General features: G+C 67.3%; 80 protein-coding genes, 3 tRNA genes and 2 pseudogenes (1 of these 85 only partly in view). 41 read left to right on the top strand and 44 right to left on the bottom strand.

From position 1 onward, the window contains the following. Positions 1-71 precede the first annotated feature (71 nt). Together ctrA and M529_RS43970 are read right to left on the bottom strand one after the other, a co-directional pair. Positions 72-779 (bottom strand): response regulator transcription factor CtrA, encoded by a 708-nt coding sequence (gene ctrA / locus M529_RS43975; RefSeq protein ID WP_021319599.1) that lies wholly within the window; start codon positions 777-779, stop codon positions 72-74. Between the two features lie 225 nt (positions 780-1,004). Then, complete coding sequence (locus M529_RS43970; protein WP_021319598.1) at positions 1,005-1,898, bottom strand: LysR family transcriptional regulator; 894 nt, start codon at positions 1,896-1,898, stop codon at positions 1,005-1,007. 108 nt (positions 1,899-2,006) lie between these two features. Here M529_RS43970 and M529_RS43965 point away from each other — a divergent pair, with 108 nt between their 5' ends. Continuing rightward, on the top strand, positions 2,007-2,726 hold the full coding sequence (locus M529_RS43965; protein WP_021319597.1) for a pirin family protein: 720 nt from the start codon (positions 2,007-2,009) through the stop codon (positions 2,724-2,726). A gap of 109 nt (positions 2,727-2,835) precedes the next feature. Next, positions 2,836-3,435: an NAD(P)H:quinone oxidoreductase gene (gene wrbA / locus M529_RS43960; protein WP_021319596.1), complete on the top strand. Its 600-nt coding sequence runs from the start codon at positions 2,836-2,838 to the stop codon at positions 3,433-3,435. Between the two features lie 145 nt (positions 3,436-3,580). Here the strand turns inward: wrbA and M529_RS43955 are convergent, their stop codons facing one another. Beyond that, positions 3,581-3,994 carry a VOC family protein gene (locus M529_RS43955; RefSeq protein ID WP_236617726.1) on the bottom strand — a complete coding sequence of 138 codons (414 nt, stop codon included), beginning with the start codon at positions 3,992-3,994 and terminating at the stop codon, positions 3,581-3,583. A gap of 11 nt (positions 3,995-4,005) precedes the next feature. Next, positions 4,006-4,818: a nucleotidyltransferase family protein gene (locus M529_RS43950; protein WP_031295482.1), complete on the bottom strand. Its 813-nt coding sequence runs from the start codon at positions 4,816-4,818 to the stop codon at positions 4,006-4,008. A 141-nt stretch (positions 4,819-4,959) separates the two neighbouring features. Between M529_RS43950 and M529_RS43945 the strand changes: the two genes are divergently transcribed. Both M529_RS43945 and M529_RS43940 read left to right on the top strand, forming a co-directional pair. Then, positions 4,960-5,415 carry a carboxymuconolactone decarboxylase family protein gene (locus tag M529_RS43945; RefSeq protein WP_021319593.1) on the top strand — a complete coding sequence of 152 codons (456 nt, stop codon included), beginning with the start codon at positions 4,960-4,962 and terminating at the stop codon, positions 5,413-5,415. Further along, positions 5,415-6,278, top strand: a complete 864-nt coding sequence (locus M529_RS43940; protein WP_021319592.1) for a sigma-70 family RNA polymerase sigma factor — start codon at positions 5,415-5,417, stop codon at positions 6,276-6,278. The genes M529_RS43945 and M529_RS43940 overlap by 1 nt, the downstream gene beginning before the upstream one ends. A gap of 3 nt (positions 6,279-6,281) precedes the next feature. On the opposite strand, the gene M529_RS43935 is transcribed toward M529_RS43940, so the two are convergent. After that, positions 6,282-7,271, bottom strand: coding sequence for an acyltransferase family protein (locus M529_RS43935; protein ID WP_021319591.1), 990 nt, complete (start codon positions 7,269-7,271; stop codon positions 6,282-6,284). A 68-nt stretch (positions 7,272-7,339) separates the two neighbouring features. On the opposite strand from M529_RS43935, the gene M529_RS43930 reads away from it, so the two are divergent. From M529_RS43930 to M529_RS43905, 6 genes are all read left to right on the top strand, one after another. After that, positions 7,340-8,017 carry an RluA family pseudouridine synthase gene (locus tag M529_RS43930; protein WP_021319590.1) on the top strand — a complete coding sequence of 226 codons (678 nt, stop codon included), beginning with the start codon at positions 7,340-7,342 and terminating at the stop codon, positions 8,015-8,017. Beyond that, positions 8,004-8,408 carry an alternative ribosome rescue aminoacyl-tRNA hydrolase ArfB gene (arfB, locus tag M529_RS43925; RefSeq protein WP_021319589.1) on the top strand — a complete coding sequence of 135 codons (405 nt, stop codon included), beginning with the start codon at positions 8,004-8,006 and terminating at the stop codon, positions 8,406-8,408. Before M529_RS43930 ends, arfB begins: the two co-directional genes overlap by 14 nt. 119 nt (positions 8,409-8,527) lie before the next feature. Next, a complete protein-coding gene (locus tag M529_RS43920) occupies positions 8,528-10,045 on the top strand; it encodes a hypothetical protein (protein WP_021319588.1) in 1,518 nt (505 codons plus the stop codon). A 40-nt stretch (positions 10,046-10,085) separates the two neighbouring features. Further along, positions 10,086-10,571, top strand: coding sequence for a GAF domain-containing protein (locus tag M529_RS43915; RefSeq protein WP_021319587.1), 486 nt, complete (start codon positions 10,086-10,088; stop codon positions 10,569-10,571). A 136-nt stretch (positions 10,572-10,707) separates the two neighbouring features. Then, positions 10,708-11,727: a glycine zipper 2TM domain-containing protein gene (locus M529_RS43910; protein WP_021319586.1), complete on the top strand. Its 1,020-nt coding sequence runs from the start codon at positions 10,708-10,710 to the stop codon at positions 11,725-11,727. A 98-nt stretch (positions 11,728-11,825) separates the two neighbouring features. Beyond that, entirely contained in the window at positions 11,826-12,203 is a 378-nt protein-coding gene (locus tag M529_RS43905; protein WP_021319585.1) for a VOC family protein, read from the top strand. A 37-nt stretch (positions 12,204-12,240) separates the two neighbouring features. Here M529_RS43905 and M529_RS43900 read toward each other — a convergent pair whose 3' ends face one another. From M529_RS43900 to M529_RS43890, 3 genes are all read right to left on the bottom strand, one after another. After that, positions 12,241-14,784, bottom strand: a complete 2,544-nt coding sequence (locus M529_RS43900; RefSeq protein ID WP_021319584.1) for a sensor domain-containing protein — start codon at positions 14,782-14,784, stop codon at positions 12,241-12,243. A 96-nt stretch (positions 14,785-14,880) separates the two neighbouring features. Next, positions 14,881-15,699, bottom strand: a complete 819-nt coding sequence (locus M529_RS43895; protein ID WP_021319583.1) for an arginyltransferase — start codon at positions 15,697-15,699, stop codon at positions 14,881-14,883. 114 nt (positions 15,700-15,813) lie between these two features. Continuing rightward, positions 15,814-17,061, bottom strand: a complete 1,248-nt coding sequence (locus tag M529_RS43890; RefSeq protein WP_021319582.1) for a threonine ammonia-lyase — start codon at positions 17,059-17,061, stop codon at positions 15,814-15,816. 97 nt (positions 17,062-17,158) lie between these two features. On the opposite strand from M529_RS43890, the gene M529_RS43885 reads away from it, so the two are divergent. Together M529_RS43885 and M529_RS43880 are read left to right on the top strand one after the other, a co-directional pair. Then, positions 17,159-18,028 (top strand): NAD(P)-dependent oxidoreductase, encoded by an 870-nt coding sequence (locus M529_RS43885; protein ID WP_031295480.1) that lies wholly within the window; start codon positions 17,159-17,161, stop codon positions 18,026-18,028. A 122-nt stretch (positions 18,029-18,150) separates the two neighbouring features. Continuing rightward, positions 18,151-19,830 (top strand): amidohydrolase, encoded by a 1,680-nt coding sequence (locus M529_RS43880; protein ID WP_021319580.1) that lies wholly within the window; start codon positions 18,151-18,153, stop codon positions 19,828-19,830. Positions 19,831-19,914: 84 nt separating this feature from the next. On the opposite strand, the gene M529_RS43875 is transcribed toward M529_RS43880, so the two are convergent. The 5 genes from M529_RS43875 to M529_RS43855 are packed head-to-tail and all read right to left on the bottom strand — an operon-like array spanning position 19,915 to position 25,577. Then, on the bottom strand, positions 19,915-21,657 hold the full coding sequence (locus M529_RS43875; protein ID WP_021319579.1) for a hypothetical protein: 1,743 nt from the start codon (positions 21,655-21,657) through the stop codon (positions 19,915-19,917). Beyond that, positions 21,657-22,409, bottom strand: a complete 753-nt coding sequence (locus M529_RS43870; RefSeq protein WP_021319578.1) for an FkbM family methyltransferase — start codon at positions 22,407-22,409, stop codon at positions 21,657-21,659. The genes M529_RS43875 and M529_RS43870 overlap by 1 nt, the downstream gene beginning before the upstream one ends. Continuing rightward, on the bottom strand, positions 22,406-23,551 hold the full coding sequence (locus M529_RS43865) for a glycosyltransferase family 4 protein (protein WP_021319577.1): 1,146 nt from the start codon (positions 23,549-23,551) through the stop codon (positions 22,406-22,408). The genes M529_RS43870 and M529_RS43865 overlap by 4 nt, the downstream gene beginning before the upstream one ends. Then, positions 23,548-24,843, bottom strand: coding sequence for a hypothetical protein (locus tag M529_RS43860; protein WP_021319576.1), 1,296 nt, complete (start codon positions 24,841-24,843; stop codon positions 23,548-23,550). Before M529_RS43860 ends, M529_RS43865 begins: the two co-directional genes overlap by 4 nt. Next, on the bottom strand, positions 24,840-25,577 hold the full coding sequence (locus M529_RS43855) for a class I SAM-dependent methyltransferase (protein ID WP_031295478.1): 738 nt from the start codon (positions 25,575-25,577) through the stop codon (positions 24,840-24,842). Before M529_RS43855 ends, M529_RS43860 begins: the two co-directional genes overlap by 4 nt. 535 nt (positions 25,578-26,112) lie before the next feature. Here M529_RS43855 and leuA point away from each other — a divergent pair. Beyond that, positions 26,113-27,786, top strand: coding sequence for a 2-isopropylmalate synthase (gene leuA / locus M529_RS43850; protein ID WP_021319574.1), 1,674 nt, complete (start codon positions 26,113-26,115; stop codon positions 27,784-27,786). A gap of 81 nt (positions 27,787-27,867) precedes the next feature. On the opposite strand, the gene M529_RS43845 is transcribed toward leuA, so the two are convergent. Further along, the gene (locus M529_RS43845) at positions 27,868-29,232 is read right to left on the bottom strand and encodes a M20/M25/M40 family metallo-hydrolase (RefSeq protein ID WP_408021307.1); all 1,365 of its coding nucleotides are present in this window, start codon (positions 29,230-29,232) and stop codon (positions 27,868-27,870) included. 196 nt (positions 29,233-29,428) lie between these two features. Here M529_RS43845 and M529_RS43840 point away from each other — a divergent pair, with 196 nt between their 5' ends. Next, positions 29,429-30,739: a dicarboxylate/amino acid:cation symporter gene (locus tag M529_RS43840; protein WP_021319572.1), complete on the top strand. Its 1,311-nt coding sequence runs from the start codon at positions 29,429-29,431 to the stop codon at positions 30,737-30,739. A 251-nt stretch (positions 30,740-30,990) separates the two neighbouring features. Here the strand turns inward: M529_RS43840 and M529_RS43830 are convergent. Next, a tRNA-Pro gene (locus tag M529_RS43830) sits at positions 30,991-31,067 on the bottom strand. A 45-nt stretch (positions 31,068-31,112) separates the two neighbouring features. Next, positions 31,113-32,189 carry a helix-turn-helix transcriptional regulator gene (locus M529_RS43825; RefSeq protein ID WP_021319571.1) on the bottom strand — a complete coding sequence of 359 codons (1,077 nt, stop codon included), beginning with the start codon at positions 32,187-32,189 and terminating at the stop codon, positions 31,113-31,115. 86 nt (positions 32,190-32,275) lie between these two features. Between M529_RS43825 and cysD the strand changes: the two genes are divergently transcribed. From cysD to M529_RS48655, 4 genes and pseudogenes are all read left to right on the top strand, one after another. After that, positions 32,276-33,187: a sulfate adenylyltransferase subunit CysD gene (cysD, locus tag M529_RS43820; protein ID WP_031295474.1), complete on the top strand. Its 912-nt coding sequence runs from the start codon at positions 32,276-32,278 to the stop codon at positions 33,185-33,187. Further along, positions 33,187-35,103 (top strand): sulfate adenylyltransferase subunit CysN, encoded by a 1,917-nt coding sequence (cysN, locus tag M529_RS43815; protein WP_021319569.1) that lies wholly within the window; start codon positions 33,187-33,189, stop codon positions 35,101-35,103. Before cysD ends, cysN begins: the two co-directional genes overlap by 1 nt. Beyond that, the gene (locus M529_RS43810; RefSeq protein ID WP_021319568.1) at positions 35,100-35,852 is read left to right on the top strand and encodes a 3'(2'),5'-bisphosphate nucleotidase CysQ; all 753 of its coding nucleotides are present in this window, start codon (positions 35,100-35,102) and stop codon (positions 35,850-35,852) included. Before cysN ends, M529_RS43810 begins: the two co-directional genes overlap by 4 nt. A 61-nt stretch (positions 35,853-35,913) precedes the next feature. After that, a pseudogene (locus M529_RS48655) lies at positions 35,914-36,856 on the top strand (IS481 family transposase). Positions 36,857-36,916: 60 nt separating this feature from the next. Here the strand turns inward: M529_RS48655 and M529_RS43800 are convergent. Further along, positions 36,917-36,991, bottom strand: a tRNA-Gln gene (locus tag M529_RS43800). A 137-nt stretch (positions 36,992-37,128) separates the two neighbouring features. Between M529_RS43800 and M529_RS43795 the strand changes: the two genes are divergently transcribed. The 3 genes from M529_RS43795 (at position 37,129) to M529_RS43785 (ending at position 38,991) form a co-directional block, all read left to right on the top strand. Beyond that, positions 37,129-37,641 carry a MarR family winged helix-turn-helix transcriptional regulator gene (locus M529_RS43795; protein WP_021319565.1) on the top strand — a complete coding sequence of 171 codons (513 nt, stop codon included), beginning with the start codon at positions 37,129-37,131 and terminating at the stop codon, positions 37,639-37,641. A 69-nt stretch (positions 37,642-37,710) separates the two neighbouring features. After that, positions 37,711-38,025 carry a hypothetical protein gene (locus M529_RS43790; protein ID WP_021319564.1) on the top strand — a complete coding sequence of 105 codons (315 nt, stop codon included), beginning with the start codon at positions 37,711-37,713 and terminating at the stop codon, positions 38,023-38,025. 63 nt (positions 38,026-38,088) lie between these two features. Beyond that, on the top strand, positions 38,089-38,991 hold the full coding sequence (locus M529_RS43785) for a DMT family transporter (RefSeq protein WP_021319563.1): 903 nt from the start codon (positions 38,089-38,091) through the stop codon (positions 38,989-38,991). A 3-nt stretch (positions 38,992-38,994) separates the two neighbouring features. Here M529_RS43785 and M529_RS43780 read toward each other — a convergent pair whose 3' ends face one another. Beyond that, on the bottom strand, positions 38,995-39,753 hold the full coding sequence (locus M529_RS43780) for an enoyl-CoA hydratase-related protein (RefSeq protein ID WP_021319562.1): 759 nt from the start codon (positions 39,751-39,753) through the stop codon (positions 38,995-38,997). A 127-nt stretch (positions 39,754-39,880) separates the two neighbouring features. Between M529_RS43780 and M529_RS43775 the strand changes: the two genes are divergently transcribed. From M529_RS43775 to M529_RS43765, 3 genes are all read left to right on the top strand, one after another. Beyond that, positions 39,881-40,849: a bile acid:sodium symporter family protein gene (locus tag M529_RS43775; protein WP_021319561.1), complete on the top strand. Its 969-nt coding sequence runs from the start codon at positions 39,881-39,883 to the stop codon at positions 40,847-40,849. Between the two features lie 215 nt (positions 40,850-41,064). Then, positions 41,065-42,306 (top strand): aromatic ring-hydroxylating oxygenase subunit alpha, encoded by a 1,242-nt coding sequence (locus tag M529_RS43770; protein WP_021319560.1) that lies wholly within the window; start codon positions 41,065-41,067, stop codon positions 42,304-42,306. A gap of 22 nt (positions 42,307-42,328) precedes the next feature. Then, positions 42,329-43,939, top strand: a complete 1,611-nt coding sequence (locus M529_RS43765; RefSeq protein WP_031295472.1) for a phytoene desaturase family protein — start codon at positions 42,329-42,331, stop codon at positions 43,937-43,939. A 52-nt stretch (positions 43,940-43,991) separates the two neighbouring features. Here the strand turns inward: M529_RS43765 and M529_RS43760 are convergent, their stop codons facing one another. From M529_RS43760 to rplU, 3 genes are all read right to left on the bottom strand, one after another. Then, on the bottom strand, positions 43,992-44,558 hold the full coding sequence (locus tag M529_RS43760) for a GNAT family N-acetyltransferase (RefSeq protein WP_021319558.1): 567 nt from the start codon (positions 44,556-44,558) through the stop codon (positions 43,992-43,994). Between the two features lie 291 nt (positions 44,559-44,849). After that, on the bottom strand, positions 44,850-45,119 hold the full coding sequence (gene rpmA / locus M529_RS43755) for a 50S ribosomal protein L27 (RefSeq protein ID WP_021319557.1): 270 nt from the start codon (positions 45,117-45,119) through the stop codon (positions 44,850-44,852). 35 nt (positions 45,120-45,154) lie between these two features. Further along, on the bottom strand, positions 45,155-45,520 hold the full coding sequence (gene rplU / locus M529_RS43750; RefSeq protein ID WP_021319556.1) for a 50S ribosomal protein L21: 366 nt from the start codon (positions 45,518-45,520) through the stop codon (positions 45,155-45,157). Between the two features lie 270 nt (positions 45,521-45,790). Here rplU and M529_RS43745 point away from each other — a divergent pair, with 270 nt between their 5' ends. The 3 genes from M529_RS43745 (at position 45,791) to ybaL (ending at position 48,187) form a co-directional block, all read left to right on the top strand. After that, positions 45,791-46,183, top strand: coding sequence for a hypothetical protein (locus M529_RS43745; RefSeq protein WP_021319555.1), 393 nt, complete (start codon positions 45,791-45,793; stop codon positions 46,181-46,183). Between the two features lie 62 nt (positions 46,184-46,245). Next, positions 46,246-46,368, top strand: coding sequence for a hypothetical protein (locus tag M529_RS50630; protein ID WP_021319554.1), 123 nt, complete (start codon positions 46,246-46,248; stop codon positions 46,366-46,368). A gap of 163 nt (positions 46,369-46,531) precedes the next feature. Then, entirely contained in the window at positions 46,532-48,187 is a 1,656-nt protein-coding gene (gene ybaL, locus M529_RS43740) for a YbaL family putative K(+) efflux transporter (RefSeq protein WP_021319553.1), read from the top strand. A 64-nt stretch (positions 48,188-48,251) separates the two neighbouring features. Here ybaL and M529_RS48650 read toward each other — a convergent pair. From M529_RS48650 to M529_RS47855, 12 genes and pseudogenes are all read right to left on the bottom strand, one after another. Next, positions 48,252-49,992 (bottom strand): annotated as a pseudogene (locus M529_RS48650) (DEAD/DEAH box helicase). Between the two features lie 306 nt (positions 49,993-50,298). Beyond that, positions 50,299-50,997, bottom strand: coding sequence for a 50S ribosomal protein L1 (gene rplA / locus M529_RS43720; RefSeq protein ID WP_021319551.1), 699 nt, complete (start codon positions 50,995-50,997; stop codon positions 50,299-50,301). 4 nt (positions 50,998-51,001) lie between these two features. After that, complete coding sequence (gene rplK, locus M529_RS43715; RefSeq protein WP_021319550.1) at positions 51,002-51,433, bottom strand: 50S ribosomal protein L11; 432 nt, start codon at positions 51,431-51,433, stop codon at positions 51,002-51,004. A gap of 168 nt (positions 51,434-51,601) precedes the next feature. After that, positions 51,602-52,093 (bottom strand): SRPBCC family protein, encoded by a 492-nt coding sequence (locus M529_RS43710; protein ID WP_021319549.1) that lies wholly within the window; start codon positions 52,091-52,093, stop codon positions 51,602-51,604. Beyond that, on the bottom strand, positions 52,090-52,410 hold the full coding sequence (locus M529_RS43705) for an ArsR/SmtB family transcription factor (RefSeq protein ID WP_021319548.1): 321 nt from the start codon (positions 52,408-52,410) through the stop codon (positions 52,090-52,092). The genes M529_RS43710 and M529_RS43705 overlap by 4 nt, the downstream gene beginning before the upstream one ends. 198 nt (positions 52,411-52,608) lie before the next feature. After that, positions 52,609-53,145, bottom strand: a complete 537-nt coding sequence (gene nusG, locus M529_RS43700; RefSeq protein WP_021319547.1) for a transcription termination/antitermination protein NusG — start codon at positions 53,143-53,145, stop codon at positions 52,609-52,611. A 39-nt stretch (positions 53,146-53,184) separates the two neighbouring features. Then, a complete protein-coding gene (secE, locus tag M529_RS43695; protein ID WP_021319546.1) occupies positions 53,185-53,391 on the bottom strand; it encodes a preprotein translocase subunit SecE in 207 nt (68 codons plus the stop codon). 159 nt (positions 53,392-53,550) lie between these two features. Beyond that, positions 53,551-53,626, bottom strand: a tRNA-Trp gene (locus M529_RS43690). A 62-nt stretch (positions 53,627-53,688) separates the two neighbouring features. Next, the gene (locus M529_RS43685) at positions 53,689-54,606 is read right to left on the bottom strand and encodes a YihY/virulence factor BrkB family protein (protein ID WP_021319545.1); all 918 of its coding nucleotides are present in this window, start codon (positions 54,604-54,606) and stop codon (positions 53,689-53,691) included. A 235-nt stretch (positions 54,607-54,841) separates the two neighbouring features. Beyond that, positions 54,842-56,068, bottom strand: a complete 1,227-nt coding sequence (locus tag M529_RS43680; protein ID WP_021319544.1) for a dihydroorotase — start codon at positions 56,066-56,068, stop codon at positions 54,842-54,844. Further along, entirely contained in the window at positions 56,065-57,060 is a 996-nt protein-coding gene (locus M529_RS43675) for an aspartate carbamoyltransferase catalytic subunit (protein WP_021319543.1), read from the bottom strand. Before M529_RS43675 ends, M529_RS43680 begins: the two co-directional genes overlap by 4 nt. A gap of 75 nt (positions 57,061-57,135) precedes the next feature. Next, positions 57,136-58,170 carry an endonuclease/exonuclease/phosphatase family protein gene (locus M529_RS47855; protein ID WP_021319542.1) on the bottom strand — a complete coding sequence of 345 codons (1,035 nt, stop codon included), beginning with the start codon at positions 58,168-58,170 and terminating at the stop codon, positions 57,136-57,138. Positions 58,171-58,588: 418 nt separating this feature from the next. Here M529_RS47855 and radA point away from each other — a divergent pair, with 418 nt between their 5' ends. Continuing rightward, the gene (radA, locus tag M529_RS43665; RefSeq protein ID WP_021319541.1) at positions 58,589-59,956 is read left to right on the top strand and encodes a DNA repair protein RadA; all 1,368 of its coding nucleotides are present in this window, start codon (positions 58,589-58,591) and stop codon (positions 59,954-59,956) included. An 11-nt stretch (positions 59,957-59,967) separates the two neighbouring features. Beyond that, the gene (locus M529_RS43660) at positions 59,968-60,489 is read left to right on the top strand and encodes a CvpA family protein (protein ID WP_021319540.1); all 522 of its coding nucleotides are present in this window, start codon (positions 59,968-59,970) and stop codon (positions 60,487-60,489) included. A 6-nt stretch (positions 60,490-60,495) separates the two neighbouring features. Here M529_RS43660 and M529_RS43655 read toward each other — a convergent pair whose 3' ends face one another. The 5 genes from M529_RS43655 to M529_RS43635 all read right to left on the bottom strand — a co-directional run bounded on the left by M529_RS43655 (position 60,496) and on the right by M529_RS43635 (position 64,589). Beyond that, complete coding sequence (locus tag M529_RS43655; protein ID WP_031295462.1) at positions 60,496-60,684, bottom strand: hypothetical protein; 189 nt, start codon at positions 60,682-60,684, stop codon at positions 60,496-60,498. Positions 60,685-60,746: 62 nt separating this feature from the next. Then, complete coding sequence (locus M529_RS43650) at positions 60,747-61,661, bottom strand: SDR family oxidoreductase (protein ID WP_021319538.1); 915 nt, start codon at positions 61,659-61,661, stop codon at positions 60,747-60,749. Positions 61,662-61,668: 7 nt separating this feature from the next. After that, entirely contained in the window at positions 61,669-62,799 is a 1,131-nt protein-coding gene (proB, locus tag M529_RS43645; protein WP_021319537.1) for a glutamate 5-kinase, read from the bottom strand. Between the two features lie 47 nt (positions 62,800-62,846). Next, on the bottom strand, positions 62,847-63,944 hold the full coding sequence (gene obgE / locus M529_RS43640) for a GTPase ObgE (protein WP_021319536.1): 1,098 nt from the start codon (positions 63,942-63,944) through the stop codon (positions 62,847-62,849). 30 nt (positions 63,945-63,974) lie between these two features. After that, on the bottom strand, positions 63,975-64,589 hold the full coding sequence (locus M529_RS43635; protein WP_031295460.1) for a TetR/AcrR family transcriptional regulator: 615 nt from the start codon (positions 64,587-64,589) through the stop codon (positions 63,975-63,977). A 59-nt stretch (positions 64,590-64,648) separates the two neighbouring features. On the opposite strand from M529_RS43635, the gene M529_RS43630 reads away from it, so the two are divergent. Genes M529_RS43630 through M529_RS43620 form a run of 3 tightly spaced genes read left to right on the top strand, consistent with a single transcriptional unit; the run spans position 64,649 to position 66,817 of the window. After that, complete coding sequence (locus tag M529_RS43630; protein WP_021319534.1) at positions 64,649-65,494, top strand: metal-dependent hydrolase; 846 nt, start codon at positions 64,649-64,651, stop codon at positions 65,492-65,494. A gap of 31 nt (positions 65,495-65,525) precedes the next feature. After that, complete coding sequence (locus tag M529_RS43625) at positions 65,526-66,056, top strand: GNAT family N-acetyltransferase (RefSeq protein ID WP_021319533.1); 531 nt, start codon at positions 65,526-65,528, stop codon at positions 66,054-66,056. Positions 66,057-66,112: 56 nt separating this feature from the next. Further along, complete coding sequence (locus M529_RS43620) at positions 66,113-66,817, top strand: endonuclease/exonuclease/phosphatase family protein (RefSeq protein ID WP_021319532.1); 705 nt, start codon at positions 66,113-66,115, stop codon at positions 66,815-66,817. A gap of 172 nt (positions 66,818-66,989) precedes the next feature. Here the strand turns inward: M529_RS43620 and ndk are convergent, their stop codons facing one another. The 3 genes from ndk to M529_RS43605 all read right to left on the bottom strand — a co-directional run bounded on the left by ndk (position 66,990) and on the right by M529_RS43605 (position 69,388). Further along, positions 66,990-67,412, bottom strand: a complete 423-nt coding sequence (ndk, locus tag M529_RS43615; RefSeq protein ID WP_021319531.1) for a nucleoside-diphosphate kinase — start codon at positions 67,410-67,412, stop codon at positions 66,990-66,992. Positions 67,413-67,505: 93 nt separating this feature from the next. Beyond that, positions 67,506-67,943: a DNA polymerase III subunit chi gene (locus M529_RS43610; protein ID WP_021319530.1), complete on the bottom strand. Its 438-nt coding sequence runs from the start codon at positions 67,941-67,943 to the stop codon at positions 67,506-67,508. Further along, positions 67,943-69,388 (bottom strand): leucyl aminopeptidase, encoded by a 1,446-nt coding sequence (locus M529_RS43605; RefSeq protein ID WP_021319529.1) that lies wholly within the window; start codon positions 69,386-69,388, stop codon positions 67,943-67,945. The genes M529_RS43610 and M529_RS43605 overlap by 1 nt, the downstream gene beginning before the upstream one ends. A 198-nt stretch (positions 69,389-69,586) precedes the next feature. Here M529_RS43605 and M529_RS43600 point away from each other — a divergent pair, with 198 nt between their 5' ends. From M529_RS43600 to rsmA, 4 genes are all read left to right on the top strand, one after another. Next, a complete protein-coding gene (locus tag M529_RS43600) occupies positions 69,587-71,842 on the top strand; it encodes an LPS-assembly protein LptD (RefSeq protein ID WP_021319528.1) in 2,256 nt (751 codons plus the stop codon). Positions 71,843-71,929: 87 nt separating this feature from the next. Further along, complete coding sequence (locus M529_RS43595; protein WP_021319527.1) at positions 71,930-73,315, top strand: peptidylprolyl isomerase; 1,386 nt, start codon at positions 71,930-71,932, stop codon at positions 73,313-73,315. After that, positions 73,293-74,318 carry a 4-hydroxythreonine-4-phosphate dehydrogenase PdxA gene (gene pdxA, locus M529_RS43590; protein WP_031295458.1) on the top strand — a complete coding sequence of 342 codons (1,026 nt, stop codon included), beginning with the start codon at positions 73,293-73,295 and terminating at the stop codon, positions 74,316-74,318. Before M529_RS43595 ends, pdxA begins: the two co-directional genes overlap by 23 nt. 27 nt (positions 74,319-74,345) lie before the next feature. After that, a complete protein-coding gene (gene rsmA / locus M529_RS43585; protein WP_021319525.1) occupies positions 74,346-75,215 on the top strand; it encodes a 16S rRNA (adenine(1518)-N(6)/adenine(1519)-N(6))-dimethyltransferase RsmA in 870 nt (289 codons plus the stop codon). Here the strand turns inward: rsmA and M529_RS43580 are convergent. Together M529_RS43580 and M529_RS43575 are read right to left on the bottom strand one after the other, a co-directional pair. Next, positions 75,212-75,943, bottom strand: coding sequence for a DUF4230 domain-containing protein (locus M529_RS43580; RefSeq protein WP_031295457.1), 732 nt, complete (start codon positions 75,941-75,943; stop codon positions 75,212-75,214). The genes rsmA and M529_RS43580 overlap by 4 nt on opposite strands. Further along, positions 75,928-76,806 (bottom strand): MBL fold metallo-hydrolase, encoded by an 879-nt coding sequence (locus M529_RS43575; RefSeq protein ID WP_021319523.1) that lies wholly within the window; start codon positions 76,804-76,806, stop codon positions 75,928-75,930. Before M529_RS43575 ends, M529_RS43580 begins: the two co-directional genes overlap by 16 nt. Before the next feature lie 92 nt (positions 76,807-76,898). Between M529_RS43575 and M529_RS43570 the strand changes: the two genes are divergently transcribed. The 4 genes from M529_RS43570 to M529_RS43555 all read left to right on the top strand — a co-directional run bounded on the left by M529_RS43570 (position 76,899) and on the right by M529_RS43555 (position 81,487). After that, the gene (locus tag M529_RS43570; protein ID WP_021319522.1) at positions 76,899-77,795 is read left to right on the top strand and encodes a tyrosine recombinase XerC; all 897 of its coding nucleotides are present in this window, start codon (positions 76,899-76,901) and stop codon (positions 77,793-77,795) included. 123 nt (positions 77,796-77,918) lie between these two features. Beyond that, complete coding sequence (locus M529_RS43565) at positions 77,919-79,514, top strand: toll/interleukin-1 receptor domain-containing protein (RefSeq protein WP_021319521.1); 1,596 nt, start codon at positions 77,919-77,921, stop codon at positions 79,512-79,514. Between the two features lie 2 nt (positions 79,515-79,516). After that, positions 79,517-79,996, top strand: a complete 480-nt coding sequence (locus tag M529_RS43560) for a nucleotide synthetase (RefSeq protein ID WP_021319520.1) — start codon at positions 79,517-79,519, stop codon at positions 79,994-79,996. Between the two features lie 15 nt (positions 79,997-80,011). Next, a complete protein-coding gene (locus tag M529_RS43555; protein ID WP_021319519.1) occupies positions 80,012-81,487 on the top strand; it encodes a TRAFs-binding domain-containing protein in 1,476 nt (491 codons plus the stop codon). Between the two features lie 4 nt (positions 81,488-81,491). Here M529_RS43555 and M529_RS43550 read toward each other — a convergent pair whose 3' ends face one another. Further along, complete coding sequence (locus M529_RS43550; protein ID WP_021319518.1) at positions 81,492-82,169, bottom strand: Crp/Fnr family transcriptional regulator; 678 nt, start codon at positions 82,167-82,169, stop codon at positions 81,492-81,494. Between the two features lie 410 nt (positions 82,170-82,579). Here M529_RS43550 and M529_RS43545 point away from each other — a divergent pair, with 410 nt between their 5' ends. Beyond that, positions 82,580-82,642, top strand: partial view of a CocE/NonD family hydrolase gene (locus M529_RS43545; protein WP_031295453.1) — the 5' end (the start) only. 1,848 nt of this gene lie beyond the right edge of the window; 63 of the gene's 1,911 nt are visible here — the first part of the coding sequence; the start codon lies at positions 82,580-82,582; its stop codon lies off the right edge, out of view.

The raw sequence follows: 82,642 nt of genomic DNA, 5'->3' as shown, positions 1-82,642 counted from the left end.
TTCACGGAAAAGGCCGGCGGCTCCATCGAGCCACCGGCCTTTCCACCCCCTATTTGTCTGTCGGCGAAGCGTCAGGCGACCTTGGCCGCAACCTGCTCCGCATCTTCCGGATCGCGCAGCACATAGCCGCGCCCCCAGACGGTCTCGATATAATTGTCCCCGCCGCAAGCCAGCGCCAGCTTCTTGCGCAGCTTGCAGATGAAGACGTCGATGATCTTGAGTTCGGGCTCGTCCATGCCGCCATAGAGATGGTTCAGGAACATCTCCTTGGTCAGCGTCGTGCCCTTGCGGAGCGACAGCAGCTCCAGCATCGCATATTCCTTGCCGGTCAGGTGGACGCGGTTGCCGTCCACTTCCACGGTCTTGGCGTCCAGGTTCACGGCCAGCTTGCCGGTGCGGATGACCGACTGCGAATGGCCCTTGGACCGGCGCACCACCGCATGGATACGGGCGATCAGTTCCTCGCGATGGAAGGGCTTGGTCACATAATCGTCAGCGCCGAAGCCGAAGGAGCGGACCTTGCTGTCCATCTCCGAAATGCCCGACAGGATCAGCACCGGGGTCTGCACCTTCGCCGCGCGCAGCTTCTTCAGCACGTCATAGCCATGCATATCGGGCAGGTTCAGGTCCAGGCAGATGATGTCGTAATCATACAGCTTGCCGAGATCGAGGCCTTCCTCGCCCAGGTCGGTCGTATAGACATTGAACCCCTCGGTCGTGAGCATCAGCTCGATCGCCTTGGCGGTGGTCGGTTCGTCTTCGATAAGCAGCACGCGCATTGGGAAGCCCCTTCACCCGTAAGCAGGTCCGTTCACCCCCACAGAACGGCACCGGCTGTAATTCATTAACCAAAAAACTTCTGAAGGACAAAGGTTAATTTTTCGCTAACCGGCAGGAATCCGCGAGTCGTTGGAAAACGAATCTGTTTACAAAGAGTTGCAGCCGAAACATTCCGCGGTGAGTCAATAAGGATTCACCTGCGAAACGAGCGGCGGCGGCAGGCCTCAGCAGCCGTGATGCCGCGTCAGATAATCCAGCAGCGCGTCGACCCGCGCCGGCCGCAGCCGGGACGGCGGCGTCACCAGGTGGATGCCGAAGGGCGGCGGCCGCCAGTCGGTCAATATTTCCTCCAGCTCCCCGGATGCGATCCCCTCCCCGACGATGAAGTCGGGCAGCCGGGCGATGCCCACGCCGGTCCGCAGGGCGGGCAACATTGCTTCCCCGCTGTTGACGGTGATGCGCGATCGCACCTGCACCACGACATTCTGCTGCCCCGGACCGGAAAAGCGCCAGACGTCGGGCTGCGGGACGTTGGAATAGCACAGGCAATCATGCGCGCCGAGGTCGGAGGGATGGCTGGGCCGCCCGCGCGCGTCCAGATAGCCGGGCGAGGCGACGACATGCAGCATCACGTCCGCCAGCCGCCGCGCGCGGAGCGAGCTGTCGGGCATGTCGGCGATGCGAATGGTCGCATCCAGCCCCATTTCGACGATGTCGATCCGCGCGTCCGACAGATGCAGGTCCACGTCCACCAGCGGATGCATCTTGGTGAATTCCGCCACCAGCGGGGCGACGCGCAGCAGGCCGAAGGTCATCGGCGCGCCCAGCCGCACCGTGCCGGATAGCTCCGCCGTCTCGTCGCGCGCCGCCTCTTCGGCCGCCTGCCCTTCAGCCAGGATGCGCGCGGCATGATCCGCCAGCCTGCGCCCGCTTTCCGTCAGGGCAAGACGCCGGCTGGTGCGATTGAACAGGCTGGTGTCGAGATGCTCCTCCAGCCGGGTCACGGCCTTCGATACGGTTGCCTTCGAAAGGCTGAGCGCCTTGGCCGCATCGGTGAAGCTGCGATGCTCCACCACGGCCGCGAACATCGCCCAGGCCTCGAAATCCGGTAGTCTCATGGGAAACAATCCGTTTCAATGCTGCCTATTTCTGAAACGATCCTGATCGCTAGATTGGCGGAAAGCAAGCCGGAACCGTTCCGGCATCCGAACCGAAAGGCACAGGACATGAGCACGACCACCGCGAGCAGCATCGAGCGCCGCCCCTTTGCGTCGCTCGGCCATGCCGACCATGGCTGGCTGAACGCGCGCCATCATTTCTCCTTCGCGGACTATCACGATCCCGCCCGCATGCACTGGGGCGCCATCCGGGTGTGGAACGACGATGAAATCGGTCCTCGCTCGGGCTTCCCGCCGCACCCGCATGCCGACATGGAGATCGTCACCTATGTCCGCACCGGCGCGATCACCCACCAGGACAGCCTGGGCAACAAGGGCCGCACCGAAGCGGGCGACGTGCAGGTGATGAGCGCCGGCACCGGCATCCGCCACGCCGAATATAATCTGGAGGACGAGAAGACCACGCTCTTCCAGATCTGGATCATGCCCCGGGCGCGGGGCGGGTCCCCAAGCTGGGGCGCCAAGCCGTTCCCGAAGGACGCCCGCTCCGGCAAGCTGGCTGTTCTGGCCAGCGGCTATGAGGAGGACCGCGAAGCGCTGCGCATCCGCGCTGACGCCCGGCTGCTCGGCGGCACTGTCAAGGCAGGCGACAGCGTGACATACGAAACCACGCCCGGCCGTCACCTCTACCTGGTCCCGGCAACGGGCCGGATCGAGATCGACGGCGAAGCCTTCGAGGCGCGGGACGGCGCCGCGATCGTCGCCGGCGGCCCGATCACGATAAAGGCCATCGAGGACGCGGAAATCGTCCTGGTGGACAGCATTTAGGCCCGCCCCCTTAGGGCCTGAAGGCCGCCCGCGCCCCTCCCCCTCCCTTGCGCGGGCGGCCACCCCATCAAACCCAAGACAACCCTTTTGAACTGTGAGGAGACAGGCAATGGCTAAGGTTCTGGTTCTCTATTATTCGTCCTACGGTCATATCGAAACGATGGCGAAGGCCGTCGCGGAGGGCGCCGCATCGGCCGGCGCCCAGGTCGACATCAAGCGCGTGCCCGAAACGGCCCCGCTCGAAGTCGCCAGGAACGCGCATTTCAAGCTCGACCAGGAAGCCCCGGTCGCGGCCGTCGCGGACCTTGCGGACTATGACGCGATCATCGTCGGCACCGGCACGCGCTTCGGCCGCATGTCCAGCCAGATGGCGGCCTTCCTCGACCAGGCCGGCGGCCTGTGGGCGCGCGGCGCGCTGAACGGCAAGGTCGGCGGCGCCTTCACGTCCACCGCGACCCAGCATGGCGGCCAGGAAACCACGCTCTTCTCGATCATTACCAACCTGCTGCACTTCGGCATGGTGATCGTCGGCCTCGACTATGGCCATGCCGGCCAGATGGGGCATGAGGATGTCGTCGGCGGCGCGCCCTATGGCGCCACCACCATCGCCGGCGGCGACGGCAGCCGCCAGCCGAGCGAGGTCGATCTGGACGGCGCCCGCTACCAGGGCCGCCGCATCGCGGAAACCGCGATCAAGCTGCACGGCTGATCGCATCGCGTGGCGTCTTAGCCATGCTGTCGGGCCTTTGGGTCGCACCAGGCACGACACGGAAAGGACCGGCGCAGGACTGCGCGCCGGTCCTTTCTTCTGTGGGAGGAAAAAGCGCGGCCGATCAGGGAACTTGCGGCCTTGCCTAGCCCCCAGCCGGATCGAAGGACAATGGTTCGATCAGATCCCATGGATTGCCATAAATATCCTCGAAGACAGCGACTTTCCCATAGGCCTCCGTCCTCGGCTGCTCCCGGAACCTCACTCCAGCGGCCACATAGCGAGCATGGTCGCGATCAAAGTCGTCCGTTTCCAGGAACAGGAAAACACGGCCGCCGCCCTGGGCGCCCACGGCGGCGACCTGAGGCTCGCCCACCGCCTTGGCAAGGAGCAGGGAGGTTTCGCCCCCCTTTGGGCCAACGACGACCCAACGTTTCTCGGGAGACAAGCGTGTATCCTCCCTGAGCTCGAAACCCAGCTGGCCGACGTAGAAGGCGATCGCCTCGTCATAGTCCCTCACCAGGAGAGCCAGCAGCGATAATCGCTGGCGGATTGCCATGCCTCCGGGCATCATTGGTGCTCAGCCCGGTTCCGGGAACCCGCCTGCTCGATGAAATCGCGCAGCAGTGCGGGCATCGCCTTGGTCGCCACCAGCGACGGATCATCGCTTCGAAGGTCCAGGTAAATGGCGATGGACGCTTCGATCGCCTCCTTCACGGATGACGCGTCGTGCCGGGCAACCGTGGCGGCCAGCCTGTTTTGCGCATCCAGCCCCATGGCTTCGAGACGCCTCACGCCCCGCTGGTTCAGACCGGCGCGGCGATAAAGCAATGGGCCCAGGACCTGCTCACGGAAGAAACCGAGCATGCTGATCGCTTCATAGAGTTCGCCGCGGGCGAATTTGGTGGCCGCGTAGTGCAGCCATATCCAGGCGCGTGCCTCGAACCATTCGGAAGGAAGGTTCGGCCAGTTCACCTCCGCTGCGAGCATCCGCGTCTCCATCGCAGCCGGTTCCCGCGCGAACAGGACTGCGCGCCGTTCGATGGACTGGTCGAGATCGGCGGCCAGAACGAACTTCAGATCGACATGCAGAAGCGGTGGACCATAGAGGCAGATCAGAAGGCGGGGTTCTCCGACATGCTCGCCGGTGAATGCCGTGATGAAATCGGGCAGCGCCCTGGCGAAATCCATGCGCGAAGACATCACCTCGCCATAATTTTCCCCGTTTACGACGATCACGAAATCCAGGTCGGAATGCTCGTCCAATCCGCCGTGGATATAGGAACCGCCGATCAGGAGGGCGCTCAACCGGTCATCGGCTTCGACCGCATCTCGGACGCGCTCCAGGAAGATTGCATGGGTTCGGGGAAGTGTGCTGGGCATGTTCATTCTCCTGGCCAGCACGCCAGAATACAACAAGGGGAGCCGCTATGGCAACTCGCTCCAAAAAATTGCCCGCGCATGTCACATCCGCTCGCCCCGTCTCGTCATGCGTGCAGACCCCTGAAGGAAAGGACCTGCATCATGAACGACACCATCGACCCCTACGCCGCCGCGCCGCAGCTGATGAAGAGCTGGACCGCGCTTGGCACCGCCATCGGCGAAAGCCTGGAACCCAGCCTGATCGAACTGGTCAAGATCCGCGCCTCGCAGATCAACGGCTGCGCCAACTGCATCAACATGCACACATACGAAGCACGCCAGAAGGGCGAGACCGAACAGCGCATCTACCTGCTTTCCGCCTGGCGGGAGGCGCCCTGCTACACCGATCGCGAGCGCGCCGCGCTGGCCTGGACCGAAGCCTTGACGCAGATCGCGCAAGGGCACACCCATGAAGCGGCCAAGGAAGCGCTGAACTGGGAGTTCACCGAGGAGGAGCAGGTGAAGCTGACGCTGATGATCAACATCATCAACGGCTGGAACCGGATCGCGGTGGGCTTCGGCCTCTGGTACGACATGCCGATGAAGGCGGCCGCCTGATGGCGCCGGGGACGCAGCCGGACGCGGCGGCGAGCTTCGACCCGCTGCGTCCCCGCCTGATCCGCGTCGCCTATCGCATGCTGGGATCGGTCACCGATGCCGAGGATGTGGTGCAGGACGCCTTCCTGCGCTGGCTGGGCACCGACCGGACGGCGGTGCGGGAGCCGGAGGCCTTCCTGCGCCGCACGGTCACGCGGCTCTGCCTCGACCAGATCAAGTCGGCCCGGCACCGGCGCGAAACCTATGTCGGCCCCTGGCTGCCCGAGCCGATGATCGGCGGGGAGGACGAGGAAGAGGACGACGTCACCCTGCCACTGATGCTGGCGCTTGAACGCCTCTCGCCGCTGGAACGCGCCGCCTTCCTCCTCCACGACGTCTTCGGCGTCGGGTTCGACGAGGTGGCGACCACGGTCGATCGCGACCCTGCCGCCTGCCGCCAGCTCGCCGCCCGGGCTCGGGCGCATGTGCGCGAGGCGCGGCCCCGCTACCGGCTGGAAAAGGCGCGCGGGCTGGAGATCGCCGGCGCCTTCTTCGCCGCCTCGCGCAGCGGCGACATGACCGCGCTCGGCGCCATGCTGAAGGCCGATGTCAGCCTGCACAGCGACGGCGGCGGCAAGCGTTCCGCGACGATCCGCCCGGCATTGGGCCATGCGCAGGTCATGCAGCTGCACCGGGCGCTGGCTGTGCTGTTCGGCAAATACGGATCGACGCTGGTACGCACCTGCCTCATCAACGGCCTGCCCGGCTTCGTCACGCGCGAGGCGGACGGCGAGCTGCAGACGACCGCGCTCGATATCGAGGACGGCCGCGTCGCCGCCATCTACATCATGCGCAACCCCGACAAGCTGCGTCACCTGCACTGAGCGCTAGAGGAAAATCCGCCGCAGCACCGCCGACCGGCGGATCAGCCGGTCGATCCCGAACGGGACGATCAGCGCCACCGGCAGCAGCAGCCATGCCGCCATATGCGGCCGCAGATAGTGGACGAAGGCGACGTGCAGGTACATGACGACCAGCGACGCCTGCCCCAGCGCGGCAAGGATGCGCGTCGCGGGCGCGATCCGCGCCGAAATCCGGCACAGCAGCAACGACGTGGCGACCGCCGCCCCGATCGACAGCAGCGGCCAGCCATAATCGCCCGCCTTCATGTTGAGCGTCGGCAGCAGCCCGGCCAGCGCCGCGCCAGAGAGCAGCAGGATCGGAACCCACATCCACCCGCGCCATGAGATGCGGCTCCATGCCGTCCCCGCCCATAGCAGGCAGAAAGCCATGGGAACGCTCAGCGACCCCAGCACCGACACATGCCGCGCCCATGGCGGCAGCGCATAGGCGAGCGCCAGCATGGCGATCACCACCCCGCCCCAACGCCGGTCCAGCGGATCGGGCCAGCGCGCCTGAACCGCGTTGAACAGGATGCGCGCCACCATCAGGCAGGGCACGAACCAGAAGATCGTATAGGGCCCGCGCAGCCACGTCCCACCCAGCAGGATGGGCAGCAGGTCGTCGGGCCATTGATGGAAAATCGGCCGGTTGCCCCTTAGCGGCTCGATGATCTGGTCCGCCGCGATCAGCAGCGCCAGGAAGGCGGCATAGGGCCGCATCTGCCCCGCCACCTGCCGTCGCGCGAAGGCCAGCACTGGCCGGGGTTGCGCCAGCATCCCCGACAACAGGAAGAAAAGCGGCATGTGGAAGCTGTAGATGGCGTCGCGCAACGGCCCGCGCGTCCACACATGACCGGCCACCACCGCGACGATGCCGATGCCGCGCGCGACGTCGATCCAGTCCAGCCGCCCAGCCGCCGGGCTCCACTGGAACCCCTGTCCATCGTCCGCCGTCGATCGGCCCCTGTTCTCCATGGCCGTCCCGCCCTATAGGATGCGTCGCCCGCGTCAATCGCTCCCTTCCTGCCTATCGGATACCCGCCTTGTCCTTGCTCAACGATCAGGTTCTCTTCATCGACGCCGAGGCAATCATCCTCGACAAGCCCGCCGGCCTGCCGGTCGACGCCCCACGCGACGGATCGCTGGCGCTGGAAAATTATCTTTCCTCCCTCACCTTCGGCTTCCAGCGCTGGCCGTTGCCGGTGCACCGGCTCGACCGCGACACCAGCGGCTGCCTGCTCCTCGCCCGCCATCCCAAGGCCCACAAGCGCTATGCCGCCGCTTTCGAAGCCGGGACCGTGACCAAGCGCTACGTCGCGGTGGTCGATGGCGTGCCGGAACGGGATGAGGGCGTGATCGAGCTGTCCCTGAAGAAGATCAGCACCGCCGCGAAGGGCTGGCGGATGATCCCGGCGAAAGAAGGCAAGGTGGCGGTGACGGAATGGCGCAAGGTCGCAGAGAAGGACGGCCGCGCCCTCATCGCCTTCACCCCCCGCACCGGGCGCACCCACCAGATCCGCGTCCACGCCCAGCATGGGCTCGGCTTCGGCATCGTCGGCGATCCGGTCTACGGTCAGGGCGGCGGCGCGATGCTGCTGCACAGCCGCTTTCTCAGCATGCCGCGCGGGACCAAGCCCCCCGCAGAAGCCACCGCCCCCCTGCCCGCGACCTTCGCCGCGGCGGGCTTTGCGCCGCAGCTGCTCGACGATGCCGGGCTTTGAGATACCGGAGGACGCGCTGGAGGAGCGCTTCGTCACCGGCGGCGGTCCCGGCGGGCAGAATGTCAACAAGGTCGCAACCGCCGTGCAGCTGCGCGTCGACCTCTTCCGGCTCGGCCTGCCGCCCTATGCCTATCGCAAGCTCAAGGAGCTGGCGGGGTCGCGCCTCACCTCCGCCAACGAGATCCTGATCCAGGCCAACCGCTTCCGCACGCAGGAGGCGAACCGCCAGGACGCGCGCGAGCGGCTGGCGGAGATGATCGAGAAGGCCCACCAGCGCGACCCCCGCCGCATCGCCACCAAGCCCGGCAAGGCCGCCAAGGCCCGCCGCGTCGACGCCAAGAAGGCGCGCAGCTCGGTCAAGGCCGGGCGCGGAAAGGTCAGGATGGATTGAGGCGGCGCGCCCCTCGCGGAAGATGGTAAAGCATTTCTTAGCATTCGTCGGCTAGGCCGTTCCCATCGGCAGGGAGGCGGCTTTCTTGGACCATCGTCATCGCATGCGGACGGAGCGCCATGGCTGACCTGGCGCTGCCCCTGTGGCCTTCTCGCGCGCCCTCGGATCTCCAGCGCGACCTGCTGCCGCTGCTGTGCTGGACCGCGCTGGCGATCGGCTTGGCCTGCCGTCTTTTGGCTGGGATCGATGCACCGCTCTGGCTCGACGAGACCTTTTCCGCGGCCATCGCTAGCCAGCAGAGCCTGCACGGCCTCGTTCGCTGGATGCTCACGGAACTGAGCGGACCGACCTATTATTCCCTGCTGTACCTGTGGGAAAAGATCGTCGGCAACGGCAATGTGGCGCTGCGCCTGCCCAGCCTCGCCATGTCCATCGCCACGCCCCTGCTGATCCTGTGGCGCGGGCATCCGGACCGGCAGGTGCGGATAATCTGGGCCGCAGTGACGGCCCTGTCGGTCATCGGCTTCGATTCGGCAACGCAGGCGCGGCCCTATGCGCTGCTGTTCCTACTCTCCACCGTGCAGGCCATCGCCTTCGTGCGCCTGATGGACAGCCCGCGCACCGCCACCGCCCTGCTCTGGACCGCCATCTCGGCCCTGATGGTACTCACCCACTATCATGCCGCCGTCATCTGCGGGCTGCAGGGCATCGCCTATCTCGCGGTGTGCCGCTCCCGCGCCCTGCGGACATGGCCTGCACTTCTGCCGCTGCTGCCGATGGTGCTGTGGATGGCCTGGCACCTGCCCTTCATTTTCAGCTATTCCGGCACGGACGCGGTCTGGTACGGCACGCTCGGCCTTGATGCCCTGTGGCTCATCCCGTCGCTGCTCACTGGCCTCACCTGGCCGGGCGTGATCCTCCTCGCCGCCATGCTGGGGAGCTTCGTCTTCGACATGATCGCTGCGTTTCGGGGCCGAGATCGCTGGCCCTACAGTGCGGGCGAAACCGCGCTGGTCGCCAGCGGGATGCTCGCCATCGCCATCGTGATGGGCATCGGCTTCCTCATACCCTCCTTCACCGCCCGCTATGTGCTGCCCTATGTTCCGGCGCTGCTGGCCGGCGTCGCGCTTTGGGCCCGGCGCATGGCGAAGCCTGTGCCCATGATCGCGGCGCCGCTGCTCTGCATGATGATCGGTTCCGCGGCGGCGCAACTTGCCGGCTATATCCGCGATCCGCAGGCGGACATCCGCTATGTCTTCAATTTCGAGCAGCCGTCGGCCTGGATCGCGCGGCATGGCGCCGACCGGCTCGTCTTCCTCTGGGACAGTCCGACCGCGGTGCTCGACGATCCCGACGGCCACATCGCATCGGTCGGCGGCTTCTTCCTGCATCGCGCGGGGATCCCCGCGCAGGTCGTCGTGCCGCGCTGGCCGCGAACCGGCGATCCCAACCGGCTGCTGCTGGACGTCGCAGGCAATACCCCGCGCACCGCGATCCTCTGGGCCTATGATGCCAGCGTGCCTCGGACGCGCGGGCGGACCCATCCGTCGCGCATCCAGCAGATCGACGGCGCCTGGGACTGCCGCGACTTCGGCCGCCCGCCCATCGCCGTCATCGCCTGCGTCCGGAGGCACTGAACGACTGGTCAGCGGCGCCCGTGCATCCTACATCTGCGCCATGTTCGATTTCGCCCCCACCACCGACGCCGACAAGGCGACGCTCCACGCCGATCTCCTCTTCGCCGCCGACGCCATTACGCGGGACGAGCCGGATGCCATTGCCAACATGGCCAATGTCGCCGCGCTGATCTGGCAGTATCTGCCCGACCTCAACTGGGCGGGCTTCTACCGGATGGTCGGGGACGAGCTGGTGCTGGGACCGTTCCAGGGCAAGCCCGCCTGCATCCGCATCCCGCTGGGTCGGGGCGTCTGCGGCACGGCGGCGCAGACACGCGAAACCCAGCTGGTGGAGGACGTCCATGCCTTTCCCGGTCACATCGCCTGCGATGCCGCCAGCGCGTCGGAAATCGTGGTACCGGTGGTCCATGACGGCCGGCTGATCGGCGTGCTCGACCTGGACAGCCCGCGCCCGGCCCGCTTCGACGCGGCCGACGCGGCGGGGCTGGAAGCGCTGGTGCAGCGGATCGCCGACCGCCTCGGCTGACCGGATCCGCCCTTGCCCCGTTTCGGGACAGGCTTTTGCGACCGGAAACGTGGAAGGCCGCCGCCCATCATGTTAAACGACCCGTTAATATGTGGCGGGCGCTTGCGCCCGCGTGGGAAGATGGGGAGTTCCAACCATGCGCGTTCGCAGCATCCTGATCGTTGGCGCCGGCATCCTGCTCGCCGGCGCGGGAGCGTCAGAGGTTGTGGCGAAGAGCCCGGCGCCCGGATTTCACGGTTCGCGTCCCGGCGGCATGCATCGTTGGGGGCCGCGCCCCAACGGCCGCTGGTACGCCGGCTGGCGCGCGCCGGGCGGCTGGAACGGCTATCGCCGTCCGGTCCGTGGCTATGTCCTGCCGCGCTACTGGGTCAGCCCGGCCTTCTTCATTCCCAACTACACCGTCTATGGCCTGCCCGCCCCGGCCTATGGCTATGGCTGGTCCCGCTATTATGACGACGCGGTGATGACCGACCGCTACGGCCGGGTCTATGACTATCGCAGCGATATCGATTGGGGCCGCTATGACGGCGGCTATGACGATGGCGATCATGCCGATCGGCGCGATGACGGCGTCGGCGGCGCGGCGATCGGCGCGGTCGTGGGCGGCATCGCGGGCAATCGCATCGCCGGTCGCGGCAACCGTACCGAAGGCACGCTGATCGGCGCAGGCGTTGGCGCCGTGGCGGGCTATGCGATCGACAAGGCGGAGGACGGCCGCCGCCGCGACGCCCCCCCGCCCGATCGGCCCGGCGCGCCCTATGACTATCGCTATGGCGACGACACGGTGACCACGGCGAACGATTATGAAGGACGCTGGACCGGCACCTGGCGCGGGGCCGACGGCAAGAGCTACAGCGGTACCTATGAGGGTCGGTTCGAGGGTACGGCGCAAAGCCGCTACGGCGTCGATTATGACGCACCGCCCTATGAAGGGCCGGCGCACTGGTCCAACGCTCCAGCCCCGGGCGCGCCGATCGTGACGACGACCTATGGGCCGGGTGGCTATGTGGCGGGCGGCTATTATTACCCCGCCCCGGTGGTCACCACCGTCACGGTGCAGCCTGCCGTCACGACTACCACGACGACCACCTATGTCACGGAGAAGGTCGCCTACCGGAAGCCGGTCCGCAAGGTCCGCTCCTGCCGCTGCAAATAGAGCCTCCCGCGCAGGCGATCCGCACCGCCTGCCAGCGCTGAACCCGGAACGGCCGTCCATGCGTTGGGCGGCCGTTCTCATGCAGGGAGGAATGCCCCATGATCCATCATGTCTCCGTCGGCACTAACGATGTCGCGCGGGCACGCGCCTTCTACGACCCGCTGATGGCGCTGCTCGGCTATCGCAGCGTGCGCGACTATCCGCATTCGCTCGATTATGGGGTGACGGACGTGGTGTTCAGCGTCGAAACGCCGGTCGACGGCGCACCCGCCACTCCGGGCAACGGCGTGCACATCTGCTTCCAGGCGGCCGACCGCGATGCCGTCGACGCCTTCCATCGCCTCGCGCTGGAACTGGGCGGCGCCGACGCGGGCGCGCCGGGCCTCCGCCCCGATTATGACGGTCATTATTATGGCGCCTTCGTCCGCGATCCCGACGGCAACAAGATCGAGGCAGTGACCTTCCTCGCCCGCTAGCGTGGTTTTGGCGCGACCATGCCCTACTGCGGCGAAGTCAGCGGCTCAGGGTCTTTGGTTCCGCCATGTCAGGGAACAGCATCGACGCCGGCTGCGGCCGCCCCAACAGGAATCCCTGTCCCACGCTGCAGCCATGGCCGATCAGCAGCGCCGCCTGTCCTTCCGTCTCCACGCCCTCGGCCACCACTTCCAGCCCCAGGCTGGTGCCCAGCTTGACGATCGCGTCCACGATCGCCGCGTCGCCCGCATCCTCCTCGATATGGCTGACGAAACTGCGGTCGATCTTGATGACGTCCACGGGATATTGCTTGAGGTGCGTCAGCGACGCATAGCCGGTGCCGAAATCGTCCAGCGCGATCCGGACGCCCGCGCGTGCGAAGACGTCCAGCGCCCGCTCCACATGATGCGCGCCTCGGCCCAGGAAGACGGTTTCCGTCACCTCGATCTCCAGCCGCTCGGGCGGCAGGTCGCATCGGGCGAGACGTTCGAGAACCCGCTCCGCAAAATCGCCGCACTGGAAATCGGCGGCCGCGGCATTGACCGCGATCCGGCCCGGATCGATCCCGCCGTCCAGCCACCCGCGCAGGTCGGCGGTAACCGCATCGAGCATCCGCCCCGTCAGCGCGGCCGCCAGCTCGCCATCCTCGAACGCCGCAGCGATGCTGGCGGGCGGCAGGATGCCCAGCGACGGATGCCGCCAGCGCAGCAGCGCCTCATAGCCCAGGACCCGTCCGGTCACGAGGTCCACCTTGGGCTGATAATGGGGCACAACCATGTCGCGCGCGACGGCGTCGCGCGCCATATGGATCATCGACGTGCGCCGCTGCGCCTCAGCGCGCAGGGCCGGATGAAACAGCGTCAGCCGCCCGCGTCCCGCCGCCTTCGACGCATAGAGCGCCAGGTCGGCCGCCTTGAGAAGCTCATCCGCCTCCCCGCCATGCTCGCCGAACAGCGCGGCGCCGATGCTGACGCCGCAGGCGAAGCTGCGGCCGTCATGGACATGCGGCTCCCGCATCGCCTCGATCAGCCGCGCCGCGCATTGCTCCAACGCGCTGCGCGTCGCCAGCGATGGCGCAATCAGCCCGAATTCGTCACCGCCCAGCCGCCCAATGAGCGCGTCGGTCGGCACGACATTGCGCAGCCGCGCGACGAACTCGCCCAGCAGCGCATCGCCGGCATCATGGCCCAGCGCGTCGTTGGTACGCTTCAGGTCGTCGATGTCGAGCAGCATCAGGCCGAAGCCTTGCCGGTCCGCCCGCGCCTGTCGCGCCATCGCCTCCAGGCCTTCCTGCCAGAAGGTGCGGTTGGGGATGCGAGTCATCGGGTCGTGCGTCGCCGCCCAGCGGATCCGCACCTCCGCCTCCCGCTCCTCCGTCACGTCAAGGAAGGTGACGATCAGGCGCAGGGGTCGTTCCCCGTCGAGCCGGCTGCTCCACCCCGTGCTGCGGATCCAGCGCAGGCGGCCGTCATCGGCGCGATGGATGCGCAACGTCGCCTCGAAATGTGGCGGCAAGCTGTTGCAGGCCACGGCGCTCATCATCCCCTGCAACTCCGCGCGATCGTCCGGATGGACCAGGCTGAGGGCGAGTTCGGAGGTCGCCGGCACATCGTCGGCCAAGCCCAGCATGGCGCGCAGTTCGGGCGACCATGTGCGTACGCCCGTTACGGCGTCGAAATCCCATATGCCCAGCTGCGCCGACTGCACCGCCAGGCGGAATCGCTCCTCGCTCTCGCTCAGCGCCTGCTGCGCCAGCCGCTGGGCATGCACATCCTCCAGCGAACCGTACCAGCGGATGATCGCCCCGCGATCGTCGCGCCGCGCCGCTGCCCGCGCCCTCATCCAGCGATAGCTGCCGTCCTTCAGGCGCACGCGATAATCGACGTCGACCGGCAGGCCGGACTGGAGATGGTCGGCCCAGATGCCGGACACCCGCTCCGCGTCGTCGGGGTGCAGCGAATCCATCCAGCCGACGCCCAGCGCCGCGTCCGTATCGATGCCCGTCAACGCGGCCCAGCGCGGTCCCACCTCCTCGATCGCACCATCCGGCCCCGCCGTCCAGGGAACCTGCGGGTTCAGCTCCACCGACGCGCGATAATGCTGCCGGCTTTCGCGCAGCGCCGCTTCCAGCGCGTCCAGCTCCGGGTCGCTGCGGTCGTGTATGTCCTCGACCGTGCCGTACCAGCGGTGGCTTCCCCTCGCCGCCGCCACCCGCACCATCCGCACCAGGCACCATCGCACGCTGCCGTCGGTGCAGTGCATCCGCACCGGCACCGGTGCTGGACGGGGCGATCCCGCGGCCGCCTTTGCCAACGTCCGGCGATCGGCTGGCTCCACAACGGCCCGCCAGCCATGGTCCATCGGGTCCGATTCGACCCGTCCGGCAAAGCCAGAAGATTCGACGTCGCGCGCCAGGATGCGCCCGCGCTCGTCGGCGACGAAGCGCATGACCGGCGGCGACACCTGCGTGAAGATCGGCGAAAACAGCAGGTCGTTACGCAGGAAGACGCGTTCGTCGCCGGGCCCCGCATCCAGCGTTGCCAGATCGAAACCGGCAAAACGACGCTCAGGGAAGCGGTCCATCGCACGCTCCCGGCTGCTTGTTGATCCCTTGACCCATGCCGGAACTTTAGCGTAAAATGTTAAACAAGCCTTTCCGAAAAATATCCGATCGTCCGGCTATTTGCGGAAAATGCCGGCCAACTCGACCGGCAACGGCGGCTCGTCGCGCGGCACGGCGCCGCGGATCGCCTGCACCCGCTCCTCGGGATCGAAGCGGACCCAGCCCGACCGGCTCAGCTTCTCCAGCGGGCGGTAGCGCACCTTGTACTGCATGCGCTGCGACCCATCGATCCAGTAGCCCAGATAGACATAGGGCAGACCCGCCTTCGCCGCGCGCAGGATGTGATCCATGATGATGAAGTTGCCCAGCCCCTTGCGGTGCTCCAGCGTCGTGTCGAAGAAGCTGTAGATCATCGACAGCCCGTCACCCTGCCGGTCGGTCAGGCAGGCGCCGACAAGCTTGCCGACGCGGCCGTCGACGCCGGGTTCGCGATATTCGACGACATGGCTGTCGACCGGGGTCTGTTCGACCATGTCGGCGAAATCCATCTCGTCCATCTCGGTCATGCCGCCGCCCGGATGGCGGGCGTGCAGGTAACGCTGCAGCAGCGCATATTGCTCCTCGGTCGACCAGGGCTTGCAGGCGGTGACGACCAGGTCCTCGTTCCGGCGCAGCAGCTTGCGCTGGGTGGCGTTGGGCCGGAACTCCTCGGCGACGACGCGCACCGAAACGCAGGCGGAACAATCCGCACAACTCGGCCGGTAGGCGACATTCTGGCTGCGGCGAAAGCCGATCCGTCCCAGGGCGTCGTTCAGCTCCGACGCATTGTCGCCGGACAGCTCGGTGAAAACCTTGCGCTCGCTCCGCCCGGGCAGATAGGGGCAGGGCGTCGGGTTGGTCACGAAGAACCGCGGAAAGCGGAAAGGTGCGGTCACGCTCCGGTCTCCATGGCAGCTCCTTGCGGGGGACGAGTCATGCCCGGACTATGCCCCCCGCAGGCGACCATGAAAAGGCCGTTTACCACGAAAAGTTAACGCCTGGTGACTCTGTCAGGCCACCTCGATCGGCGCGACCTCGTAACCCGCCTCGCGCAGCGCGTCGATCAGCCGCTGCAGGTGCGCGCGGTCCCGCGTCTCGCACTCGACGTCGAGGCTGAGACCCTTGGCCGGCAGGTTGGTGAAGATGCGCTGGTGCGACAGTTCCAGGATGTTGACCGCCTCCTGGTCGAAGATGCGGGCGACATGGAACAGCGCGCCCGGCCGGTCCTGCAGGATGATGCGCAGCCGCGCCAGCCGTCCCGACCGGGCCAGGTCGCGCAGCAGCACGTTGGCGAGCAACCGGGTGTCGATATTGCCGCCGGTCAATACCAGCCCGACACTGCGGCCGGCGAACTGGTCGCGATGCTTCAGCAACGCGGCCAGGCCAGCGGCGCCGGCGCCTTCTACCACCGTCTTCTCGATCTGCAGCAGCAGGCTGAGCGACTCCTCCAGCCGCCGTTCGCCGACCAGCAGGATGTCGTCCACCACCCGCTCGACGAAGCGGCGGGTCAGCTCGCCTGGCTGCTTGACCGCGATGCCCTCGGCCAGCGTGTCGCCGTCGCAGGCCAGCTCGGCATGCTTGATATAGTCGTACATCGACGGATAGAGCTCCGCCTGCACGCCCACGATACGGATATCGGGCTTCATCGCCCGCGCCGCCGTCGCCATGCCCGAAATCAGGCCGCCGCCGCCGATCGGCACGATCAGCGTGTCGATCTCCGGCGCGTCCTCCAGCATCTCCAGCGCGACCGTGCCCTGCCCCGCGATGATGTCCGGCTCGTCGAAGGGATGGACGAAGGTCAATCCCTGCTCCTTCTCCAGCACGCGGGCATGGGCCGACGCGTCGTCGAACTTCTCGCCGTGCAGCACGACCGTCGCGCCATGGCCCTGGGTCTGGGTAACCTTCACCGTCGGCGTGGTCTTGGGCATGACGATGGTCACCGGCACCCCCAGCCGCCGACCGTGATAGGCCAGGCCCTGCGCATGGTTGCCGGCCGACGCGGCGATCACGCCCTTGGCCTTCGCGGTCTCGTCCAGCGTCAGCAGCCGGTTGAGCGCGCCGCGCTCCTTGTAGGCGGCGGTGAACTGCAGATTCTCGAACTTCAGGAACACGCGGCAGCCCGCCATTTCGGACAGCGTCTGGCTGATCAGCGTCGGCGTACGCACGATGGCGCCGGCGATGCGGCCCCGCGCCGCGAGGATGTCATCGACGGAAACAGGCAGCGGCAGCGCGCCTTCGATCTTGGCCAGCGTGTTCATGGGCGACCCCCTAACGGAAAATTGCGGCGGAAGAAACTGGCCCTTGCCGAAAAGCCGCTTTATGGCGGGGGCGGACGCATACATCATTGCGGGGCATATGGCACATATCGCATTTATCGGCCTGGGCGTCATGGGCGGCCCGATGGCGGGGCACCTGGCGAAGGCCGGGCATCGGCTGACCGTATTCAACCGGTCCATCGGCAAGGCGAAGAGCTGGGCCGAGGCTTATGGCGGCGAGGTGGCGATCACTCCCGCCAAGGCGGCCGAAGAGGCCGATATCGTCATCAGCTGCGTCGGCAATGACGACGACCTGTCCCAGATCACGCTGGGCCGGGAGGGCGCCTTCCGCACGATGCGGCCGGGCAGCCTGTTCATCGACCACACCACCGTCTCCGCCCGGATCGCCCGCCAGCTTTTCGTGGAGGGCGAAAGCCTCGGGCTGCACTGCGTCGATGCTCCCGTCTCGGGCGGGCAGGCCGGCGCGGAGAATGGCCGCCTCTCGATCATGTGCGGCGCGACGGAGCCAGCCTTCGCCGCCGCCCAGATCGTCATGCAGGCCTATGCCGCGCGGATCATCCATGTCGGCGGCGCCGGCGCGGGCCAGACCACGAAGATGGTGAACCAGATCTGCATCGCCGGCGTGCTCCAGGGCGTGTCGGAAGCGCTGCGCTTCGCGCAGGCGGCGGACCTCGACCTCGACAAGGTGTTCGAAGCGATCTCCGGCGGCGCGGCGCAGAGCTGGCAGATGGAAAACCGCTGGAAGACGATGGCGCAGGACCGGTTCGATTTCGGCTTCGCCGTGGACTGGATGCGCAAGGATCTGGGTCTCGCGCTCGAAGAAGCGCGAGCGAACGGCGCGACCCTGCCGATGACGGCGCTGGTCGACCAATTCTACGCCGACGTGCAGGCGATGGGCGGCAACCGGCAGGACACCAGCTCCCTGGTACGGCGAATCACGCGGGCATGAACTTTTTCCCACGTCCGTTCGGGCTGAGCCCGTCGAAGCCCTCCATTGAGCGCAGCGAAGTGCCTCACTTTGTTCGACAAAACATTTCGACCGCGCGCAGGGCGAAGGGATTGAGCTGGGCATTGCTCATCGCCCTCCTCCCCACCCCCGCGCTCGCGTCCGGCGTGGTCGACAATGTCAACGGCATCGCGCTCGACGCGAACGGCCATGTCGTTCGCTTCAAGGCCCTGCTGATCGACGATGAAGGCAAGGTCGAAAAGCTGCTCCCGGGTCGTTACGAAGAGCCGCCGCCTCCACCCCGCAAGAAGCGCAAGAAGAATGAGCCAGAGCCGCCGAGCCCCAAGCGCCTCGACTTCAAGCTCGATGCCGGCGGCAAGACGTTGATCCCCGGACTGATCGACGCGCACGGCCATGTCATGGGCCTTGGCCTGTCGCTCATCACGCTCGACCTTTCCGGCACCCGCTCGCTGGAGGAGGCGCAGGCGAAGATCCGCGCCTATGCGCAGGCCAATTCGGGCCTCAAATGGATCATCGGCACCGGCTGGAACCAGGAACAATGGGGCCTCGGCCGCTTCCCCACGGCCGCCGACTTGGACGCAGCGGTCGCCGACGTCCCGGTCTGGCTGGAACGGGTGGACGGCCATGCCGGCTGGGCCAACAGCGCCGCCATCCGCGCGGCGGGCGTCACCGCCGCGACGAAAGCGCCGCCGGGCGGCAGGGTCGAGATGGCGGGCGGCAGGCCGGCGGGCGTCTTCGTCGACAAGGCGATGGAGCTCGTCCAGAAGGTCGTGCCGCCGCCCGCCCCCAAGGACCGCGACATCGCGCTGGAAAGGGCGCAGCGCGCGCTGCTCGCGACCGGCATCACCGCCATCGCCGACATGGGCACCAGCATGGAGGACTGGCAGGCCTTCCGCCGCTCGGCCGACCGCGGCGCGCTGCGCGTGCGGATCATGTCCTACGCCTATGGCCTCGACAATATGGTGACGATCGCCGGGCCGGAACCGACCCCCTGGCTCTATGACGACCATCTGCGCATGGGCGGGATCAAGCTGCTGCTCGATGGCGCGCTCGGTTCGCGCGGGGCGTGGCTGAAGGCCGACTATGCCGATGCGCCGGGCCAGCGCGGCCTGCCGATGATCCCCGCGACGCAGCTGCGCAACATCATGAGCCGCGCGGCGATGGACAATTTCCAGGTCGCCGTCCACGCGATCGGCGACGCCGCCAACAGCGAGCTGCTGGACGCCATTACGGAACTGTCGGAAACCTACAAGGGCGACCGCCGCTGGCGCATCGAACATGCCCAGATCGTCGATCCCGTCGACCTGCCCCGCTTCGCCCAGTTCGGTATCGTCGCCTCGATGCAGCCGGTGCACGAGGCGTCGGACTGGCGCATGGCGACCGCTCGCCTCGGTGAGGCGCGGCTGAAGGGCGCCTATGCCTGGAAGGCGATGCTCGACAACCGCGTCCCGCTCGCCTTCGGGTCCGACGTGCCGGTGGAAAGCCCCAACCCCTTCCCCGGCTTCGCCGTGGCGATGAGCCGCCAGGACGCGAAGGGGGAACCCGCCGGCGGCTGGATGCCGGACCAGCGCGTGACGTTCGAGGCGGCGCTGGACGGCTTCACCCGGCAGGCGGCCTATGCGGGTTTTGCCGAAAAGCGTTTCGGCAGCCTCGTCCCCGGCCAGCGCGCCGACTTCCTGCTGATCGACCGCGACATCTCCACCGCGTCCCCGACGGACATCCGCGCAACGCAGGTTCTCGAAACCTGGATCGGCGGCAAGCGGGTCTATGTGAAGGGGCCGTAATCTACTGTTTCCGTTCGCCCTGAGCGAAGTCGAAGGGCACTGCTGAGGCGAAGCCGAAGCACTTGGCTCAGGACGAACGGAAACCTACAGCACCCCGCCCGCCGCGTTCATCGCGTCGTCGAAGGTCTCGGGCAGCGGCGGCAGCACCGGCTTGTCGCAGTCCGCCTCCTTCATATAGGCGCGCAGCGTGTCCATGCGCCCCAGGTTCCACCGCGCCAGCGGCACGCCCAGCGGGCGGAACTCGGCGCGGTCGAACAGCTCCACCACATAGGTGGCGCACAGCTGGTCCACCTGCTCCAGGGTCAGCATGCCCAGGTTCATGACCATCGGCTTGCCCGGCACGCCGTTGCGGCCGCGGACGAGATCGGTGACGTAGAGCCCGCCGCGCGGATCGACCAGCACGACGTCGGCCCGCGACGCGTCGATCATCCGGTGGCTCGCGGCATAGGGCTCGACGAAGGCGTGGGTCCGCCAGATCAGATATCCGCCCATGACGGCGGTGATCCCGATCGCCAGCAGCACCGGCCGCATCGCGCCGGCCGGCCGGAACCGCACCCAGCCAAGGCCTGCCAGCAGGCAGAACGGCCCGATGAAGCCATGGGCATAGCGGAACCCCCAGCCATAGCCCTGCGCCAGCGCCAGCGCGCATCCCGCGACGCAGCCCAGCGCCAGCGGCAGCGCGATCTCCCGCCCCCGGATCGCCTCGCGCCAGCGCATCGCCGCGATGCCAAGCGCGGCCAGCGGCACCATCACTATGTCGTTCCAGGCGATGAAGCGGCTGAGATTCACCAGCGGCTGCCAGCGGTCGCCCAGCCGCTGGAACAGGCTCCCCACCTTGTCCGCCACGCCGGCGGAGGGCCGCACGTCGCTCGGCGGACCGAGCATGTGCACCAGGAACCCCGGCCACAGCTTGGCCCACACGACGACGATGGCGACCAGCGTCAGCGCGTGGAAGGCCGCCGCCGTCCACCTCCGCGCCAGCAGCATCCACAGGATGAAGGGCGCGATGAAGATCGGCGGGAAATGCCACTGGTGCAGCCCCGCCGCGACGATCGCCACCGCCCCCGCCGCCAGATGGCCCACCACGCCGCCGCGCAGCACCAGCGCCAGCCACACCATGTTGAGCGCGAAATGCCCGGTCATGGCGTAGGGCGTCATCGCCGTGACGAACAGCTGCGTCGACGACAGGCCCAGCAGCATCGTCACCCACACGGCGTCCGGCCGCTCCGGGAACAGGTGCAGCGCCACCCGCCACAGCGCGAACAGCCCGATCGCGAACAGCGCCGGCCCGGCCAGGTTGGGATCGCCCAGCCGCCAGAACAGCGCCTGGATCGCGCTGTTCACCGGCAGATAGGCCGCAGTCCAATAGTCCGCCGCGCCGAAGGGAGAGAAGAATTCGGGCATGATCGCCCGCCGGTACGGTTCCCATTCGGGCGGGATCGGCCGGGCGAACAGCCCCTCGCGCATATAGGCGGCGGCAAAGCGCGCCACCTCCTCGTCGCGGGATATCGCATAGTCCTGGAACAGCGCATAATGGCCGGCCCAGGCGACCAGCGCGAACAGCAGGATCAGCGGCACGATGATCCGCGCGCGCGGTGCCCTCAGGGCAAAGCCCCGCCCCTCGGCGAACGGCGCCGCCAGCGCCAGCAGCAGCAGCCCGATCAGCAGCGCGGGGAAATCCTGGTCCAGGAACAGGATCACCGCCAGCGTCAGTCCCTGCCGGTAGGTCACATGCCACAGGAAGGTCGCGCCCAGCCACAGCGTCAGCCCGATCGCACCCGCCAGGAACAGGCGGCGGGCGTCCACATATCGGGCCAGCCTTTCCATCACCGCGCCTGCGGCAGGACGGCGCCGTTCACGAAGATGCCGTCCATCTCGACCAGCAGCGGGAAATGCCCCTTGTTGTTGGCGAAGAAGGCGCTGGGCTCGAACCCGCGCGCCGCCAGCCAGTCGATCATCGCGCGATAGGTCGTGCCGCCCTCATAGATCGGCCGCACGCCCAGCTCGGTCTGCACCCCCGTCATCTTCGTCAATGCGTCGCCCGCGCCCTCGCACACCGACAGGTCGTGGCCCTGCGTGTCCATCTTGAGGAAGGGCCGCGCGAAGCCGTGCGTCGCGACCAGCTCGGGCAGCAGGCCGTCGATCCTCCGGCACTGCATCTCCACCGTCCGGGTGACAAGGTTGCGCTCGGCGAAGATCGCGTCCTGCCCGGCGGACGGGGCCTTCAGGGAACTGAACTGGTCGGCCGCCATGATGTTGAAGCTGGCCGTCCCGTCGAAGTCCGACAACGCCATGTTGAACGCATGCCATTTCGGGTCACGCGCGGCATGGCGCGACAGCTCGGCAAAGACGTCGGGGTTGGGCTCGAAGGACAGGATCGTGCCGGCAAAGCCCGCATCCCTGCGCAGCATCGTCGCATATTGCCCGCGATTGGCCCCGACATCGAGCACGCAGTCGACCGCAAAGCCGCTCAGGAACCGCCGCAGCGCCTGGATCTCGGGATATTGATGCACGCGGCCTCCCAGGGCGAGGCGCAGCGCCAGCCGCCGGTCGGCCAGTTCGCGGAGATAGCGGTTCATGCGCGCGCGGCCGCTACGCGGCGGTAGATGTCGATCGTGGCCAGCGCCATGTCCTTCCAGTTTCCCATATCCTCGCCATAGGCCCTTGCCGGCGCGCCCATGGCCTGCCTGACGGCTGGGCTTTCTAGGGCGCGGGACAGGGCTTGCGCAAGCGCGGGCACGTTGCCGACGGGCGCGCGCTCCGCCACGCCCTCGGGCAGCGCCGCGAACATGCCCGCGCTGGAAGTCACCATCGCCTTGCCATGATGCAGCGCCGACAGGAACGCCCCGCTCGAATCGATATGGCGATAGGGAAAGACCAGCACGTCCGCCTTCGCCATATGCGCGTCCAGCCGCTCCTCCGTCAGGAATCCGAAGTCGGTCAGCAGCCGGTCGCCATGGCCGGCGGCGGCAATCCGCTCCACCAGCGGCGCCACATCCATGAAGGGCTTGCCCGCCAGCGCCAGCTCGAAATCCAGCCCGTCCTGCCAGAGCCGCAGGCACGCCTCCACCAGCAGGTCGACGCCCTTGTACGGCCGGATCGTGCCGAAGAAGAGCAGGCGCGGCGCTTTGGCGTCAGGCACCGCCGCCAGCTCCGCCGCCCCGGCCGTCGCCAGCCGCATCGGCGGATGCGGCGTCACATGGATCCGCTCGGCCGCCACGCCCTGCGCCAGCAGCGCCGCGCGGGTCGTCTCGCCATGCACGACCAGCGCGTCGAACCGGTCGAGCAACGCGCGATATCCCCGCCCCTGCACGCCCGCATCAGCATGATAGGCGTCGGCATTGTGGACGGTATGGACCAGCGCCGCCCGCCCCTTCAGCCGCCGCAGCAGCAGCGCATCGGCGGGCGCCAGCGGCAGCCACTGCATGTGCACCACCTCCGCATCCGCCAGCCCCTTCAGGCTCCCCAGCGCGCAGGTCGCGCCATATTCGGCGGCCTTGAGCAGGCGGAACGCGCGCCCCTCCCCCAGCCTTTCGCGCAGCGCCTCGCTGCGCCGGAAGAAGCGCGGCGCATAGCCATAGCCCTGCGGCACGATCGCATCGGTCGCCCGCATCGGCCGCCCCAGCAACGTCACCTCCGCCCCCGCCCCGACCATCGCGGCGCACAGACTGTCGTCATAGCGCCCGGTGAAGAGCGACGGATCGACCATGGCGACCTTCATCCCCGCGCCAGCCTCCGCAGCAGGACCAGATGCAGCCCCGCCGCGACAAGCAGGGTCAGCGCATAGAGCGCGAGGAAGGCGATATCGAAGCGTCCCGGCCACAGCGTCCAGGCGACCGGCACCGACAGCAGCGATCCCGCCAGCAGCGGCAGCGAACGGGACAGCAGCAGCCGGAAATGCCCCAGCGCGCCCTGCACATAGACCGACACGCACACCAGCGCGAGCGCCAGCAGCGCCACGCCGGTCAGCATCAGGTCCATCTCCCCGATCGCCGCCTTCCCGTCGAACAGCACGTGGAACAGCGGCTTCCCTCCCAGCATCAGCGCGACCGCCAGCGCCAGCGCGAACAGCAACGCCGCCCCGCCCGCGCGCAGCAGCAGCTGGCGCAACCGCGCGGTCTCGCCTGCATGATAGGCGCGGGTGATGCGCGGCAGCGCCGCCTCCACCATCGCCCGCACCAGCATGGACAGCGCCCGCGACATCTTGAAGAAGAAGTCGAACAGCAGCATCGGCCGCGCGTCGTGGGTCGCCATGGCGATGGTGAAATAGGGCGCGTTATAGGCGACGATGTCCGACACGGTGAAGGCGGCCGACGCCCCGACGTCGCGCAGATAATGACGCCACACATGCCCGCCGCCGACGCGGAAGGCCAGCCAGTGCCGCCCCTCCATCCCCAGCCGCCGGTGCACATGGCCGATGGCATAGCCGATCACCGCAATGCTGACCGCCAGTTGCAGCGCGACCGACAGGCGCGGGTCGAGCCCCGCCAGGATCGCCGCCAGCAGCCCGATGGTGAACAGCCGCCGCAGGCAGTCCAGCGCCTCCCACAGGAAATTGCCGTCCACCGCCGCCAGCGCCCGCTTGGCGAGCAGCGCCGGCAGGTTGAGGCAGGCGGACAGGAAGAAGAGCAGGAACAGCAGCGGCATCTGCGTCGAAAGGGCGCCCGCCGCCAGCGCGACCAGCAGCACCAGCGTCCCACCCGCGATCAGCAGCGCCAGGAACAGGAACAGCACTCCCATCTCCTCCGGCCGGAATCCCCCCTCCTCCGCCTCGCCGCCCAGCCAGCGCCGCCGCAACCGCGCATAGATGATGCTGGTCAGGCCGAATTCCGCCGAGATGGTGAAGTTGCCGAAGGCGACGAGCAGCAGGAAGGCGCGGAATTCCGCGATCGGCAGCACGCGCACGAACACATATGTGACGGCGAAGCCCCAGATCAGCACCAGCCCCACATTGGCGAGCTTGACGAGGGCAAGGATGCGGGCGGAACCCTCCATCCGCGCCAGCGCGGTCATGCGGGCCTTCGGGCGCGGAACAGCCGGTCGTCCAGCGCGTGGAAATGGCGGATGTCGGGGTCGATCGACGCCGCGTCGATCTCCTCCAGCTCGAAACCCGCCGCGCGGATGCGGTCGGCGAAATCCGGGCCATATTGCCGCACATGGTCCCACTGGCCGAAACGGCGCTCCCGCTCGCGCGGGGGAATGGCGAAGCTGCCGTCCTCGGTGGGCTTCTCCCACAGCGGCACGATCAGCCAGGCCTCGCCGCCCGGCTTCAGCGCCGCGAAGATGTTGCGCAGCACCGCATGGTCGTCGGGCACATGCTCCATCACATGGCTGGCGTAGAACAGGTCGTACCGCCCCGACGCCTCCAGCTCCATCAGGTCCATGCGCCGGACCCCCGGCACCGGGTAGCGCGACGGGTCCAGGTCGGCGGGTACATAGTCGCGCGCGGCGGAAAAGCGGCGGACCAGGCTTCCTTCATTGGGCGCCATGTGCAGGATCGCGCCGTCCACCGGCACCGCCAACCGGCCCGCATCGATCAGCCAGTTCATCAGCCGCTCGCGCGGCGACGCGCCGCATTCGGGGCAGCCCCATTCCGGATTGTCGCCATAGCGGAAGAAGCCCACCACGGTGCGCCCGCAGGCCGGGCACCCCCGGTTGGCGCGCGCGCCCAGCGCCTTGCGGACCTTCAGCGCGGTCCGGGTCAGATGCTTGCCGGCGGCCTTCGCCACCCGCTGGAGGGTAATCACATATGTCTCCGCAAGAGGACAGGCCCCGGCCTATACAAGATCGGCGGCATTTGGCGAGAGGCCGCGTCCACCAGCCGGCGCATCGAACGTCGGGACACCGCCAGGAACGGACGGGAGATTCATCGTCACCGCGGACTTGATCCGGGGTCCCGCTGCCTTTGGATGGGAGATCAACAGGGTGGCAATTATCCGTCATCCCAGCGAAAGCTGGGATCCCACTTTTCTTTCGTAGCTCCGAAAAAGTAGAAAAGAGATCCCAGCCTTCGCTGGGATGACAAAAGAGGCTTGTGTCCGCAGCATTCGGGCATCTCCTCCCCCCAACCCTTGCGCTCCCATGCCGATACCGCTATGCCGCCCCCATCATGCAGCAGCGCGCGCTTCTTCCCCTGCTACGACTTACACGCCCTTAGGCGTGGTTTTTGTGCTGGCCTTCGGGTAAAGGCCGCCCCGACATGCCTAAGGGCTTCAAGAGCAACCCAAGTCGTAAACCGGACGGCGCGCAGCGCGCCCGTCTGTCTGGAAGTAGCCTGATCCCATGATGCTGACCGATCCCTCGCTGAAATACCGTCCCTTCCCGCAGGTCGACCTGCCGGACCGGCAATGGCCCTCCCGCGTGATCACCGCGCCGCCGCGCTGGCTTTCCACCGACATGCGCGACGGCAACCAGTCACTGATCGACCCGATGAACGCCGAAAAGAAGAAGCGCTTCTTCGAGCTGCTGGTGAAGGTCGGCGTCAAGGAGATCGAGGTCGGCTTCCCCTCCGCCGGCGCGACCGAGTTCGACTTCATCTCCGGCCTTGTGAAGGACGGCGCGATCCCCGACGACGTGATGCCGCAGGTGCTGACCCAGGCGCGCGCGGACCTGATCGCCACCACCTTCGACAGCCTGCGCGGCGCGAAGCAGGCGATCGTCCACGTCTACAACGCCGTGTCGCCCGCCTGGCGCAACATCGTCTTCCAGATGGACCGGCCGCAGATCCGCGACATCGCGGTCAATGCCGCGAAGCTGCTGCGCGACCATGCTGCGAAGCAGCCCGACACCGACTGGCATTTCGAATATTCGCCGGAAACCTTCTCCACCGCAGAGCTCGATTTCAGCCTCGAATGCTGCGAGGCGGTGATGGAAATCCTGCGCCCAACGCCGGAAAAGCCGCTGATCCTCAACCTGCCGGCCACGGTCGAGGCGGCGACGCCCAACATCTATGCCGACCAGATCGAATGGATGTGCCGCAACATCTCCCGTCGCGACAGCGTCGTCATCTCGCTCCACCCGCATAACGACCGGGGCACCGGCGTCGCGGCGGCGGAGCTGGGGATGATGGCGGGCGCCGACCGCGTCGAAGGATGCCTGTTCGGCAATGGCGAGCGCACCGGCAATTGCGACATCGTGACGGTGGCGCTCAACCTCTACACCCAGGGCATCAACCCCGGCCTCGACTTCTCCGATATCGACGAAGTCATCCAGACGGTCGAATATTGCAACCAGCTGCCGGTCCATCCGCGTCATCCCTATGCGGGCGAGTTGGTGTTCACCGCCTTTTCCGGCAGCCACCAGGACGCGATCAAGAAGGGCTTCGCCGCGCAGGAAGCGCGCAACGACCTGATCTGGGACGTCCCCTACCTGCCGATCGATCCCAAGGATCTCGGCCGCGACTATGAGGCTGTGATCCGCGTCAATTCGCAGTCGGGCAAGGGCGGCGTCGCCTGGGTGCTGCAGCAGGACAAGGGCCTGAAGCTCCCCAAGCGGATGCAGGCGGACTTCTCCCGCGTGGTCCAGGCGCTCGCCGACCAGAGCAGCCGCGAGCTCAACGCCGGCGACATCTGGACCGCCTTCCAGGACCATTACCGCCTGACCGGCGAGCAGCCCTATTCGCTGATCGACTATCATGAAAGCGGCGCGGCGGGCGACCGGGTCTTCACCGGCAAGATCGCCTTCGAGGGCGGCGAACGCTCCATTTCCGGGCGCGGCAACGGCCTCCTCTCCTCGGTGCTCTCGGCGCTGCGGGAAGAACTGGCCGTCGACCTCGAGATCGCCGACTATAGCGAACATGCGATCGGCGCGGGCACGGACGTCAACGCCGCCGCCTATGTCGAATGCCGCACGCCCGACGGCCGTACCGTCTTCGGCATCGGCATGGACAGCGACGTCGCGACCGCCTCGGTCCAGGCCGTCCTCTCCGCCGCCAACGCCATCACCGCGCGGGGGTAAGGCGGAACGCACGGGCGCCAATTCGTTTCTATATCGAAACGAATTGGCGCTGCGATCAACTGTCCGCCTCGCTCACCGCCTTCACTCCGCCAGCCGCATCACCACTCTCTCCCACTGGCCCAGAGCGGCCGGGATTCCCGCCACCGGCACCCGCTCGTTAAGGCCATGGGCGAAGCCGTCCCCCGGCTTCATGAACAGGCTCGACACGCCGTAGCTCGGCACCCCCAGCGCCCGGAAATACAGGCTGTCGGTCGCGCCCGACGACATGCTCGGCATCACCGGGACGCCCGGATGACGCGCCGCGACCGCCTCCGTCACCGCCCGCATCACGTCCTCGCGCAGCGGCGAGGCATCGCTCGCCTTCGGGTCGCCCAGCGTCGTGAACTTCGCCGTCGGATCGCCCACTGCCCGCTCCAGCTCCGCTCGCACCGCCTCGACCGCCACGCCCGGAAAGATCCGGCAGTTGACGCTCAGGGTCGCGCTCTGCGGCAGGGCATTGAGCGCATGGCCCGCCTGCGCCATCGTCGCAACGCAGGTCGTGCGCACCTGCCCGACGAATTCGGGATAGCGCGCCAGCAATTCCCCCGCCTCCGGATCGCCCGTCGTCGCATAGCGCTTCATCGCCTGCCCGGCCGCTCCGCCGATGCGATCCGCCGATAGCCTCAGCGAAGCCTTGGTCAGATCGTTGCTCATCAGCGGAAAGCGGTGGCCCTCGATCCGCTCGGCCGCCCGCGCCATGCGATAGATCGGGTTGCCCGGCGTCGGCGCGCTCGAATGGCCACCCGGATCGGTGAAGGCGATGGCGAAGTCGGCATAGGTCTTCTCCCCCGCCTGCACCTGGTACAGCACCGGCCGCCCGTCCTCCTCCAGCAGCCCGCCGCCCCCGTCGCCGTTCAGCACCAGCTCGGCATCGCGATACTGCTCAGCCAGCGCCTTCGTTGTCGCCATGTCGGTCTCCTCGTCGCCCGACAGCAGCAGGATGACGGTGCGCCGCGGCGTCCAGCCTGCGCGCTTCAGCCCGGCGAGCGTCGTCACCATCATCGCGACGTCATATTTATTGTCCTCCGCACCCCGGCCGAAAATATAGCCGCCCTCCTCCACCGGAACGAAGGGATCGCGGGTCCAGTCGGCCCGGTTTGCGGCGACCACATCCATATGGCCGAGCAGCAATATGGGCTTGAGCGCAGGATCGCTGCCCCGCACCGTCGCGGCCAGCGTCGCCGTCTCCCCGATCGGCGTGATGACGATATCGCCCTCAGCAAAGCCGGCATCGCGCAGCACCGACGCATAATAGGCCGCCAGCTTCGGCACCTCGCCCGCGCCCTGCACCGTGCGATAAGCGACCGATTTCATCAGCACCTCCTTCGCCAGTGCCGTGTCGGGCGCCGCCGCCGCCCCCTGCCCCGCCTGCGCCGCCAGTGCCAGTCCGACCCAGAGCGCCCGCATGATCGTCATCCTGATTTTCTCCCGCTGGACCCGAAACGCATGTGTGGCATAGCGGATCGCGCCCGCCAATGCGTTGGGCGGGCACAGCGGGGAAAGAGGGCCACCTTATCCGCGCTGCATTCCCCTAAAGAATTGCTTGCGCGCAATCGGATCGCCGCCATCCGATATTGTGCCGGTCGCTCGAAGGACAGAAGTCATGGCCCTCAACTATCGCAGCTTCGGATTCCAGGTTCTCGCCGGCATGGTCGTCGGCCTCCTGCTCGGCCTTGCCGCGCGGCAGATCGGTGCGGGGCCGGACGGCGACCTCAACTGGCTCGCCAACACGCTCAAGACCACCGGTTCGATCTTCGTCTCGCTGCTGAAAGCCGTTGTGCCACCGCTGGTCTTCGCCGCCATCGTCGCCTCCATCGCCAATCTGCGCGCGCTCGACAATGCCGCGCGGCTCGCCGGCCAGACGCTGCTCTGGTTCGCGATCACGGCGCTGATCGCGGTTGTGATCGGCCTCGCCATCGGCCTCATCGTCCAGCCGGGCGCCAGCCTGCACGGCACCGCCCTGCCGGTGAAGCAGGCCGACTCCATCGGCGGCTGGCTCGATTTCCTGAAGGGCCTCGTCCCGGGCAACAGCCTCGCCCTGTCGGCCGGCAGCAAGGCGGTGGAGGACGGGTCGATCACGACCACCCTCTCCTTCAACATCCTCCAGCTGCTGGTCATCTCCATCGCTATCGGCCTCGCCACGCTCAAGGTGGGGGAGAAGGCGGAGCCCTTCCTCGCCTTCGTCCGATCGCTGCTCGCGGTGGTGCGCGCAATCCTGGGCTGGATCATCCGCCTGACGCCCATCGGCTCGGCCGCGCTGATCGGCAGCGCCGTCGCCACCTATGGCTGGAGCGCGCTGGCCCAGCTCGGCAGCTTCACCGCCGCCGTCTATCTCGGCCTCGCGATCGTCCTGCTGGTCGTCTATCCGACCCTGCTGGCGCTGAACGGCCTCAAGCCGCTGCCCTTCTTCGCCAAGGCATGGCCGGCGATCCAGCTCGGCTTCGTCTCGCGTTCGTCGGTCGGCACCCTGCCCGTGACCGAGACCGTGACCGAGCGGCTGGGCGTGGAGCGCGGCTATGCCGCCTTCGCCATCCCGCTCGCCTCCACGACCAAGATGGACGGCTGCGCCTCCATCTATCCTGCGCTGGCCGCGATCTTCGTCGCGGGCTTCTACGGCATCCCGCTGACGCCGCTGGACTATGCGCTGATCGCTTTCGTGTCGGTGATCGGGTCGGCCGCGACGGCGGGCCTGACCGGCGCCATCGTGATGCTGACCCTCACCCTCTCCACCCTCGGCCTGCCGCTGGAAGGCGCCGGTCTGCTGCTCGCCATCGACCCCATCCTCGACATGGGCCGCACCGCGGTCAACGTCGCGGGCCAGGTACTGGTCGGCGTGATCGTCGCGAAACGCGAGGGGATTTTGGACGAGGGCGCTTATTATGCGGAAGCACGGGGCGAGGTCGTGGCGGTCTAGCGCCTTACATGTTCGCCTCTCCGGCGACCCGAAAAGAGTCGTGCCCGGATGGCGCCCGGGTCGACATCGACGTCGCCGACGCGGGCGAAGCGGGCCTGCACCCTGCCCACACGCCGGGCCGCGAGGTTGAATCCGTGCACGCCGTCGCTGATGCCACAGAACATGTGGGGGCGGCGAATGTCGCGGAGGCTGGCCGACCGAGCCGGCGCATAAACCGCCCCAAAGGGCGTAGAACTCAGCATCTGAAAAAATGGTCGGGGAGACAGGATTCGAACCTGCGACATCCTGCTCCCAAAGCAGGCGCGCTACCGGGCTGCGCTACTCCCCGACGATTCCCCGCGCCTTAGCGGCCAATGGCGGGTCGCGCAATGGATCAGGCTATCGCCAGCACGCTGGTGAGGACGATCCGGACCAGTGCGGCCTGCCCGCTCGCCCCAGTCTTGGCGTAGATTTTCTTGGAGTAGTTGCGCGCTGTCTCGATCGTCAGGCCCAGCGAAGCTGCCGCCTGGCCGATCGACACGCCCTGGGCGAGAGCCCAGGCGAGGCGCGCCTCGCTGGGAAGCAGACCGAACAGATCGACGAGCTGGTCGCAGCGGTCTGACCGGGACCAGCGGTCGCCGCTGAGATAAACGACCGCCACCGGCGCCGATCCGGCCGCGATCGAGGTGTGCTGTGCCGGAGTGACAAGCATGTCCATCCACGGATCACGGCTGAGATTGATCGCGCGCGGCCGCTGGTCCCCATCCTGCGCGAAGCCGCGGACGATGGCGCTCAGTTCCCGATCGACGCCGGGAGACGAAGGCATCAGCCGATCGTAGCGCCCCCGCCGCAACAGCCCCGTGCGCTGGAACAGCGGTTCGATGTTGGGCGTCATGTCTACGATGCGACTGGCGGCGTCGAGTGTCATCCAGCCGAAATTGAGGCGGCCAAATGCGTCGGATGTCAGCGACGAGCGGTACCGTTCCCGCTCGAGCGCGATGAAATTGCGGAGCGCGGCTCGGATGTGGGGAACCAGCCGCCCGAGCAAGGCGCCGTCGGCGGCTCCGAATCCCCGATCGCCCACGACGCTCAGCCAGGCACTAATGCCGCTCGGCTCCTCGATGCGTACGGCGCGGCCTTCCCCCATTCTCCCAGGAACAAGCACATTCTCATAATAGGAGCGCTGCGACGGATCGTCCCAGTCCAACAGTTCCTGCAGAGCATAGACCCGGCCCTCGCGCATCGTGCGACGCCCCCCCGGCAACAGCTGCTGCAGATGATGCTCCGGTCCAGCCACGGCTCGCAATTCGACGATTTCGCCCTGATCCACAGGTCGGAAGATCAATATGGCGTCGCAGGCACCGGTCAACGCCATCAACTTCGCGAGGAAGCTCTGCCACAGCGGCTGCTCGAACGCTCCTTCATGCAGCGCGACGAGAAGGTCGGAATCGGTGGCGGATAAAGGACGCATGAAATTTCCCTACACCCTCCCATATGGGAGGTCAAAATCCGGAATCCGCCGTGCAGGATCGGACTTGGACAAAGATGGGCGGGAACATGCTTGATCGAAAGACACTGACGCATCTCGAACGGCTCGAGGCCGAAAGCATCCACATTCTGCGGGAAGTGGTCGCGGAGGCCGAGAAGCCGGTGATGCTCTATTCGGTCGGCAAGGATTCCGCCGTCATGCTGCATCTGGCGCGCAAGGCCTTCTACCCCTCGCCGCCGCCCTTCCCGCTGTTGCACGTCGATACAACGTGGAAATTCAAGGCGATGTACGAGCTGCGCGACCGCATGGCGCGCGAGAGCGGGATGGAACTGCTCGTCTATCAGAACCCCGAGGCGCGGGAACGCGGGATCAACCCGTTCGATCACGGCCCGCTTCACACCGACATGTGGAAGACCGAAGGACTGAAGCAGGCGCTCAACATCCATGGCTTCGACGCGGCCTTCGGCGGTGCGCGGCGCGATGAGGAGAAGAGCCGGGCCAAGGAACGCATCTTTTCCTTCCGCACCGCATCGCACGGTTGGGACCCCAAGAACCAGCGGCCGGAACTGTGGAATCTCTACAACGCCAAGAAGAACAAGGGGGAGAGCATCCGCGTCTTTCCGATCAGCAACTGGACCGAGCTCGACATCTGGCAATATATCCAGCTGAATGACGTGCCCATCGTGCCGCTCTATTTCGCGGCAGAGCGCCCCACGGTAGAGCGCGACGGCATGCTGCTGATGGTCGATGATGAGCGGTTCCCGCTGAAGGCTGGCGAAGAGCCGGTCATGCGCTCGATCCGCTTCCGCACGCTCGGCTGCTACCCGCTGACCGGCGCGGTCGAAAGCGCGGCGACGACCCTGTCCGAAGTCATCCAGGAAACGCTGCTCACCACCACCTCCGAACGGCAGGGGCGCGCGATCGACAAGGATGCCGGCGGCGCCGGCATGGAGAAGAAGAAGCAGGAGGGTTACTTCTGATGTCCGACATTGTCGCCGAAGAACCGGTCTACCGGACGGACGCCCTGATCGCGGAGGATATCGACCGCTATCTGGAGGTGCACCAGCACAAGACGATGCTGCGCTTCATCACCTGCGGATCGGTGGACGATGGCAAGTCGACGCTGATCGGCCGGTTGCTCTACGATTCGAAGATGATCTTCGAGGATCAGCTGGCGGCGCTGGAGGCGGACAGCAAGCGCGTCGGCACGCAGGGGCAGGAGATCGACTTCGCGCTTCTGGTCGACGGCCTCGCCGCCGAGCGGGAGCAGGGCATCACCATCGATGTCGCCTATCGCTTCTTTTCGACCGAGAAGCGCAAGTTCATCGTCGCCGACACGCCAGGCCACGAGCAATATACGCGCAACATGGTCACGGGCGCCTCGACCGCCGACCTGGCCGTCATCCTGATCGACGCGCGCAAGGGCGTGCTGACCCAGACGCGGCGTCACAGCTATCTCGCCCACCTGATCGGCATCAGGAACATCGTCCTGGCCGTCAACAAGATGGATCTGGTGGGCTATGATCAGGCGGTGTTCGAGGGCATCGTCAAGGACTATACCGAGTTCGCCACCTCCATCGGCATCCGGGATTTCACCGCGATCCCGATCTCCGGATTCAAGGGCGACAACATCACCGGCCTGTCGGCCAACACGCCATGGTACGCCGGCCCGGCGTTGATGGCACATCTGGAGACGGTGGAGGTCGACCAGATCTCCGACCAGGACAAGCCGTTCCGCATGGCGGTGCAGTGGGTCAACCGACCCAACCTCGATTTCCGCGGTTTTTCTGGCCAGGTCGCCACCGGTACCATCAAGGTGGGCGATGCGGTTCGCGTCCTGCCGTCGGGCAAGACCAGCACCGTCACGCGCATCGTCACGCTGGACGGCGACCTGCAGCAGGCGATCGCCGGCCAGTCGGTCACGCTCTGCTTCGCAGACGAAGTCGACTGCTCGCGCGGCGACGTGATCGCGGCGGCGGACAACCCGCCCCAGGCAGCCGACCAGTTCGAGGCGACGATCGTCTGGATGGCGGACGAGGAGATGCTTCCTGGCCGGCCCTATTGGCTCAAGATCGGCACGCAGACCGTCACCGCCACCATCCAGCAGCCCAAATATCAGGTCAACGTCAACACGATGGAGCATCTGGCGGCCAAGACGCTGGAGCTGAACGCCATCGGCGTCGCCAACCTGGCGACCGACCGGCAGATCGTGTTCGAGCCCTATGCGGACAACCGGACGCTGGGCGGCTTCATCCTGATCGACAAGCTCACCAATGCCACGGTGGCAGCCGGCATGCTGCATTTCTCGCTCCGCCGCGCGCAGAACGTCCACTGGCAGGCGACCGACGTGACCCGCGAATTCCATGCGGGCCTGAAGAACCAGAAGCCGGCCGTGCTGTGGTTCACGGGCCTTTCCGGCGCGGGCAAGTCGACCATCGCAAACCTGGTGGAGAAGAAGCTGGCGCGCATGAACCGCCACACCTTCCTGCTGGATGGAGACAATGTGCGGCACGGGCTGAACAAGGACCTGGGCTTCACCGATGCCGACCGGGTGGAGAATATCCGCCGCGTCGGCGAGGTGGCCAGATTGATGACCGACGCCGGCCTGATCGTGATCACCGCCTTCATCTCTCCCTTCCGCGCCGAGCGCGAGATGGTGCGCCAGATGATGCAGCCGGGCGAGTTCATCGAGATCCACATCGACACGCCGCTCGCCGAGGCCGAGGCGCGCGACGTGAAGGGCCTGTACAAGAAGGCGCGGTCGGGCCAGCTCAAGAACTTTACGGGAATCGACAGCCCCTATGAGGCGCCCGAGGATCCCGAAATCCAGATCGACACCACTGCCATGACGCCCGAGGAAGCGGCGGAGCTGATCGTGGCGAGGATCGTTCCGTGAGCGGCGCGATAACCGACGCGGACCTGGCTGCGCACCTTGCCGAAACGGCAGGGCGCATCCTGCTGGAGGTGCGGGCGAGCGGCATGTTCGGTGGCAAGTCGCTAGGCAAGGCCGGGGACCAGACCGCCAACCAGTTCCTGTGCCACGCCCTTCGCGAGCAGCGCCCCGACGATGGGCTGCTGTCGGAAGAGGAGAAGGACAGCGCCGAACGGCTGAACAAGACCCGCGTATGGATCGTCGATCCGGTCGACGGGACGCGCGAATATGGCGAGGCGCGCGCGGACTGGGCGGTGCATGTCGGCATGGCCGTCGACGGCGAGCCGGAGATCGGCGCGGTCGCCCTGCCCGGCCTGGACGGCGGCGTGGTGCTGCGGACCGACCAGCCGCGCGCCGTTCCCCCGGCGCCCGCGACGCTGCGCATGGTCGTTTCCCGGACCCGGCCGGCAAGGGAAGCGGTCGATGTCGCGGAGCAACTGGGCGCGGAACTGGTGCCGATGGGCTCGGCGGGCGCGAAGGCGATGGCCATCATCCTGGGTCAGGCGGACATCTACCTGCATTCGGGTGGCCAATATGAATGGGACAGCATGGCACCGGTCGCGGTCGCCCGCGCCCATGGCCTGCACTGTTCGCGGATCGACGGATCGCCGCTGATCTACAATCAGGCAGACGTCTATATGCCCGACCTGCTGATCTGCCGGAAGGAACATGCGCGGCAGGTGCTGGACCTGGTCGCCGCCGCGCGCATCTAACTAGGTGTTTAGTCCCAGCATGTGGTGGAGTAAAACTGTCATCATCACAGCGGAGGGAATTATGGACCAGGTCCTCCACGGCAGCGCCAAGACCACGCACACCATTTGAGGCGAGCTACAGCGATCGCAAGCTTGGGTCGCGAGCCTCGCCAGGAAGTACGGGATCAACGAGAAAACGGTCCTGAAGTGGCGCCATCGGCAATCGGTCCAGGACATGCCGATGGGACCGAAGGAGCGGCGCAGCACCGTGCTCTCGCCGATGGAGGAAACCGCGATCGTGGCGCTGCGGGTGCAGGCCCGGCTGCCACTCGACGATGTCTACATCGCGCTCAAGGACGTGACCGCATCTGACCCGCTCCTCGCTGCACCGCTGCCTACAACGGCATGGGATCAGCCAACTGCCCAAGGCCGACCGCGAGAAACCGAAGAAGTTCAAGAACTACGAGATCGGCTACTTCCACCTCGATATCGCCGAACTGCGCCACGAGGGCGGCAAGGCCAACCTCTATGTCGCCGTAGACCGCACGTCCAAGCTGGTCTTTGCACGTATCTATCGTAGAGCGACGAAGCTGGTCGCCGCAGGCTTCCTGAAGGCGCTGATCAAGACGGTGCCTTACAAATTCCACACCATCCTCACCGACAATGGCGTGCAGTTCGCTCAGTTCGAGCGTAGTATGGGCCTGATCTTCCCGCACCTCTTTGGGCGCGTCTGCCAGGAAAACGGTAGCAAGCACCGGCTCACCAAGCCGTACCATCCCTGGACCAACGGTCAGGCCGAACGCATGGTGCGAACCACCAAGGAAGCGGCCGTCAAATCTTCCACTATGCTTCTATCAATGAATTGCGACGACAGGTCCGCGACTGGCTGACCGCCTAAATTCGCCAAGCAACTCAAAGCACTCAAGTTCAAAACACCGTACGAAGCCATCGAGGAACTTTGGAAATCAAAGCCGGACGTCTTTATCGTCAAACCCAGCCTTCACATGCCAGGAATAAACACCTAACCTCATGCGAAGGTTAGCCATTAGCCGTTGAGCGCTCTAGGCCCCCCTGGGAGAGGTGTCTGGCTGGGGCGGCAGGATTCGAACCTGCGCATGGCGGTACCAAAAACCGCTGCCTTACCGCTTGGCTACGCCCCAACACGCGGCTGTCGTGGCCGCGGCGCCGTCCTATAGCGGCTGATGCGCGAAAGGAAAGCCTAGTCATTCGCCACAACGCACGTCAATATGGTGCCAGCCCAGAATATGGCGCCAGCCCAACTCCGACAAGACCGGTCATGTCCGCATCCCCTTCCTACCCCGCTTCGCCGATCATGCCCGCCTCTCCGCTCTTCCTGCGCGAGGACGAGATCCGCCAGGGCATCGAGTTGCTCTATTTCGGCTATGCCGCGCTGACGCGCTCGATCGACGAAGGGCTTGCCGAACAAGGGCTGGGCCGCGCGCACCACCGGGCGATCTACTTCATCTCGCGCCAGCCCGACCTGCCGGTCAAGGATCTGCTGCGGCTGCTGGGCATCACCAAGCAGTCGCTGGGTCGCGTGCTCACCGAACTGACGGATCGCGGGCTTATCGAAGCGCGGCAGGGCCCGAGCGACCGGCGTCAGAAGCTGCTGCGGCTGAGCGCGTCAGGCAAGGCGCTGGAAGCCGATCTGTTTCGCGCGCTCCGGGAACGGATGGCCGTCGCCTATGCCCAGGCGGGCCAAGGTTCCGTCACCGGATTCTGGCGCGTGCTGGAGGGGCTGATCCCCGAAACCGAGCGCGCGATGGTCTTCGGCCTGCGCGGAGGCTGAGCCGCCGACGCAACTTTCTCGTCCTCCCAGCGCTTTAGCGACATCTTTGACCGGAGTGAGGACCAACCCATGCATAAATCCTTCCTGGCCGCTGCGGCGATCCTGTCTGCTGCTGGGCTTTCCGCCTGCTCGGAGAAAGCCCAGGACAGCATCGAGAACGCAGGATCCGACGTCGGCAACGATGTCGGGGGCGCAATCGACCGCGCGGGCGAGAAGATCGACAACGGCCTCGACGATGCGGGTCGCGCGATCGACGAGGGCACCGACCGGATCGGCGCCGCAGCGGACAATGCGAGCCGGGACGCGAGCCGCGAAGCTGACGAGGCCAAGCGTGACGTGGGCGACACGCTGCAGAATGCCGGGCGCGATCTGAAGAATGATTGATTGATGCGGTGACCGGCCGTCGTCCTTGACGGCCGGTTTTCCCGTCCTACAGACGTCGCTCTTATGTCTTCCGGCGACGCCTCCTCAATCCCAGCCGCACCGAGCCTGACGATCGGCCCTGCCGAGTTGGCGCTGATCGGCGTCACCCTGCTCTGGGGCGGCACCTTCCTCATCGTGCACGAGGCGATGCGGCATAGCGGGCCGCTCTTTTTTGTCGGGCTGCGCTTCGGCACGGCGACCATATTGGCGCTGCCGCTCGCCTGGCCGGTGCTGCGCGGCCTGACGGCGCGCGAACTGATCGCCGGCGGGACGATCGGGCTGGGCATCTTTGCGGGCTATTCGCTGCAGAGCTGGGGGCTGCGCACCATTCCCAGCAGCACTTCCGCTTTCATCACCGCCGCCTATGTGCCGCTGATGCCGGTGCTGCAATGGCTGATCCTGCGGCGGCGGCCCCGGCTGGCGAGCTGGATCGGCGTGGCGCTGGCCTTCATCGGCCTGGTGCTGATCGCGGCGCCGGAAGAAGGGCTGGCGCTGGGCACCGGTGAGACGCTGACCCTGATCAGCACAGTCGCGATCGCGCTGGAGATTATCTTCATCAGCCTGTGGGCGGGGACGGTCAATGTCGCGCGGGTGACACTGGTGCAGCTCGGCGTCACTTCGCTGCTTGCCTTCGCGGCGATGGCCCCCGCCGGGGAGGCGGCACCGCCCTTTTCCTGGACCGCGGTGCTTGCAGCCGGCGGACTGGGCGTCATGACCGCGCTGATCCAGTTCGTCATGAACTGGGCGCAGCAGACGGTTTCGCCGACACGGGCAACGCTGATCTATGCCGGGGAACCGGTCTGGGCGGGGATCATCGGGCGGATCGCGGGGGAACGCCTGCCCCCCGCCGCGCTGCTCGGCGGCCTGCTCGTCGTGGCGGCGGTGATCGTCAGCGAGCTGCGGTTCGAGCGGAAGTCACCGCGCTGACCTTCAGCTGCGGCGGAACACCGGCGGGCGCTTTTCGAAGAAGGCGGTGAAGGCTTCCCGCGCCTCGGCCGATTGCATGGCGCGCATGAACGCCTCCGCTTCCTCCGCGATCCGCGCTTCGATCAGCGACCGATCACCGCGCATCAGGCGGCGAGTCTCCGCGAGCGCCGCCGGCGGCTTGGTCATCAGGGCCGCCGCCTTGGCGCGGGCATGATCCAGCAGACCGTCGGCGGAAACGATGCCGGTCAGCAGGCCCGCCCTCTCGGCGCCTACGGCATCCAGCGGCTCGCCCAGCAGCAGCATGGCCGCCGCCTTCGCCGGTCCGAGAATGCCGGGCGCGAGCAGGCTGGAACCGGCTTCAGGCACCAGCCCGAGATTGACGAAGGGCATGACGAACCGTGCATCCGGCGTGGCATAGACGAGGTCGCAGTGGAACAGCATGGTCGTGCCGACGCCCACTGCAAGGCCCTGAACCGCCGCTACGAGCGGCTTTTCGAAGGTGGCGATGGCACGGATGAAGGCGAAAGCGGCTTCCCCGCCCGCCGGGCCGGACAGGAAATCCTGAAGGTCGTTGCCGGCGCAGAACGCATCACCCTTACCCGCAAAGAGGACCACGGCGATGTCCGGGCGGGCGGCGGCATCGGCCAGCGCAGCCGTCATGGTCCGGTACATCGCGGCGGTCAGCGCATTCTTCTTTTCGGGCCGGTCGATATGGATCTCGACCACGCCTTCGCCCTCAATAAGGATCACGCCTTCGCTCATGCCTGTGCACCCTCCGTCGTCACGCCTTTGCTCTGCGCTATGCCGCCGATCATCAAGGATCAACCCTTTCCGGTGCCGCTTCACTGTCCGGTTTGATCGAGGGGCAAATTCCGCTACGGCGCTGGAAATGACCCGTCTTCGCCTGATCCTCGATCCGTTTCTGATATTGCTCATCGGCATGGTGCTGCTGGCGTCGTTCCTTCCCGCGCGTGGCGAGGGTGCCCGAGTCGCGGAGGCGGCGGCGGATGCCGGGATCGTGCTGCTGTTCTTCCTGCATGGCGCAAAGCTGTCGCGGGAGGCGATCTGGGGCGGTGCCAAGGCGTGGAAGCTGCATCTGGCCACGCTGGGCACGACCTTCCTGGTCTTCCCGCTGCTGGGCCTGGGGGCACAGATGCTGCCCGTCATTCCCGAAGACATGCGGGCGGGGCTGCTGTTCCTGACCCTGCTGCCATCGACCGTGCAGTCCTCCATCGCCTTCACCGCGATCGCCCGAGGGAATGTCGCGGCAGCGGTTGTCAGCGCGTCCTTTTCCAACCTGCTTGGCATCCTGCTGACGCCGCTGCTGGTGGCGATGTTGATGCAGCGCGGCGGCAGCGGCGGCATGATATCCCTGTCGTCGGCCGAGGGGATCGTCGGGCAGCTGCTGCTGCCCTTCATTGCCGGCCACCTGCTGCGCCCATGGATTGGCGGCTTTGTGGAGCGGCACAAGACGCTGCTGTCGCGGGTCGACCGCACCTCCATCCTGCTGGTGGTCTATTCCGCCTTCAGCGCGGCGGTGGTGGAGGGGCTTTGGCAGAAGGTATCGGAAGAGGAACTGGCGATCCTGGCGCTGTTGTGCGCCCTGCTGCTGGCGCTGGTGCTGATCTTCACCTGGGGGTTGGGCCGGCTGATCGGGCTGTCGCGCGAGGACGCCATCGTGCTGCAGTTCTGCGGCTCGAAGAAGAGCCTGGCATCGGGCGTGCCGATCGCGGGCGTGCTGTTCCCGGCCAGCGCCGTTGGTCCGATCATCCTGCCGGTCATGCTGTTCCACCAGATCCAGCTGATCGCCTGCGCGCTGCTGGCGCGGCACTATGCGGAACGATCCAGTGGCGAGTGAGGGGGCGATGGGCGCCCGGACTATGGGGTGGGTGCGGTTACCAGGGGCTGGTTCGTCCTCCCCCTGGGAAGCGGTGCCGAAGCGCGGGGCTATCCTGAAGGACTGGGGGCGAAATACCGGAGCGGACCCGCTAAAGGCGTAGAGCGAGGCGGCCAGTTGTTGCGCCTTCCGAAACCTTATTATACGGTCGTATAATATTACGGCGGGAGCGAGGCGTGGACGAGACAGACGGCGATGCGGGCTGGAGCCTGCCGGCCTGGACCTACAGCGATCCCGAGTTCTTTGCCGTCGAACTGCGCCGCATCTTCCGCCCGAGCTGGCAGATCGTCTGCCATGCCAGCGACATCCCGGCCGCGGGCGATTATCATCTCCTGGATGCCATCGGCGAGAGCGTGATCGTCATCCGCGGTGACGATGGCGCGGTGCGGGCCTTCACCAATGTCTGCCGCCATCGTGGCGCGCGCATCCTCGACGGGCCTAGCGGCTGCGCCCGCAGGCTGGTCTGTCCCTATCATGCCTGGACCTACGGCAGCGACGGGCGGCTGACCGGGGTACCGATGAAGGCGAGCTATGGCGATGTCGACTGGGACGCGCATGGCCTGACGCCGGTGGAGGTGGAGGATTTCCTGGGATTCCTGTTCGTCCGGCTGGAGGACGACGGCGGGCCTTCGGTCGACGAGATGATGGCGCCCTATCGGCAGGAGATCGCCCCCTACCGCTTCCCTGAATTGCGCGCGCTCGGCCGGGTGACATTGCGGCCGCGCGAGGTGAACTGGAAGAATATCGGCGACAATTATTCGGACGGGCTGCACATCGCCGTCGCGCATCCGGGCCTCAAGCGGCTGATGGGCGACGGCTATGGCGTGGAGGCGTCGGCCCATTTGGACCGGATGTGGGGGCCGATCCTCGACCGTCCGTCCGCGCATCCGTCCGAGCGGGCCTATCAGCATTTCCTGCCCGAGGTGCCGCACCTGCCGCCCGAGCGGCAGCGGCTTTGGACCTATTTCAAGCTTTGGCCCAACATCGCCTTCGACATCTATCCCGACCAGGTGGACTTCATGCAGTGGCTGCCGGTGTCGCCGACGCAGACACTGATCCGGGAGATCAGCTATGCGATTCCTGACGAGCGGCGGGAGATGAAGGCGGCGCGCTACCTCAACTGGCGGATCAACCGGCAGGTCAATGCGGAGGACACGGCGCTCGTCGCGCGGGTGCAGGCGGGGATGGCATCGGACAGCTTCATGGTGGGGCCGCTGAGCGAGCAGGAAGTGGCGTTGCGGCATTTCTGCGGACGGATGCGGAAGGTCATTCCGGAGGCGCGGCTGCATCGGGCGCCGGGGATGGGATGGTCGTTCCGTCCCGATAATGTCGGTCATTCCCGCGAAGGCGGGAATCCATCGCCGGCCTTGTCCCAGGACGCGGGGCTGAGAGATGGATCCCCGCCTGCGCGGGGATGACGAACAGGGGGAAGGACAAGAGATGACCACATCCTACGACGCCGTCATCATCGGCGGGGGGCATAACGGGCTTGTCTGCGCCTTCTACCTCGCGCGGGCGGGATACAGGGTGCGCATCCTGGAGCGGCGCGCGGTGGTGGGCGGCGCAGCGGTGACCGAGGAGTTCCATCCCGGCTTCCGCAACTCGACCGCGAGCTACACGGTCAGCCTGCTCAATCCCAAGGTCATCCGCGACATGAAGCTCGCCGATCACGGCTATCGCGTGATCGAGCGGCCGGTCAGCAATTTCCTGCCGCAGCCCGATGGCGGGTATCTGAAGCTGGGCGGCGGGCTGGAGCGGACGCAGGCCGAGTTCGCGAAGTTCAGCGCCAGGGACGCGGCCGCCCTTCCCGCCTATTACGACGCGCTGGAAGTCGTCGCTGACGTACTGCGCGACCTGGTGCTGAAGGCGCCCCCCAATGTCGGCGACGGCCTTGCCACCATCACCGACGCGGTGCGGCAGGGCCGGCGGATCGCCGCGCTTCCGATCGAACAGCAGCGCGACGTGCTGGACCTGTTTGCCAAGTCGGCGCGGACCTTCCTCGACAGCTGGTTCGAGAGCGACGCGGTGAAGGCGGCGTTCGGCTTCGACGCGGTGGTCGGCAACTATGCCAGCCCGGACACGCCGGGCAGCGCCTATGTGCTGCTGCACCATGTGTTCGGCGAGGTGAACGGGAAGAAAGGCGCCTGGGGCCACAGCGTCGGCGGCATGGGGGCGATCACGCAGATCATGGCGAAGGTCGTGACCGCCATGGGCGTGGAGATCAGCCTGGAAGCGCCCGTGGCGAGCGTGCTGGTGGACGGGGCGCGCGCGGTGGGCGTCCGGCTGGAGAGCGGCGAGGAGGTGATGGGCGCCGCCGTCATCGCCAATGTCGGCCCGAAGCTGCTCTATGAGCGGATGATGACGCCCGCCGACCTGCCCGCCGATTTCCTGAAGCGCATCCGCGCGTTCAAGGCGGGGTCGGGCACGTTCCGCATGAACGTGGCGCTGTCCGCCCTGCCCGACTTCGCCTGCCTACCGGGCACCGGGGAGCATCACCAGTCGGGCATCATCATCGCGCCAACGCTGGACTATATGGACCGGGCGTTCCTGGACGCGAAGCGGTACGGATGGTCGAAGCAGCCGATCGTCGAGATGCTGATACCGTCCACCATCGACGACAGCCTGGCGCCCGAAGGCGCCCATGTCGCCAGCCTGTTCTGCCAGCAATTCGCGCCGGAGCTGCCGGACGGACGCAGTTGGGACGAGGAGCGCGAGGCGGCGGCGGACCATATCGTCGCGACGGTGGACGCCTATGCGCCGGGCTTTGCGAAGAGCGTGATCGCGCTGCAGATCCATTCGCCGCTCGACCTGGAGCGCAAGTTCGGGCTGGTCGGCGGCGACATCATGCACGGTAACCTGACGCTGGACCAGATGTGGTCGGCGCGGCCGGTGCTGGGCCACGGCGCCTATCGCGGGCCGGTGAAGGGCCTCTACATGTGCGGCGCGGGCACGCATCCGGGTGGCGGCGTGACCGGCGCGCCGGGACATAATGCCGCGCGGGAGGTGCTGAAGGACCGGACGCTGTTCGGACGGTGGCGGGGAAGAGGATAGAAGCTGCCCCGGCGTTCCCTCCCCCGGTCAGGGGAGGGAACGCGGCAAGGAGTCAGGCAGCCATCGCATCCTCGTAAAGATCCATGGCGGGATCGTTCAGGTTGCGCTGCGGCTCGCCTTCCTCGAACAGCAGGCAATCTACCTCTGCATTTCGGCCAAGGCTGAAGCGCCGTTCCGTCCGTCCGGTGAAGCGGAAGCCCAGCTTGCGCAGGACATTGCCCGAGGCGGGATTGTCCGCGAAGTGTCCGGCGCGGATGTCGGTGACACCGCTGGCCCTTCCCATGCTGAGCACGGCGCGGGCCGCCTCCGTGGCGAAGCCCAGGCCCCAATAGGGACGGGCAATCCAATAGCCGAGTTCGGCCCGGCCCTCCTCGTCGCGGTGCAGGCCGCAGCCGCCGACGAGGCGCGGCGCGCCCTGGGTACGGGTGAAGGCCAGCAGGCGGGGCAGGCGCGGTTCCTGCGGCAGCGCCAGAAAGGCTTCGGCATCGGCCAGCGAATAGGGCGCGGGCGCGCGCGACAGGTTCCGCAGCACGGCTTCGTCGCCGATCGCGGCGGCGAGAGCGGGGGCGTCCTCCATCCAGCCGGGCCGGAGCAGCAGGCGGGGGGTACGAGCGAACATGGGTCTCTCCTCTTTTCTGCACGCCAATGACCGCAAAAAGTTACGGCTTGGCGACGATGGTCCTCCGGCTGGGCCCCGCCCGCACGACGCGCGAAAAGGACCGAGGTTCCAGAGGGTTGAGGGAAAATGAGGGGAGAGCCGGTTCAGCTGTGAGGACCGGCCAGACGGCCGGTCGATGCAACGGAAAAAGGGGCGCTCCCGGGTGGGGCGCCCCTTGTTTCCCTCGAACCACCGGCATTGTGATGCCGGGAGGATCGCCCCTGCGAAGGACGATCCGTCATCGATCGTCCGTTATTCGGCCGCTTCGGCCACGGCGTCGACCGACACATATTTGCGGCCGAGCTTGCCGTCGTGGAACACGACCTTGCCTTCGCTGAGCGCGAACAGCGTGTGGTCCTTGCCCATGCCGACATTGCGGCCGGGATAGACGCGGGTGCCGCGCTGGCGAATGATGATGTTGCCGCCGATCACGTCCTGACCACCGAACTTCTTGACGCCAAGGCGCTTCGATTCGGAATCGCGACCGTTGCGCGACGAACCGCCAGCTTTCTTATGTGCCATTGTCTAACTCCTCGAATCTGTCGGGCCGGAAGCGATCAGGCTTCGGCAGCGGCCGGAGCCGCGTCTTCGGTCTTGGCGGCGGCCTTCTTGGCCTTCTTCTCTTCCGCGCCGATCGCCACGATCTTCAGGATCGTGTGGTTCTGGCGGTGGCCGTTGCGGCGACGGTAATTGTGCCGGCGGCGCTTCTTAAAGACGATGACCTTCTCGCCCTTCGCCTGCGCGACGATTTCGGCGGCCACGGTCAGGCCCTTGGTATCCTTGAGATCGCTGCCTTCACCGGCGAGCAGGACATCGTCCAGGGTCACCTTGTCGCCGGCCTCACCGGCCAGCTTCTCGACGACGATCTTGTCTCCGGCGGCGACGCGATACTGCTTGCCGCCCGTGCGCACGACTGCGAACATGGCTTTTCTCTTCTCGTCCAAATCTGCTTTACGCAGATCGTCGAGGATTGTCGCCCTATCAGACCCGCGCGGGAAAGTGGCCCGGTAGTGGAAGGTGGCGATTCTGTCAACCGCTATGGGGCGCTTCAAGCGAAAGTCGTCCGCAGTCTTTGCTGGCCGGAGCGAAGTTCACAGTGTCGCTGAGCCTTCCCGCGAGGGATGGCGACTGAAAGCGGACTGGCGCTGCGCGCCGCCGATGCCTATCTTCCGCCGGGAAGGAGCACGCGACACATGCCGCCATCGAGGCACCGGGACCAGCGAACGACAGGGCGGCTGCCCTTCGTCGCGACCCTGTGGGTGGCGATCCTGGTCGCGCTGCTCTGCGCCGTGCTGCCGCTGGGAGCGCCCGCCAGCAAGCTGACCGGCTCCGCCTTCAACCCCGCGACCACCAGCGTCGTGCTCAAGGCGCGCTCGCCCGCCAAGCCGCTGGCGCAGGCCCCCGCGCTGCCCGACGGGCTGCCCCCGACGCCATCCTCCCTGCCCGCCATGGTCCTGGCCGCCACGATGGCCGTCCTGCTGGCCTGGCGATTGCTTCCGCGCTCCCCCGCCCTTCCCAGGCGTTCCGCTCCCCTGCCCTCCGCGCCGCGCCGCATCCGGCGCGCGCGGGCGCCGCCCCTGCGCTGACGGACCCCGGCAGGCGCCGCGCTGCGCCTGCCCCGATCCAGCGCGCAGAAAGGAGAGCGCCCATGTCCAGCGAACCGGAGCGGCCCCGTCGCCGTCCCCCCTGGTGGTTCATGCCTGCCGTCATGTCGGCCCTGGGAGCCGCCGCAGCATTGCTGTCGGCCGCCATCCTGACCGCCGTCGAATAATCATGCTGGAGTACGATCCGATCATACTGGATCGAATCGTGCCCCAGTTTCCTTTATTTTTCCGCATTTCCCGAGCCAGCGGACGAGTCCGTCCGCTTCGGAAATGCTCTATAACCGCCGGGGAACGGATCATCCTTTCCCCGGCGGACAGGATTTACAGCCTATGCCCCATCACACGCCCCTGATCGGCACGATCGTCGCGGGCCTTGTCGTCGCCTTCATCCTGGGCGCTGCCGCCCATCGCCTCAAGCTGTCGCCGCTGGTCGGCTATCTGCTGGCCGGCATCGTCGTCGGTCCCTTCACCCCGGGCTTCGTCGCCGATGCGAGCCTGGCCAACGAACTGGCGGAGATCGGCGTCATCCTGCTGATGTTCGGCGTCGGCCTGCACTTCTCGCTGCGCGACCTGCTGGAGGTCAGGACCATCGCCGTGCCCGGCGCGATCGGCCAGATCGCGGTTGCCACCCTGATGGGCATGGGCCTGGCCCATGTCATGGGATGGCCGTTCATGGGCGGGCTCGTCTTCGGCCTGGCGCTGTCGGTCGCCAGCACCGTCGTCCTGCTCCGAGCGCTGCAGGGCGCCGACCTGGTCGAGACGCGGCGCGGCCGCATCGCGGTGGGCTGGCTGATCGTCGAGGACCTGGTCATGGTGCTGGCGCTTGTGCTGCTCCCCGCCCTTGCCGGCGTCCTGAACGGCGCCAATGCCAGCGCCGGGGCGAGCGACCTCATCGCGCCGCTGCTGGGTACGCTGCTGAAGGTCGCGGGCTTCGTCGCGCTGATGCTGGTGGTCGGACGCCGGGTGATCCCCTGGGCGCTCCACTGGGTCGTCCACAGCGGATCGCGCGAGCTGTTCCGCCTCGCCGTGCTGGCGATCGCGCTGGGCGTCGCCTTCGGCGCGGCCGTGGCCTTCGACGTGTCCTTCGCGCTGGGCGCCTTCTTCGCCGGCATGATCCTGGGCGAGACGCCGCTCAGCCGCCGGGCGACCGAGGAGACGCTGCCGCTGCGCGATGCGTTCGCCGTGCTGTTCTTCGTGTCGGTGGGCATGCTGTTCAACCCGGCGGTGGTGGTGGAGCAGCCGCTGCCGCTGCTGGCGACCGTGCTGATCATCGTGCTGGGCAAGTCGATCGCCGCCTTCGCCATCGTGCGCGCCTTCGGCCATCCGACCGACACGGCGCTCACCATTTCGGGCAGCCTGGCGCAGATCGGCGAGTTCTCCTTCATCCTGGCGACGCTGGGCACGGGGCTGGGCGTGCTGCCGGCGGATGCCCGCGACCTGATCCTGGCCGGGGCGATCGTCTCGATCTTCCTCAATCCGCTGCTCTTCTCGCTGATCGTGCGCGACCAGAAGGCGGGGGAGGCAGAGGTCGCCCCCGAAAAGGCGCCGGAGAAGCCGCCCATCGGTCATGTGATCCAGGTTGGCTATGGCCGCGTCGGCAAGCTGATCGCGGCGCGCCTGGCGGAGAAGAAGGTGCATTTCGTCGTGATCGAAGGCGATCCCGACCGCGCCGCGGAGGCCGAGGAAGCCGGCCTGACCGTGGTGCGCGGCAACGCGCTGGAGGACCGCCACCTGCTCGCGGCGGGGATATGCGAGGCGCGCCACCTGCTGATCGCCGTGCCCGAGGGGTTCGAGGGCGGCGCCATCCACGAACATGCGCGGCACCTGAACCCCGACCTGATCGTCATCGCCCGCGCCCATTCGGATGCGGAGGTCGCGCATCTCGAAGGGCTGGGCGTACCCCATGTGGTGATGGGGGAACGCGAACTGGCGGGGCGGATGCTGACGCTGTGCGGGGTGGGGCAGAGCGAGTTGGCGAGGACGTGAAATGGGCGGTAGGACTTGTTCCCCCTCCCGCTTGCGGGAGGGGATGGGTGAACGTCTGTCCGGCTCAGCCGCGCGGCTTGCGGGGGCCGGGGCGTTTGGGGCCGCCCTTGAAGGGACGTGCGGCGTGGGGGCGGTGGCCGCGGGGCGCCTGGTCGCCATTGGGGCGGTCCCGTGCCGCGGCGGTGCTCGCGCGCTTCCTCGCGCGGAGTGCCCTCGATCGCCTCGATCGCGATCTGGGCGCCGTCATCCTGCGCCTGGCCGGTGCGGGCGACCGCGTCGGCGAAGCGCTTGGCGAGGGCTGCGGGTATCTCGAACAGGGTTTCGTTGGCGGCGATGCGGATCGCGCCGATGTCGCCCCGCGTCACATGGCCGCGGCGGCAGACCAGCGGCAGGATCCAGCGCGGATCGGCATTCTGGCGACGTCCCAGGTCCATGCGGAACCAGACGGTGTCCTCGAAGCCCGGGCGCGGCCCGTCGCGGCGCGGCGGAGCCTCGCTCGCGTCCAGCAACTCCTCGGGCGCGGGAAGGGACGCACGGGCGCTCTTCACCAGCATGGCGGCGATTTCCTTGGCGCTTTTCTCCGCCAGCAGTTCGGCGCCGAGCGCCCAGTCTGCTTCGTCGAGTTCCGCCTTTTCCATGAGGCTGGCGCGCAGGCGGGCATTGTCCTGCTCCAGGATTGCCTCGCGGCTGGGAGCCGAAACCCATTCGACCGGGATCTTGGCGCCGCGGAGCATCGATTCGACACGGCGGCGACGGGGATAGGGAACGATCAGCACCGCCGTGCCCTTCTTGCCTGCGCGACCGGTGCGACCGGAACGATGCTGCATCGTCTCCGCATCGCGGGGCAGCTCGACATGCACGACCAGGGTGAGCGAGGGCAGGTCGATGCCGCGCGCGGCGACGTCGGTCGCGACGCAGACCCGCGCCCGCTTGTCGCGCAGCGCCTGGAGCGCGTGGTTGCGCTCGTTCTGGCTATGCTCGCCCGACAGCGCCACGGCGGCGAAGCCCCGCTCGGTGAGGCTGGCGTGGAGGTGGCGGACATTGTCGCGCGTCGCGCAGAACAGGATCGCCGTTTCCGCCTCGTGGAAGCGCAGCAGGTTGACCACGGCATTTTCGATATCCGCGGGGGCGACGGTCATCGCCTGATAGCTGATGTCGCCATGGCCCCGCTCCTCCCCGACGGTGGAGATGCGCAGCGCGTCACGCTGGTAGCGCTTCGCCAGCGCGACGATCGGCTTGGGCATGGTGGCGGAAAAGAGCAGGGTGCGCCGGTTCTCCGGCGTCGCGTCGAGGATCTGCTCCAGATCCTCGCGGAAGCCCATGTCGAGCATCTCGTCGGCTTCGTCGAGAACGGCCGTGCGCAGCGCGGAGAGATCGAGCGCGCCGCGCTCCAGATGATCGCGCAGGCGGCCCGGCGTGCCGACGACGATATGCGCGCCGCCGTTCAGCGCCCGCCGTTCCCGGCTGGCGTCCATGCCGCCGACGCAGGTCGCGATCCGGGCGCGCGCGTCGCCATAGAGCCATTCCAGTTCCCGGCTGACCTGCAGCGCCAGCTCGCGCGTCGGCGCGATGACGAGCGCCAGCGGGGCGGCGGCATAGGGCAGCTGGCCATTGTCGCCCAGCAGCTCGCCCGCCATGGCGAGGCCGAAGGCAACGGTCTTGCCCGATCCGGTCTGCGCCGAGACGATGAGGTCGCGGCCGGCGGCCTCCCCCTGGGTGACCTCCGCCTGGACGGGGGTGAGGGTTTCATAGCCCTTGGCGACGAGCGCGCGGGCGAGGATGGACGGGAGGTGTTCGAAAGACATGTTCTTGTTTTCCATCGGTAAAAGCGACCCGCCATTCCCGACGGATACAATGCGACCGTTCATGCTTCCGAAGCGGAAGCCCGAAGGAAGGTCAGTCCTTCGGTTCCAAAATCCTCCCCTGCAAGGGGAAGGGGACCGATGCCTGAGGCAGCGGTGGAGGGGTGTCCCCCTATCGAGGGTGACACCCCTCCGTCAGGGCTATGCCCTGCCACCTCCCCTTTCGGGGGAGGATGAAATTTGAAAATAAGAAGGCCGCCTTCCCCCGCAAGGAGGAAGGCGGCCCCTTTATCTGGTATCCGCCAGCGATCAGGCCGTGGCGACTTCCGCCACGTCGACCTTCACGCCCGGGCCCATCGAGGACGACAGGGCGATCTTGCGGACATATTTGCCCTTTGCACCGGCCGGCTTCGCCTTGACGATCGCATCGACGAAGGCGTCGAAATTCTTGCGCAGGTCTTCCTGCGCGAAGCTCGCCTTGCCGAGGCCGGCGTGGATGATGCCCGCCTTTTCGACGCGGAACTCGATCTGGCCACCCTTGGCGGCCTTCACGGCTTCGGCGACATTCGGGGTCACGGTGCCCAGCTTCGGGTTCGGCATCAGGCCCTTGGGACCCAGCACCTTGCCGAGGCGGCCGACCAGGCCCATCATGTCCGGCGTCGCGATGACGCGCTGGAAGTCGATGTTGCCGGCCTGGATGCTTTCCAGCAGGTCTTCGGCGCCCACGACATCGGCACCGGCGTCGAGCGCCTGCTGAGCCTTGTCATTGCGGGCGAACACGGCGACGCGCACGGTCTTGCCGGTGCCGGCAGGCAGGGTCACGACGCCGCGGACCATCTGGTCGGCGTGGCGCGGATCGACGCCCAGGTTGATCGCGATCTCGACGCTCTCGTCGAACTTGGCGGTCGCGTGGGTCTTGATCAGGCCCAGCGCCTCGTCAACGCCGTGCAGCTTCTCGCGGTCGACCGCAGCGGCCAGGGCCTTCGCCTTCTTCGTCAGCTTTGCCATGGTCTCAGCCCTCCACCACTTCGAGGCCCATCGCGCGGGCGGAGCCTTCGATGATCTTCGCCGCAGCGTCGATGTCGTTGGCGTTGAGGTCGACCATCTTCGCCTGGGCGATCTCGACCAGCTGCGAGCGCTTGATCTTGCCAGCGATGACCTTGCCCGGCTCCTTCGAGCCCGACTTGAGGTTCATCGCCTTCTTGATCAGATAGGTTGCCGGCGGCTGCTTCGTGGTGAAGCTGAACGAACGGTCCGCATAGACGGTGATGATGGTGGGCAGCGGGGTGCCCTTTTCCACGCTGGCCGTCTGGGCGTTGAACGCCTTGCAGAATTCCATGATGTTGACGCCGCGCTGACCCAGTGCAGGACCGATCGGCGGGGCGGGCTTGGCGTCTCCAGCGGGCACCTGGAGCTTGATATAGCCCGTAATCTTCTTGGCCATCTTTACTCACTCTGTAGAAGGCGGTCCGAAGACCGCCCGGTTCAAGTTCAGCGGTCCTGACGGACGCCCGAAGACGTCCTCCCGCAAGATTCCCTGGTCGGGGAAGCGGCGCCCTATAACGGGCGCACGCCCGAAAGGAAAGGGCGTTTATGCGCCCTGCCCCCGTCCTCAGTTCATGGTCGCCTGGATATGCGCCACCATCTGGTCGACGACCGTGCCCCAGCCGTCGTGGAAACCCATATCCTCATGCGTCTTGCGCCCCTGCTCGTCGGCGTGGATGGCGTAGGCGGTGTAGCGCGTGCCGGTGGCGGTGGGCTGCAGGATCAGCGCGGCGGTGAAGAAGGGCTTGAGCGCCGGGCGGAATCCGGGGAGCAGCGCGTCGGTGAACACCAGCCGCTCGTTGGGGACGACGTCCAGATAGCAGCCGACATTGGGAAATTCCTCTCCCTCGGGAGAGCGCATCGTGGTGCTGAAGATGCCGCCGGGGCGCACGTCGATCTCGCAGGCGGAGACGCTCCACGGGGCGGGGCAGAACCAGTGCTTCAGGCTTTCCGGCGTGGTCCAGGCGTGCCAGACCAGTTCGACGGGCACCGAAATCTCGCGCTCGAGCACGAGGTCGAGGGCCTGGTCGATCGGGCCGAGGGGCGACGGATAGGTCATTCAGGCTTCTCCTTCTTCATCGACAACAGATAGGCGTCCAGCCGGTCGAGCCGGCCTTCCCACACCGAGCGCTGCCGGCTGAGCCAGTCTTCCGCGACGCGCAGGCGGTCGGGACTGAGTTCGTAGGTCCGGACACGGCCGACCTTGCGCGAGCGGACCAGCCCCGCCCCCTCCAGCGTCTTGAGATGATCCAGGAAGGAGGGAAGCGCCATGCGGTGATGCGCGGCCAGTTCGCTGACCGAGGCGGGCCGCGCGCCCAGCCGTTCGAGCACGGCGCGCCGGGTCGGATCGGCCAGCGCGCGGAAGACGCTGTCCATGGCGGAAGGCTGGGAGGCGGAAGGGTTGGGCATGCGACTCACGATCGACTTTCTGGATGACGGCGTAGCTCGCATGAACCAATAGTTAGGTCAATGCCTAACTATTGGTTCATGCCTGGGAGCGGAACGACGCGCAAACGAAAAGGGCCGCCGGCCCGGAGGCTGGCGACCCTTTTTCCGACCCCTTGCGGGCGGGGATTATTTGGACAGTTCGACCTGCTCGAAGTCCAGCTCGACCGGCGTGGCGCGGCCGAAGATCGACACCGACACCTTGACCCGGTTCTTTTCGAAATCCAGTTCCTCGACCACGCCGTTGAAGCTGGCGAAGGGGCCGTCCAGAACCTTGACGCTGTCGCCGATCTCGTAGTCGACATTGACCTTGTGCTTGGGCGCGGCCTCGGCTTCCTTGCGGGCGCCGAAATAGCGGGCGGCCTCGCTCTCGCTGATCGCCTGCGGCTTGCCGTTGGGGCCGAGGAAGCCGGTCACCTTCGCGGTGTTCTTGACGAGGTGGTAGATGTCGTCGTTCATCGCCAGCTTGGCGAGGACGTAGCCGGGCATGAACTTGCGTTCGACCTGCACCTTCTTGCCGCGCTTCACCTCGGTCACGGTCTCGGTGGGCACTTCCACCTGCTCGACCAGCTGGGAGAGGCCCATGCGTTCGGCTTCGGAGAGGATCGATTCCTTCACCTTGTTCTCGAAGCCCGAATAGGCGTGGATGATGTACCAGCGCGCCATCTTACCGTCTCAAACTCCCAAAAATTCGTGCGACGTCCGTCACGCCTGACCAGCCGCGAAGCCCAGCAGCCACTGGACGATCGCGCCGAAGAAGGTGTCGATGCCGAAGAAGAAGATGCCCAGCAGCGAGGTCATGATGACGACCATCACCGCGGTCATGATCGTTTCGCGGCCGGTCGGCCACACGATCTTCGACCCCTCGGTCCGCACCTGGTTGACGAATTCGCCGGGGGAAACCTTCGCCATCGCCTTGCCTCAAAATCTTCGAACAAACGCCAATTCGCGAAGCAATAGTCCGCCCTCCGGACCCCGCCGTGTCGGCGTCCCGGGGTGCGGCCGCTTGCTTCGCGACACATCCTCGCCCGCGCATCTACCCGCGAATCCCTGAAAATTCAAGGTTTCGCGTGGCAGGAGTGGAGGGACTCGAACCCCCGGCATTCGGTTTTGGAGACCGACGCTCTACCAGCTGAGCTACACTCCTGCACCTGGCCGGTGCCGGCGAAGGAGGGCGCTTTAGCGTGGGAGGGCAGGCAGGGCAAGCGATTATGCGCGCGTCGGGACAGCCTCCGCCACGCCCGTTTCGGCGCTGGTCTGCCGCTCCGCCTCCGCGTTGATCTGCGCGCCCAGCAGCACGACATAGGCCGAGACGTAGAGCCAGAGCTGGAGCACCACGACGGCCCCCAGCGATCCGTAGGTTTCGTTGTAATTGCCGAAGCGCGAGACGTAGAAGGACACGGCGAGGGTCGCCACCAGCCAGAACAAAGTCGCCGTCACCGACCCCACGGTCAGCCATTGCCATTGCGGTCGGCGCCGGTGCGGGCCGAAGCGGTAGATGAGACCGAAGATCGTGCTGGCGAGCAGGCCGGCGCAGATCCAGGTCGCCGCCTTGATCCCGAACAGGACGCCAGCCCCCCACCCCGCCAGCAGTTTCTGCAGCAGGCCGATGACGGTGGCGGTGACGACGCCCGACACCACGACCAGCACGGCGGAAAAGGTGATCCCCATCGACACGCGGTAGAAGGCGACGATCCCCCTCGCCTCCTTCGAGGCATAGACGATGTTGAGCGCCTCCATGATCGCCGAGGCCGCGCGCGTCGCGCCATAGACGGCCAGTCCCAGCGCCACGACGAGGCCGAGGCCGGTCGTCCCCTTGGCCGCCGACACGACGCCCAGCAGCTGGTCGTTGATGAGCGAGGCCGCGTCGGAGGGAACGACGGTGATGATGGCCGCCATGTGCCGCTGCACCAAAGCCGGGTCGCCGATCAGGCCGTAGGTCAGCACCACCGCTGCGAGCAGGGGCGCGATGCTGAGGAAGGCGTAATAGGCGACCCCAGCAGACAGCAGGCCGAGATGATTGGCCGACATGGCGGAATAGACCCGCTTCAATATCTCCCACCAGGCACGCAGCGGGATCTTCCACGGCGCGTCGACATGCACCTGCTGCATGATGCGGTCGGTCATCTAAGTCCCCTGCTGTTCCCCAAGGGAAGCGCGCGAGGGGGGAGGTGGTTCCCGAGGGGCGCGCCTCTCCGTATCCGGCGGCGCATCCAATGCTAGGAAGCGGCCATAAGCCTCCGCCCCGTCATCCCAGCGAAAGCTGGGATCTCCTTTCTTCTACCCCGCGCGATGAGAGAAAAGTGGGATCCCAGCTTTCGCTGGGATGACGGGGTAGGCGAAACCACCGGCCCTGCGACGGCTACAGGAACGCCCCGCCCTTCATGATCCGCCGCGCGCGGCCCTGCACGGGCACGCGGTCGAAGGGGGTGTTGCCGGCCTGCGCGGCCATCTTGCCCGAATCGACGATCCACGGAGTGTCGGGATCGATGAAGATCAGGTCCGCCGCGCTGCCGGGCGCGAAGCTGCCGGCGTTCACGCCCAGGATGCGTGCGGGATTGGCGCTGAGCAGGGCCATCAGCCGGTTCATGCCCACCAACCCGTCGCGTACCAGATTGAGCGAGAGCGCCAGCAGCGTCTCGGCACCCGCCATGCCGGGCGCGGCGTCGGCGAAGGGCAGGCGCTTGTCCTCCGGCCCGCGCGGGTCGTGGCCGGAGGTGATCACGTCCACCGTGCCGTCACGGACCGCTTCCAGGCACGCCTTGCGGTCGTCCTCGTCGCGCAGCGGCGGCGACAGGCGGGCGAAAGTGCGGAAATCGGTCACCGCCTGGTCGTTCAGGAACAGATAGGCCGGGCTGATGCCGCAGGTCACCTTCAGGCCTTCCGCCTTCGCGGCGCGGATCAGGTCGAAGCCCGCCCTGGTCGTGACCAGCCGGAAATGGATCGCTGCGCCCGTCTCGCGCGCCAGCATGATGTCGCGCGCGATCGCCATTGCCTCGGCGCAGGCGGGCGCGTGGGGCAGGCCGAGGCGGGTCGCGGTCTCGCCGCTGGTCGCCACCGCCTTGCCGGCGAGGCCGCCGTCCTCCGCATGGGTGATGACGGTAAGGCCTAGGCCGGACGCGTAGGAGAGCACCCGCGCCATCACGCCCGAATCCGCGATCCACTGGCGCCCGGTGCCCACGGCTTTGGCGCCGGCGGCCTGCATCATGCCGATCTCCGCCAGCTCGGCGCCCTTGAGGCCGCGCGTCGCCGCCGCGATCGGATGGACCCAGAAGTCGGGCTTGCCCGCCCGCGTCGCCTGCCGGATGAGGCCGACATCGTCGAGCGGCGAGGACTGGTCGGGCATCAGCGCGGCGCGCGTGATGCCGCCGAAATGGAAGGCGGGCTTGTCCGTCGCGAAGACGCCGAGGTCGACCAGGCCGGGCGCGACGATCAGGCCCTGCGCGTCGATCGTCTGCGCCCCTTCGGACACCGCGACGTCGCCGGTCGCGGCGATCCGGTCGCCCTCGATCAGGATGATGCCGGCGGCGAGCTGCGTGCCGGAGGGGTCGGCCAGCCGGCCGTTCACGATGGCGAGGGTGGCCGTCATGCCCAGCCCTCCACGCCCCGCGCGGCGCGGGTCAGGACGTCGAGGCAGGCCATGCGGATCGCGACGCCCATCTCCACCTGTTCGGTGATCGCGGAGCGATCGGGATGGTCGGCCACCGTGCTGGAGATTTCGACGCCCCGGTTCATCGGGCCGGGATGCATCACAAGCGCATCGGGCTTGGCGATCGCGAGCCGTTCGGGCGTCAGGCCATAGAGCCGGTGATATTCGCGGGCGGATGGGATGAAGGCCCCGTCCATCCGCTCGTTCTGCAGCCGCAGCATCATCACCACGTCGGCGCCCTCCAGCCCTTCGTCCATGCGGGTGAAGGGGGTCGCGCCCAGCATCTCCACCTGCGGCGGCATCAGCGTCGGCGGCGCGACCGCGCGGACCTGCGCGCCCAGCGCGGCGAGACACAGCATGTTGGAGCGCGCCACGCGGCTGTGCAGCACGTCACCGCAGATAGCGACCACCAGCCCTTCGAACCCGCCCTTGCGGCGGCGGATGGTGAGCGCGTCGAGCAACGCCTGGGTGGGATGCTGGTGCCAGCCGTCGCCCGCATTCAGCACCGGGCAGTCGACCTTGTCGGCGATCAGCGCGACCGCGCCGGAGCTGGCATGGCGGATGACGATGACGTCGGCGGACATGGCGTTGAGCGTCATCGCCGTGTCGATCAGCGTTTCGCCCTTCTTCACGCTGGAGGTCGCGGCCGCCATGTTGACGACGTCGGCGCCCAGCCGCTTGCCCGCGATTTCGAAGGACAGGAGCGTGCGCGTGCTGTTTTCGAAGAAGGCGTTGATCTGCGTCATGCCGGCCAGACGATCGTCATGCTTGCGCGCATGGCCGCGATTGGCACGCGCCCACTGCTCCGCCTCGTCCAGCAGGAAGCGGATTTCCCAGGGCTTGAGGTCGGCGATGGAAAGCAGGTGCCGGTGCGGAAACAGCGCTCGCCCGGACAGGTCGGACGAAGCAGGCGCGGCAGGCGTTTGAGGCATGCAAGCGCTTTAGGCGAGCGCGGCGGGGAGGGCAAGGCGCTGGCGGAAACTCCCTGCCCCGCCCCTCCGCTCTCTCTAGCGGAAGCGGTAGATGACCTTCAGGCCCATATGGTCCGACAGCGCCTTTTGCCCCTGTTCCGCGCGGAACATGACATCGCGCTTCGCCGCGACGAGTTGAACCGTGTCGGGCGCGGAGAAGAACTGCCAGTCATTGGCGTGGCGCAGCGGCACATTGGCGGCGATGGCGAGGTCGGCCGAGCAGCTGGCAGGATTGCGTTCGCACAGGGGCCGGTATTTGTCGCGGCCGAGCGCGCTCGCGATCTTCGCCCTCTTGTTGCGGATATAGCCCATCAGCAATTCCAGCCGCGCGGGCGAATGGCCCATGTTGAAGTCGCCGGCATAGATGCGGATCGTGCGCTTGCTCTCCGGCGCTTCGGTGAAGGCGGCCAGCGCATCGAGCTGGCGGGCGAAGGCGACCCGGCTGACGGACTCGGGCTGGCCCGAGGGGTTGCCGCTGTTGAGATGGGTCGCGACGACCTCCACCGGGGCGGGCGCGCCGGGGACGGCGATATGGGCCGACAATATCCCCTTGTTGGCGAGGCAGTCATAGCCCGCGCAGGCGTCCTTCGGGAACGGCGTGCGGCGCACCGCGCTCAGCCGGTAGTCGGACAGCAGGACGAGGCCCGACGAGAGCGCCGGGCCGAGGGTCTCGCCTTTCCAGAAGGAGCGCGCCGTCACATAGCCGCGCGTTTCGGGCTGCCGGTCCGCAGCACCGGGACCGTAGGCAGTATAGGCATAGCCCGCACGCTGCGCGATCCCTCTCGCCTCTTCGGTGAAGGCTTCCTGCAGCACCACGACCTGCGGCGCGGTGCCGGCGGCGCGCATCCGCGCCAGGCTGTCGCCGATCTTCGCCAGCGCCTGCGACCGGTCCATGGCGGCGGGCCAGGGCAGGCCGTTCACATTGTAGGTGAGCACCGACAGATAGCCGGCTGGCAGCACGCTCGGCCCGGGCATCACCCGCGGAGGCGGGCCGGTGTCGGAAATGGCGGGCGAAAAGCCCGTGAGCGCGGTGATCCCCAATGCCAGCAGCGCCAGATGCCTGCGGTACATGACGCGACCCTCCTCGACCGGAGCGATGACCCCTCGCCATCGTCCCCTCCCCGGCTGGCCGCGATTGTAACAGCGCCGCGGGTAAGCGTGGTGACAGAGCGGTTGAGGTTCCGTGACAGCATGGGGTGCGGAATGTGACGGCGCGTCTTGGGGGCGTAACATGATGAGGGGGGATGACGGGATGGGTGGGAAGCGGCCGTTACCCCGTTCGTCCTGAGTAGCCATTGAGCTTGTCGAAATGGCGTATCGAAGGACCGATGTAGTACGCCAACCCTTCGATACGGGCCTTCGACAGGCTCAGTCCCTACTCAGGGCGAACGGTTGCAGGAAATATCTCGTTCAGACCGCAAGCCGCAATCCAACCCTGCCCCCTCACCCCACGCTTGCGTTCCCATTCTGTTCCGTTAAGAATGCGCCCATGGCCAAGGCAAAGCGCAAATTCGTCTGTCAGCAGTGCGGCACGGTGGCGAGCCGGTGGCAGGGCCAGTGCGAGGATTGCGGCGAGTGGAACAGCATCGTCGAGGAAGCGGCCGAGACCGTCTTTTCCGCAAGGCATGACCTGCATACGGGCGGCCGGGCGATCGCGCTGGTAGGGCTGGACAGCAAGGTCGAGCTGCCGGCGCGCACATCGACCGGGATCGCCGAGTTCGACCGGGCGCTGGGCGGCGGGATCGTGCCGGGGTCGGCGACGCTGATCGGCGGCGATCCGGGCATCGGCAAGTCGACCCTGCTGCTCCAGGCGGCCGCGCGGATCGCGGCCGGCGGCCTATCCGTCGCCTATATCAGCGGCGAGGAAGCGGCCGACCAGGTGCGGCTGCGCGCGCAGCGGCTGGGGCTTGGCAATGCGCCGGTCCAACTGGCCAGCGCGACATCGGTCCGCGACATCCTGACCACGCTGGGCGAAGGCGCGCCGCCCGCCCTGCTGGTGATCGATTCGATCCAGACGATGCACAGCGACCTGATCGAGGGCGCGCCGGGCACGGTCAGCCAGGTGCGGGCCAGCGCGCAGGAATTGATCCGCTTCGCCAAGCAGCGCGGCACGGCGCTGGTCATGGTCGGGCACGTCACCAAGGACGGCAGCATCGCCGGCCCCCGCGTGCTGGAGCATATGGTCGACACCGTGCTGAGCTTCGAGGGCGAGCGCAGCCACCAGTACCGCATCCTGCGCGCGATCAAGAACCGCTTCGGCGGCACCGACGAGATCGGCGTGTTCGCCATGGTGTCCGAGGGGCTGGAGGAGGTCGCCAACCCGTCCGCCCTGTTCCTGACCCATCGCGACGAGACGGTGACGGGCGCCACGGTCTTCCCGGCGCTGGAAGGGACGCGGCCGGTGCTGGTCGAGATCCAGGCGCTGGTCGTGCGGCTGTCCAGCGGGGCGACGCCGCGCCGGGCGGTGGTCGGCTGGGACAGCGGGCGGCTGGCGATGATCCTCGCCGTGCTGGAGGCGCGCTGCGGGCTCAGCTTCTCGACCTGCGAGGTCTATCTGAACGTAGCGGGCGGATACCGCCTGTCGGACCCGGCTGCCGACCTGGCCGTCGCCGCCGCGCTGATCTCGGCGCTCGCGGAGCGGCCGGTGCCCGCCGACATCGTGCTGTTCGGCGAGATCGCGCTGTCGGGCGAGATCCGGCCGGTCGCCCATGCGCCGCTGCGGCTGCGCGAATCGGCCAAGCTCGGTTTCGACCGGGCCTTCGTTCCCGGCGCGGTGGCCGACGGGGTGAAGGGAATATCGGTCAGCGGTTTCCGCACCCTCGCCCAGCTTGTTGACCAGATGCTCGGGCGCGGATAGCCACGGGCGCGATGAACGCCATCGACATTCTCGTCCTGCTCGCGATCGGCGGCTGCGCCGTGCTCGGCCTGATGCGCGGCTTTGTGCAGGAAACATTGTCGCTGATCGCCTGGGTGCTGGCGATCTTCGCAATCCGCCTGTTCCACTCGTCTGTCGCGGAGTTGCTGACGGCATTCGTCGGCACCGAAAGCGGCGCGGCGATCCTGGCGCTGGTGCTGGTGTTCGGCGTCACCTTCGGCGCGGGCAAGCTGCTGGCCCATGCGATCGGCCGGCGCACGCGTCAGTCGGTGCTGGGGCCGGTCGACCGGGTGCTGGGCGCGGGCTTCGGCGCGGTCAAGGGACTGATCGGCGCGACCATCGTCTTCCTGGGATTCAGCCTGGTGTACGACACCTTCTACGGCAGCGGCGCGCGGCGACCCGACTGGCTGGCCGAGGCGCGCACCTTCCCCCTGCTCAATGCCAGCGGACAGGCGATCAGCGACTTCCTGGCGGAACAGCGGGCGAAGAAGCCGACGGACGGCAGCGCGCAATAGTCGCCCTTAATAATTGGACCTATCGCGGTAATGATCGGCGGTGTTGGCACCGGTCGCCTGATCTTCCTTCAGTTCCTCGCCATGCCAGACGTTGCGGGCGACGAAGAGTACCAGAATGATGGCGAGGAGGATGCCGATCACCCAGGCGGCGGCGCGGCCCGCGCGGCGCGGGCTCGGTTGATCGGGATCGGTCATGTTTTCCTCCATCCGAGGAGAATGCACGCCTCCATGCCGGGTTCCGACCCTAGCAAAGCAGGTTAGAGCCAGCCCTTTTTCCGATAGGCGTCGGCGGTCGTCCTCAGCCCCTCTTCGGTGGGCACGGCAGGCATCCAGAGCTGCCGAGGCACGTGGCGGCCGGTGGCCGCCACCCAGTCGGGGTGGCAGAAATAGCCCACCCGGTCGGGCGTCAGCCGCGCGCCCTTGCCGCGCACCAGGCCGTCGACGCGTGCGGCAACGCCCAAGAGCCAGGCCGGCGTCGCCCATGTGCGCACCGGCCGCCCCACCGCGCGGCCGATCGCCGCACCGAAATCCCGATGGTCCCAGCCGTTCGCAACGCCATCGTCGGCCTCATAGACCTGGGTGTGGCTCACCTCCCGATCCGCGGCCAGCACCAGCAGCAGGCGGGCAAGGTCGGCGACATGGATGACCGACAGCCGGCCACCGGGCGGCAGCATCATGACGCCGCGCCTGGCCATGCGGAACAGTTCCAGCATCTCCCGGTCGCCCGGGCCATAGACGGCAGGCGGGCGCACGATCGTCCAGTCGAGCCCGCTCGCCTTCACATGCCGTTCGGCCAGTTCCTTGGACCAGCCATAGTCCGACAGGCCCGGCTCGCGCGCCGCGAGCGAGGAGACATGGACGAGGCGCCGGACGCCGCGATGACGCATGGCGTCGATCACCGCGATGGTGCCGCGGGCGTTGCCCGCCTCAAAACCGTCGCGATCGGGCGCGTTCACGACGCCGGCGATATGGATGACCGCATCGGCATCGCGCACCAGCGTGTCGAGCGCGGCGGGATCCTCCAGCGATCCCGGCACCCATTTCAGGCGTGCGCGGGGCGGCTGGGCGCGGCGAGTCAGCGCGTGGATATGGTGGCCGGCCGCCAGGGCCTGCTCAAGGGTTTCGGCGCCGACGAATCCCGTCGCGCCGGTCATGGCGATCTTCATGGACATAAGGGTATCAGACCATCGCCATATGGTCGCGATGGACGAGGACGGAGCGGGGCAGATGGCCGAGCAGCGCGGCGATGTCGTCGCTGCGCTTGCCGGCAATGCGGGCCGCTTCCTCGCTGTCATATTCGATGAGGCCGCGCGCGATCACCCGGCCATCCTCCGCCAGTATGTCGACCACGTCGCCGCGCGCGAAAACACCTTCCACCCGGGCGACGCCTGCGGGCAGAAGGCTGTTGCCGCGCTCCAGTGCCTTTTCCGCGCCCGCATCGACGGTGATCCGCCCACGCACGGCGAGGCGCCCGGCGAGCCAGCCCTTGCGCGCGCGCTGCGCCGGGGCGGCGAGGAAGATGGAGCCCCTGCCCCCCTGTTCCCAATGGGAAAGCGGCGCGTTGATCTTGCCCGAGATGATGGCGAGATGCGCGCCGGCGCCGGTCGCGATCCGCGCCGCCTCTATCTTGGAGGTCATGCCGCCCGATCCCATGCCCGAAGCGGACCCCCCGTCCGCCATGGCGGCAATGCGCGCGTCGATGCGCTCGATCGTCTCTATCAGCATGGCGCCCGCATCGACATGCGGGTTGGCGGTGTAAAGACCGTCCACGTCGGACAGCAGCACAACCGCGTCGGCCCGTGCCGCCTGTCCGATGCGCGCCGCCAGCCGGTCATTGTCGCCGAAGCGGATCTCCGCCGTGGCGACGCTGTCATTTTCGTTCACCACGGGCACCACGCCGAGCTGCATCAGCCGCTCCAGCGTGGCCGAGGCGTTGAGATAGCGCCGCCGGTTCTCCAGATCGTCCAGCGTCACCAGCATCTGCGCGGCGGTGATGCCCCGTTCGTGCAGCAGCGCCGCCCAGCATTGCGACAGGGCGATCTGGCCGGTGGCGGCGGCCGCCTGCGCATCCTCCAGACTGCCGCGCCCGCCCTTGGGCAGCTTCAGCCGGCGGGCGCCGAGCGCGATCGCGCCGGAGGACACGATGATGACCTGCTGCCCTTCGGCACGGCGGGCGGCGACGTCGGCGACCAGCGTGCGCAGCCAGTCGAGCCGCACCTCCCCCGCCGGGTCGACCAGCAGGGCGGAGCCGATCTTGATGACCAGCCGGCGGATGACGGAGGGAGGGAAGCCGGGGAGGGACTGGGTCATGGCGAGCTAGGAGGACTTCCGTTCGGTTCGGGGGAGATGAGCCGTGGTCAGAGCGGCGACCATGGGCGCTCGTCCTCCACCTCACCCTCGTCCGCCACGTCCTCGCGATCCTGGTCGATGACCTCCAGCACGGCGTCGAGCAGCGCCGGCACGCCTTCGCCGGTGGCGCCGGAGATCAGGAAGACATCCTCCACCCCGGCCTCGTCGCGCAGCTGGGCGGCGATGTCCTCCATCAGCTCCGGACCCAGCAGGTCGCCCTTGTTGAGCGCGACGAGCTGCGGCTTCTCGTCCAGCCCCTCGCCATAGGCGGCGAGCTCGTCAGTCACGATGCGGAAGGCATCGACCGGGTCGTCGCTGGTCGCGTCGATCAGGTGGAGCAGGACGCGGCAGCGCTCGATATGCCCCAGGAAGCGGTCGCCGATGCCCGCCCCCTCGGCCGCGCCCTCGATCAGGCCGGGAATGTCGGCCACCACGAACTCGCGGTCGCGATGCTGCACCACGCCGAGCTGCGGCTTGGTGGTGGTGAAGGCATAGGCGCCCACCTTCGCCTTGGTATTGGTCACCTGGTTGATGAGGGTCGACTTGCCCGCATTGGGCATGCCGACCAGGCCGACATCGGCGAGCAGCTTGAGCCGCAACCACACCCACATCTCCTGGCCCGGCCAGCCCGTGCCGTGCTGGCGCGGGGCACGGTTGGTGCTGGTCTTGTAGGACATGTTGCCCCGGCCGCCATCGCCGCCGCGCAGGAAGACAAGGCGCTGCCCCACTTCGGTGAAGTCGGCCAGCAGTTCCTGGTCCTCATAATCGGGGATGCCGTTTTCATCCTCCGTCCCGGGAATGGGCTGGGGGTCGGACAGGATCTGCGTGCCCACGGGCACCTTGATCACCAGATCCTCGCCGCCCGCCCCGAAGCGGTTCTTGCCGGCGCCCGGCAGGCCGCGCTGCGCCTTGAAATGCTGGGTGTAGCGGAAGTCGATCAGCGTGTTGAGGCCAGCCACCGCCTCGAAGATGATGTCGCCGCCCTTTCCGCCATTGCCGCCGTCGGGGCCGCCATATTCGACATATTTCTCCCGCCGGAAGCTGACCGCGCCGGGTCCGCCCCAGCCGGACTTGATGAAAATCTTTGCTTGATCGAGAAAATGCATGGCGCGCCCATAGCGCCATCGTCGCAAAAATTAAACCTTTCCCCGCGCCGCCGCAGCGGCCTCCTGCGCCAGCGCGAAGACCAGGCTGCGGGTCGCGATCTCCCGCGCCTTCTCCCGCGGCAGGCCGAGCGCCGATGCCATCGGCCCGCCGACCTGCGAATCCCCGAGCGCCAGCAGCACCAGCATCAGGGTGTTTTCGCGGATCAAGGTCGCCAGATCGGGCGTCAGCGCGGTGGCCACCAGCTTGTCGACCAGCCGGTGGATCGCCTCCACCACGGGGTCGAGCGCATCCTCATTGCCCGAGGCGAGCATCCAGCTGGCGAGCGCGCCCGCCCCTTCCCGGTCGAAGGCGTCGAAGGTCATGTCGACGATCGTGCGCGGGTCGGTCTCCCCTCGCCGCGCCGCGTCCACCGCCTCCCCGATCGTCGTAGTGATGGTGTCGCCCAGATGCGCGGCCAGCGCCTTCTGCAGCCCCGCCGCCGATCCGAAATGGTGCAGCAGGTTGGCATGGGTGCGGCCGATACGTCCCGCCACCGCCTTCAGCGTCACCGCCTGCGGCCCTGCCTCGATCAGCAGCCCCCGCGCCGCTTCCAATGCGACGAGGCGGCTTTCGTCCGGGGTCAGACGGGTGCGTCTTATTGACATTAGTGTAAATAACTCTTTATTGACCATGATCTGCCTAGATCAGGGGAAAGGAGCCTGCAATGCCGACCCCGACGGACCTTGCCATCACGCCACGCGATCGCCGCTTCCAGCGCGAAGGGGCGCCGCGCCTGTGGGTCGGCGGCGATCCCTTCGCCACGGCCTTCTTCAACGCCCTGTCCGTCACCTTTCCCCGGGGGGAAGCCTTTTTCATCGACAGCGTCCGCGCGTTCCGCGACGGGGTGCCCGACCGGCTTGCCGGCGAGATCGCCGCCTTCATCAAGCAGGAGGTGGTGCACAGCCGCGAGCATGTGGCCTTCAACCGCCAGGTCACGGACCATGGCTATGACGTGACGCTGCTGGACGCGGACGTGACGAAAGTGCTCGACCTTGCGGCACAGCGCGCGCCGATCCTGAACCTGGCCGCAACCATGGCGCTGGAGCATTTCACCGCGATCCTCGCCCATGAGCTGCTGGCCGATCCCCGCCATCTGGCAGGTGCCGACGAGCATGTCGCATCGCTGTGGCGCTGGCATGCGGTGGAGGAGATCGAGCACAAGGGCGTCGCCTGCGACACCTGGCTGCACGCGACCCGGGACTGGAGCGCATGGCAGCGCTGGCGGGTGCGGTCGCTGATGATGCTGGTCGTGACCAAGCAGTTCCTGCACCACCGGACGCGCGGCATGATCGAACTGCTGCGGCAGGACGGGGTCACCGGGCTGCGCGCCTGGGGCGGGCTGCTGCGTCATGTGCTGCTGCGGCCGGGCATGGTGCGGCGGGTCGCGCTGCCCTGGGCCCGCTATTTCCTGCCCGGCTTTCACCCCTGGCAGGTGGACGACCGCGCACTGATCGCGGCCGAGGGGCCTTCCCACGCCCTGCCCGAAGGTGCGCCGTTACCGGCGGCTTGACCACAGCGCGCGCCGCGCCATAGCGTTTCGCATGACCGGCGCCCCGATCCTTCGCACCGACCGCCTCACGCTCCGCCCGCACCGGATCGACGATTTTCCGCAGTGCCGCGCGCTCTGGGCCGATCCCGACGTGGTCCGCCATATCGGCGGCACGCCCCAGGACGCGCAGGCGGTGTGGTTCCGGCTGCTGCGCTATGCCGGCATGTGGTCGCTGCTGGGCTATGGCATGTGGGTGGTCGAGGATCGCGCCACGGGCGGCCTCCTGGGGGAAGCGGGCCTGCTGAGCGCCGCGCGCGGCATCGCCGAGTTGGAGGGAGTCCCCGAGGCGGGATGGGTGCTGGCGCCGCCCGCCTGGGGCAAGGGGATCGCATCGGAAGCCGTGGGCGCGGTGCTGCGCTGGGCCGACGCGCATCTGGACGCTCCGTCGATCCGCTGCATCATCGAGCCAGGCAATGCCGCATCGGTTCGCGTCGCCGAGCGGCTGGGCTTCCAGGCGATGGGCGAGGCGAGGCTGGGCGAGGCGCCGATCCGGCTGTTCGACCGGACGCCCCTTCGCCCCTGAACGCCCCATCCGTCGAAAGGCTGGAAACCCGAAGGCGGCTGACGCATTGAAAGACGATGTCCTCCCATCGGATTCGCGTCGCCAGCTACAATATCCGCAAGGCCATCGGCACCGACCGCCGCCGCATGCCCGAAAGGGTGATCGACGTGCTGAACGAGATCGACGCCGACGTCGTGGCCCTGCAGGAGGCGGACCGGCGCTTCGGCGTGCGATCCGCCGCGATCCCGCCCTTCCTGCTCGACAGCCAGAGCGGATACAAGGCAGTGCCGCTGAACGTGCAGGCCGATTCCATGGGCTGGCACGGCAATGCGATCCTGGTGCGCAAGGAGGCGCAGGTCGCGGCTCATGACGTGCTGCACCTGCCCTGCCTGGAACCGCGCGGCGCGATCACGGCGGAAGTGACGCTGGCCCGCACGTCGCTCAGGGTCTTCGGCATGCATCTCGACCTGTCGGGCCTGTGGCGGCGCCGGCAGGCGGCGGCCGTGATCCATGCCGCCGCGCAGTGCGAGGCGATGCCCACCGTGCTGATGGGCGACCTCAACGAATGGAGCGCGGACCGGGGTTGCCTGGCCGACTTCGCCCGGCACTACAGCTTCGCGCCCTGCGGCCGCAGCTTCCACGCGCGGCGGCCGGTGGCGCGGCTGGACCGGATCATGCACTGCGGGCGCCTGAAGCTGCTGGACTGCGGCGTCCACGCCAGCGCGACGGCGCGCAAGGCGTCGGATCACCTGCCGATCTGGGCGGAGTTCGCGACGGGATAGGCGCCGCCCCTTCCGGCTCCACCCGAACAAAGAAAAGAAAGCGGATCCCGGTTTTCGCCGGGATGACGAGGAATGGCCGAAACCCCGCCATACCGACCTCGAACACGAAAAACCCGGCTCTCCGCAGAGAACCGGGTCATCCGTATCATCCCTGCCTCGGCAGGAAATCAGCTCAGCCGACGATCTCTTCCGGCTTGAAGAAATAGGCGATCTCGATCGCGGCGTTCTCGTCGCTGTCCGAGCCATGGACCGAATTGGCCTCGATCGATTCGGCATATTCCTTGCGGATCGTGCCCTCGTCGGCGTTCGCGGGGTTGGTGGCGCCCATGATGTCGCGGTTGCGCTTCACGGCCTCCTCGCCTTCCAGCACCTGCACGACCACCGGGCCGGAAATCATGAAGGCGACCAGGTCAGCGAAGAAGGGACGCTCCTTGTGCACCGCGTAGAAGCCTTCAGCCTGCTCGCGGGTCATGCGGATACGCTTGGACGCGACGACGCGCAGGCCCGCCTCCTCCAGCTTCTTGGTGACCGCGCCGGTCAGGTTGCGACGGGTCGCGTCGGGCTTGATGATCGAGAAGGTGCGAGTGACGGCCATGGCCCTCATGAACTCCGAATTGTTGGGGATAAGATGGCGCGCCCTTTAGACTGGCCAGTTCTGCACCGCAAGAGCCGTTAACCGTGCCGTGGCTCAGGGGCCTTGCACCCATTTGCGCCCTTCCTGCCGCCAGAAGCGGGGAGTGACGCCTTCCCGCTTCGCCAGCGCCCGCCAGCTCGCCCTAGCGCCCTCGATCGTCACGGCATCGAAGAAATAGAAGGCCCGCTCGAATCCCAGTGCCTCCTCGCGCCAGAGTCCGTCCACCAGGGCGATGTGCCGCGCCCCGTTCACCGCCGAGCAGTCGCGCGCCAGCAGCACGGGCTGCACCGCATCCCGCCCCTCTCCCGCGCGGCCATGCGCAAGGAAGCTTTCGGGCGGCCCGGCCCACAGCCCCGCGGAGATTCGCTCCAGCTGCTCCGGATCGTCGGCCACCACCAGCAGCCGTTCCCCCATCCCCAGGATGCGCGCCGCGATGGCGGGCAGCACCTGGTCGACCGGATCGCGGCTCAGCTGGTAGAAGTCGACCTGCATCAGACCTCGAACTTGTCGGCGATGAAGCGGTCGAGCAGCCGCACGCCATAGCCGGTCGCGCCCTTGTCCCACGTAGCGCCAGGCTTGTCCGCCCACACCATGCCGGCGATGTCGAGATGCGCCCATTTGACGCCGTCGTCGACGAAGCGCTTGATGAACTGCGCCGCGGTGATCGACCCGGCGAAGCGCGGCCCGATATTCTTCATGTCAGCGATCGGGCTGTCGATCAGCTTGTTGTAGGCGTCGGACAGCGGGAAGCGCCACAGCGGATCGCCCGCCGCCTTGCCCGCCGCGATCAGATCGTCCGCCAGTCCGTCGTCGTTGGAGAAGATCCCGGCATATTCATTGCCCAGCGAAACGATCATCGCGCCGGTCAGGGTCGCGAGGTCGACGATGATCTCCGGCGCGTAGGTCTTCTGCGCCCAGGTGATCGCATCGCACAGCACCAGCCGCCCTTCGGCGTCGGTGTTCAGCACCTCGATCGTCTGGCCGGACATCGACGTCACGATATCGCCGGGACGCTGGGCATTACCGTCGGGCATGTTCTCGACCAAACCGCAGATGCCGACGACCCGCGCCTTCGCCTTGCGCAGCGCCAGGGCCTTCATCGCGCCGGCGACCGCGCCCGCGCCGCCCATGTCCCACTTCATGTCCTCCATGCCGGGGCCGGGCTTCAGCGAAATGCCGCCGGTGTCGAAAGTCACGCCCTTGCCGACGAAGACCACGGGCTTGTCCTGCGCACCGCCGGTGCCGTCCCATTCCATCGCGATCAGGCGCGGCTCGCGCGCCGATCCCTGCGCGACGCCCAGCAGAGCACCCATTCCCAGCTCCGCCATCGCCGCCTTGTCCAGCACGGTGATCCGAATGCCCAGCTCCTCCAGCGGGCGGCAGCGCTCGACGAAGCTTTCGGGATAGAGGATGTTTGCCGGCTCGGACACCAGCTCGCGGGTGAACGCGACGCCCCCCGCCACCGCCGACTGCCGCTCCCAGAGGTCGGCGCCGTCCGCCGACACGATCGTGATCTTCGCTAGCGTCGGCTTCGCCTTTTCCGGCTGGCGCGTGCGATAGGTGTCGATCCGCCAGCCGCGCAGCAGAGCGCCCAGCGCCAGCCGGGCGGCATCCTCGCCGCTCGCGCCACCGGGGAATTCGACCGCGGCATGAGCGGCGCCGCTCGTCAGCAGCTTCGCTGTCAGTGCCGCGCCGGCGCGTTCGTAGTCGCTCTCGCCGCCGCTTCCCGTGCCGATCAGCAGCACGCGGACAACCTTTCCACCCTCCTCCACGAAGCTTTCGAAGCTCGTTCCCGCATCTCCCGCGAAGCGGTTCGCCGCGGCGCCGGCCGCCAGCGTAGCGGCCGCAGCCACCGGCAGCGCATCGACGCTGCCCTTGGGCAGGGCAAAGACCAGGGTGTCGGCATCGGGGCGGACCGGGTTGAACGCGATTTCCATCAAGGGGCCTTTTCTCTTCGGCTGGTGGGTGGTGATGCTAGGCAGATAGTGCGGCTTTCCCCGTCTGGCAAAGGCGTTCGACCGATTTCCACGCAGTGTCGCGCCGCGAAAGATTGCGGCGCGCCGCAAGCAATGCGATAGGCGGACCAAGAAAGCGCCCCCAAAGAGGCCCACCCCTTGCCGAAGACCTGTCTTTCCTTGCCCCTGAAATGCTTCCTGTTCGCGGGCGCAGCCAATCTGTACCTGGTCGCCGCCCACGCGCAGCAGGCGCCCGAACCTGTGCTGAACGAGCCGCAGATCACGGTCGCCCCGCCCGACGCACCGGTCCCGGACAATGACGACGAGATCGGCTTTGCCGCCGACAAGCTGGAATATGACAGCAATACGGAGATCGTGACCGCCAGCGGCAACGTCCAGCTGCTGCGCCAGGGCAACCGCCTGCGCGCCGACAATGTCGTGTGGAATCGCAACAACGGGAAGGTGGAGGCGCAGGGCAATGTGTCCGTCACCGATCCGGACGGCAACACGGCCTATGGCGACCGCTTCGACGTCACCGACACGCTGAAGGACGGTGCGGTCGACAACATGCTGCTGGTGCTCCAGTCCGGCGGCCGCCTTGCCTCGGTAAAGGGCGAGCGCGTCAACGGGGTCTATACGCTGCACCATGCCGCCTATACCGGCTGCGCGGTCGAGGATAGCGACGGTTGCCCGAAAGAGCCGACCTGGCAGATCAATGCGGTGAAGGTCATCTACGACCCCACGCGCGAGCGGGTCACCTATACCCGCGCGAATATCGAACTGTTCGGCCTGCCGCTGATCCCGCTGCCCGGCCTGTCGCATCCTGTGGGCGACAATGGCGGCAGCGGCCTGCTGATGCCCAACCTGCGCTACGACCGGGTCAACGGGTTCGAGGTCGCGCTGCCCTATTATTTCAAGCTTGCCCCCAATCGCGACCTCACCATCACGCCGCATGTCTATTCCGACACGCTGCCGATGCTGGAAACCAACTTCCGACACCTTCTGGACCGGGGCGCCTATCAGATCACCGGCTATGTCACGCACGGGCGCCGCGTCGGCATCGGCGAGACGTCGCCGGGCTCTACGCTGCCGGCCGAATCGCAGAAGGATTTCCGCGGCTATGTTGACGCCAGCGGCGGATTGCAGCTGACGCCGGAATGGAGCGTCAACGGGTCGGTCCGGGTGACGAGCGACCGCACCTTCCTGCGCCGCTACGACATCAGCCGCGACGATCGCCTCCGGTCCACCCTGGGCACGCAGCGGATCGGCGAGAACAGCTATTTCTCGCTTGCCGGCTGGGCGGTCCAGACCCTGCGGCAGGGCGATTCGCAGGGCCAGACGCCGATTGCGCTGCCCGTGATCGACTATCGCCTGCGCATGACCGATCCCCTGCTCGGCGGCCGCGTACAGTTTCAGGCGAACAGCCTCGCGATTACCCGCACCGCCGGGCAGGATACCCAACGCGCCTTCGCCGCGTTCGAATGGAACCTGCGCAAGCTGACGGGGCTGGGCCAGGAGGTGACCTTCACCACCTATCTGCGCGGAGATGTCTATCACAGCGGCGACAATGAACTGACCGACACGCTCAGCTATCGCGGGCAGCGCGGCTGGCAGGCGCGCGGCATCGCGGCGGCGGCGATCGACCTGCGCTGGCCCTTCATGGGCGAGGCGTTCGGCGGCGTCCAGCGCATCACGCCGCGCATCCAGATCGTGGGCGCGCCGAAGCTCGCCAACCTGTCGCTCCCCAATGAGGATGCGCGCGCGGTCGACCTGGAAGACAGCAACCTTTTCGCGCTCAACCGCTTTTCGGGCTACGACCGGTTCGAGGACAGTTCCCGCGTAACCTATGGCCTCGAATACAACCTCACGCTGTCCGACTTCTCGCTCGACAGCAATATCGGCCAGAGCTACCGGCTCGACACGCGGCCGAGCATCCTGCCCGAGGGGACCGGTCTAACCGGTCGTCTGTCCGACATCGTCGGCCGCACCACCATCCGCTACAAGGATTTCGTTGGCTTCACCCACCGTTTCCGGGTGGACAAGGACAGCCTGGCCGTCCGCCGCAACGAGATCGATGCGACCGTGGGGAGCCGCAAGACCTATGCAATGGTCGGCTATCTGCGCCTGAACCGCGACGCCGGAGCCGGCCTGGAGGACCTGCAGGATCGCGAGGAGCTGCGGCTCGGCGGCCGTGTCCAGTTCGCCCGCTTCTGGTCCGTTTTCGGCTCGACCGTCATCGACCTGACCGACGCGCAGGAGGATCCGGTCTCCGTCTCGGACGGCTATGAACCAGTGCGCCACCGCCTGGGCGTCGCCTATGAGGACGACTGCCTGACGATCGGCCTCACCTGGCGTCGCGACTATCTGACCAACGGCGACGCGCGAAAGGGTAACAGCTTCCAGCTACGACTCGCTTTTCGCAATCTTGGCATATAAGGAACAGCGTCCCCTTCCGCCGCTCAGGGCCGGTTAAGGCGGATCGGCGCATCACCCGCCGGTTCGTATTGGAGAGTTTTGTCGACGATGCAGCCTGTCGTTTCCGTGTTCCCCTCGCTTGGCACGTCCGTCCGCCGGGGCCTGCGCACCGTGCTCCTTGCTTCACTGATCGCCGGAACGGCGCTGGACGGCGTGGCGGCGCAGACCGTGGACGACGACGGCGGCGTGCAGACGCAGCAGCTCAACCTGCCGGGTGATCTCACCATCTTCGGCAAGAGCGATCCCAACGTCCGCAAGGCGACCGCGATCGTGAACGGCCGCATCATCACCGGCACGGACGTCGACCAGCGCCTGGCCCTCATCATCACCGCAAATGGCGGCAAGGTGTCGGACGAGGAGAAGGAGCGGCTGCGCGTGCAGGTGCTGCGCAACCTGATCGATGAAACGCTCCAGATCCAGGAAGCCGCCGCCAACGACATCAAGATCGACCCGGCGGAAATCAACCAGAGCTATGAGCGCGTGGCGGCCAATTTCCGCCAGTCGCCCACCCAGTTCGACCAGTATTTGCGCACGCAGGGCAGCTCGCCCGCCAGCATCAAGCGCCAGATCGAAGGCGAGCTCGCCTGGAGCCGCCTGCTCCGCCGCAACATTCAGCCTTTCGTCAACGTGTCGGAAGAAGAGGTGAAGTCGGTGGTCGACCGCCTCAACGCGGCGAAGGGCAGCGACGAATATCGCATCGGCGAGATCTACCTATCGGCCACGCCGGAGAATATGGACCAGATCACCGCCAATGCGCGGAACATCATCGAACAGATCAAGCAGGGCGGCAGCTTCCAGGCCTATGCCCGGCAGTTCTCCGAGGCATCGACCGCTGCGGTCGGCGGCGACCTTGGCTGGGTCCGCCCCGCCCAGCTTCCGGAGGAACTGGCGCAGGCGGCCGCGGAGATGCAGGTCGGCCAGATCGCAGGGCCGATCCCGGTCGCGGGCGGCGTTTCGCTGATCTACGTCATGGACAAGCGCAAGGTGCTGACCGCCGATCCGCGCGATGCGCTGCTCAGCCTGAAGCAGCTTTCCGTCAATTTTCCGACCGGCACCACCAAGGAGCAGGCGAGCCAGAAGGCCGCCGCCTTCGCCGCCGCGATCAAGGAGATCAAGGGCTGCGGCCAGGCGAACGAGGTCGGCGGCCGCATCGGCGCGGATGTCGTCGACAACGACAATGTGAAGCTGCGCGACCTGCCGCCGCAGCTTCAGGACATCCTGCTCAACCTCCAGGTCGGCGAGGCGACCCCGCCCTTCGGCTCGATCACCGACGGCGTGCGCGTGCTCGTCGTGTGCGGCCGCGACCAGGCGCCCGACGCCAACGCCCCCAGTTCGGAACAGATCATGGCGCAGATGGAGGAGGAGCGGGTCAACAAGCGTGCGCGCATCTACCTGCGCGACCTGCGGCGCGATGCGGTCATCGATTATAACTGACGCCCCCCATTCCGTCCCCTTCGCGGTGACACTGGGCGATCCGGCTGGCATCGGGCCGGAGATCGTCGCGAAATCCTGGGTCATGCGCGAAGCGTGGGGACTACCCCCCTTCTTCGCGATCGGCGATCCCGCATCGCTGCGCGCCGTCTGGTCCGGACCGGTCGCCGTTATCGAAACCCCGACACAGGCCGCGGCCGCCTTCCCCCACGCCCTGCCCTGCCTGAAGGTCGCCGATGCGGGGGAGGTCGTGCCCGGCGTCCCCAGCACCGATGGCGCCCGCACCGCCTTCCAGGCGCTGGAGGTGGCGGTCGGCCTGGCCCGCGCCGGATCGGCGGCAGGCTTGGTCACGGCGCCCGTCGGCAAGGAACAGCTCTACGGCGTCGGCTTCACCCATCCCGGCCAGACCGAATTCGTCGCCGAACGCTGCGGCGTTTCCCCGCAAAACGCCGTGATGATGCTCGCCGGCCCCTCGCTCAAGGTCGTGCCGGTCACCATCCACATCCCGCTTGCGGAGGTGCCCGCTGCCCTCACCGTCGATCTGATCCGCGCCCGCGCGCTCACCACGGTGAAGGGGCTGCAGCGCAATTTCGGTATTGCCCGCCCCCGCCTCGTCGTCGCGGGGCTGAACCCCCATGCGGGCGAAGGCGGCGCGCTCGGCCGCGAGGAGATAGAGGTCATCCGTCCCGCCGTGGAGTCCCTGCGGGAAGAGGACATGGACATCGTCGGCCCGCTCGCCGCCGACACGTTGTTCCACGCGCGCGCGCGCCAGACCTATGACGCGGCGCTCTGCATGTACCACGATCAGGCGTTGATCCCGATCAAGACGCTGAACTTCGACGAGGGCGTCAACATCACGCTGGGCCTGCCGATCGTGCGCACGTCGCCCGACCATGGCACCGCCTTCGGCATCGCCGGCACGGACAGCGCCAATCCCGGCGCGATGGTGGCCGCGCTCAAGATGGCGGCCGAAGCCGCCCGATCCCGTCTCGCCTATGCCGGCTGAGGCAGATGTGATCAGGCCGCGCCAATCATGACCAGCCCCGTCCGCCCGTCTCTTCCCCCGCTCCGCGAGGTCATCGCCGCGCACGGCCTTCAGGCCAGCAAGGCGCTGGGCCAGAATTTCCTGCTGGACGAACAATTGCTGGACCGCATCGCGGCCATCCCCGGCGACCTTCGCGACAGGCCCGCCTTCGAGGTCGGCCCGGGTCCGGGCGGTCTCACCCGCGCGATCCTGCGCGCCGGGGCCCGTCTCGTCGCGGTCGAGCGCGACGAGCGCTGCCTTCCGGCGCTGGCCGAACTGGCAGAGGCGTTTCCCGGCCAGCTCCGTGTCCTGTCCGGCGACGCCATGCAGGTGGATGCGCGCACGGAGGCCGGCGAGGGCGCGCATATCATCGCCAATCTTCCCTATAATGTGGGTACGGCGCTGCTGATCGGCTGGCTCTCGGCCGACTGGAATCCGCTTCCCTGGTGGTCCAGCCTCACGCTGATGTTCCAGATGGAGGTGGCCGAACGCATCGTCGCCCGGCCCGGCGGCGACCATTATGGCCGCCTCGCCGTCCTCGCCCAATGGCGCGGCGACGCGCGCATCGCGATGAAGGTCCACCGCAGCGCCTTCACCCCGCCGCCCAAGGTCATGTCGGCGGTGGTCCACATCACGCCGAAGCCGGCACCCGAGGGCGTCGAACTCAAGCATCTCGAACGGCTCACCGCCGCAGCTTTCGGCCAGCGCCGCAAGATGCTCCGCCAGAGCCTCAAGGGCCTACCCGGCGCGCTCGACGCGCTGGAGACGGTGGGCATAGACCCCCAGCGCCGCGCGGAAACGGTCAGCGTCGAGGAATTCGTCGAAGTGGCGCGCGCGCTGGGAAGCCAGTCGGCATCGCGTTCCGGCGCGGGCGCCTAGTTCCCGTTTTTCTGCCGCTTGTCCCGCTCGTCCAGCACCTGGTTGATCGGGGTAGTGACATCCCACCGCTCCCGGTTCGCTCCCTCCCGCTCGAGCGGAAAAGTCACCAGCACGCGGGCATCGCCATAGCCCATCGCGTCCAGCGGCGCGCGCATCAGCTTCGAAAGCGCGGCGCGTCCATATTCGCGCGCCTGCGCCATGCGCTCGGGCGACCGGGCGGATGCGCCGACCCGCGCCTGCGCATGGGCGGAGGTGCGGCGACTCAGTTCCTCGCCCGCCTGCCGCGTCACGAACAGCCCGTTGGTGCGGACCAGCGTGCGACGGCTCTCGTCGATATTGGGCTTGCCCGGCTTCACATCGGGCGCGTTGACGATCAGGGTGCGTGTCTGCGCATTCCATTCCAGGTCGTCCGGACCAAGGGCGCCGACCTCGACGAAATAGTCGACGGAGAAAGGCATCTTCACGACCTGGTCGGACTTCAGCAGGCCGAAGCCCCTCACGTCCTGCGCCGTGCTCTGGATCGTGCCGCTCAGTTCGGAGACCTTGAGGCTGCTGGTGCCCGCGATCCTCTCGGCGATGACCTTCGTCACGGCCGATCCGTCTTCCTCGACCGCCACCACATAGTCGCGATTGTAGCGCTGCCAGCCGACCAGCATCGCCGCACCGACCGCAAGGATCAGGAGCGCGACCGCAATCGCGAGGCCATGCCGCTTCAACGCATCTGCCATCGCCCGTCTCCCAGCGGCCCGGCCATGCCGCGCTGATCCAGGTCGATCAGATGCGCCAGGACCGATCGCCCGGCGGCACCATGCAGGCGTGGGTCGATGCCCCGGTACATTTCCGACACCATGTCCGGAATCCCGCTGGCGCCGTTGCGCGTCAGGTAGCGGATGATCTGCCCCTCGCGCTGCTTGCGATGGCCCATCATGCCGCGCACCAGCCGCTGCGGATTGTCGACCGGCTCGCCATGGGCAGGATAGTAGATCGCGTCGTCGCGGTCGGCCAGCCGCTGCATCGACCGCATATAGGCGGTCATGTCGCCATCGGGCGGCGAAATGACACTGGTGGACCAGCCCATCACATGATCGCCGGTGAACAGGGCCTTTTCCTCCGGCAGGGCGAAGCACAGATGGTTGGATGTGTGGCCGGGCGTCGCCACCGCTTCCAGCGTCCATCCCTCTCCCGTCAGCCGCTCGCCGTCCGCGAGTACCCTGTCGGGCCGATAGGAGGCGTCGAACGCTGCATCTGCACGCGGTCCGTCGTCATCCAGCGTCAGCGGCGCACAGCCGATGATCGGAGCACCCGTCGCCTCGCCCAGCGGCTGCGCGGCGGGGCTGTGGTCGCGATGCGTGTGGGTGCAGAGGATCGCCACGACCTTGCGCCCGGCAATGGCGGATGTCAGCGCATCGAGATGGGCGGGTTCCGCCGGCCCGGGATCGATAACCGCCAAGTCATCGGTGCCGACCAGATAGCTCTGCGTCCCCGTATAGGTGAAGGGCGATGGATTGGGAGCCAGCACACGCCCCACCAGCGGGGACAGCGTCATCAGGATCCCGGTCGGCTGGTCGGCCGGATCGAAGGGAGCGTCCATAGGGGTCCATGTGCCCATTCGGGGAGGAAATTCAAGGGCGATTGGGGAGAGCACGCATTCCCAACCGCTGGCCGTTCCCCTAAAAGGGGGCCATGGCCGCTGACATCATCGAAAGCTGGCGCCGACATCTGGCGCTCGACCGACGACGGTCGACGCACACGGTGCGCGCTTATGTGGCGACGGCGGAGCGGCTGGCGGCCTTTCTGACAGAACATCGGGGCGAGGCAGTGAGCGCGGCGACACTGGCCACGCTTGGCCAGGCGGACCTGCGTGCTTTTCTCACTCACCGGCGGCTGGACGGGATCGGCAATGTCTCGGCCGCCCGGGAGCTATCGGCCGTGCGGGGCTTCCTGAAGTTCGTCGGCGGCGAGGATGGGCGGCTGCCGCAGTTGAAGGGCCCGCGGGTCAAGCGAGGCCTGCCTCGCCCTATCTCCCCCGACGAGGCGGTGGCGCTCGCCGGCGACATTGCCGAGACGGCGCGAGAGCCCTGGATCGGCGCGCGCGATTGGGCCGTGCTGCTGCTGCTCTATGGCGCCGGGCTGCGCATCGGCGAAGCGATGGGGCTGACCGGCGCGGTGCTCCCGCTGGGCGAGACGCTGCGCGTGACCGGAAAGCGCAACAAGACGCGCATCGTGCCGCTGCTGCCCCAGGTGCGCGACGCGATCGATCGTTATGTCGCACTCTGTCCCTTTCCCATGGGAAGGGAGGACGCTCTGTTCCGCGGCGCACGGGGCGGGCCGCTCTCCCCCGCGCTGGTCCGCCGCGCCGTCCAGGGCGCGCGTGGACGGCTCGGCCTGTCGGAGCGCACGACACCCCATGCGCTGCGCCACAGCTTCGCGACGCACCTGCTGGGGCGCGGCGCCGACCTGCGTTCGCTGCAGGAATTGCTCGGCCATGCCAGCCTGTCCTCGACCCAGGTCTATACCCAGGTGGACGCCGCGCATCTGCTGGACGTCTATCGGCACGCCCACCCCCGCGCCGGCGGCTGACCAGAGGCGGTTCCGCCACCCTTTCCGCGCCCGCTTCCATGATTCCCCTCGCCTTGGCGCGTCGAAAGGTGCATCCATCGCAGCGGGGAATTGGGGGCATGATCCAGTGACGGTGTGGCCGGCATGACGGGGAGCAGCATCGGCGATGACGCCGCGGACCGTCGCCGGTACCGGGCCTTCCTCAGCTACAGCCATGCCGATGAGCGTTTCGCCGCCCGCCTCCATCGCTGGCTCGAAACCTATCGCCTGCCTTCCCGCCTTGCCGGTTCACCTTCTCCGCGTGGCCCGGTACCGCGGCGGCTCGCGCCGATCTTTCGCGACCGGGCCGAGCTTCCCGCCGCCTCCAGCCTTGACCGGGAAGTCCGCCTGGCGCTGTCGCAGTCCGACGCGCTGCTCGTACTCTGCTCGCCCGCGGCCAAGGCATCGCGATGGGTCGATGCCGAAATCGCGCTGTTCCGGGAGCTTCATCCCGATCGTCCCGTCATCGCCGCGCTGATCCAGGGCGAGCCTGCCGATAGCTTCCCCCCGGCATTGCTGGCGCGCGACCCCGACGGCGTCGAGCAGGAGCCGATCGCTGCCGATTTCCATCCCGACCGGGACGGCGCGAAGCTCGCGCGGCTGAAGATCGTCGCCGGGCTGACCGGCGTCGCGCTGGACCAGATCATCCAGCGGGATGCGCAAAGACAGTTGCGGCGCGTGATCGGCGTCACGTTTTTGCTGGTCCTTCTTGCCCTATTCATGGCGCTGATGCTGGTCTTCGTGGCGCGTGCGCGGAGCGAGGCGGAAAAGCAGCGCCAGCAGGCCGAAGGACTGATCGAATTCATGCTCACCGACCTGCGGGAGAAACTGGAGGGGGTGGGCCGGCTCGACGTTCTTCAGACCGTGAACAAGCGGGCGCTGGGCTATTATGCGGAGCAGCCGGACCTGTCCGCCCTGCCCGCCGATTCGCTGGAGCGGCGCGCACGCATCCTGCAGGCAATGGGTGCGGACGATTTCAAGCGCGGCGACGCGGCCGGCGCCCTGGCGCAGTTCGCGGAGGCCTATCGCGTGACGGCTGCGCTGCGGGCCGCCGACCCCGACGATCCCAAGCGGCTGTTCGCCCATGCGCAAAGCGAGTTCTGGCTGGGCTATGTCGACTTCATGCGGAACCGGTATGACGCCGCGCTGCCGCGTTTCCGTTCCTATCAGTCGCTCGCGCAGCAACTCGTCAGGCAGGAGCCGGGCAACCGCGCCTATTGGCGGGAACTGGGCTATGCGCAGGGCAATATCTGCACCATCGCGGTGACCCGGAATGCGGGCGCGCAGGCGCTGAAGGACTGCAGCGCCGCGCTGGCGACCATGGAGCGCGTCCATCGCATGGCCCCCGGCGATCCTGACATCGCCGCCGACCTCGCCAACCGCCACGCGTGGATGGCCGACGCGCTGCGGCTGCAGGGCGAAGATGCCGCCGCTCTTCAGCAACGCAAGCGGCAGGGGGAAATCCTCCAGTCGCTGCTCAAGGACGACCCGAAGAATGCGGGCTATCTGCAGGACTGGATGCTTGCCCGCTATTCGATGTCGAAGCTTCTTCACGCGCTGGGCGAGACGCAGCGGGCGGAGATGCTGCGGGCGGAGGCACGGGAGGATGTGGACCGGCTGGTCGCATCCGATCCGGACAACAACGACTGGCGTGTCTGGCAGCGCAAGCTGACCAGGCCGCTGGCTAATCGAAGGGAGTGACCATGTCGACACTGAACTATCAGCATTGCGGGCTGGCCCCGCAGTTCCCGCTGGGCGTCGCGGATGACAAGCCGATCCGCTTCCACGTCACCCTGAAGGCTCAGAACGACCGGATCGTGCTGCGCTTCGAACAGCCCGACGTGCCCGGCCGCGACTACATCGCCATCAAGAAGGATTCCATCGTGGAAATCGTTCTGAAGGGCGACCAGCTCTATTTCTCCAAGGACATCGATGGCATCACGACCAAGCAGCCACTCGCTTCCTTTTACGGCGGGCTGGAATATGATGGCTATGACGAGAAGCTGGATCGCTACAAGATCGCCCGCTTCCGCGCACGCTTCAACAAGGGCGGCAAATATGGCACGCGGCACGCGTTCAACGTCAATGTCGACCTGCTGCAGCTTTCGCCCTCCGGCGAGCCGCAGTGGACCGCTCTGTCGATCGACCCGGACATCAAGAATCCGCCGCCCAAGGACGACTGAGCGAGCAATGGCGGCATGATCGTTTCGGGCTTGGCGCAGATTCGCGGGATCGCGCGTGCCGGGGATACCAACCGGGCCTGGCGCATGTTCAGCGGGTCGGGGCTACTGCTGTCCGACGATCCCGAAGCGCTGAGCCTCAAGGGCAGGCTGCTGAAGGATCGCGCGCTAAGCGGCGCGCCCGCCGAACGCAGTATACTGCTGGAGGAAGCGGAAGGCGCCTATCTCGAGGCTGCGAGAGGGCGGCGTGCCACCTATCCGCTCATCAACGCGGCGACCCTCGCCTTTCTGAACGATCGGCCCGACCAAGCCCGTCTGCTGGCGCGCCGGGTGTTGACGCTGCTCGACAGCGGCGATCATGAAGCCGAAACGCGCTACTGGCTCGCCGCCACCGCCGCCGAGGCGCATCTGCTGCTGGGTGACGAGGCAGCGAGCCGCGCCGCGCTGGAGCGGGCGATGGCCGTGGCGCCCGAGGCATGGGAGGATCATGCGGCGACGCTGCGTCAGCTCCGCCAGATCCTGACGCGGACCGGGCTGCCGCCGACCCTTTTCGACCATCTGCGCCCGCCCCCCAGCCTGTATTTCAGTGGCATCATCGGCCTGCCGGAGGACGAGGCGCAGGCGCGGCGACAGATCGGCGATGCGCTGGACGCGATCCGGCCGGGGGCGGTCTTCGGCGCCCTTGCGGCCGGCGCGGACATCCTGATCGCGGAACTGGCGGTCGAACGTGGGGTGGAACTGCACGTCGTCCTGCCGACAACTCCCGACGTTTTCCGTTCGCTTTCGGTCGGAGCGTTCGGCGGTCAATGGATGCAACGCTTCAACCGCCTGGTGGAACTGGCCGCGAGCGTCGAGGCCCCACATAGCGAGACCGACCTGTCGGATGCCGCAGTGGCCAAAGGGGCGGAGATCGCCATGGGCCTGGCCCTGCGCCGCGCCAAGGCCCTGGAGACGCAGGCCATGGCCCTGCATGTGGGCCGCGGGTCCGATGCTCCCAGCCCGTCGGAAAGCCGCTGGCGGGACCGGGGCATGCCGGTTCACACCGTAACCCTGGACCAGTCGGCTCCGCGGACCGGGCGACCGCTCCCGACCGCAGTCAGTCGGGCCATACTCGCATCGGTTGCACCATTTCCTGCCGTTACCGACTCCACTCCGCCAGTGCAGCAGTCGGCAAGCGGCGTTTTCCTGATAGCCCTCGACGACCTTGGGACGGCGATGCTCCTCGCCGACCGCTTCCTTCAGGCAGCGCCCGCCAGCGGGCTGGCGCTGGAATATCGCACCTCCGCTCCTGCCGACCGGATCGATGCGGACGACGGTATGGCTGTGCTGCTCGCCCGCGCCGCACCGGCCGGCAGCGTCTGCGCGCCCTGGCCCGAAGCGGCAGCGATGGAAATCCGTGCGCCGCAGTTCCGCTTCGAAATGGCGGGCGACGTCATGACCGCCTATGGCGAATATCCTGTGGGCCATTATTATCCGACGGGCGGGGCGGACTGATCCTCTACACGATCATGTCACGCAGCATGCGCGGCGCGTGGATGACCAGCCTGCCGTCCTCTCGTTCGACAATTCCCCGCCGGATCAGCACCGCCACCGCGCGCGACGCCGTTTCCCGCGTCGTGTTCGCGCTGAGGGCCAGGGTCGTGATTCGCGGCGCTGGCATGATATGATCGCGCCCGTCCGCCAGCGCGAGCAGTTCCGAATAGACCCGCCCCGCCGCGCTGTAGGTGGAGCGAGTCGCCATCCGGTCCAGCGCCCGGTCGAGCTGGCGCGCCAGCAGTCCCGCCATGCCGGCGCCGATCTGGGCATCGGTCGCCACCAGCGCGGCGAGCGTCTGCGCCTCGGCGCGCAGGAACTGGCTGTCGACCAGAGCCTCGATCTCGGCCCGATGCTCTGTGGGCGCGGGATAGGCGCCGAAGAATTCGCCCGGGCCATGGCGCGCCAGTTGCTGGCGCTGGCCGTCAACGCCGAAGGTCTGCACCACCACACAGCCGTCAATGACGATCCAGCAATGATGCGAGGGCTCCCCCTGATGCGCCAATATCTGTTTGGCGCTTACACGCTGGGGAATGAGGACGCGGCGAAGCGATTGCGCGGACGTCCGGTCACACCGGAAGACCGTCGCAATCGCTTCGATCTGTTCCTCGCTGTCCAAAATCCCCGGCTCCCCGACGGACATGATCGCCCCTCTCCTTCCGCATAGCCAGCCTGTGGCGGAAGAAACAGCTAGGGGAGCATGATTCTGCTGAAATATGTGATCTTGATCACAGGCAGAGCCGCAACAATTCCCCTAGAGCACTCCTGCGACCCGAAGGCACTCCGCAAGGAGTGACCTCTTCCTTAGCCCGGAGGTTTCGGCCTCCGGGCTATTTTTATACCCTATCGCGTGCCTGCGGATCACGGCAGCAATGGTCGCTTTGCGTGGGGAACGGATAGTCAGTTTTCATCCTCCCCTGGAAGGGGAGGTGGCAGGCGCGGCGCGTCTGACGGAGGGGTGTCCCCCTATCGAGAGGGGCGATCACCACTGCGTGGTCCCCCTTCCCCGACATCATGCTTGACCACCCGGTGCGCAGACGCCACCGATGCGGCATGACAAAAACTCTTCGGACCGTCGCGACTGCGCTCGCCCTCGCACCGCTTGCTCTCTCCGCC

Origin of the sequence: Sphingobium ummariense RL-3 (assembly GCF_000447205.1) — a bacterium.
In the GTDB taxonomy this organism is placed as follows: Bacteria; Pseudomonadota; Alphaproteobacteria; order Sphingomonadales; family Sphingomonadaceae; genus Sphingobium; species Sphingobium ummariense.
Note: the sequence above shows the minus strand (reverse complement) of the source record. Positions and strands in the feature narration are given on the sequence as shown.

Bases quoted from the DNA above. Each gene is read 5' to 3' on its own strand.
- ctrA (WP_021319599.1), bottom strand. From the start codon at position 779: ATGCGCGTGCTGCTTATCGAAGACGAACCGACCACCGCCAAGGCGATC.
- M529_RS43970 (WP_021319598.1), bottom strand. From the start codon at position 1,898: ATGAGACTACCGGATTTCGAGGCCTGGGCGATGTTCGCGGCCGTGGTG.
- M529_RS43965 (WP_021319597.1), top strand. From the start codon at position 2,007: ATGAGCACGACCACCGCGAGCAGCATCGAGCGCCGCCCCTTTGCGTCG.
- wrbA (WP_021319596.1), top strand. From the start codon at position 2,836: ATGGCTAAGGTTCTGGTTCTCTATTATTCGTCCTACGGTCATATCGAA.
- M529_RS43955 (WP_236617726.1), bottom strand. From the start codon at position 3,994: ATGGCAATCCGCCAGCGATTATCGCTGCTGGCTCTCCTGGTGAGGGAC.
- M529_RS43950 (WP_031295482.1), bottom strand. From the start codon at position 4,818: ATGCCCAGCACACTTCCCCGAACCCATGCAATCTTCCTGGAGCGCGTC.
- M529_RS43945 (WP_021319593.1), top strand. From the start codon at position 4,960: ATGAACGACACCATCGACCCCTACGCCGCCGCGCCGCAGCTGATGAAG.
- M529_RS43940 (WP_021319592.1), top strand. From the start codon at position 5,415: ATGGCGCCGGGGACGCAGCCGGACGCGGCGGCGAGCTTCGACCCGCTG.
- M529_RS43935 (WP_021319591.1), bottom strand. From the start codon at position 7,271: ATGGAGAACAGGGGCCGATCGACGGCGGACGATGGACAGGGGTTCCAG.
- arfB (WP_021319589.1), top strand. From the start codon at position 8,004: ATGCCGGGCTTTGAGATACCGGAGGACGCGCTGGAGGAGCGCTTCGTC.
- M529_RS43920 (WP_021319588.1), top strand. From the start codon at position 8,528: ATGGCTGACCTGGCGCTGCCCCTGTGGCCTTCTCGCGCGCCCTCGGAT.
- M529_RS43915 (WP_021319587.1), top strand. From the start codon at position 10,086: ATGTTCGATTTCGCCCCCACCACCGACGCCGACAAGGCGACGCTCCAC.
- M529_RS43910 (WP_021319586.1), top strand. From the start codon at position 10,708: ATGCGCGTTCGCAGCATCCTGATCGTTGGCGCCGGCATCCTGCTCGCC.
- M529_RS43905 (WP_021319585.1), top strand. From the start codon at position 11,826: ATGATCCATCATGTCTCCGTCGGCACTAACGATGTCGCGCGGGCACGC.
- M529_RS43900 (WP_021319584.1), bottom strand. From the start codon at position 14,784: ATGGACCGCTTCCCTGAGCGTCGTTTTGCCGGTTTCGATCTGGCAACG.
- M529_RS43890 (WP_021319582.1), bottom strand. From the start codon at position 17,061: ATGAACACGCTGGCCAAGATCGAAGGCGCGCTGCCGCTGCCTGTTTCC.
- M529_RS43885 (WP_031295480.1), top strand. From the start codon at position 17,159: ATGGCACATATCGCATTTATCGGCCTGGGCGTCATGGGCGGCCCGATG.
- M529_RS43875 (WP_021319579.1), bottom strand. From the start codon at position 21,657: ATGGAAAGGCTGGCCCGATATGTGGACGCCCGCCGCCTGTTCCTGGCG.
- M529_RS43870 (WP_021319578.1), bottom strand. From the start codon at position 22,409: ATGAACCGCTATCTCCGCGAACTGGCCGACCGGCGGCTGGCGCTGCGC.
- M529_RS43865 (WP_021319577.1), bottom strand. From the start codon at position 23,551: ATGAAGGTCGCCATGGTCGATCCGTCGCTCTTCACCGGGCGCTATGAC.
- M529_RS43860 (WP_021319576.1), bottom strand. From the start codon at position 24,843: ATGACCGCGCTGGCGCGGATGGAGGGTTCCGCCCGCATCCTTGCCCTC.
- leuA (WP_021319574.1), top strand. From the start codon at position 26,113: ATGATGCTGACCGATCCCTCGCTGAAATACCGTCCCTTCCCGCAGGTC.
- M529_RS43845 (WP_408021307.1), bottom strand. From the start codon at position 29,232: ATGCGGGCGCTCTGGGTCGGACTGGCACTGGCGGCGCAGGCGGGGCAG.
- M529_RS43840 (WP_021319572.1), top strand. From the start codon at position 29,429: ATGGCCCTCAACTATCGCAGCTTCGGATTCCAGGTTCTCGCCGGCATG.
- M529_RS43825 (WP_021319571.1), bottom strand. From the start codon at position 32,189: ATGCGTCCTTTATCCGCCACCGATTCCGACCTTCTCGTCGCGCTGCAT.
- cysD (WP_031295474.1), top strand. From the start codon at position 32,276: ATGCTTGATCGAAAGACACTGACGCATCTCGAACGGCTCGAGGCCGAA.
- cysN (WP_021319569.1), top strand. From the start codon at position 33,187: ATGTCCGACATTGTCGCCGAAGAACCGGTCTACCGGACGGACGCCCTG.
- M529_RS43795 (WP_021319565.1), top strand. From the start codon at position 37,129: ATGTCCGCATCCCCTTCCTACCCCGCTTCGCCGATCATGCCCGCCTCT.
- M529_RS43790 (WP_021319564.1), top strand. From the start codon at position 37,711: ATGCATAAATCCTTCCTGGCCGCTGCGGCGATCCTGTCTGCTGCTGGG.
- M529_RS43785 (WP_021319563.1), top strand. From the start codon at position 38,089: ATGTCTTCCGGCGACGCCTCCTCAATCCCAGCCGCACCGAGCCTGACG.
- M529_RS43780 (WP_021319562.1), bottom strand. From the start codon at position 39,753: ATGAGCGAAGGCGTGATCCTTATTGAGGGCGAAGGCGTGGTCGAGATC.
- M529_RS43775 (WP_021319561.1), top strand. From the start codon at position 39,881: ATGACCCGTCTTCGCCTGATCCTCGATCCGTTTCTGATATTGCTCATC.
- M529_RS43765 (WP_031295472.1), top strand. From the start codon at position 42,329: ATGACCACATCCTACGACGCCGTCATCATCGGCGGGGGGCATAACGGG.
- M529_RS43760 (WP_021319558.1), bottom strand. From the start codon at position 44,558: ATGTTCGCTCGTACCCCCCGCCTGCTGCTCCGGCCCGGCTGGATGGAG.
- rpmA (WP_021319557.1), bottom strand. From the start codon at position 45,119: ATGGCACATAAGAAAGCTGGCGGTTCGTCGCGCAACGGTCGCGATTCC.
- rplU (WP_021319556.1), bottom strand. From the start codon at position 45,520: ATGTTCGCAGTCGTGCGCACGGGCGGCAAGCAGTATCGCGTCGCCGCC.
- M529_RS43745 (WP_021319555.1), top strand. From the start codon at position 45,791: ATGCCGCCATCGAGGCACCGGGACCAGCGAACGACAGGGCGGCTGCCC.
- M529_RS50630 (WP_021319554.1), top strand. From the start codon at position 46,246: ATGTCCAGCGAACCGGAGCGGCCCCGTCGCCGTCCCCCCTGGTGGTTC.
- ybaL (WP_021319553.1), top strand. From the start codon at position 46,532: ATGCCCCATCACACGCCCCTGATCGGCACGATCGTCGCGGGCCTTGTC.
- rplA (WP_021319551.1), bottom strand. From the start codon at position 50,997: ATGGCAAAGCTGACGAAGAAGGCGAAGGCCCTGGCCGCTGCGGTCGAC.
- rplK (WP_021319550.1), bottom strand. From the start codon at position 51,433: ATGGCCAAGAAGATTACGGGCTATATCAAGCTCCAGGTGCCCGCTGGA.
- M529_RS43710 (WP_021319549.1), bottom strand. From the start codon at position 52,093: ATGACCTATCCGTCGCCCCTCGGCCCGATCGACCAGGCCCTCGACCTC.
- M529_RS43705 (WP_021319548.1), bottom strand. From the start codon at position 52,410: ATGGACAGCGTCTTCCGCGCGCTGGCCGATCCGACCCGGCGCGCCGTG.
- nusG (WP_021319547.1), bottom strand. From the start codon at position 53,145: ATGGCGCGCTGGTACATCATCCACGCCTATTCGGGCTTCGAGAACAAG.
- secE (WP_021319546.1), bottom strand. From the start codon at position 53,391: ATGGCGAAGGTTTCCCCCGGCGAATTCGTCAACCAGGTGCGGACCGAG.
- M529_RS43685 (WP_021319545.1), bottom strand. From the start codon at position 54,606: ATGACCGACCGCATCATGCAGCAGGTGCATGTCGACGCGCCGTGGAAG.
- M529_RS43680 (WP_021319544.1), bottom strand. From the start codon at position 56,068: ATGACGGCCACCCTCGCCATCGTGAACGGCCGGCTGGCCGACCCCTCC.
- M529_RS43675 (WP_021319543.1), bottom strand. From the start codon at position 57,060: ATGCCTCAAACGCCTGCCGCGCCTGCTTCGTCCGACCTGTCCGGGCGA.
- M529_RS47855 (WP_021319542.1), bottom strand. From the start codon at position 58,170: ATGTACCGCAGGCATCTGGCGCTGCTGGCATTGGGGATCACCGCGCTC.
- radA (WP_021319541.1), top strand. From the start codon at position 58,589: ATGGCCAAGGCAAAGCGCAAATTCGTCTGTCAGCAGTGCGGCACGGTG.
- M529_RS43660 (WP_021319540.1), top strand. From the start codon at position 59,968: ATGAACGCCATCGACATTCTCGTCCTGCTCGCGATCGGCGGCTGCGCC.
- M529_RS43655 (WP_031295462.1), bottom strand. From the start codon at position 60,684: ATGACCGATCCCGATCAACCGAGCCCGCGCCGCGCGGGCCGCGCCGCC.
- M529_RS43650 (WP_021319538.1), bottom strand. From the start codon at position 61,661: ATGTCCATGAAGATCGCCATGACCGGCGCGACGGGATTCGTCGGCGCC.
- proB (WP_021319537.1), bottom strand. From the start codon at position 62,799: ATGACCCAGTCCCTCCCCGGCTTCCCTCCCTCCGTCATCCGCCGGCTG.
- obgE (WP_021319536.1), bottom strand. From the start codon at position 63,944: ATGCATTTTCTCGATCAAGCAAAGATTTTCATCAAGTCCGGCTGGGGC.
- M529_RS43635 (WP_031295460.1), bottom strand. From the start codon at position 64,589: ATGTCAATAAGACGCACCCGTCTGACCCCGGACGAAAGCCGCCTCGTC.
- M529_RS43630 (WP_021319534.1), top strand. From the start codon at position 64,649: ATGCCGACCCCGACGGACCTTGCCATCACGCCACGCGATCGCCGCTTC.
- M529_RS43625 (WP_021319533.1), top strand. From the start codon at position 65,526: ATGACCGGCGCCCCGATCCTTCGCACCGACCGCCTCACGCTCCGCCCG.
- M529_RS43620 (WP_021319532.1), top strand. From the start codon at position 66,113: ATGTCCTCCCATCGGATTCGCGTCGCCAGCTACAATATCCGCAAGGCC.
- ndk (WP_021319531.1), bottom strand. From the start codon at position 67,412: ATGGCCGTCACTCGCACCTTCTCGATCATCAAGCCCGACGCGACCCGT.
- M529_RS43610 (WP_021319530.1), bottom strand. From the start codon at position 67,943: ATGCAGGTCGACTTCTACCAGCTGAGCCGCGATCCGGTCGACCAGGTG.
- M529_RS43605 (WP_021319529.1), bottom strand. From the start codon at position 69,388: ATGGAAATCGCGTTCAACCCGGTCCGCCCCGATGCCGACACCCTGGTC.
- M529_RS43595 (WP_021319527.1), top strand. From the start codon at position 71,930: ATGCAGCCTGTCGTTTCCGTGTTCCCCTCGCTTGGCACGTCCGTCCGC.
- pdxA (WP_031295458.1), top strand. From the start codon at position 73,293: ATGCGGTCATCGATTATAACTGACGCCCCCCATTCCGTCCCCTTCGCG.
- rsmA (WP_021319525.1), top strand. From the start codon at position 74,346: ATGACCAGCCCCGTCCGCCCGTCTCTTCCCCCGCTCCGCGAGGTCATC.
- M529_RS43580 (WP_031295457.1), bottom strand. From the start codon at position 75,943: ATGGCAGATGCGTTGAAGCGGCATGGCCTCGCGATTGCGGTCGCGCTC.
- M529_RS43575 (WP_021319523.1), bottom strand. From the start codon at position 76,806: ATGGACGCTCCCTTCGATCCGGCCGACCAGCCGACCGGGATCCTGATG.
- M529_RS43570 (WP_021319522.1), top strand. From the start codon at position 76,899: ATGGCCGCTGACATCATCGAAAGCTGGCGCCGACATCTGGCGCTCGAC.
- M529_RS43565 (WP_021319521.1), top strand. From the start codon at position 77,919: ATGACGGGGAGCAGCATCGGCGATGACGCCGCGGACCGTCGCCGGTAC.
- M529_RS43560 (WP_021319520.1), top strand. From the start codon at position 79,517: ATGTCGACACTGAACTATCAGCATTGCGGGCTGGCCCCGCAGTTCCCG.
- M529_RS43555 (WP_021319519.1), top strand. From the start codon at position 80,012: ATGATCGTTTCGGGCTTGGCGCAGATTCGCGGGATCGCGCGTGCCGGG.
- M529_RS43550 (WP_021319518.1), bottom strand. From the start codon at position 82,169: ATGTCCGTCGGGGAGCCGGGGATTTTGGACAGCGAGGAACAGATCGAA.